Genomic DNA, 112,392 nt, shown 5'->3' with positions numbered 1-112,392 from the left:
AACACCAGCGCCACCGCGGTCATCGCCTTCTCGCCGCCGGACAGCAGCGAGATGTTCGACACGCGCTTGCCGGGCGGACGCGCCATGATCGCCACGCCGGTGTCGAGCAGGTCTTCGCCGGTGAGTTCGAGATAGGCGTGACCGCCGCCGAACAGGCGCGGGTACAGCTCCTGCACGCCGGAGTTGACCCGGTCGAAGGTGTCCTTGAAGCGGCCGCGGGTCTCGCGGTCGATCTTGCGGATCGCGTCTTCGAGGGTTTCCAGGGCGGTGGTGAGGTCGGTGTACTGCGCGTCCAGGTAATCCTTGCGGGTCGCGGCCTCGGCGTGCTCGGCGATGGCGGCCAGGTTGACCGGTTCGAGCCGGCGCAGCTTGCCGTCCAGTTCGGAGACGGTGCGCTCCCAGACCTGCGGCTGCATGTCGTCGGTCAAGGTGTTGACCACGTCTTCGAGCACGAAGCCGGCTTCAGCGATGGCCGCCGACAGGGTTTCGGCCTTGAGCACCAGCGCCTGCTGTTCCAGGCGGCGCTGGCCGATGGCCTCGCGCTGCTGCAGGGCCTGCTCGTCGCGCTGGTGGCGGGTCTGCTCGAAGCGGCGCAGATCGTTGTCGATGCCGTCGAGCTGGCTGCGCGCGCTGGCCAGGGTCTGCTCGGCGAGCACGCGCTGCTCCAGCGCGACCTGGCGCTGGGTTTCCAGCGATTGCACCGGCTGGTCGCCTTCGGCCAGCTGCGCGGCGAGTTCGCCCAGGCGGCTGTCGAGCTGGCCGCGCTGGCCGCCCATGCGGTCCAGGGCCTGCGACAGGCCGACGATCTGGGTGCGCTGCGCTTCCAGGGTCAGGGCCAGGGCGTGCGCGGTGTCGCGGGATTCGCGCGCGGCGTTGCGGGCGGCATCGCGCGCGTCGCTGAGGCTGCGGCGCTCGGACTCCAGCGCCAGGCGCGAGTCTTCGAGTTCGCCCATGCGCTCGACCGCGGCTTCCTGGCGGGCGCGCGCATCGCGGGCCTGCTCGCGGCTGCTGTCGAGGGTGATGATCAGTTGTTCGAGCTCAGCTTCGATCTTCTCGATCCGGCCGCGCGCCGAATCCAGGCGGCCCTGCTGGCTCTGCAGCTGGCCGGCGAGTTCAGACACGCTGCGGTGGGCCATGTACAGGCCGCGCTGGGCGTCTTCGCGCTGCTGTTCGGCGGCCAGGGTGCGGTCGCGCAGCTGCACCAGCAGCGATTCGAGTTCGCGCTCGCGGTTCAACAAGCTGTCGATGTCGCCGCGCAGGCTCTGGATTTCGCGTTCGCGCAGCAGCGCGCCCTGCTGGGCGTCGCCGGAACGCAGCACCCGCACCCAGCCTTCGCCGTAGCGCTCGCCGCTGCGGGTGATGACCGAGTCGCCTTCGCCCAGCGAAGGCAGCAGCGCGCGCGCCGCGGCCAGGTCCTCGGCGGTGTGCAGGCGCGCGAGCAGGCGCCGGATCGCGCGCGGGCCACGCACCTTGGCGGCCAGCGAGGTCGCCGGGTAGACGCTGTCGTCGGCCTCGGGCGAGACCAGGCTGAGGCGGCCGTCGCCGAGTTCGCCGATCGCGTCGACCAGGGTTTCCGGAGCATCGACCAGCACGCCTTCGATGAGCTGGCCGAGCGCGCTTTCGACCGCGTTCTCCCAGCCGGCGTCCACGTCCAGGCGTTCGCCGACGCGGGCGGCGCTGTCCAGTCCGCGCGCGCGCAGCCAGTTCACGGCCGCGCCCTGCTCCTGGCCCAGCGCGGCGTGCTGCAGGGTCTCCAGCGACGACAGGCGGCCGCGCGCGGCCTGGGCCTGCTTGCGTACCTCGGCCAGTTCGGACTGGGTGCCGCGTTGCTGCTCCTGCAGTTCGGTGACGCTGCCCTTGCGGGTTTCCAGTTCGTGGGTCAGGCCTTCCAGCGATTCCTTCTGGACGTCGTGCTGGGCCTGGATCTGCTCGAAGGCGGCGGCCAGCGCGGCCAGGTCCAGGCCGGTGCGTTCGTTCGACAGCAGCTCGCGGCGGCGGTCGGCATCCAGGCTTTGACGGTCCAGGCCTTCGATGCGGGTGCGCTCGACATCGGCGGCGCGCGCGGCTTCGGCTTGCTCGCGGCTGTGCGCGTCCCAGCGTTGCTGCCACTCGTTGAGCTTGGTCTCGGTGTCGCGCAGCGCCTCCTGGCGCGCTTCGTCGCTGTCGCGCAGGGCTTCCAGGCGCGGCTCGGCGTCCTCGACCGCGGCGCGCAGGGCGTCCAGACGATCCTGGTCGCTGCCGATGTGGCTGCCCAGTTCGGCCAGCTGCGCGGCGGCTTCGTCGCGGGCGCGCTGCAGGCGGGTGGTCATTTCGCGCTGGTGCTGGATCTGCTGTTCGATCCGCGCCAGCGCGCCGCCGACTTCGTAGCTGGCGGCCTGGGCCTTGTTCAAGGCCTCGGCGGCTTCCTCGCGGCGGACGCGGCCGGTCTCGAGCTCGCGCTCGGCCTCGCGCTGTTCGGCGATCAGCTGCTGCAGGCGGGTTTCCTGCTGCGACAGCTTCTCGCGCTGCGATTGCAGCTTCTGGTCGAGGGCGCGGTGCTCCAGCGCCTTCCACTCGGCGTCCTTGACCCGGCGCTCGGCCTGGATCGCCTGGTACTGCTCGGCCTGGCGGGCCTGACGGCGCAGGTGTTCGAGCTGCTTGCCGACTTCCTCGCGCAGGTCGTTGAGGCGGTCGAGGTTTTCGCGGGTGTGGCGGATGCGGGTCTCGGTCTCGCGGCGGCGCTCCTTGTACTTGGAGATGCCGGCGGCTTCTTCGAGGTAGACGCGCAGTTCCTCGGGCTTGGCCTCGATGATCTGGCTGATCATGCCCTGTTCGATGATCGAGTAGCTGCGCGGGCCCAGGCCGGTGCCGAGGAACAGATCGGTGATGTCGCGGCGCCGGCACTTGCCGCCGTTGAGGTAGTACTGGCTGGTGCCGTCGCGGCTGACGGTGCGCTTGACCGAGATCTCGTTGAACGCGGCGAATTCGCCGGTGATGGTGTGGTCGGAGTTGTCGAAGATCAGCTCGACCATCGCCTGCGACACCGGCTTGCGCGCCGAGGAGCCGGCGAAGATCACGTCGGTCAGCGAGTCGCCGCGCAGGCGGCTGGCCGAGCTCTCGCCCATCACCCAGCGCACCGCGTCGATGATGTTGGACTTGCCGCAGCCGTTGGGACCGACCACGCCGGTCATGTTGGTGGGCAGGTGCAACGTGGTCGGATCGACGAAGGACTTGAAACCGGAGAGCTTGATCGTGGACAGACGCATGCGGCGGGGTTGCCTCTGGCGCGCCCGCAGGCGCCGCCGTAGATACCAAGGAAGATGAAGTAGTTCGTCTAAATTACTGATTATTCTAGACGATATACGGCGAAAACGCCGCACAGCCTCGTGAGTATAACGGGCCTGCGGCGGCCTCGCCGAGCCATCGCCGGGCCGGCAAGGCCCCGGATCGGCAAAGCCATCCAGCACTCCCGCTGCTGCGATCCGCAACGGCGGTCATGCTATTGATGACGCCGCGGACCCGGACGCGGTCCGCGACCGTCCGCAACGCAAGGTAGCCAGGCCGATGAGCCGACCCCGCGCCCAACGCCGCAAGAAGGAACCCGGCGACAGCCCGACCATGGCCGACCTGGCCAAGCTGGCCGGGGTCTCGGCGATCACGGTCTCGCGCGCGCTGCGCGACAGCCCCCTGGTCAATCCCGAGACTCGCGCCCAGATCAAGGCCCTGGCCGAGACCCAGGGCTACATGTTCAACATCTCCGCGCGCAATCTGCGCCTGCGCCGCAGCATGACCGTGGCGGTGGTGGTCGAGATGACCCCGACCATCGAGCGCCAGATGTCCGGGCCCTACCCGCTGGACCTGCTGGGCGGCATCAGCCAGGAGCTGACCTCGTCCGGCTACGCCGTGCTGCTGACCTCGCTGCAGGGCGGCGGCCTGCCCAGCGTGCAGGCCGCCGACGGGGTGATCCTGCTCGGCCAGGGCGCGCACGAGGATGCGATGCACCAGGTCGAGCGCTGGGGCCGGCCGATGGTGGTCTGGGGCGCGGTCAGCCGGCACGAATCGCAGGTGGTGGTCGGCAGCGACAACCAGCGCGGCGGCGCCCTCGCCGCGGAACGTTTCCTGGCCTTGGGCCGGCGCCGGCCGGTGTTCCTCGGCGATCCGGCCCACGGCGAGTTCGCCGAGCGCCTGGACGGCTACAGCCGCGCCCTCGCCCGCCACGGCCTGACCCCGCTCACGCCGCCGGTGCCGGCCCTGACCGTCAGCGCCGGCGCGGCCGCGGTGCACGGCCTGCTCGACGAGCATCCGCAGTTCGACGCCCTGTTCGCGGCCAGCGACCTGCTCGCGATCGGCGCGATCCGGGCCCTGATCGAGCGCGGCCGGCGCGTGCCCGAGGACGTGTCGGTGATCGGCTACGACGACACCCCGCTGGGCGCGACCTACCTGCCGCCGCTGACCTCGGTGCACCAGAACTTCACCGACGCCGGGGTGCTGCTGGCGCGCAAGATCCTGGCCCTGATCGAGGGCCAGCCGGCGGAATCGGAAATCCTCGCCACCAACCTGGTGGTGCGGGTGACTTGAGCCGCTCGGGTACGGCGCTACTAGGAGCGGCGCTATGAAAAGTTGCGCAGTGAACAGCGGCGCAGCGGCGTGCTGCGGCGCAGCGCGAATGAAGCGGCCGCGGTCGCCGCGCACGGCATCGGCCTAGTCTCGCGAGTCGGCTGCGCGGCAATCCCCAATCCGCTTGAAATCAAGCGCTTGGCCGGCGTCGCCGCGCGAATCGCATAACTGAACCCGCGGCCTTCCGCTGTCGCTCGCCGATCCCTTCCTGCAATTTGTTATCGATAACTTGACATCGATAACAATGCGCCTCTAGCGTCCGCCTCCAGCCGCCGACCGGCGGTCCAGCAAGCAGGCCAGCGACGCGTGACCGATCCGAATTCTTCCGCTCTCCCCGACCAAGAGCTCGATGCCGACCGCGGCTGGCGCCTGCGCCAGGACCGTTACGAACCGCAGCGCCGGCAGCGCGATTCGACCCTGTTCGCGCTCGCCAACGGCTCGCTGGGTGTGCGCGGCGGCTTCGAGGAAGGCCGCGGCGACGGCGACGGCTGCTATCTGGCCGCGGTCTACGAACAGAACCCGATCCACTACCACGAGCGCTTCCGCGGCTTCGCCCTGAGCACCGACACCCGGGTGCCGGTCGCCGACGGCAAGCGCATCGAAATCTGGCTTGGCCAGGAACGCCTGGACCCGGACAGCGCCGAGGTGCTCGCCTTCGAACGCGAACTCGACCTGCACACGGGCGCGCTGCGCCGGCGCATGCGTCTGCGCAGCGCCAACGGCGCGACCGTCGAGATCCACGCCGAACGCGTGGTGCCGCTGAACGTGCACCCCGGCGGCTGCGACCTGCTCGCGATCCGCTACCGGGTCGCCTCGATCGACTACAGCGGGCCGATCGCGCTGGTCTCGGCGATCGAAAGCGGCCATCGGGCTGCGGTCCAGGGCGACGATCCGCGCATCGGCGTGTCCGGCAGCGAGGGCCTGCTCGGCAACGGCGCGCGCGCCGACGCCGTGCAGGCCCGCTACGGCCAGCGCACCCATCGCGGCACCGGCGCGGTCCTGTGCGGCCAGCGCCATCGCCTGCCGCAGGCCGCGGCCGCACTGCACTTCAGCGCGGCCGAAGCCGACGACGCCCGCGCCGCGCAACGCTACGAAGCGCAGCTGACGCCCGGCACCGGCGTCGTGCTGGAAAAGTTCGTCGCCTACGCCAGCGCCGCCGAGGCCGCGGGCCTGGACGCGCGCGTCGACACCGCGCTGGCCGCGGCCGTCGATGCGGGCTACGAGGCCCTGGCCGCGCTGCAGGCCGGGGCGATGGCGGAGTTCTGGCGCGACGCCGAGCTGTCCATCGACGGCGATCCGCAGGCCGAGCTCGCGCTGCGCTTCAACCTGTTCCACCTGTGGCAGTCGGCCGGCCGCGACGGCGTGTCCGGCACCGCCGCCAAGGGCCTGACCGGCGAAGGCTACGAAGGCCATTGCTTCTGGGACACCGAAGCCTTCGTGCTGCCGGTGATGGCCTACACCGCGCCGGAAGTGGCGCGGGCGATGCTGCAGTCGCGCCACGGCATGCTCGCCGCCGCGCGGGCGCATGCGCGCGAGATGAACCACCCGGCCGGCGCGCTGTACCCCTGGCGCACCATAGCCGGCGGCGAATGCTCGGCGCACTACCCCTCCGGCTCGGCCGCGTACCACATCAACGCCGCCATCGCCTACGCGATCGGCCTGTACTTCGACGCCAGCGACGACGTCGGCTTCCTGCTTGACGGCGGCGCCGAGATGCTGTTCGAGACCGCGCGCATCTGGCCGCAGATCGGCCACTTCAATCCGCGCCGCGGCGGCGCGTTCTGCATCCATGAAGTCACCGGGCCGGACGAATACACGGCCATGGTCGACAACAACTACTACACCAACCGCATGGCCCAGCAGCATCTGCGGCGCGCGGTCGCGGTGTGGCGGCGCCTGCAGGCCGATCGCCCGGCTGAGGCCGCCGCGCTGGCCGCGCGCCTGGCCCTGGACGCGGACGAAGTCGCGATCTGGGAGCGCGCCGCCGAGGCGATGTACCTGCCCTACGACGAGCGCCTGGGCGTGTACGCGCAGGACGACGGTTTCCTGGACAAGCCGCGCTGGCCGTTCCCGCCGCGCCAGGGCGAGCACCGGCCGCTGCTGCTGGACTACCACCCGCTCACGCTCTACCGCTACCAGGTCTGCAAGCAGGCCGACGTGGTGATGGCGCTGGTGCTGGCCGGCGCGGACATCGACCGCGCGCGCAAGCGCCGCAGCTACGACTACTACGAGGCGGTGACCACCCACGACTCGACCCTGTCGGCGTCGATGTTCGGCATCCTCGCCAGCGAAGTCGGCCTGGCCGACCGGGCGCTGGCCTATTTCGACGCCAGCCTGTGCGTCGACCTGGACGATCTGCACGGCAACACCGACCACGGCGTACATATGGCGGCGATGGCCGGCAGCTGGCTGGCGCTGACCCAGGGCTTCGCCGGGCTGCGCACGATCGAGGGCGAGCTGCATTTCGCCCCCACCCTGCCGGCGCGCTGGAACGGCTACGGCTTCGGCCTGCGCTGGCGCGGGCGCGAGCTGCACGTCGGCGTCGAGGGCGCGCAGGTGCGCTATCGGCTGATCGAAGGCGAACCGCTGGAAATCGTGCATGCCGGGCAGCGCCTGCTGCTGACCACGCAGGCTGCGCAGGAGGTCGCGCTGGCGGTCGCCGCCGATGCCGCGCCGGCTGTTTTCCCGCGTCCGGCGCAGGCCCTGATCTTCGACCTCGACGGCGTGCTCACCGACACCGCCCACACCCATTACCTGGCCTGGAAGCGCCTGGCCGACGAGATCGGCGTGCCCTTCGACGAGACCGTGAACCTGCGCCTGAAGGGCGTGGACCGCGAGGCCTCGCTGGCGATCATCCTGGAGCGCGCGACGCGTCCGTTCGACGCCGCCGAGCGCCACGCCCTGGCCGAACGCAAGAACGGCTACTACCGCGCCGCGATCGAACAGGTCGGGCCGCAGGACCTGTTCGCGGGCGCGGCCGCCCTGCTCGACGCGGCACGCGCACGCGGGCTCAAGCTCGGCCTGGCCTCGGCCAGCAAGAACGCGGCGCTGCTGGTGCAGCGCCTGGGCATCGCCGAGCGCTTCGACTGGATCGCCGACGCCGCGACCATCGCCCGCGCCAAGCCCGACCCCGAGATTTTCCTGAGCGTGGCCCAGGCGCTGGGCGTGGCGCCGGAGCGCTGCATCGGCATCGAGGACGCCGCCGCCGGCATCGTCGCGATCCGCGCCGCCGGCATGGCCGCGGTCGGGATCGGCGACCCGTCCGCGCTGCCGGGCGCGGACGCGCACCTGCCGAACATCGCCGCCTTCGACCTGGACGCTTTCGTATCGCGCTGAACCTTGTCCACCGCATCGACGCGCCGCCGAACGGCGCGCCGACGTACACCAACATGACATTCTGAGGAGTGGGGAGAACACCATGCAGCAGCAGTCTCTGATCCGTTATGCGTTGTCGATGGCCATCGCGGCCGCGCTGGCCCCGGGCTACGTGCGCGCGCAGGACGCGGCGCCGGCCGCGGACGCGCCGCAGGCCGGCGAAAGCGAAGCCACCACGCTGGACGCGGTCGTGGTCAGCGGTACCGCGCGCTTCAAGGGCGTGCGCAAGCGCGACGCCAGCTTCTCCATCACCACCGCCTCGCTGGAGCAGTTGCAGGAAGCGGTGCCGCTGAGCACCGCCGACGCGCTCAAGGTCGTGCCCGGCATCTGGGCCGAATCGGCCGGCGGCAGCACCGGCGCCAACATCTTCGTGCGCGGCATGCCGTCGGAAGGCGACGCGCCGTTCGTGACCGTGCAGATGGACGGCGCGCCGCTGTTCCCGCCGCCGACCCTGTCGTTCCTGGAAAACTCCACCCTGTTCCGCATGGACGACACCATCGACCGCATGGAAGTGCTGCGCGGCGGCCCCAGCCCGATCTTCTCCAACGGCCAGCCCGGCGCCACGGTCAACTTCATCCAGAAGAAAGGCGGCGAAGAAACCGAAGGCAGCCTGCGCGTGACCGCCGGCAGCGACAACCTGCGCCGGGTCGACGTGTTCAACAGCGGCAAGCTCGGCGAAGGCTGGTACTACAGCATCGGCGGCTTCTACCGGGTCACCGACGGCGTCCGCGACACCCAGTTCCCGGCCGACAAGGGCGGCCAGTTCAGCGCCAGCCTGACCCGCAGCTGGGACAGCGGCGAGGTCACCCTGTACGCGCGCCACACCGACGACAAGAACGCCTTCTTCACTCCGATCCCGCTGCTGTCGCGCAACAACGGCAAGGACCTGTCCAGCTTCCCGGGCCTGAACGCGCAAAGCGGCACTCTGCTCGGCAACGACTTCCGCCGCGTCACCATTCCGACCGGCCCCAACGGCGAGACCATCAGCCGCGATCTGGCCGACGGCCGCGGCATCAACCTGGACGTGTTCGGCGCCTCGATGGACTTCTACGTCGGCGACTGGACCATCAGCGACCGCGTCAACCACGTCAGCGGCAGCGCCCCGACCAACGGCCTGTTCACCGGCGCCAGCCCGCAGACCATCAGCTCCTACATCGCCTCCTTCGGCAGCCCCGGCACCGCTACCTACACCAACGGCGGCGGCGCGGTCGACCCGAACCAGCAGGTGCTGACCGCCGGCTTCTGGGTGGTCGACAAGGAGATCGAGTCCTTCACCAACGACCTGCGCTTCAGCCGCGACCTGTTCGAGGGCAACACCCTCACCGCCGGCGTGTACTACGCGCGCTACTCGTCCAAGGACACCTGGTACCTGGGCAACAACATGCTGCTGACCGCGCAGAACAACGCGCGTCGCATCGACGTGACCCTGGCCGACGGCCGCCAGGTCACCCGCGACGGTTTCGTCGGCACCTCGTTCTTCTCGCTGCGCGGCGACTACGACGGCCAGAACACCGCCGTGTTCCTGGCCGACGAGTGGCAGATCAACGACCGCCTGCGCCTGGACGGCGGCATCCGCTACGAATGGCAGCAGGTCGACGGCACCGTCCACAACACCGCCAGCGTCGACCTGGACGGCAATCCGAACACGCTCTACGACAACAACACCTCGATCTCGCTGCCCAGCACCCGCCGCATCGACCAGGACGACAAGCATTTCTCCTGGACCCTGGGCCTGAACTTCAAGCTCAACGACACCTCCAGCCTGTTCGCGCGCGCCAACTCCGGCTACAAGCTGCCGACCTTCGACAGCCTGCGCGACGGCAACAACAAGGTCCAGGAAGTCGACCAGTACGAGCTGGGCTTCAAGTCCGGCAATTCGGTCTACGACCTGTACCTGACCGCGTTCTACAACAGCTTCACCAACTCGCCGTTCCAGGCCTTCCTCGACGACGGCACCAACTTCACCACGGTCGGCGATTCGCGCGCCTACGGCGTCGAGCTGGAAGGCGCGGTCCGTCCCTTCGGCGGTTTCGAGCTGCGCGCGACCGGGGTCTGGCTGGACGCCCAGTACGAGAACTATCGCGAGTTCACCGGCAACCAGGTGATGCGCCAGCCCAAGACCCAGTTCCGCATCACCCCGAGCTACTTCTGGACCCTGCCGGTCGGCGATCTCAAGCTGTTCGCGACCTACTCGCACATCGGCGACCGCTACGCCGACCTGGCCAACACCCAGCAGCTGCCCTCGTACCACACGCTCGACGTGGGCGCGAACCTGCACGTCGGCGAGCATTGGGAGTTCACCGCCAGCGGCAGCAACGTCAGCGACGAGCTCGGCCTGACCGAAGGCAACGTGCGCGTGCCCGGCGCGGCCACCGGCGGGGTGTTCCTGGGCCGGCCGATCGCCGGGCGTTCCTACCAGCTCTCCGCGGCCTACCGCTGGTGAGCGCGGCGGCGGCGGGCGCGCATGCGATGCTGCGCCCGTCGCTTTCGACCGCCCCGCGCCGCACGGCGCGCGGTTTTCGAAGCCCGTTCGCGGCGCGATCCGGCAACGCTAGCCTGCGCGCCCCTCCCTCCAAGGCGCAGGCGGCATCGGCAACGGCTGCGAACGGTCTTTTTAACCATAGCGCGCGGCCCGATGGGCTCGCGCGCCGGAGCAACGCATGACCTCCACCGGCAGCCACCGCGGCCGCATGATCCTGGCGATGGTCCTGACCTACATGGTGTTCGCGGTGCTGCTCAACAGCGTCGGCACCGTGATCCTGCAGGCGATCCAGGGCTTCGGCGTGGACAAGGCCGACGCCAGTTTCCTTGAGGCCTTCAAGGACCTGCCGATCGCGATCGTGTCCTTCCTCACCGCCTCGCTGCTGCCGCGCCTGGGCTACCGGCGCGCGATGATCCTGGGCCTGAGCCTGGTCGCCGCGGCCTGCGCGCTGATGCCGCTGCTGCACGCGTTCTGGGCGACCAAGCTGCTGTTCGCCACCGTCGGCGCCTCGTTCGCGCTGGCCAAGGTCTCGGTGTATTCCTCGATCGGCCTGCTCACCGACGGCAAGCAGCAGCACGCCAGCCTGACCAGCACCATCGAAGGCTGGTTCATGGTCGGCGTGCTCGCCGGCTATTGGCTGTTCGCCAGCTTCATCAATCCCGAATCGCCGGCCGATCCGCGCTGGCTACGGGTGTACTGGGTGATCGCCGCGGTCGCCGCCGCGACCGCGCTGCTGCTGACGGTCAGCCGCCTGGACGAATCCGCCGCGCGCGACGGCCACGCCCCGGGCGAGGCCTTCTTCGACATGTTCCGCCTGGTCGCGCAACCGTTGATCGGCGTGTTCCTGGCTTCGGCCTTCCTGTACGTGCTGATCGAACAGAGCATCGGCACCTGGCTGCCGACCTTCAACCGCGAAATCCTGCACCTGCCCACGACCATGAGCGTGCAGGCGGCGAGCATCTTCGCGGTGTCGCTGGCCCTGGGCCGGCTCGGCGCCGGCCTGCTGCTGCGGCGCGTGCCCTGGCATTGGCTGCTGATCGCCTGCGTGCTGGCGATGGCCGCGCTGGTGCTGCTGGCGCTGCCGCTGGCCGCGGGCATGCGTCCGGACCCGAACGCGAGCTGGACCCACGCTCCGGCCGCGGCCTACGTGTTCCCGCTGATCGGCCTGTTCATGGCGCCGATCTATCCGGCGATCAACTCGGTGGTGCTGAGCGCGCTGCCGAAGTCGCGGCATGCGGCCATGACCGGTTTGATCGTGGTGTTCTCGGCCTTGGGCGGCACCACCGGCTCCTTCGTCACCGGCCAGCTGTTCGCGCGCGCCGGCGGCGAGACCGCGTTCTATCTGTCGCTGGCGCCGATGGCCTTGCTGCTGCTGGCGATCGTCGGCCTGAAGCGGCAGAGCCTGCGCGCCGACGCGGCCCTGGCCGCGCAGGCCGGGAACTGACGACGCGCCGGCCCGCAGGCGCGCGCTCAGTCCGCGGCCGGCGGCGCGCGCAGGTTGAGCTCGGTCTGCGGATCGAAGTAATGCATGCGTTCGGGCGCATAGCCCAGGTGCACGGTGTCGCCGGGCGCGGGCAGGTCGTAAGGCGGCAGCCGCAGCACCAGGTCGCAGCCGCCGCAGGCCAGGTTGAGGAAGGCCTCGTTGCCGACCGGCTCGACCACTTCCACCCGCGCTGCCAGGCGCTCGGGCGCGGCCTGCGCCAGGTGCATGTCCTCCGGGCGCAGGCCGACGGTGAGCTGGCGGCCGAGATAGCCGCGCACCGTCTCGCGCAAGGCTTCGTCGGGCTGCAGCGGCAGCTCCACGCCGTCGGCGATGCGCAGGCGCAAACCGTCGCGTTCGATCACCTCGCCCCCGAGCAGATTCATCTTCGGGCTGCCGAGGAAGGTCGCCACGAACAGATTGGCCGGGTGCCGGTACAGCGCCATCGGCGTATCGATCTGCTGGATCTTGCCGTCCTTGAGCACGACGATGCGCTGGCCCAGGGTCATGGCCTCGATCTGGTCGTGGGTGACGTAGACCATGGTGGTGCCGAGCTGGCGGTGCAGGCGCGCGATCTCGACCCGCATGCCCATGCGCAGCTTGGCGTCGAGGTTGGACAGCGGTTCGTCGAGCAGGAACACCTGCGGCTGCCGCACCAGCGCCCGCCCCAGGGCGACGCGCTGGCGCTGGCCGCCGGACAGCGCGGCCGGCTTGCGTTGCAGCAGCGGTTGCAACTCCAGCGTGGCCGCCGCCTCGCCGACGCGGGCCTCGATCTCGGCCTTGGACGCGCCGCGCAGCTTGAGCCCGAAGCCGAGGTTCTCGGCCACGGTCATGTGCGGGTACAGGGCGTAGCTTTGGAACACCATGGCGATGTCGCGGTCCTTGGGCGGGACCTCGTTGACCACGCGCTCGCCGATGCGCAGCTCGCCGCCGCTGATCGTTTCCAGGCCTGCGATCATCCGCAGCAGGGTCGATTTGCCGCAGCCCGAAGGCCCCACCAATACCAGCAGCTCGCCGTCGCGGATCTCGAAACTGGCCCCGTCGACGCCGACGAAACCGTTCGGATAGACCTTGCGCAGACGCTCAAGCGTGACCTTCGCCATGAAATCTCCCGATCGTGGCCCCAGCGACGATGCAATTGTCGTCGCCCTGGGCTATTCTGCCATGTAACCGTTTACATGCACGCCAGCATTCAACACAGCGCCCGCACCGGAGGCCCAGCAGCGATGAGTCAAGTTCGTGTCTTTCCCGAGGGGTTCCTGTGGGGCGCGGCCACCGCCGCCCACCAGATCGAAGGCTCTCCGCTCGCCGACGGCGCCGGCCCCAGCATCTGGACGCGCTTCGCGCACACCCCGGGGATGACCCTCAACGGCGATACCGGCGACGTCGCCTGCGACCACTACCGGCGCTGGAAGGACGATGTCGCCCTGATGAAGCGCCTGGGCCTGCAGGCCTACCGTTTCAGCGTGTCGTGGTCGCGGATCCTGCCCGAGGGCACCGGCCGGGTGAACCAGGCCGGCGTCGATTTCTATTCGCGCCTGGTCGACGAGCTGCTGGCCAACGGCATCGAGCCGCTGCTGACCCTGTACCACTGGGACATGCCGGCCGCGCTCGACGACCGCGGCGGCTGGCTCAACCGCGACTGCGCCGACTGGTTCGCCGAGTACGGCAGCGTGCTGTACCGCGCGCTCGACGGCCGGGTCAAGAAGTGGGTCACCCTCAACGAACCCTGGGTCGTCACCGACGGCGGCTACCTGCACGGCGCGCTCGCGCCGGGCCACCGCAGCCGCTTCGAAGCGCCGATCGCCTCGCACAACCTGATGCGCGCGCACGGCGCCGCGGTGCAGGCCTACCGCGCGATCGGCCAGCACGAGATCGGCCTGGTGGTGAACATCGAGCCCAAGTACGCCGCCACCGAGTCGGCCGCCGACGCCGCCGCGGTCCAGCGCGCCCACGCCTACATGAACGAGCAGTACCTCGACCCCGCCCTGCTCGGCTCCTACCCGCCGGAACTGCGCGAGATCTTCGGCGAGGCCTGGCCGGAATGGCCGGCCGAGGACTACGAGCTGATCAAGCAGAAGCTCGATTTCGTCGGCATCAATTACTACACCCGCAGCGTCACCAAGGACGCGGTCAGCTACCCGCTCAACACCGGCGTGGTGCGCCAGCCCTCGGGCACCTACACCGAGACCGGCTGGGAAGTGTTCCCGCAGGGCCTGACCGACACCCTGACCTGGTTCAAGCAGCGCTACGGCGACATCCCGATGTACGTCACCGAGAACGGCGCGGCCTTCTTCGATCCGCCGGTCGCCGAGCCCGACGCCAGCGGCGAGCGCCGCGTGCGCGATCCGCTGCGCATGGACTACCTGCAAAAGCACATCAGCGCGATCCACGACGCGATCCAGGCCGGCTGCGACATCCGCGGCTACATGGTCTGGTCGCTGCTGGACAACCTGGAGTGGTCGCTGGGCTATTCCAAGCGCTTCGGCGTGGTCCACGTGAACTACGCGACCCAGGACCGCACCCCCAAGGACAGCGCGAAGTGGTACTCGAACGTGATCGCCACGCATGGCCGCTCGCTGTCCGAGCCGCTACCTTAACGGTCCCGACCACAACGGTCTCCGACCAAACCAGGCGCCGGCGCCATGCACGACACTCTGTTGCTGTTCGGCGCCACGGGTGATCTCGCCCAGCGCTACCTGTTCCCGTCGCTGATCCACCTCTGGCGCGACCGCCTGCTGCCGCCCGACTTCCGCCTGATCGCGGTCGGGCGGCAGGAGATGAGCGACGAGGAATTCCGCGCCTGGCTGCGCGAACGCATGGCGGCCGAGGCCGCCGACGACGCTCCGGCGGTGGACGGCCTGCTGCGCTGCATCGCCTACGTCGCGGTCGATCTGCGCGACACCGACGCGATCGCCGCTGCGCTGTCGCGCTACGCCGACCGCCCCAGCGTGAGCTACCTGGCCACGCCGCCGGACCTGTTCGTGTCGGTGGCGCAGGGCCTGAGCGCGGCCGGCGTGCTCGCCGATCCGTCGCGGCTGGTGCTGGAAAAACCGATCGGCCGCGACCTGGCCTCGGCGCGCGAGATCAACGCCGCGCTGCGCGCCTGCCTGGACGAGTCGCGGATCTTCCGCATCGACCACTACCTGGGCAAGGCCGCGGTGCAGAACCTGCTGGCGCTGCGCCTGGGCAACACCCTGCTGGAAGCGGTGTGGCAGCACCGCTGGATCGAATCGGTCGACATCCTGGTCGCCGAGACCGCCGGCGTCGACGGCCGCGAGGAGTACTACGCCGGCTACGGCGCCCTGCGCGACATGGTCCAGAACCACATGCTGCAGCTGCTGGCGCTGATCGCGATGGAACCGCCCTCGACCCTGGACGCCGACAGCATCCGCGAGGAGAAACGCAAAGTACTGCGCGCGCTGCGCCCGATGAGCGAAGCCGACGCCGCCCGCGACACCGTGCGCGGCCGCTACGGCGCCGGCGTGGTCGAGGGCCGCGCGGTCAAGGGCTTCGTCCACGACTCGCCGGTGGAAACCTTCGTCGGCCTGCGCACCTGGATCGACAACTGGCGCTGGGCCGGCGTGCCGTTCCGCCTGGTCACCGGCAAACGCCTGGCCACGCGCGCGACCGAGGTGGTGGTCTCGTTCAAGCCGGTCTCGCACTGGCTGTTCGAGCGCCCCGCGCGCGGACGCGAGCGTCCCAACCGCCTGCGCATGCGCCTGCAACCCGACGAAACCGTGGAACTGGGCCTGATGGGCAGCCTGGCCGCCCCCGAATGGGGCGCACTGGAGCTGCGGCCGATGTCGCTGGACCTGTCGATGTCGAACTCGCCGCAGCGCCGGATCGCCTACGAGCGCCTGCTCGTCGACGCGCTGCGCGGCAACCAGACCCTGTTCGTGCGCGACGACGAGGTCGAATCGGCCTGGCAGTGGATCGACAGCGTCGAGCGCGCCTGGAGCTGCACCGTCCAGCCGGTGCTCGACTACCCGGCCGGCTCCTGGGGCCCGGCCGAGGCCGCCGAATTCCTGCCGGCGACCCTGCGCCAGGGCCGCGGAGGCGAAGCATGAGCACTGCCGCACCGGAAACCCTGCTGGCCGATATCGGCGGCACCAACGCACGCTTCGCTCTGGCCATGCCGCAGCACGAACAACCGCTGCGCGAGGACAGCGTGCAGGTGTTCGCCGTCGCCGACTTCCCGTCCCTGGCCGACGCCGCGCGCCACTACCTCGACCGCATCGGCGCGACGCCCAGCGAAGCCGTGTTCGCGGTCGCCGGCCGCGTCGACGGCGACGAGGCGCGCATCACCAACCATCCCTGGGTGATCTCGGCCGCGCGCACGCGTCAGGCCCTGGGCCTGGAACGCCTGCAACTGATCAACGACTTCGCCGCGCAGGCGATGGCGGTGTCGCTGCTGCGCCCGCAGGACGTGGTCGCGATCGGCGGCAACGCCTGGCACGGCTTCGACGACGGCGGCGACCGCACCTACGCCATCATCGGTGCCGGCACCGGGCTCGGCGTCGGCGGCCTGATCCGCCGCGACGGCCGCTACTACCCGCTGCAGACCGAAGGCGGCCACGTCAGCTTCGCGCCGGGCACGCCGGAGGAAATCGAAATCCTGCAGCGCCTGTCGGGCGAATTCGGTCGCGTGTCCAACGAGCGCCTGGTCAGCGGCAGCGGCCTGGTCAATCTGCATCGCGCCCTGAGCCAGATCGCCGGCGAAGACCCGGGCCCGCTGGCGCCGGCCGACATCACCGCGATGGCGCGTGAAGGCGACGCCCGCTGCCTGCGCGCGATCGACGTGTTCTGCGCGGTATACGGCGCCGCCGCCGGCGACCTGGTCCTGACCCTGGGCGCCTGGGACGGCGTGTTCCTGCCCGGCGGCCTGGTGCCGCGCCTGATGCCCTGGCTGCAACATTCCGGTTTCCGCCAGCGTTTCGAACACAAGGGCCGCTTTTCGCCGACGATGGCGCGCATTCCCACCCTCGCCGTGACCCATCCCCAGCCCGGTTTGCTGGGCGCGGCGGCCTTGGCCCGGCACACGCCACGCTGAGGTGGATCGTGCGAAGATCGACCGATGCTCGACGATCCGTCGCCCGTCCCGGCCGGTCCTCCGGAGCCGGAAACCGCACGTTACGTGATGCACGCGCATCGCGGCCGCGATGTGTGGACCTGGGCCTGCGCGGTCGCGATCGCGGCGGAACTGCGCCGCGACCTGTTGCTGCGCCCGCGTGCGCGCCTGCTGCTGTCGGGCGGCAGCACGCCCGGCCCGGTCTATCGCGCACTGTCCAAGGCGCCGCTGGATTGGAGCCGGGTCGACATCGGCCTGGTCGATGAACGCTGGCTGCTGCCGAACGACCCCGACAGCAACGCCCACCTGGTCCGCAGCCAGCTGCTGCACGACCACGCCGCCGCCGCACGTTTCGAACCGCTGACCCTGGCCGGACGCCGGATCGAGGACGCCGTCGCCGTCGCCAATGCGCATGCGCAACTCGGCGCCAGCGCCGCGGTGCTGGGCATGGGCGAGGACGGCCACACCGCGTCGCTGTTCCCCAACACCCTGGACCTGTCGCGCGCGCTCGAAAGCCGCCAGGCTTATATCGCCATCGACGCCAGCGGCGCCCCCGGCGCGCAACGCTGGCCGCGCCGGATCAGCCTGACCCGGACCGGACTGGCGCGGGTGCAGACCCGGCTGCTGCTGATCCAGGGCGAACGCAAACGCGAAGTGTTCGAAGCCGCCCTGCGCAACGGCGACGTGCGGCGCTATCCGGTGCTGGCGGCGCTGGAAGCCGGGAGCGGCTCGCCGTTGCATGTGCATTGGTGCGAGTGAGGCGTCTGTCCTGGTGAGACTCGCACGGATCCTCGTTCTTCTGACGGCCCTACTCGTCGGCTTGCGCGCGCATGGCGCCGACCATGAACACGAAGTATTCGCCCCCGACTTCGTCCAGCGACTTGCGGACGAACAACTGGATCCAGCCTCACCCGAACATCAAAAGCAGTACCGCCAGTACACAAGAGCGTTCTTTCATGGGTATGTCGACCCGGACGGCGGCATCTACAGCGACGACCCCGCATTCCAGGCGGGGCTGGCCGCGGGCACCGACTATCGCAGGAACCAACCGAGCAGCCTCGCAAAGGTCCTTGCTGTGTATGGCTACAAGCCCATCATCTCGGCCGGCCGTTTTTCCTTCGGCTTGGAGGAGATGAGTTTTGTTCCAGTGGGCCAGCCTTCAAAACGCTGGTGGCTGACCAGTGGTCTGCTGGGCGGAAGCTCCGTCTCCAGGTTCTCTTACTGCCGGCAAGGTACGGTAACGGGCTATTTGAGCGCGCCTGGCCGGTACGGTCACCTCGGCGCTTACGACCACGAACTCATTGCCCAAGAGTTCCATTGCGATAGCTGACGGATACGCAGCCCGTAGGATGCGGTGACTACCGCATCGTCGAACTTCGGTACACCGCGTACCGCCGCACATCCTGCGATGCGGTGCGCCTGACGGCTTACCGCATCCTACTCGCGCGAAATCCGCAGACTTCCTGTGGGAGCGACGTAAGTCGCGATTGCGCCACCGCGCTTGCGGCGATGCCACGTTCCCATACGGGAACGACGATCGCGACTTACGTCGCTCCCACAGGAAGCTCGGTGCGCGCATGAGGCCAGCGGCGGGCATGCCGTCGATGGCCCCCAAGGCAACGAGTTCAGTCGATGTACTCGACCCCACCCATGTACGGACGCAGCGCCTCGGGCACTTCGATCGTGCCGTCGGCGTTCTGGTAGTTCTCCATCACCGCGATCAGGGCGCGGCCGACCGCGACGCCGGAGCCGTTGAGCGTGTGCACCAGCTCCGGTTTGCCGGTGGCCGGGTTGCGCCAGCGCGCCTGCATGCGGCGGGCCTGGAAAGTCTCGCAGTTCGAACAGGAGGAAATTTCGCGGTAGGTCTCCTGGCTGGGCAGCCAGACTTCCAGGTCGTAGGTCTTGGTCGCGGCGAAGCCCATGTCGCCGGTGCACAGCAGCATGCGCCGGTACGGCAGGCCGAGCTTCTCCAGCACGACTTCGGCGCAACGGGTCATGCGCTCGTGCTCGTCGTAGCTCTCGTCCGGACGCGCGATGGTGACCAGCTCGACCTTCTCGAACTGGTGCTGGCGGATCATGCCGCGGGTGTCGCGGCCGTGGCTGCCGGCTTCGGCGCGGAAGCACATCGAATGCGCGGTCATGCGCAGCGGCAGCGCCGCGTCCTCGACGATCTCGTCGCGCACGATGTTGGTCAGCGGGACTTCCGAGGTCGGGATCAGGTAGCGCTTGCTGGCCGCCTCGCCCTCGCCGACCGTGGTCGCGAACAGGTCGTCCTCGAACTTCGGCAGCTGGCCGGTACCGCGCATGGAATCGGCGTTGACCAGCAGCGGCACGTTGGTTTCCTGGTAGCCGTGCTGGTCGACGTGCAGATCCAGCATGAATTGCGCCAGCGCGCGATGCAGCCGCGCCAGCTGGCCGCGCAGCACGGTGAAGCGCGCGCCCGACAGCTTGGCGGCGGTGTCGCCGTCCAGCCAGCCCTTGCGGGCGCCGAGCTCGACGTGGTCCTTGACCGTGAAATTGAATGCGCGCGGCGCGCCCCAGCGGTGCTGTTCGACGTTGCCGGTCTCGTCCTGGCCGGCCGGGACCGACTCGTGCGGCAGGTTCGGGATGCCCAGCGCCACCGCCTCGATCTGGCCGCGGATTTCGTCCAGGCGCAGCTCGCTGGCCTTGAGCTCGTCGCCAAAACCGGCCACCTCGGCCATCAGCGGGGCGACATCCTCGCCCTTGGCCTTGGCCTGGCCGATCGCCTTGGAGCGGGTGTTGCGCAGGTTCTGCAGCTCCTGGGTGCGGATCTGGATCTGCTTGCGCTCGCTTTCCAGCGACTCCAGCGCGGTGGCGTCGAGGACGAAACCGCGGGCGTCGCGCAGGCGCGCGGCGAGTTCGACGGGTTGCTGGCGCAGCAGGTTGGGATCGAGCATGGCGGAACCGGTGGGGAAGCGGAACGCGATTATCGCGTGCTAACCGCGTTCAGGGCCAATGCGCGGCACCCGGCGCGGTTCAAAGCGCGACCGATTTCCAACGTATTAACCCGGATCGATGCAGAATGCCGGCAGCCCCTGCCCGCCCGTAGCCGGATACCGCATGTCGACACCGTCCCCCGCGCCCACCCGCCCCAGCCTCGACCTGGCCGCCTGGCGGCCCTCACGCAAGGCGCTGTGGTGGGTCCTGGGCGCGTTCGCGCTGGGCCTGATCCTGTTCGCCCTGGTCTGGTCGCGCGCGCGCAAGCACGACTTCTACCGCGCCGACGGCATCGCTCCGCCGACCGCGGCCGGTCCGAACTACGCACCGCTGCCGGCGCCGATGTCCGGCAGCGAAGGCAGCGGCGTCGGCCCCGCGCCGCAGGCCAATGCGCCTGCCGCCGGTGCGGACCAGCCGCGCCTGGTCGAGACCGCCCCGCCGCGCCCGGCCGACGCCATCGCGCCGGCGCGACCGTCGGCGCCGCCGCAGGCCGCGGTTGCCGGTTCCGATCCCAAGCCGATCCCGGGCCAGAACCCGCCGCCGCGTTATCCGCCTCAGGCGCTGCGCCGCGGCGAGAGCGGCACCGTCACCGTTCGCGCGCAGATCGGTGCGGACGGCGTGCCGGGCGAGGTCAGCGTGGCCAACAGCAGCGGCTCGCGTCTGCTCGACCGCGCGGCCCAGGACGCGGTCCGGCGCTGGCGTTTCCGCCCCGCCCTGGCCAACGGCCAGCCGGTCGGCGGCACTGTGATGGTCCCGATCACATTCGATGCCAGTCGCTGAACGCGTAACGCCGTAACCCCCTCCGCCTCACTCGCCGCTAACACCGGCGTGAGGAAAGTCGAGTCGCCACCCCGCACACCGGGGACGATCGAGGAGGGACACCATGACGGACAACACGCTGGAACACCGCGACAACCGCCCGCAAACCACCGTGGACGCCGACGCGCCTGCGCGCAACCGTGCCGGCCTCTGGCTGCTGGTGCTGCTGGCCGCGATCCTGCTGATCTGGTACGTGCTCAGCCAACGCACACCGGCGCCGATCGCGCTGCCTCCGGATGCCAGCGTACTGCCGATGCCCACCGACGCCACCACGCCCACCGCCGGGCCCGAAGCCGAGCGCAGCGAGCGCAAGTCCGTCGCCAGCGCCGCCAAGCCCAAACCGACCAAGCCGGCCGTGACCGTGCCGCGCGAAACCGCTCCCGAGCGGATCGCCAACCGCAGTCCGCAACCCGAGTACCCGGCCACCGCGCTGCGTCGCGGCGAAGGCGGCGACGTGCTGCTGCGGGTGAACGTGGGCGCCGACGGCACCCCGGGCGAGATCGACTTCGTCCGCCGCAGCAACTCGCGCGAGCTCGACCGCGCCGCCCAGGACGCGGTGCGCCGCTGGCACTTCGCCCCGGCCACGCGCAACGGCAAGCCGGTACCGGCGGTGGTGGAAGTGCCCATCGAGTTCAAGCCGCAGGCCTGAACGCGGTAAACCGCAGACCCGGCGAACCGCGCGCATAGCAGGGATCGGGGGAGAGCGGGCTCCGGCCGCCGCAGGGCGGCCGGAGCGATGTGACCGACGTGGAAGTGTGCGAAGGCCGGCCTTCGCCATCACGGCTTACGCAACTTTCAACCGTGGTCAGCGAGGCAGCCGAGGCTTCCTGTGGGAGCGGCGTAAGCCGCGATGACCTCCCACCCACGCCGAACCACCCGGCAGACCCGCGACTCGCGACCCGCGAGCCCTCACCCTCAACCGCCGACACCCCGCCCGCCCTCGCCACGACGCCGGATCAGGCCCCAGGCCAGACACGTGCCGAACAGGAACTCCAGCGGCGCACGGCCGTATTCGAAACGCCACAGCAGCGAATCGAAGTTGTTCGCCACCAGCACGATGCCGACGCTGCCGATCAGGGCCCAGAACCCGGCCACCGGCACCCAGCCGCGACGCCAGGCCAGCAAGGCCTCGCGCAGCACCAGGGCGAACGCCAGCGCCAGCAGCCCGGTGCCGAGCGTGCCCAAGCCCACCAGCGCGTCCAGGTAGGTGTTGTGCAGGTGCATGTGGTGCTGGCCGGCCATGTCGCGGCGGCTGTCGGCGATCAGGCTGGGCGTGGTGCGCAGGCCCCAGCCCAGCAGCGGCCGCTCCAGCCACTTCTCCACGCCCAGCCGGTACAGCGCCATGCGCACGCTGACGGCCTTGTTGTTGATCTGGGTCTGCTGCGCCGCGGCCGCATCGGCAGGTTTGGCGGCGCCGGCGGCAGGCGCAGTCGGGGCGATGGCGACCGTGCCCGCATCCGCAGCCTGCTGGGCCTCGGTCATCACGGTCTCGGACCCGGCGAAACGCGAGCTGATCAGATCGCGCGCCGCGAACAGCAGCAGCACCGACACCAGCGCCGCGGCCAGCACCGGCAGCAGCGCGCCGATCGCGCGCGCGCCGCCGCGGCGGTACAAGTGCCAGGCATAGGCCAGCACCACCGGCGGCGTGACCGCGGCGAACGCCAGCCAGGCGCCGCGCGACTGCGAGAACAGCAGCAGGCAGAAGCAGCCCGCATAGGCGAGGAAACCGATCGCCAGCAAGGCGCGCCGGCCGGGCTCGCGCCGTTGTGCCCACAGCGCCATCAGCAGGCACAAGGCCAACCAGCCGCCGACCGCCGCCAATTGACCGGTGAGGTTTTCCGGGATGCCCAGATCGGCGCGCAGGCGGCCGGCCCACAAGGCTTCGCCCTGGGTCCACGGCAGATAGATCAGCACCGACAGCAACAGGCCCGCGCCCATCAGCACGACCAGGCGCGGGATCGCACGCGGCATCAGCGACAGCCACCAGCCGATCACGCAGGTGAACAGCGCCAGCCGCACCAGCTTGCCCGCGGTCGACAACTGCGCGGACAGCGGTATCGCCGGCGCCACGCTCACCGCCGCATACACCGCCTGGGCGATCAGGAACGCGATCAGCAGCGCCAGCGCACGCACGGCCGGTTGCGCCGACAGCTCGCGCCAGGGCCGGCGGCCGGCGCAGCACAGTAACAGCAGCAGCACGCCGGCGCCGAGTTCCGGGCGCAGGTACAGGCCGATATCGGTCAGGGCGAAGAACGCCTGATAGGCGAGCGCGAGCAAGGCGGCGCGGCGCAGCCACGGCGGCAGCTCGGCGGCGGTATCGGAGTACCAGGCCAGCGGCGTCGCACGCGCATCGCGCGCATCGGAGTCGCGGGCCACAGGGGCCATCGCGGTCGCGTGCTCAGCCATGCGCGATCGCCTGCGCGGCTGCAGCGCGGCGGCGCGGTCGGGCGCGCTGTCGCCGCGCCGGCATCGTCAGGCAGCGTGGGGGAAGCTGCATCGCGTTCGTCCTCTCGCAATCACGCCGGGCTTGGCGCGAACCACGTCATGGCCGCCGCGCCGCGGGGGCGGTGGGCGACGGCCGCTACTTCCGTGTCGATCGTATTCGTCGTGTCGGCAATACCGCCGCTCGCGGAGGCGGGCGGCGGGAGAAGTCTAGCGAAACTACATGTCGCTGGCTGTCTGCAAACCCAACGCGGGATGCAATTCGAGACCCGACGCACGCGCCAGCGTTTCGAAGCCCGGAAACGAAGTCGCCACATTCGCGACATCGCCGATACGCACTTCGCCGCTGGCGCATTGGGCCGCGACCGCGAAGCTCATCGCGATGCGGTGGTCGCCATGGCTGTCGACCGCACCGCCGCGCAGGGCGCCGCCGACGATGATCGCGCCGTCCGGCGTTTCGTCGATCTGCGCACCTAAATTACGTAAACCTTGTGCCATCGTCGCGATCCGGTCGGATTCCTTGACCCGCAACTCGGCCGCACCGGCGATCGTGCTGCGCCCCTGCGCGCAGGCCGCGGCCACGAACAGCGCCGGGAACTCGTCGATCATGTCCGGCACCAATGCCACCGGCACCTCGATGCCGTGCAAGGGCGCATGCCGCACCAGCAGATCGGCGACCGGTTCGCCGCCCTCCTCGCGCGGGTTCTGTTCGCGGATGTCGGCGCCCATCAAGCGCAAGGCAGCGAGCAGGCCGGTGCGACGCGGGTTCATGCCGACCGCTTCCAGCAGCAGTTCCGAACCCGGCACCACGCTGGCGGCGACCAGGAAGAAGGCGGCCGAGGAAAAATCCGCCGGCACCGCGACGTCGGTGGCGCGCAGCGCATGCCCGCCGCTCAGGCGCGCGTAGCCGGGCGCGAACTCGATCGGCCAGCCGAACGCGGCCAGCATGCGTTCGGTGTAGTCGCGGGTCGGGTGCGGTTCGCGCACCACGGTCTCGCCGCGCGCGTACAGGCCGGCCAGCAGCAGCGCCGATTTCACCTGCGCGCTGGCCACCGGCAAGGTGTAGTCGATGCCCTGCAGCACGCTGCCGCCGTGGATGCGCAGCGGCGGCAGGCCGCCGTCCGCGCTGTCGATACGTGCGCCCATCGCCGCCAGCGGCTCGGTGACGCGCCGCATCGGCCGCTTGGACAGGGATTCGTCGCCGATCAGCACCGAATCGAAGCCCTGCCCGGCCAGCGCGCCGGCGAGCAGACGCATGCCGGTGCCGGCATTGCCGCAGTCCAGCGCCTCGCCGCTGCCGCGCAGGCCGTGCAGGCCGACGCCATGGACGATGCGTTCGCTGGCGCTGGGGGTGTCGATGCGCACGCCCAGGCGCTCGAACACCCGCGCGGTGGCGCGGGTGTCCTCGCCTTCGAGAAAGCCGCTGACCCGGGTGACGCCCTCGGCCAGCGCGCCGAGCATGACCGCGCGATGCGAGACCGACTTGTCGCCCGGCACCCGCAGGCGTCCGTGCAAGGGCGTGCCGCGCACGGCGATCCAATCCTGGCGGGCGCTCATGCGCGCACCGCGTCCAGCGCGGCCAGCAGCCGGCGGTTCTCGTCGGCGTCGCCGACGGTGATGCGCAGGCAGTCGCCCAGGCCGTAGCCGCCCATCGGCCGCAGCACCACGCCGCGCGCGATCAGCGCGGCCTCGATGCGCGCGGTGTCGGCGCCGAATTCGACCAAGACGAAGTTGGTCTGCGACGGGAACACGCGCAGGCCGCGCTCGCTCAAGGCGGCGCTCAGCGCGGCGCGTTGCTCGGCGTTGCGCGCGCAGGCCGAAGCCAGGTGCGCCTCGTCGCCGAGCGCGGCCTCGCACGCGGCCAGGGCCGGGCCGTTGACGTTGAAGCTTTCGCGCAGACGCTCCATCACCGCGACCAGTCCCGGCGCTGCGAGCAGATAGCCCACGCGCAGACCGGCCAGGCCGTAGGCCTTGCTGAAGGTGCGGGTGACGACGAGGTTGGGATAGGCCGCAAGCAGCTCGACCGCGCTGGCAAAGTCCGGCGCATCCGCCGCTCCCGGCATCCCGCCTCCCGCGGCACTGGTACGTCCTTGTACGTCGGCCATTTCCGCATAAGCCTCGTCCATCACCACGATGGTCTCGCTCGGCACCTTGGCCAGGAACGCCCGTAGCGCCTCGCGACCGAACCAGGTGCCGGTCGGATTGTTCGGATTGGCGACATAGACCAGACGCGTCTGCGGACCGATCGCCGCGGCGATCGCATCCAGGTCGTGCCCGGCCGGCATCGCCGCGCTGCGCGGCAACGCCTCGACAATGCGCATGGTCGCGCCGGCGGCCTGGGTCGCCAGCGCGAACACCGCAAAACCGTAACGCGAGAACACCACCTCGTCGCCCGGCCCGGCGAACACCTGCGCCAGCTGCATCAGCAGTTCGTGCGAGCCGTTGCCGAGCAGGATCTGCGCGGTCGCGACGCCGTGCTTGGCCGCCAACGCACGCTTGAGATCGGCGCCGAGCGGATCGGGATAGCGATGCAGCTGATCCAGCTGGGCCAGCACCGCTGCCTTCGCGCGCGGCGAGGACCCGTAAGGATTCTCGTTGGAACCCAGCTCGACCAGATGCCCGGCGCCGAACTTGCGCCTCAGCGCGACCAGGTCGTGCCCCGGGTCGTAGGCGCGCAGGCGCTGCACGCCGGCTTGCGCACGCGCGGCGAACCACGCCTCATCGAAGGCCGGCGTCGCCGCCGGCATGGACGGCGCCGCGCTCACGCGATCGCAACCGGGTAGGAACCCAGCACCTTCACTTCGTGGGCCAGTTCCTGCAGTTCTTCCAGCGCATCGCGCATCGCCTCTTCCTGGACGTGGCCGCCGATGTCGACGAAGAACGCGTACTGCCAGCGGCCGGTGTGGCCGGGACGCGACTCGATCCGGTTCATGCTCAGGCCGCGCTTGGCGAACGGCGACAGCACGTTGTAGAGCGCGCCGGGCTGGTCCTTGATGAAGATCAGCAGCGAGGTGCGGTCGTTGCCCGAGGGCGTGAACAGCTCGCGCCCGATCACCAGGAAGCGGGTGGTGTTGTCGGGACGGTCCTCGATCGGGCCGGCGACGTTCTTCAGGCCATAGACGTTGCCGGCGCTGGCGCCGGCGATCGCGGCGGCGTCGTCGGCGTTGCGTGCGCGACGCGCGGCCTCGGCGTTGCTCGACACCGCGATCTTCTCCGCCTTGGGCAGGTACTCGCGCAGCCAGGCCTTGCATTGGGCGAACGACTGCGGGTGCGAGTAGACGCGCTCGATGTCCTCGATCCGCCCGCTGCGCGAGAGCAGGTGCTGGTGCACGCGCAGCTCGACTTCGCCGGAGATCTTCAGCTTCGAGGTCAGGAACATGTCCAGGGTCGACTGGATCGTGCCCTGGGTCGAGTTCTCGACCGGGACCACGCCGAAATCGGCGTTGCCGGCTTCGACCTCCTGAAACACCTCCTCGATGCTGGCCAGCGGCAGGCCATGGATCGAATGGCCGAAGTGCTTGAACGCGGCCTGCTGCGAATGGGTGCCTTCCGGACCCAGGAAGCCGATCTTGAGCGGTTCCTGCTGGGCCAGGCAGGCCGACATGATTTCGCGGAACAGCCGCACCAGCACTTCGTCGTTGAGCGGGCCGTCGTTGCGGTCGACCACCCGGCGCAGCACCTGGGCCTCGCGCTCCGGGCGGTAGTAATCCACTGCCGCGGCGAGCTTGCCCTTGGCCTTGCCGACCTGGTTGGCGAACTGGGCGCGCTCGGCGATCAGCTGCTGGATGTGCTGGTCGATGCCGTCGATGCGCGTGCGCAGGGTCGACAGGTCCAGCGCAGGGGTTTCCGGCACGGGAGCGCTCGGCGGCTTGGCCTGGACGGCCTTGCCCTTGGCCGGCTTGTCGGCCTGGGCGGTCGCCGGCTTGCGCCCGGCGGCCGGCTTCGGCGCCGGCTTGGCCGGCGCTTTCGGACGCTTGGCCATGCTCAGCCGTGCCTCTTCTGGAAATCGCGCATGAACGAAGCCAGGGCCTGCACGCCCTCTTCCGGCATCGCGTTGTAGATCGACGCGCGCATGCCGCCCAGGGCGCGGTGGCCCTTGAGCGAGATCAGCCCGGCGGCCTCGGCTTCCTTCAGGAACGGCTTGTCCAGCGCTTCGTCCTTGAGGAAGAACGGCACGTTCATGCGCGAACGCGCACCGACCGCGACCTCGTTGCGATAGAAGCCACCCGAGCCGTCGATGGTCTGATACAGCAGCGCCGACTTGCGCGCGTTGCGCTGGGCGAATTCGGCCACGCCGCCCTGGGCGATCATCCACTTGAACACCAGCCCGGCCAGGTACCAGTTCCAGGTCGGCGGCGTGTTGAGCATGGACTCGCCCTTGACATGGGCGCGGTAGTCGAGGATCTCGGCGCGCGGCTGGCCGGCGCGTTCGAGCAGGTCGCGGCGCACGATCACCACGCTCACGCCGACCGGGCCCAGGTTCTTCTGCGCGCCGGCGTAGATCACGCCGAACTTCGACACGTCCAGCGGCTCGGAGACGATGCTGGAGCTGAAGTCGCCGATCAGCGGCACGTCGCCGGTCTGCGGGATGTCGCGGAACTCGACGCCGTGGATGGTTTCGTTGGCGGTGTAGTGGACGAAGGCGGCGTCCTTGGACAGCTGCCAATCGGCATACGCCGGGATGTCGCGGTAACCGCCGGCTTCGCCGTCGGCGACGACCTTGGCGTTGACGTAGGGCTTGACCTGCTTGAGCGCGGTCTTGCCCCAGTGGCCGGTCACGGCGTAGTCCACGGTCTGGCCCGGGGCGGCGAAGTTCAGCGCGATCAGGGCCTGCTGGGTGGTCGCGCCGCCCTGCAGGAACAGCACCGCATAATCGTCCGGGATCGACATCAGCGTGCGCAGGTCGGCCTCGGCCTCCTGGGCGACCTGCAGGAACTCCGGTCCGCGATGGCTCAGCTCGACGATCGAGGCGCCGACGCCATGCCAGTCCAGCATCTCGGCCTGGGCCTGCTGCAGGACGGTTTCGGGCAGGGTCGCGGGACCGGCACTGAAGTTGAACGCGCGGGACATCGGGTGCTCCGTGGGGATGGGGGTTGGAACCCAAGTATGCCGCAGTGCAACACTTGCGCGCGCCTTGGTTACCTGCGCAACTTTTGCCCCTCCGGCTGCCTCTATGGTGATAAACCCACCGTATATGTACTGGACGACCCCGCGGCGTGCCCACGCCGTGCCCGTCCCCGCAGGAGTTCCCCCATGTCATTGCGCGACGCTTTCACGCTTCCCGCCCGCGAGATCACCGACGAGGCCGTCTACCGCGAACGCCGGCGCCTGCTGGCCGCATTCGCCGCCGCGCCCGCGCTGGGCCTGGCCGGCTGCGCCGACGCCGAGCCGCCGCCCGCGCCGAAAACCACGATCACCCCGGCCCAGGCCGCCTCGGGCTTCCGCACCAACGAAACCCTGACCCGCTACGAAGACATCACCAGCTACAACAACTTCTACGAGTTCGGCACCGGCAAGGCCGACCCGGGCAAGGCGCCCAAGACCCTGCGCACCAAGCCCTGGACGGTCGCGATCGGCGGCGCCTGCGCCAAGCCCGGCCGCCTGTCGCTGGACGATCTGGTCAAGGGCCTGACGCCGCAGGAACGCATCTACCGCCTGCGCTGCGTGGAAGGCTGGTCGATGGTGATTCCGTGGCTGGGGGTGCCGCTGGGCGACGTGCTCAAGCGCTTCGAGCCGACTTCCAAGGCCAAGTACGTGGCCTTCACCACCCTGGCCGACCCCAAGCAGATGCCCGGGCTGTCCTACCCCGCGCTGGACTGGCCTTACCGCGAGGGCCTGCGCATCGACGAGGCCATGCACCCGCTGACCCTGCTCGCGACCGGCCTGTACGGCAAGCCGCTGCCGCAGCAGAACGGCGCGCCGCTGCGCCTGGTGGTGCCGTGGAAGTACGGCTTCAAGAGCATCAAGTCGATCGTCGCGATCACCTTCGTCGAGACGATGCCGTTCACCAGCTGGAACGACGCCCAGTCCAGCGAATATGGTTTCTTCTCCAACGTGAACCCCAATGTCGACCACCCGCGCTGGACCCAGAAGAGCGAGCGCCGCATCGCCGGCACCGCCAGCAAACTGTTCGCCGAACGCGTCCCGACCCGGCTGTTCAACGGTTACGCCGACCAGGTCGCGTCGATGTACGCCGGCATGAACCTCAAGCGGTGGTTCTGAGCGCATGAACGACCGCACCACGGCCGCGCGAGTACGGCCGGCGCCGCGCCGCGCGCCTTCCAAGGGCATGATCGCGGCCAAGACCCTGGTCCATCTGCTGGCGCTGACTCCGGCGGCGATCCTGGCCTGGCAGATCCGCGCCGAATTCCTGACCGGCAGCGGCGGCCTGGGCGCCGACCCGGTGGCCGAGATCGAGCACCGCCTGGGCCTGTGGGCGCTGCGCCTGCTGCTGCTGACCCTGGCGATCACGCCGCTGCGCCAACTCAGCGGCCAGGCGGTGCTGATCCGCTTCCGCCGCCTGCTCGGCCTGTACGCGTTCTTCTACGCCTGCCTGCACTTCACCGCCTATCTGGTGCTGGACCTGCGCGGCTACTGGACCCAGATCTTCGAGGAGATCCTCAAGCGGCCCTACATCACCGTCGGCTTCCTGGCCTGGCTGCTGCTGGTGCCGCTGGCGCTGACCTCGACCCAGGCCGCGATGCGCCGGCTCGGCCGGCTCTGGGGCCGGCTGCATCAGCTGATCTATGCGATCGCCGCGCTCGCGGTGCTGCACTTCTGGTGGCTGGTGAAATCCGACATCCGCGAACCGCTGCTGTACGCGAGCATCCTGGCCGCGCTGCTGGGCTGGCGGGTCTGGAAGAAGCTGCGCGCGCTCAGCTCGCGCCGTACAGCAGCAACAGGCTGAGCGCGGCGGCCAGCAGCGCCGCCGCCAGCAACAGCCAGGGCATGCGCCGCACCGACGAGGGCAGCGCCGTGGCCGGGCGGGCGCGTTCGTCGGTCTCGAATTCGGCCGGATGCGCGAGCGGCGCCGGTTCGCTGCCGCCGCCGCGGTTGGGGGCTTCGATCACGAAGCGATGCTGCGATTCCAGCACCAGTTGGTCGCCCGGCCGCAGCAAGGCGTTGCGCACCGGCCGGCCGTTGACCACGCTGCCCTCGACCGAGCCCATGTCGCGCAGGACCACGCCGTCGGCGTGCGCCTCCAGGCGCGCGTGGCGTTCGGCGAAAGATGCGTCGTCGATGCGGATGTCGCACTCGCCGGCGCGGCCGATGGTGCGCGGCTGGTCCAGCGGGTAGCAGCGGCCGTGGTGCGGCCCGGCGATGCCGCGGATCACCAGACGGCTCTCGGCGGCCTCGCCGAAACCGTAGTCGGCCGGGGCCGGCAGCGGTTCGCCGGCGAGCAGCAGCAGCTCGACGCCGTCGAGGAAGATCGCATCGCCGGCGCGCAGCATGGCCATGCGCCGCACCGGGCGGCCGTTCACGTGCAGGCCGCGCACGCCCTCGCGCACCTGCAGCCAGACGCCGCGGCGGTCGACGCAGACCTGCGCCACCGCCTCGCCGCCGTCGCCGACCAGGGCGGTGCGGCCGTCGGCGTCGCGGCCAATCGCATGCACGCCCGGGCTCAGGGCCAGGTCGGCATGTTCACGGTTGGGGTATCGCAGTCTGAGGGCTTCCACGCGTCGGAAATCTAGCACGCGGCGTGCCAATCACGCAGCCCGGCATGCGCATCGCGCGTGCCACGCACTTGGATGCGGCCGCCCGCGCCCGCACAATAGCCGTCACCTGGGAGGGAAACGTTCTATGTCGAGCATCGATATCCGCCACGACCATTCGCTGACGCCGGCCAAGGCCCGCAAGGCCGTAGAAGAGGTGGCGCAGAAGCTCGCCGAACGCTTCGGCATCGAATACGACTGGTCCGGCGACACCCTCAACTTCGCCCGCAGCGGCGTCGACGGCAAGATCGCGCTCGGCCCCAAGCAGCTGCGCGTGACCGCCAGCCTGGGCTTCCTGCTGGGCGCGCTCAAGGGCCCGATCGAAAGCGAAATCCGGCGGGTGCTGGACGAGCGGTTCAAGTAAAGCGGGCGTCCGGGAATCGAGGCTGCGGCGGCCGGCGTCGTTGTTAAAGCAGGCCTTGACCGCCGCGGTTGCGCGCAGGGACCGATCGCGGCTTACGCCGCTCCCACAGGGAGCGGACGCGATCGAGTGAGGCTCCGGGTAGGAGCGGCGTGAGCCGCGACCGCGAATTCCGACCTTCGGCGGCAGTTTCCCGGTAGAGCCTCGCGGCTTACGCCGCTCCTGCCCCGGAGCGTGCGGGTAGCGCAGTGCGTGCGGTGTCGAATCGCGGCTCACGCCGCTCCCACAGGGAGCACGGCGCAGCCGCCGCGCTGTTCAACACCCGATGCCCTACTCCAAGCCCGGAAACGGATCCGGATCGCCCTCGAACAACCGGCGCGCGATTTCGCGCTCGTCGCTTTCGATCTCGGCGATGAACTCGCGCACGTCGCCGAGCTGGCCGAAGGCGGCGAAGCCCCGCTCCAGGAAGCCCTGCAACTCGGCCAGCCCGGCCGCCTTGGCCGGTCCGCGCGAGAGTTTGAGCAGGGTCGACACGCCCGGCATCCGCACCGCCCGGCCCAGACCGTTGCCGACCCGCGCGATCAGGTCGATCTGGTGCCCGCGCAGACGCGGCAGGCCGCAGGCGCGGTAGGCCTGCGCGTACAGGGCCGCGTCCAGGCGCCGGCGCCGCGGCGCGAGGGTCTGCAGACGTTGCGCCATGCGCAGGTCGAAGGCGTGGGTCAGCAGGCCCAACTCGATCGCGTCGGCGACGGTGGCCAGCAGCGCCGACGGCAGCAGCCGCTGCATCATCGGCAGCACCCGTGCGATGTCGGCGTCGCGGCGGCTGAAATCGTGGTCGTTGTAGACGTCGCTGAGGAAGAACTGTGCCGCCGGGCGCCGGCGCGGGTCGCTCAGGAAACGGTCGAAGCTGGCCTCCAGCCGCCACGCCTGCCAGCTGCGCAGCTCCGGCAGCCAGCGCAAGCCGTTGCGCGACTCCCGGCTCGGGTCGTGCAGGGCCTGATGGCGCGCCAGCAGATCGCTCAGGCGGGCGGAAAGATCGGTCGTCCGGGACATCGCGGGCATGATCGCGGCCGCGGCCGGCGCCCGCAACCGCCCCGGCCTACGACCAAAGTCGCGGCGTCTGGCGCGCCCGCCACGGTCGGCTACACTCGGGGGGATACTCCTACGCACGGTCGCCGCCCACCTCATGCTGTCACTCCACTCCGCCCGGCAACGGGCGCGCACCACCGGCACGCCGGCCAAGATCGGCCTGGCCATCGCCGGCGGCGGCCCGATCGGCGGCATGTACGAACTCGGCGCCCTGCGCGCGATGGACGAAGCCCTGGAAGGCCTCGATCTGACCCGCCTGGACTGCTACGTCGGCGTCAGCAGCGGCGCCTTCCTGGCGGCCGGCCTAGCCAACCGCATGGACACCACCGAGATGTGCCGGATCTTCATCACCGGCGACAGCGACGACGTCCAGTTCCGCCCCGAGACCTTCATGCGGCCGGCGTTCCTGGAATACATGAAGCGCGCCGCGAGCTTCCCGCGCCTGGCCACGCAGTGGTGGCGCGAGCTGCTGTTCTCGCCGCGCGAGGCGCGCTGGTCGGACCTGATCACCCGCTTCGGCGGCTTGATCCCGAACGGCCTGTTCGACAACGGCGAAGTCGAGCGCTTCCTGCGCGAGGTATTCACCCGGCGCGGGCGCAGCAACGACTTCCGCGAACTCGACGCGCGCCTGTACGTGGTCGCGGTCGACATCGACAGCGGCGACGCGGTGCGTTTCGGCGGCGACGACTGGAACGACATCGCCATCTCCAAGGCGGTCCAGGCCAGCGCCGCCCTGCCCGGCCTGTACCCGCCGGTGAACATCCGCGGCCGCCATTTCGTCGACGGCGCGCTGCGCCGGACCATGCATGCCTCGCTGGTGCTGGAACAGGGCATCGACCTGCTGATCGGCATCAACCCGCTGGTCCCGTTCAACCACAACCACGGCGGCGCGCCGGTGGCCGAGGACAACAGCCTGGCCGCGGGCGGGCTGCCGGCGGTGCTGTCGCAGACCTTTCGCACCCTGCTGCAGTCGCGCATGCAGGTCGGCCTGGCGCGCTACGCCCAGCAATACCCCAACATCGACCAGCTGGTGTTCGAGCCCAATGCCGAGGACGGCGAGCTGTTCTTCACCAACGCCTTCAGCTTCTCGGCGCGCCGGCGGATCAGCGAGATCGCCTACCGCAACACCCTGGCCGACCTGCGCCAGCGCGCCGACGCGCTGCGCCCGGTGCTGGCCGCGCACGGCATCCGCCTGCGCGAGGAAGTCCTGGCCGACCCCAACCGCTCGATCCTGGACGGCATCGCGCCGCCCTCGCGCGACACCGAAACCACCGCGCGCCTGCGCCGCGCCCTGGACGATGTCGACCACCTGGTCGCGCGCCGCCGCACGCCGCGTGCGCGCAAACGCGGGCAAAGCTGAGCAGGCGCGTCGCGCGCTGGTGTGAAAGCTCTAGACAGCGCGCCCATCGTGGAGTCACATCGAATCCACGCCCGCTTGGAGGGCAACATGGCCAAGTTCAAGAAGAACGCTAAGAAGACCACGGCCGGCAAGGCCGGCAGCGCCCAGGAGCAGGCCGAGCGCTTGTCCAAGACCCTGAGCGAATCCGCACAGCAGATCTGGCTCGCCGGCGTCGGCGCGTTCGGCCGCGCCCAGGCCGAAGGCACCAAGCTGTTCGAAGGCCTGGTCAAGGAAGGCCTGAACCTGGAGCAGACCGCACGCAAGTTCACCGGTGGCCAGGCCGACGCCCTGCGCGACGTGGTCGAGTCCAAGGTCGGTCACGCCCGCGAGCGCGCCGCCGACACCTGGGACCGTCTGGAGAAGGTGTTCGAAGAGCGCGTGCAGCGCGCCCTGGTCAAGCTCGGCGTGCCGGGCCGCGACGACCTCGCCGGCCTCAGCCAGCGCGTCGATACCCTGACCGCCGAACTGCGCCGTCAGGGCGGCAAGCCCGCCGCCAAGCCTGCCGCAGCCAAGCCCGCGCCGGCCAAGAAAGCCAGCGCCGCCAAGAAGGCCCCGGCCAAGAAGCCGGCCGCCAAGAAGGCCGCGACCAAGACCGCCCGCAAGTCGATCGCCAAGCCCAAGCCGCCGGTCGCACCGTAAGTCCGTCATCGCCGGGCGGTCCGCCGCCCGGTCGCAGCACCCGCAACACACCGCTCAATTCGCGCCGCCCCCAGGCCGCGCGAGCCGCTAAGCCCGCCAGTCCGTCGCTCCGTATGCTCCCCTCCCCTTACGGTTTCGGACTGGCGGGCTTTCTTTGTCCGCCGGCCGCGGGCGTCCGCGTTTCTGTGGAAACCGGCGTCGATCCGCGTCCGCGACCCGCTTGCGCGCGCATAGCGTGAGCCAAAGCCGCAGCAGGCCGCGCCGAGTGGCGTATATTTTGCGCCTCACATCCGGCCTGGGGCCCGCATGTCCAATGGTGTTTCGCTGCTGACCGCGCTCTTCGTCGCCCTGGTGGCCGGCGGTGCGATCTCGGCCTATCTGTGGCTGTACCGCCGTCGCCGCGCCGAGACCATGGCCGGCATCGAAGCCTTGGCGACCATGCGCTGGCGCGAATTCTCGCGCCTGGTCGTGGAAGCCCTGCAGCCGCGCGGCTTCGAGCTCGAATCGGTCGAACAGAGCCTGGAACGCGGCAGTCAGCCGGAAGAACTGCGCCTGCAACGCGACGGCCGGCCCTGGCTGCTGTCCTGTAAGCAGGGCCATGCCGATTACCGGGTGAGTTCGGCGGTGGTCGCCGAGTTCGCCAACGCGGTGCGCTTCGCCGGCGCCAGCGGCGGCGTGCTGGCGACGCCGGGCCGGATCGCGGCCGCGGAAGTGCGCGGAATCGAACTGGAGCGTTACGACGGCCCCGCGCTGTGGGCGCTGGTGCGTCCGCTGCTGCCCGAATCGCTGCGCGACGACCTGGCCGCGAGCGCGCGCAAGCAGGTGCAGCGCGAGACCCTGTTCGGCTGGGCGGCCGCGGTCGTGCTGGGCGCGGCGGTCAGCCTGCTGCTGCCGGAACCGCGGCGCGACGTCGAGGCCGCGCAGGTCGCCGCGACCGACACGGCACCGCCGCGCGGCGCCATCGCCGAGCCGGCATTGATCGCGGCCGCACCGGCCGACCCGAACCGCGAACAGTACGAACGCGCCGAAGTGATGCGCATGATCTCGTCGCTGCCGAACGTGGAACGCGCGCTGTGGTCGACCTCCTCGACCATGGTGGTGTACCAGTTGCGCGAGGACGACGATGCCGACGTCAAGGAAATCTGCTCGATCCTGGAGCGCTACCCCTTCCTGCGCTCCTCGCGCCTGCAATTGCAGCCGCCGCCGGGCAGCGGCAAGCGAGTGCGCTTCCTGCAGTGCCGGACCTATTGAGGAATGGCCGGCGAGGCCGCTTCAGGCCCACCTAGGATGCGGTGAGCGCGGCGAACGGCATCGCATCCGCCGGGTTTCTGTCCAAGAAGGCCTCCCCCCGCTTCGAGCCTAGCCCCAAAAAGAATCGGCCGCGCAAGGCGGCCGATTCCATGACGGCATGCCGCTGCGCGCCTACCAGTGCACGCCGCGCATCAGCGCCGCGAACGCGATCTGCTCGTTGCTGGCGTGCTCGTCCTTCAGCCCCTTGCGGTCGCCCTTGGCCGCGGCTGAGTCCGGGAACAGCTCGAAGGCGGTGCTCATCACCACCTCGTAGGCCTTGGGCGCCAGCGCGTTGACCACCGAGGCGAAGATGCCCAGGCGCGTGGCGATCCGGCTCGGCCGCTCGATGATGCCCTTGACCACCAGGTCGGCGGCTTCGTCCGGGCTCAGGGTCGGGATGCTGTCGTACATCTTGGTCGGCGCGATCATCGGCGTCTTCACCAGCGGCATGTTGATGGTGGTGAAGCTGATGCCCTTGCCCGACAGCTCGCCCTGGGCGCAGCGGCTGAACGCGTCCAGCGCCGCCTTGCTGGCCACGTAGGCCGAGAAGCGCGGCGAATTGGCCAGCACGCCGATCGAGGAGATGTTGATGATGTGGCCTTTGCGGCGCTCGGTCATCTTCGGCATGAAGCCCATGATCAGGCGCAGGCTGCCGAAATAGTTGAGCTGCATGGTGCGTTCGAAATCGTGGAAGCGGTCGTAGCTGAGTTCGATCGAACGGCGGATCGAACGGCCGGCGTTGTTGACCAGGATGTCGACGTGGCCGTGCTCGCCCAGGATCTGCTTGACCAGGCGGTCGCAGTCGGCCATGTCGGCCAGGTCCGCGGTGTAGGCGAAGACCTTGCCGCCGGCCGCCTTCATCGCGTCGCGGGCCTTGAACAGTTCTTCCTCGCCGCGCGCGACGATGACCGTGATCGCGCCGGCCGCGGCCACCTTCTCCGCGGTCGCCAGGCCGATGCCCGAGGAGCCGCCGGTGATCACCACGACCTTGTTGCGGACCTTGCCCTTGAGGGTGCGGTCGATGAACAGGTCCGGGTCCAGGTGGCGTTCCCAGTAGTCCCACAGGCGCCAGGCGTAGCCGTCCAGGTGCGGCACCTTGATCCCGCTGCCGCGCAGCGCGCGTTCGGTCTCGCGGTTGTCGAAGCGGGTCGGATAGGTGATGAACTTCATCACCTCCTTGGGAATCTTGAAGTCGCGCAGCAGCATGCCGATGAAGCGCTTGACCGGCGGCAGGTTGCCGACCGCGCCGCGGATGCCCGAGGGCACGAAGGCGAACATGCGCGCGTCGATGCGCATGGTCATCTCCGGCGCATGGCCGGCGCGGGCGAAGGTGTTGAGCACCTCGCCGACGCGCTGCGGTTCCGGGTCGGTCAGGTGGAAGCAATGGCCGTCCAGCTTGGGCTTGTGCGCGATGTGGTCCATCGCATCGACCACGTAGTCGACCGGAATGATGTTGATGCGCCCGCCCTCGATGCCCAGGGTCGGCATCCACGGCGGCAGCATTTCGCGCAGCTTCTTGAGGAAGGTGAAGAAGTAGTACGGGCCGTCGATCTTGTCCATCTCGCCGGTCTGCGAATGGCCGACCACCATGCCCGGACGGTAGATGCGCCATTTGACCCGTTTCTCGGCCCGGACCAGGCCCTCGGAATCGTGCTTGGTGCGCAGGTAGGGATCGTCCAGGCCCTCGGCCTCGTCGAACATGTCCTCGCGGAACACGCCCTGGTACATGCCGGCGGCGGCGATCGAACTGGTGTGGTGGAAGCAGCCGGCGCCGATCGCCGCGGCCAGGTCCAGCGCGTGCTGGGTGCCGTCGATGTTGGCCGCGCGCTGCGATTCGGCGCTGGCGGTGAGGTCGTAGATCGCGGCCAGATGGAAGAAATGCTTGATCTTGCCGTTGAGCGCGCGCAGCTGGGCGGCGCTGAGCCCGCACTTGGCCGCGGTCATGTCGCCGTAGACCGGGATCACCCGCTTCAGGTCCCAGCCCATCTTTTTGGCGGTGGCGTCGAACTTCTTCTGCGAATCCTTACGCACCAGCACATGGATCGTGCCCTTGCGCTTGAGCAGGTTGCTGACCAGGAATCGGCCGATGAACCCGGTAGCGCCGGTAACGAAATAACTCATGCCCCTCTCCTTGACCCCAAGTCGGCCGCACGGCGGCGGTATGCGCCTACGTTGCCAGAGCCCGGGCCGGCGAACAATTCCCTTCCGTATTGACCACCCCGTCGGTGCATGCGGTAATGCCCCATCACCTTGGTCGCCGGGAGGGGCACACCATGTCCGATCTGAAGTCGAGTTTCGAGCAAGCCGCAAAGGATGTGCAGGCGCTGTCCGAGCGCCCCGATAACGACACCCTGCTGCGCCTGTACGCGCTGTACAAACAGGGCGCCGAGGGCGACGTCGCCGGTCCCAAGCCGGGGTTCTTCGACTTCGTCGGCACCGCCAAGTACGAGGCCTGGGCGAAGCTCAAGGGCACCGGCCAGGACGAGGCGATGAAGAAGTACGTCGACCTCGTGAAGAAGCTGCGCGGCTGATGCCGCGCGGGGCGCGCCGACCGACGGCGCTACGTTGCAGGGCGGGCTGATCCCGTGGCCAAACAGACCCGCCAGCGCATCCTCGACGCCGCGTTGACCATGTTCAACGCCCAGGGCGAGCCCAACGTCACCACCAACCATATCGCCGACGAGCTGGAAATCAGCCCGGGCAATCTGTACTACCACTTCCGCAACAAGGACGACATCATCGAGCAGCTGTTCGCGCGCTACGAAGAGCGCATGGACGGCGCGCTCGCCGCGCCGCAGGGGCGCCTGCCCGGACTCGAGGACATCTGGCTGCAACTGCACCTGGTGTTCGAGTGCATCTGGGACTATCGCTTCCTGTACCGCGACCTGGTCGAGATCCTCAGCCGCAACCGCCGCCTGCGCTTGCGCTTCGCCCGCATCCTCAAGCGCGCCGACGAACAGGCGCATACGGTCATGCGCGGCCTGTCGCAGGCCGGGGTGATGCGCGCCTCCGGCGACGAACTGGCCGCGACCGCGACCAATGTGCTGGTGATCGCGACCTTCTGGCTCAACTACGCTTCCGCACGCGGCGACAAGGACGAACACGCCGCGATCCGCGACGGCATCGTCCAGGTGATGATGCTGATGGCGCCGTTCCTGCGCGACGCCGAGCGCCTGCACCTCAACACCCTGACCCGGGCCTACCTGGACTGAGTCGCCGTCGCCGTGGCTCTGGGGTAGGAGCGGCGTAAGCCGCGACCGAACGCTGGCGGCCGCGACGAAAACCCGGCGGTGCGGATCGCTTCCGATGCCCGACGAACCGGCCCGCGCAGGCGACCGCGCCGCGCGGTCGCGGCTTACGCCGCTCCTACCCCAACGCGAAGCGCCGCCCCGGCTGTGGGAGCGGCGTAAGCCGCGATAGCCTCGCACCCAGGCGATGCCCTGCCCTCAACCGGACACCCCGGTCGCGGGCTCACGCCGCCCCTGCCCGAGCGCCGGCTTGCCACGACTTGCGGTAGCGCAGCAACGCAAACCGCGCAGCAGCGCGCGAATTCACATCGTGTCCGGGTCTAGGGTTCTCTGCGCGGGAAGGTCCCCGCCCACCCCAAGGAAAGGAGTGCCCATGAACGTATTCCGCCGCAAGACCGTGCTGCTCGCCGCCGCCGTCCTGATGCTCAGCTCCAGCGCCGCCTGGGCCGTGTGCCGGCCGAACAACTGCGCTGCGCAGTACGGCCAGTGCCTGAACAACGGCGGCGACGAAACCGCCTGCGAACTGGCCTACTACCGTTGCCTGCGCAACTACGGCTGCCCGATCCCCTGATCGCAGACGTGAGGCTGCGCGGTCCGGCTCGCCCCGTGCCGGGCCGCACAAGACAAGGGCGCCATTCGGCGCCCTTGTTTCATTCCCGATCGGGTCGCGCTCAGCCCTTGCGGGCCGCACGCTTGGCCGGCTTGCGCACCGCGCGCCGCGCCGGCGCCGGCTTCTTCGCCGCCTTGGCGGTCTTGCGCGCCTTGCGCAGCGGACGCTGGCTCTTGGGCTTCAGGCCCAGCTTGTCCAGCACCGGCGCCAGACGGGTCTCGACCTCGGCACTGAACTTCACCACCCGCGGCTCGACCTGCCCGCGTACGTTGTCCAGCTGCGCGCGCACGTTGCCGCGCGCTTCGCGTACGAATCTCTGCGCCCGGCGCTGCAGCGCATCGGCGCGCTCGACCGCGCGGCCGGCCGCATCCAGGCTGCCGCGACGTGCGATCGAGACCAGACCGAGCCCGGCCAGCCACAGGTGGCGCAGCGTGGTCTGCTTCGCCGCGCGGGTTTTGCGTTTGACGGTTGCCATCTGACTGCTCCGCTGACCGGCCGGAGGGCCGGTTTCTCGAGCGCCACTGTGGCCAAGGCCCATGGAGCAATCACACTAGCCCGTGCCGGCCCTTGCCAGAACACCGCCCGCGGCGGGATGCTGCGCTCCCGACCTGTCGACAAGGACCGCAGATGGCCGCGAAATCCGCCTGGGCCGCTTTTCCGCACGATGCCAAAGGCTACGCCTACGCCGGCGACGCCCTCAAGAAAGCCTGGCCCAAGCTGCATGCCGGCGACACCGAACCCTATCCGGACGCCAAGCGCGCCGCCGCGCTGATCGCGCAAGCGGGCAAAGCCGCGCCCAAGGGCCTGGACGCCGACGCGCTCGCCGCCGCCCTGCAGGACGCCTGGCGCGCCTTCCATCGCGGCGACTTCAAGGCCGCCTTCGACGCCGGCGAAGCGCTGGGCCCGGCCGGCGCCTCGGTCGCGGTCAAGGCGCTGGGCATCCACGCCACCTATCTGGTCGACGACGACGACGAGAAGCTCAAGCGCTACGAGCACGCCGCCAAACTCGCCGAGGCCGCGGTCAAGGCCCTGCCCGACGACGCCAACAGCCATTACCGCCACGCGTTCGCCCTGGGCCGCTACAGCCAGGGCCTGAGCATCGCCAAGGCGCTCAAGGCCGGCATCGCCGGCAAGGTCCGCGCCGCCCTCGACACGACCCTCGAACTCGCCCCCAAGCACGCCGAAGCCCACACCGCGATGGCGCTGTACCACGCCGAGATCATCGGCAAGGTCGGCGCGATGATCGGCGGCCTGACCTACGGCGCCAAGGCCGCCGAGGCCGACAAGCACATCAAGACCGCGCTCAAGCTGACCCCGGACTCGCCCATCGCCCACATCGAACACGGCAACGTGCTGATGCTGCTGCACGGCGACAAGCAGGAGGACGCGGCTGCCGCGGCCTACGAAAAAGCCGCGAAACTCAAGCCGATCGACGCCATGGAGGCGCTGGACGGGGCCTACGCGCGCGCGCAGCTGGAATGAACCGGAGGGGCGCCGCGACGGCCAGGCTTGCCTAGTCCGCGCCCGCCCCCTACAATCTGCGGCCCAAGTATTTGGGCGGTTAGCTCAGCGGTAGAGCACTGCTTTCACACGGCAGGGGTCACAAGTTCGAAACTTGTACCGCCCACCAGATACGGACGAAGGCCGGCGCAAGCCGGCCTTCGTCTTTTCCGGGTCCCGGGTTTCGGGCCCAGGTTTCAGAGCCCCGACTCGGGGCCCTGTGGTTCTGAGCCTGGGTTCAAAGTCCCCGCATTCAAAGTCCCGGGGTTCGAGCTTAGGGTTTGGAGTTCCGGTTTTCGAAGCTTCGATGCTCCGAACCCAGCCATAACCCACCCGTGCGGCTTGGCCCGTCCAGGCCGGCGCCGACAGCCTGCAGGAGCGCGCCATGAGCGACACCCGCCTCTACCACAACCCGCGCTGCTCGAAATCGCGCGCCGCGCTGGAACTGCTGCAGGCAAACGGCATCGAACCGCGGATCGTGGCCTACCTCGACAGCGCACCCGATGCCGATGAACTGCGCGACCTGCTGCGCCTGCTCGACCTGCCCGCGAGTGCCCTGCTGCGCAGCGGCGAGGACGCCTACGCCGCGCTCGGTCTCGACGATCCCACCCTGGACGACGACGCCCTGATCGCGGCGATGGCCGCGCACCCGCAGCTGATCGAACGTCCGGTGTTCGTGCACAACGGCCGCGCCTTGATCGGACGACCGCCGGAGCGGGTGCTGGACCTGCTCTAACGCGTCCGAACAACGATGCGGAATCGCCCACAACCCCTGTGGGAGCGGCGTCAGCCGCGATTGAGCTCCATCCCAGGTTGATGCGCGCGCCGCGGTGTGCGGGTTCGATCGCGGCTTACGCCGCTCCTACAGAGAGCTCGACGAGCTTCGTCCACAAGCGATGCGGAATCGCCCCCGCCCCTGTGGGAGCGGCGTGAGCCGCGATTGAGTTCCATCCCAGGTTGATGCTCGCGTCGCGGTGTGCGGGTTCGATCGCGGCTTACGCCGCTCCTACAGAGAACTCGACGAGCTTCGTCCACAAGCGATGCGGAATCGCCCACGCCCCTGTGGGAGCGGCGTGAACCGCGATTGAGCTCCCTCCCAGGTTGATGCGCGCGTCGCGGTGTGCGGGTTCGATCGCGGCTTACGCCGCTCCTACAGAGAACTCGACGAGCTTCGTCCACAAGCGATGCGGAATAGCCCACGAAGGACGGGCACCGATCGGACGACTGTCCGAACAGGTGCTGGAACTGCTCTAAGCCGCAGCACTGCTTTGGGGTAGGAGCGGCGTAAGCCGCGATCCCTGAGACGCTAGCGGCATCGCAACCATCGTCGCAGGCAGGATCTTCGATCGCGGCTCACGCCGCTCCTACCCCACAGCCGCGGCGGATCACATCGACTTGCTGCCCCGCAGCGACGCCACCTTGTCCGGCGGCGCGAACGAATCGCTGCGCGCGTCGGCCCAGTAGCTCTGGAACACGGCATGGTCCGGAATCCGCCCGAGCAGGTCGCCGGGCGCGAGGAAGTTGTACAGCGCGCCCAGCGACCGCACTTCGGTCGCCGACACCCGGCGCAGGATGTGCTCGGGCCCCAGCTGCTGCGGATGCGACAAGCCGGCCGCGCACAGCAGGTCGCGCAGCGCCTTGAGCGTGTTGTCGTGGAAATGGAATACGCGCGTGGCCTTGTCGGGCACGTCCAGGTGCCGCCAGCGGTTCGGGTCCTGGGTGGCCACGCCGCTCGGGCAGCGGTCGGTGTGGCAGCTCTGGGCCTGGATGCAGCCCAGCGCGAACATGTAGCCGCGCGCCGCGTTGCACCAGTCCGCGCCCATCGCCAGGGTGCGGGCGATGTCGAAGGCACTGGTGATGCGGCCGGCCGCGCCGATCCGGATGCGGTCGCGCAGTTCCAGCCCGACCAGGGTGTTGTGCACCAGCATCAGCGCCTCGTGCATGGGCACGCCGACGTGGTCGATGAATTCCGCTGGCGCCGCGCCGGTGCCGCCTTCGGCGCCGTCGACGACGATGAAGTCCGGCAGCAGCCCGGTCTCGTGCATGGCCTTGGCGATGCCGAACCATTCCCAGGGGTGGCCGATCGCCAGCTTGAAACCGGTCGGCTTGCCCCCCGAGGCCTCGCGCAGGCGCGCCACGAATTCGAGCAGGCCGCGCGGCGAGTCGAAGGCGCTGTGCTTGGCCGGCGACACGCAGTCCTGGCCCATCGGCACGCCGCGCGTGGCCGAGATTTCGGCGCTGACCTTGGCCGCCGGCAGCACCCCGCCATGACCGGGCTTGGCGCCCTGCGACAGCTTGATCTCGATCATCTTCACTTGCGGGTCGGCCGCGGCCGCGGTGAAGCGCGCCAGGTCGAAACGGCCCTGCTCGTCGCGGCAGCCGAAATAGCCCGAACCGATTTCCCAGACCAGATCGCCGCCGTTCTCGCGGTGGTAGGGCGAGATCGAACCTTCGCCGGTGTCGTGGTAGAAGCCGCCGAGGCGGGCGCCGCGGTTGAGCGCGCGGATCGCGTTGGCCGACAAAGAGCCGAAGCTCATCGCCGAGATGTTGAACACGCTGGCCGAGTACGGATGCGCGGTGCCGGTGCCGATTTCGATCCTGAAATCGTGTTCGACGTGCGCAGTCGGCGCCATCGAGTGGTTGATCCACTCGTAGTCGTGCCCGTAGACGTCCTGCTGGGTGCCGAACGGACGCACGTCGTTGGCCGACTTGGCGCGCTGGTAGACCAGGGCGCGCTGCTGGCGCGAAAACGGCACCTCGGCCGTGTCGGCCTCGATGAAGTACTGGCGCATCTCCGGCCCGATCGATTCCAGGCCGTAACGGAAATGGGCGAGCACCGGATAGTTGCGGCGCAAGGTGCTGCGGGTCTGCAGCAGGTCCCAGGTGCCCAGTGCGGCGATCGCGCCGAACGCCAGCGCGCCCCACCACCAGTCCGGCTCCCACAGGCTCGCGATCAGCACCGACGCGAGCAGCAGGATCACACTGGCGATGTAGACGGCGTAGCGCATAGTCGAACGGCTTCGATCGCGGGCTGCGCTGAGCATAGCGCGGCCGCGCGCCGCGCGGGCCGCGACGCCGCGCTTACCGCGGCCGGGTCAAAGCCGGGCGTCGATCTGGTCGCGCGGATAGACGCTCTTGATGTCGTACAGCAAGGCACCCGGACGGCCGTAGGCGCGCGCGCCGGCCGCGCCCATCGCGCGGAACTGGTCGTGCGCGACCGCCAGCACGACCGCGTCGTAGGCGCCCAGCGGTGGCTGCGCCAGCACTTCCACGCCGTACTCGCGCCGCGCATGCGCGGCATCGACCCAGGGATCGTGGATATCGACCTGGGCGCGGTACTCGCCGAACTGGCGCGCCAGTTCGATCACCCGGGTGTTGCGCAGGTCGGGGCAGTTTTCCTTGAACGCCAGGCCCAGGATCAGGATGCGCGAACCGGCGACCGCGGCGCCGCGCTGGATCATGCGCTTGATCACGTCGGCGGCGACATGCTCGCCCATGGCGTCGTTGATGCGGCGGCAGGCGTGCAGGATCTCGGGATGGTAGCCGGCGGCCTGGGCCTTCTGGATCAGGTAGTACGGATCCACGCCGATGCAATGCCCGCCGACCAGACCGGGGCGGAACGGCAGGAAGTTCCACTTGGTGCCGGCCGCTTCCAGCACTTCGGTGGTGTCGATGCCCAGGCGCTGGAAGATCAGCGCGAATTCGTTGACCAGGGCGATGTTGGCGTCGCGCTGGGTGTTCTCGATCACCTTGGCCGCTTCGGCCACGCGCAGGCTCGAGGCCTTGTGGGTGCCGGCCAGGATGATGCTGCGGTAGAGCGCGTCGACGGACTCGGCCGCTTCGGGCGTCGAACCCGAGGTCACTTTCGGAATGTCGACCAGGCGCCGCTGGCGGTCGCCGGGGTTGATCCGCTCCGGGCTGTAGCCGACGTGGAAATCGACGTTGTAGCGCAGGCCGGAGGCGCGTTCGAGCTCGGGCACGCAGATTTCCTCGGTCGCGCCCGGGTACACCGTGGATTCGTAGATCACCAGCGCGCCGGGGCGCATCAGGCCGCCGATGCGGCGGCTGGCCTGCAGTAGCGGATTGAAGTCGGGACGCTTGTGCTCGTCCACCGGCGTGGGCACGGTGACCACGAACACGTCGCGGTCGCCCAGGTCGTCGGCGTTGGCGCTCAAGCGCAGGCGCGTGGCGGCGGCGATCTCCTCGGCCCCGGCTTCGCCGTTGCCGTCCTCGCCGGCGATCAGGGTGGCCACGCGTGCGGCGTCGATGTCGTAGCCCAGGGTGTCGTAGCGCTTGCCCAGTTCGATCGCGAGCGGCAGCCCGACGTAGCCCAGGCCGATCACCGCGATGCGTGCGCTTGCCAGATCCTGCATGCCCTGCCCTGATGGTGTGAGGAACGCTACCGTCCCGGGAAGGCCCGGGCCAGGCGCCGGCCGATTATAGGGGCCGCTCCAGGCCGCGAGCAGGCGGGCGACAGCGCGGTTGCCGCCCGCGACCGTCGGTATCGGGACCTGCGGCCACGAGAACCAGGCTAGCGGCACGAACGCCGGCCCCGCCAGCCCGACCCGGCCGAGCGCGGCCGTTCGGACTTTTCCTACACGCGCGTCAGGCATCCACCGACAGTTCGTCTACACGAAAGGGGGCAGACTCGCCGTGTCTGGCGGCTGCCACGCCCGACATCCCGGCCCGCACCCGGCCGGAACCGCCTTCGCCACCGGGACCCGCGCCATGCCGTATCGAGTCGAACTCCGCGAACAGCACAACCACGGCCACCTGATCTGCAGTCCGGCCACCAGCGAGCCGCACCACAGCCTGCAGGCCGCTGGCGAAGCCGCGCGCCAGGACGCAGTCGAGCACGCCAAGGCCCACCGCGTCGATGTGCGTGTGCAGATCTACGCCCCGTCCGGCCAACTCGCGCTGGGCACGCAGGTGCGGCATTTCGAGGTCGCGGCGGCACGGTCGGCGGCGCGGCCGCGTTTAGTGGCGGTCAGCGGCGGGCGCTGATTCGCGACCGGCGGGATCGCTTCAAGCCGGCGCAGCGAGGCTTCGCTCGGTGTTCGCTGCCCGGGCGTGATGGCGATGGTGCGCTGAGGCTCACCCTACCCGGCCTCACCTTGTCTTTCTCTCGTGAAGCGGGCCCAGCCCAGCGCCACCGTGCGCGGCGCGCTAGCCCGCCTCGCTCCGCGCCATCGCCTGCGCGCCGGCCAGGATCATCCGCACCATCTGGGTGAGCTGCTGGATCAGCTCGGCGTCCTTGTGCGGCGGCAGGTCCATGGCGGTGGCGCCGACCGCGAACACCAGTCGGGTAATCGCCTTGGCCACCAAGGCCGGCTCGTGCAGGGTCGTGTTTTCGGCCGCGGACAGCCGCACCAGGTCGATGCGCAGCTCTTCCTCGAAGAAAGTCAGCTCGCGGTCGACCGCCTGCTTGAACGCGTCCGAGCCGACCGTGCCCTCGCGCAGCAACACGTGCAGCAGTTTGTCGTCGGCGCGCACCTGCTCCATGAAGGCGGTCACCGAGTCGCGCACGATGCTGTGGCTGGTCGCCGCGCGCCGGCGGGCGGCGCCGACGATCTTGCGCAGCGACTGCCCGGCCAGGTCGATCAGCGCGACCGCCAGCTCGTCGATGTCGCGGAACTGGCGATAGAAGCTGTTGGGCGCGATCCCGGCCTCGCGCGCCACTTCGCGCAGGCTCAGGCTGGAGACGCTGCGGTGCGGTCCGATCAGGCGCAGCGCCGCCGCCAGCAGGTCGTCGCGCGAAATCGCGGCCTTGCGGCCGGAGCCCGCGTCGTCGTCGGCAGATAGGGAGCGCTGGGTCACGGAATCGAGCATGGACGGAATTGGGCCTGCATCATAGCGGCGGCCGTTAATATACATATGTCTATACACTTGTGCTCTCACGTGTATAGTGACGCCTCATGAGCGCCCAACTACGTCCCGCCCCCTCCCGCACCGACGGCCCGTTCAGGCGCCTGGCCCGGCCCTGGGTGTCTCCCGGCGTGTTCGACTTCTGGGCTTCGCGCCTGCATCCGACCTGGTCCTGGGAGCGCCCGCTGGCGCGGATCGTCGAGCGCCGCGCCGAATCCGCCGACGCGGTGACCCTGGTCCTGCGCCCGAACCGCCACTGGAGCGGCAGCCGCCCTGGGCAGCACCTCAACCTCAGCGCCGAGATCGACGGCGTCCGGGTGACCCGCAGCTACAGCCCGACCGGCCTGCCCGGCCGCGACGGCCGTATCGCGATCACCGTCAAGGCGGTCGCCGACGGCAAGCTCAGCCGCCACCTCTGCCAGCAGGCCCGGGTCGGCGATGTGCTCGAACTCGGCCCGGCCTTCGGCGAGATGACTCTGGACCCGGCCGCTGCGGACGTCCCGCGCCTGTTCCTGGCCGCCGGCAGCGGCATCACCCCGCTGATCGCGCTGACCCGCGATCTCGCCGCACGCGGCATGCCCGCGCCGCTGACCCTGCTGTACTGGGCGCGCCTGCGCGAGCAACTGTGCTTCGTCGACGAGCTGCGCGGCTACGCTGCGGCCCATCCGCACTTCGTCGTGCGCTTCCTGCTCACCGGCGAGGCCGCGAGCGCCGCCGACGAAGGCCAGGGCCGCATCGACGCGGCCCTGCTCGCAGCCAGCGTCGCCGATCCGGCGCAGCGCCAGGTCTACGCCTGCGGCCCGGGCGGCTTCGTCGACCAGGCCCGCGAGCTGCTCGCCGCGCAAGCGCGTTCGTTCCAGGCCGAAGCCTTCAGCCCGCCGCCGCGCAGCTTGGAAACGCAGGGCACGGTCCAGCTCACGTTGGCCGCCAGCGGCCGCAGCCTGACCGTGGCGCGCGGGCAGTCCTTGCTGTCGGCCCTGGAAGCGCAGGGCATCAAGCCGGCGTCGGGCTGCCGCATGGGCATCTGCAACACCTGCGCCTGCGGCAAGCGCTCGGGCAGCACCCTCCACCTGCACACCGGCGACGTCCAGCACGAACCGGTGTCCGCGTTGCGCCTGTGCGTGAACAGCGCGACCAGCGACCTCGTCCTCGATCTGTGACCCGGCCATGACCACGACCTCCCGCAACCGCGTCCTCAGCGCCGAAGAACTCGAACGCTTCGGCACCGAACTCGACGCCGTGCGCGCGCGCACCGCCGCCCAGCTCGGCCAGCGCGACGCCGACTACATCCGCGCCATCGTCGCATCGGTGCGCTACACCGGCTTCGCCGGACGCGCCCTGCTGATGCTCGGCGCGATCGCCGGCGCCTTCCTGCCCGGCGTGCTGGTACCGGCCTGGATCGGCGGCACGCTGCTGCTGGCGCTGTCCAAGATCCTGGAGAACATGGAACTCGGCCACAACGTCATGCACGGCCAATACGACTGGATGCGCGACCCGCACCTGGACGGCAAGACCTACGAATGGGACATCGCCGGCACCAGCGACAACTGGCGCAAGACCCACAACTACCAGCACCACACCTGGACCAACGTGCGCGGCATGGACGACGACATCGGCTACGGCCTGCTGCGCCTGTTCCCGGAGCAGCGCTGGAAGCCGTATTACCTGTTCCAGCCCCTGGTCGCGGTGATCTTCGCCCTGCTGTTCGAATGGGGCGTGGCGATCCAGGACCTGCGCCTGGGTCGCTGGTGGATCGGCAAGACCACTACCGCGCAGCTGCGCAAGCATTTCCGTCCGGTCGGCCGCAAGATGGCGCGCCAGGTGCTCAAGGACTACGTGTTCTTCCCGCTGCTGGCCGGCCCGTTCTTCCTGCCGGTGCTGTTGGGCAACATCGTGGCGAACGTGCTGCGTAACCTGTGGACCTACACCGTGATCTTCTGCGGCCATTTCACCGCCGACGCCGAAACCTTCTCCAAGGAATCGGTGGCCGGCGAATCGCGCGGGCATTGGTATCTGCGCCAGCTGCGCGGCTCGTCCAACCTCAGCGGCGGCAAGCTGATGGATCTGATGACCGGCAACCTCAGCCACCAGATCGAACACCACTTCTTCCCCGACATCCCCGCCCACCGCTACGCCGCGATGGCGGTCGACGTGCGCGACATCTGCGCGCGCTACGGTCAGCACTACAACACCGGTTCGCTGCCGCGTCAGTTCGGCCAGGTGATCTGGCGCATCCTGCGTCACGCCCTGCCCAGCCGTCCGCCCGCGAAGAAGACGCGACGGCTGGCGCGCGCGCAGGCCTGAGCCGTCGCTGCGATCGGACACGTCTGAACGACTGAACGACGCATACCGGCGCTGCGGCCACAGCCTTTCGGGCGCCGCGCGGCGCGCTCGCGCACAGCGCGAAAGCGCCTAGCACGACGCGCACAGACCACGATGACGCCGCTTTCACAAACCCATACGGTTACGCGACGCGAACCGCGCGAGACCCGTTACGTTCATACACGCCTAGGCACCTTGTCGTCGGTCGCCACGACAGCGCGAGGGGTGCATGGACCTGGACTATCGGGAAGTCGGTACGGACAAGAGCTGGCGTTTGGACGTTCACTACAACGGCGTTGCGATCGGAACGATCCGCAAAAGCGCCGATGGCCTGCGCCACGAGTACTACCACGGCGTCGGCAACGATTTCGCCTACGCCTATAGCAAAACCGATCTCGATGATCTCAAAAGCTTGCTGGCGGTGCGCCTGGCGCGCACAGCGTTGATCACGTCGGGCTTGATGATCTAGGTCCGCAGGCGCGAACGCCGCGGGTACGACCGCGGCATCGCCACCGTTCTCATTCCTGATCGAGGCGCCCGTCCGTTGCCGCGCGCGGCAGCGGACGGACGTGCAGGCTGCGATAGCGGCAGACGTCGATGTCGCGATAGATCGCGGCGCGGCCGTCGCGGAACACCATGCGGAAATCATAGACGCAGTTCCCGCCGTCGACTTCGAGCGTGGTCGAGGCGCCGCCGCCGCGCAGGGGCTCGCCGATCGGCAATTCCCGGAACGTCTCTCCTCCCGCCGGCGCGATCGCGAGCGAGACCAGACTGTCGCGTGCGCGATTGATCAATTCCAGGTAACGCGTATGCGGCTGGACATTGGCCTGGGCCGCGACCTGGGTGGCGGCGCCGACGGCGATGACGAGAACGACGAAGCTGAGCGGACGCATACGAGGACCTCCGGGCGGGATGGACGGCGCCGGCGGTCCACACATGGCGGAAGCCGTCGGCGCGCACATCAGGCCGCCCGCCCGGCACGCGCGAAAGCGATCCGGGACGAATCGTCGTGGCGCGCTGGCGAATCGTAGGCGGCCGCCGCCGCGCTTTTCAGCGGCCCCGCGCTGCGCCTAGGATGCGGACATCCCTTCCCGGCCGTACCCGATGACGATCCGCCTCGGCAGCACCGAAATCGCCCTGTCGCGCTACCTCGCCCTGTGGTCGGCGGTGGTGCTGGCGTTCGCGCTGCAGGGCTTCGTGCACGACGCGCACAACGGCAATACCTGGTCGCTGTTCGACTACCTGCGCTGGTCGATGATTCAGTGGTACACCTGGGCGGCGCTCGCGCCGCTGGTGTTCCGGCTGGCCGAACGCCATCCGATCCAGCCGCCGTTGCGCCTGCGCTCTTTGGGCATGCAGCTGCCCGCCAGCATCGGCGTGACCCTGCTGGCGCTGGTGATCGGCGCACTGGTGTCGAGCGTTACCGAATCGAGTTCGTTCGCCGATCAGTTCGGTCAGTTCTTCGCCAAACACGCCGCCACCGGCCTGCTCACCTACTGGGCCCTGCTCGCGATCCAGCAAGCCCTGCACTTCCGCGCCGAGCAGGCGCGCCGCGAACTCGAGGCTGGCCGGCTGGCGACCGAGCTGGCGCAATCGCGTCTGCAGGTGCTGAAGACCCAGTTGCAGCCGCACTTCCTGTTCAACACCCTGCACGCGATCGTCACCCTGCTCGACGAGGACACCCTGACGGCCGAGGACATGCTGCTGCGCCTGAGCGAGCTGCTGCGCGCCTTCCTGGAAGACTACGACGGCCAGGAAATCAGCCTGCGCCGCGAACTGGCCCTGCTCGACCTCTACCTCGGCATCCAGCGCATGCGCTTCAAGGACCGGCTGAGCACGCAGATCTACGTCGCCCCCGACACCCTGGACTGCGCGGTCCCGAGCCTGTTGCTGCAACCCATCGTCGAGAACGCGATCCGCCACGGCATCGGCCGGCGGGTGGGCGACGACTGCGTCGAGATCGAGAGCCGGCGCGAAGACGGCCAGCTGTGCATCGACGTACGCAACCGCAACAGCACGCTGGAGGAAGGCGGCGACCCGCTCGGCCACGGCATCGGCCTGTCCAACACGCGATTGCGGCTCAATGAGCTGTACGGCGACGCCGCGCAGATCCGCCTCGACATGATCTACCCCAGCGGGGTGGCCTGCCGCATCCGCCTGCCGTTCCGCGAGATCGAGGAAACCGACGACATACCGGAGCACGTGCCCGCATGAGCATCTCGGCCCTGGTCGTCGACGACGAGCCGATCGCGCGCCGCGCGATCGTGCGCCTGTTGCGCGAGGATCCGGAGATAGAACTGCTGGGAGAATGCGGCGACGGCGCCTCGGCGGTGATCGCGCTGCGCAGCCAGCGGCCCGACCTGGTGTTCCTGGACATCCAGATGCCGGCGATGAACGGGCTGGACGTGATCGCCAGCATCGGTACCGAGCACATGCCGGCGACGATCTTCGTCACCGCCTACGAGCAATACGCGGTGCGCGCCTTCGAGGCCAACGCGGTCGACTATCTGGTCAAGCCGTTCAGTCGCGAACGTTTCGCCACCACCCTGCAGCGCGCCAAGGCGCGCCTGTCCAGCGCCGGCGCCGATGCGCGTTCGGCGGCGCAGATCCTGCAGGCGCTGGATGCCCTGCGCAAACGCGACGACTACCTCGAGCGCATCCCGGTGCGGGTCGACGAGCACGTGGTCTTCGTCGCCGTCGACGATATCGTCTGGATCAAGGCCAGCCGCAACAACGTGCAGATCCACCTCGCCGACCGCGTCCACGAACTGCGCGAGACCATGGCCACGCTCGCCGCGCGCCTGGACCCGCGCCGCTTCGCCCGCGTCCACCGCTCGGCGATCGTCAACGTCCGCCGGGTCAAGGCCATCCATCCGTGGTTCAACGGCCACCACGTCGTCACCATGGACACCGGCCAGCAGCTGCGCATGAGCCGCTACCAGCACGAGACCTTCCTGCGCCTGGCGACGACGCGCCAGGAATGATCCGGCGCTAGCCGGATCGCCGGCCTAGACCGATTCGCGCCTGCTGGGGCTGCGATCCGGCGTACGCGTCCCGGACTTGTCGCAGAAATGGATCTCGTCGTGCGCGAACTTGACGATGTGCCCGCGCGGGAAACCTTGCACGCGTTCGGTCGGGTCTTCGAAGCCCTCGACGGCGCCCATGTAGCTCTGCCCATGGGCGGCGGTGCGCACTCGGACGATCAGCTGGTGGGCAAGCTCGTCGCCCGCGTCGACGCGCAGTATCACTTGGTCTCCCGCCTCGACTGTCGGCGTGAGCTTGTCCTGATGCGACGATCCGTAGCCGGCGAATGCGAATGCGAACTCGCCGTCGTTCTTCTGGAACATGGCTACCCCCTGTGTGCGGCGAAACGAAGGAATCGGCTGGAGAGATTGGAGCGAACCATGCCCGGCAACGGCGGGGGCCGGCCTTTCGTTCTCCGCCGATTCGATGGCGGGACTGGAATAGCGGTCGGCCTCGCCGGCAGACGCAACTGCATGGCGGACGACGCGATGACGCTTGAGCGGATTCATGAGATCGTCTCGCTACGAGCGGACAAGATCCCGTGGCACATGGTGTGCCGCAGCCCTTGAAGGCAGTTTCAAGCTACCACCAAGCGTCTTACACCGTCGAACTTTCGGACCGACGGTAAAGCTCGCCCGGTCGCCAGATGCGACCGTTCCGGTGCGCAACGATGCACCCATATCGTCGCGATATCGCCGTCCAGAGCACCGATAAATGGAACGTCCATGCATGCAAGCCGGGAGGGGCTACGACGCGAGCTCGTAACGGCCACTCAGCCGTGCAGCATGCCATCCCTTTTTGCTCTGAGCCTTGCGTCTCCTGCAACCGCAGGAGGCTACCGTCGCGCTCGATCCTGCATTACTCGCGGATCGCATCGGTCATCGCGGCCGATATCGGATCGAGCGACGTCATCGTCCACGGTATCGACCAGGTCCATGTTCCGAACCAGCGGTCATGTGCATGGCTGGACGCGGACGGCAGCGCTCGCAACTTGCCGTTCGCCGTGCATGAGCGCGGCGGGAGCCAACGCGCACATGAAGCCGCGATGGAGCCCCGCAATCGGGAATCGCGTCGTGGTGCCCGGAGCCGGACTCGAACCGGCATGGCCTTGCGGCCGGCGGATTTTAAGTCCGATGCGTCTACCGATTTCGCCATCCGGGCCAGGACCGCGACTGCGGCAATAGCTTACGACACGCCGCCGCCGGCCAGGAAAGCCGGCCGACCGGGTCGATGCGCGGCCTGCGGCGATGGACCGTCCCTGCCGCAGGATCACGAAGCGCTCTACGCGACGCGGCCGCCATCGCAGCGCGCGCCTCCCTACGCCGCAGCTGCGCGCGCAAAAAAAAGCCCCGCTTGCGCGGGGCTTCGGAGTTCCGATAAAGCCGGACCCTGCGTACAGGGTCCGAAATTGGAGGCCGAGGTCGGAATTGAACCGGCGTACGCGGATTTGCAGTCCGCTGCATAACCACTCTGCCACCCGGCCGGTGACTGGTCGCAAGCATACCGCCTGCGGTGACGATTGCCCACGTTACGCATGGGCTGCCGCCGAAAAAACAAAACCCCGCATGCGGGGCTTTGTTCCTGAGGATGACTCCTCGAATTTGGAGCGGGAAACGAGACTCGAACTCGCGACATCTACCTTGGCAAGGTAGTGCTCTACCAACTGAGCTATTCCCGCAGAGGAACCAACATTTTAGGCATGGAAACAAAACTGTCAACACCCAATTTCGTTTTCCTTGCTGCCTCGAACCCGGGCTTCAGCCCCGGTGCACCTGATCACCCGTACCCCGGTGGCGGACGCCGCGATCAGCCCGAGGGGCCCTTCGCGTCTTCGCGCATTATAGGCCATGCCGCGCGTAAATACGCTAGCCCCGACCACAAAGTCAGCAACGCGGCGCCGGCGAGCAGCCATTCGCCGATGCGGAAGATCGGCAGACCCAGAAAGGATTCCTGATACAGCAGGCAGACCAGCGCGACCATCTGCACGATGGTCTTGATCTTGCCGATCGTGGCCACCTTCACCGCCGCGCGCTGGCCGAGTTCGGCCATCCATTCGCGCAGCGCCGAAACCGCGATCTCGCGGCCGACGATCACCGCCGCCCACAGCGTCATCCACACCGTCGGGTGCTTCTGCACGATCAGCAGCAGCGCCACGGCGACCATGAGTTTGTCGGCGACCGGATCGAGGAAGGCGCCGAAGGCCGAGTACAGGTCGTAGCGGCGCGCGATCCAGCCATCCAGCCAATCGGTGATCGAGGCGAAGGCGAAAATGAACGCCGCGGCGAAGTTGGTCCACTGGAACGGCAGGTAGAACACCACCACCAGCACCGGGATCAATACGATCCGCGCCAGGGTCAGCATGGTGGGTATCGTCAACTTCATCCTTCGCTCCGCGTGCCGCCGTTGGCCGCTTTCGGGTTGGCCTTGGCCGGGGCGCCGGCATCCGGTGCCTCCAGCCCGTGCAGGGTCGCATAGATGCGCTCGGCCAGGGCGGCATTCACGCCCTCGACCCGGGAAATTTCCTCGATCCCGGCCGCTTTCAGACCGCCGAGGCCGCCGAAGTGGCGCAGCAGGCTGGCGCGCCGGCGCGGGCCGATGCCCGGGATGTCCTCCAGCCGGCTGCTGTTGCGCGCCTTCTGGCGGCGCCCGCGGTGGCCGGTGATGGCGAACCGGTGGGCTTCGTCGCGGACCTGCTGGATCAGCTGCAGGGCCGGGGATTCGGCGCCGGGACGCAGGTGGCGGCCGTCCGGCAGCAGCAGTTCCTCGTCGCCGGGCCGCCGGGCCGGGCCCTTGGCCACGCCGACCAGGATCACGCCCTCGACCCCGAGTTCGTCCAGCGCCGCCCGTGCCTGCGCCACCTGGCCCGCTCCGCCGTCGATCAGCAGCACGTCGGGCATGACGCCGTTCTCTTCGACCGCGCGCCGGAAACGGCGCTCGATCGCCTGGTTCATGGCCGCGTAGTCGTCGCCGGCGATGATCCCGGCGATGTTGTAGCGCCGGTACTGGCCGCGCACCGGGCCCTCGGCGTCGAACACCACGCACGAGGCCACGGTGGCCTCGCCCATGGTGTGGCTGATGTCGAAGCACTCGATGCGCGCGGGGATCGCGGCCATGCCCAGCATCTCGCGCAGGGCTTCGGCGCGCGCGTGCTGGGCGGCGTGGCTGGTGCGTTCGGCGGCCAGCGACATCTCGGCGTTGCGGCGCGCCATGTCGAGGTAGCCGGCGCGTTCGCCGCGCACGCTGCTGCGGATCTGGACCTTGCGCTCGCCCGAGGCCGACAGCGCCTGCTCGATCAGTTCGCGGTCGGGGATGTCGCGGTCGAGCACGATCTCGCCCGGCGGGGTCTGCTCGGCGTAGTACTGCGACACGAACGCGGCCAGCACTTCCTCGGGATTGTCGCTGCCGTTGGTCTTGGGATAGAAGGCGCGGGTGCCGAGGTTGCGGCCGTCGCGGAACGCCAGCAGCAGCACGCAGGCGGCCACGCCCTGCATCGCCACGGCGAGCACGTCGAGGTCGGCAGCGCGGCCGTCGACGTACTGGCGCGCCTGCAGGGTGCGGATCGAGGTGACCAGGTCGCGCATGCGCGCGGCCTCCTCGAAATCCAGGCGCACGCTGGCCGCTTCCATGGCGCGGCCGAGCTCGTCGGTGAGTTCGTCGCTGCGGCCGTCCAGCAGCAGTCCGGCGCGGCGCACGCTCTCGGCGTAGTCGCGCGCTGCGACCAGGCCCACGCAGGGCGCGCTGCAGCGGCCGATCTGGTGCTGCAGGCAGGGCCGCGAGCGATTGCGGAACACGCTGTCCTCGCAGCTGCGCAGGCGGAACAGCTTGTGCATCAGGTTGAGGGTGTCGCGCACCGCGCCGACGCTGGCGTAGGGGCCGAAATAACGGCCCGGAATCGCGCGCGGACCGCGGTGCATGGCGATGCGCGGCCAGGCTTCCTGGGTCATCAGCACGTAGGGGTAGCTCTTGTCGTCGCGCAGCAGCACGTTGTAGCGCGGCTTGAGCGACTTGATCAGCTGGTTTTCCAGGATCAGCGCCTCGGCCTCGGTGCGGGTGACCGTGACCTCCATGCGCGCGGTCTGCGCCAGCATGGACAGAATCCGGGCCGACTTGGGCGTGGCGTTGAAATAGCTGGAGACGCGGTTCTTGAGCGCGCCGGCCTTGCCGACGTAGAGCACGTTGTCGTCGGCGCCGATCATGCGGTACACGCCCGGCGCGGTGCTGAGCTTCTTGACGAAGGACTTGCCGTCGAACGGCAGCGGCGACGCGCTCATGCGCCCTGCCCCGGCATGCCCCGGCCGCGCATGCACACGGCCGCGCGCGACCCGTCAGGGCGCGTGGCGGGCGGAACGGCTGGCAGGCTGCGGGCGGTCACGGTCGCGAACATCGGCTACTGGATAGGGCCGATTATGCGTGAAGGCAAGATGGCGGCGCTGGAACGGCGTTTGCGGACCGTTGGGGCAAACCCCTGCTCTTTTGCGCAGGGGGAGCGGCAGGAGCGGCTTCGGGCCCGCTATCGTCGCCCCGGGGTATCGCGGGTCTTCCCGCTTCCAAAGGGCACCGCGGGGATCAGCGCCCGCGCTCGCCCAGTTCCTCGCGCAGCCGCGCGATCGCGCCGTCGGCGGCACGGTCGAGCAAGCGGAATACGTGCTCGAACTGGGCCGGCCCGCCGGTGTAGGGATCGGGCACCTCGCCCTGCGTTTCCACGCCGGTCCAATCCAGCAGCAATGCCATCTGCGCGCGGGTGCCGCGCGGCGCCCGCGCACGCACGTCGCGCAGGTTGGCGCGGTCGGCGCACAGCAGCCAGTCGAAGTCGCGGTAGTCGGAGGCGGCGAGCTGGCGCGCGCGCAGGCCCGAGATGTCGATGCCGTGCTCGGCGGCGTTGGCGATCGCGCGCCGATCCGGCGGCTGGCCGACGTGCCAGTCGCCGGTGCCGGCCGAATCCAGCTCGACCCGCCCGGCCACGCTGGATGCGGCGATGCGCGCACGCAGCACGCCTTCGGCCACCGGCGAGCGGCAGATGTTGCCCAGGCAGACCACCAGCAGGCGCACGGCTCAGGCGCCCTGGGCCAGGCGCGCCTCGGCGCGCTGCAGGTCCTCGGGCGTGTCGACGCCGGGCGGGAACGGCTCGGGCGTCAGCGCGACCGCGATGCGGTGGCCGGCCTCGAGCACGCGCAGCTGCTCCAGCGATTCGATCGTTTCCAAGCGTCCCGGCGGCATCGCCGCGAAACGCTGCAGGAAGCCGGCGCGGTAGCCGTAGATGCCGATGTGGCGCAGCCACTCGCCGCGCTCGGGCATGCGATCGCGGTCGCGGGCGAAGGCGTCGCGCGGCCATGGAATCGGCGCGCGGCTGAAGTACAGCGCGTCGCCGTTGGCCGCGCGCACCAGCTTGACCGCGTTCGGATCCAGCAAGGTCTCGACTTCGGTCACCGGCGCGGCCAGGGTCGACATCTCGGCCCCGCTGGCGCGCAAGGCCGCCGCGCAGGCTCGTACGCCCGCCGCCGGCGCGAACGGCTCGTCGCCCTGCAGGTTCACCACCACGGTGTCGTCGGCCCAGCCGGCGATGCGCGCGCACTCGGCCAGGCGGTCGGTCCCGGAGGCGTGCTCGGTCGAGGTCATCGCCACCCGCACGCCGCTGTCGCGCAGCGCCTCGGCGATGCGTTCATCGTCGGCCGCCACCCACACCTCGCTCGCGCCGGCCGCAAGCGCACGCCGCGCGACGTGCAGCACCAGCGGCTCGCCCGCGAGCAGGCGCAAGGGCTTGCCCGGCAGACGCGTGGCGGCGTAACGGGCGGGGATGGCGACGACGAAATCCTTGCTCATGCGGAACTCCAGCGGGGTGCGGCCGTGCCGCGGCGAGTCGGTGCGTCCGCGGATGGCGCGGAGCGTTCGGGGCGACGCCGGAGCATGCTACGACGACAGGCGGAAGCGATAGCACGACGCTGCGTGCCGCGCCCGAACCCTGCCGCGCCTAGCGCCCCTTGAGCGCGGCCAGCTTGTCCAGCAGCGACACCCAGAACGCCTCGGGCAATTCGGTGCGCACCGGCACGCTGAAATACTGATCGCCGACGAACGAGCCCTCGCCCTCGCCGGCCAGCTTGACCGCGTCTTTCTCGGTCATCAGCACCGGCAGTTGGCTGCCGAACTCGAAGTCGGCGGCGCTGTAGCGGTGATGATCGGGAAACGCGTGCGGGACCACGGCGATGCCGAAGCCGCGCAGCATGGCGAAGAAGCGCTCGGGGTCGCCGATGCCGGCCACCGCATGCACGCGCTGGCCGGAGTACGCGCCCAGCTTGCGCGAGCGCCCGCCCAGCACCGGCTGCACCTGGTCGGCGATCAGGCGCATCGGCCATTCGCCGAAGCCGGTCTCGCCGCCGCCGACGCCGCTGGCGACGTTGGCCTGGGAAATGTTGACGACGCGGAAGTCGCAGCGCGCCGCGCGCTCGGGCAACTCGCGCAGCGGGCCGGCGGGCAGCAGTTGGCCGTTGCCGTAACGGCGGCGGCCGTCGACCACTTCGATCTCGATATCGCGCGCCAGACGGTAGTGCTGCAGGCCGTCGTCGCAGACCACCACGTCGCAGCCGGCTTCGACCAGGGCGCGCGCGGCCGCGGCGCGGTCGCGGTCGACCCGGACCTTGACCCCGGTGCGGGCGGCGATCAGCACCGGCTCGTCGCCGCCCAGGGCCGGATCGCTGGTGCCTTCGACCCACATCGGCGGGGCCGAACCGTCGCGGCCGTAGCCGCGGCTGGCGACGCCCGGAGTCCGGCCTTCGGCGCGCAGGCGCTCGACCAGGGCGATGGTCATCGGGGTCTTGCCGGCGCCGCCGGCGGTGATGTTGCCGACCACGATCACCGGCACGCCGGGATGGTGGCGGCGCAGCCAGCCTTTCAGGTACAGGCTGCGGCGCAGGCCGGTGACCGCGCCGTACAGGCCCGACAGCAGCCGCGCGCCGATCGGAACGGGAGCGTCGCCGTACCAGTACGCCGGCAGGCGTACGCGGCGTTCGTGCGATCCGCCGGCCATGCTTATTCGGCCTCGCGGAACTGCATGCGGTGCAGGTGCGCGTACAGCCCGCCCTGCTCCAGCAACTGCGCGTGGCTGCCGCGCTCGACGATGCGGCCCTGGTCCAGCACCAGCACCTGATCGGCATGCTCGATGGTCGAGAGTCGGTGCGCTATCACCAGCGTCGTGCGGTCGGGCATCAGCCGTTCCAGCGCGTCCTGCACCAGGCGCTCGGATTCGGTGTCCAGCGCCGCGGTGGCCTCGTCCAGGATCAGGATCGGCGCGTCCTTGAGCATGGCGCGCGCGATCGCCAGACGCTGGCGCTGGCCGCCGGACAGCTTGCCGCCCTTGGCGCCGATATGGGTCTGCACGCCTTCGGGCAGGCGCTCGACGAATTCCATCGCGTTGGCGCCGCGCACCGCGCGATCCAGGCCTTCCGGCGGCGCCTGCTGCAATTCGCCGTAGGCGACGTTGGCCGCGACGGTGCCGTCGAACAGCATCACCTGCTGGCCGACCAGGGCGATCTGGCGGCGCAGGTCGGACAGGCGGTAGTCCTGCAGCGGGTGGCCGTCGAGCAGGATCTGGCCCGACTCGGGTTCGTAGAAGCGCGGCAGCAGCTTGATCAGGGTCGACTTGCCGCTGCCGGAACGGCCGACGATTGCGGTGACCGTACCCGGCCGCGCGCTGAAACTGATGTCGGCCAGGGCCGGGTCCTTCTGGCCCGGATAGCGCGCGACCACGTCGCGGAATTCGATTTCGCCGCGTGCCCGGGTCAGCGGACGGCTGCCATTGTCGGGCTCGTCGTCGGCATCCAGCACCGAGAACAGGCGTTCGGCCGAGGCCACGCCCCGCTGCAGCATGTTCTGCACGTTGGTGAGCTGACGCAGCGCCGGGATGATCGCGATCATCGAGGTCATCAGGGTCACGAACTTGCCCGCGTCCAGGCGTCCGGCCAGGGCCTCACGCCCGGCCACGAACAACAGCAGCGCCAAGCCGACCGCGCCCATCAGCTGCACCATCGCCGAGGCGATGGAACGCGTGGATTCGACCTTCATGCTGAGCTTGAGGTGGTTGTCGGCGATCGCGGCGTAGCGCTCCAGCTCGACCTGCTGCGCGCCGTAGACCTTGACCTCCTGCTGATTGCCCAGGGCCTGGTCGGCCGACTGCAGCAGCGCGCCCGCGCTTTCCTGGATGCGGTGGCTGATGCGGCGGTAGCGGCGGCCGATCTTGTCCATCACGAAGGCCAGCGGCGGCGCCATCAGCAGCACCGCCAGGGTCACCTGCCAGCTGGCGTACAGCATCGCGCCGAGCAGGGCCATCGCCTGGAAGCTCTGCTGCAGCATCACCTTCATCGCATCGACCGCGGCCTGGGCGACCTGGTCGCTGTCCGAGCCCAGCCGCACCAGCATCGACGGCACCGGCTCGGTGTCGAAGCGCAGGCCCGGCAGACGCAGGTACTTGCCCAGCACGTTCACGCGCATGTCGCGGGCGATGCTGCGGCCGGCCTTGGCCATGTGGAAGTCGGTGACGTAGCCGGCGATGCCGCGCAGCAGGAACAGGCCGACGATCGCCAGCGGCAGCAGCGTGCTGAGCTTCTTTTCCTTCTCGATGAAGGTCAGGTTGATGATCGGCGTCATCAAGGTGGTGAACACGCCGGCCGCGGCGGCCTCGACCAGCATGCCGAACAGGGCCAGCCACAGCAGCGCGCTGTAGGGACGGGCGTAGCCCAGCAGGCGGCGGTAGGTCTGCCAGGGCGATACCTGACCGGTCACCGCTTGCCCTCGCTGGGGGCAGGACCGGCGTTGGCCGGCGGTGCGGTCGCGCTCATGATCCGGCGGAAACCGAGCTGGCCCAGCGCGTCGTACACCGTCACCACGGCCTGGTACGGCGTGCGGGCGTCGGCACGCAGCATCACCTGGCGGTCGCGGTCGCTGCCGGCGACCTCGGCGATGGTGGTCTTCAGCGATTCCAGATCGTCGCGCAGCACTTCGCGATCGTCGACGAAATAACGGCCTTCGGCGTTGACCAGCACGATCAGCGCCTTGGAGGCGTCGCTGACCGGCTCGCCACTGGCGCGCGGCAGCTCAAGCTTGAGCACCGAGCGCGCGTCGAAGGTGGCGGTGACCACGAAGAAGATGATCAGCACCAGGATCACGTCGATCAACGGGACCAGGTTGATCTCCGGCTCGTCGTCGGCGCGGTGGTCGCGAATGCGCATGCCTGCCCGCCCTGCCTCAGCCCACGACCTGCGGCTGCGCCGGCGTCGCCGCGGCGGCGGCCGGACGCGCGTGCGAGCGCGTGTCCAGGGTGTCGAGCAACTGGATCGCCTCGTGCTCCATCGCCACGATGTACTCGGCGATGCGACCGCGGAACCAGCGGTGCGCGATCAACGCCGGGATCGCCACGATCATGCCGGCGGCGGTGCAGACCAGGGCCTTGCCGATACCGCCGGCGAGCTGGTTCACGTCGCCGATGCCGTGATCGAGGATGCCCAGGAACATCTGGATCATGCCGACCACGGTGCCGAACAGGCCCAACAGCGGACCGGCGGCGGAGATCGTGCCCAGGGTATTGAGATAGCGCTCCATGCGGTGGACCAGGTGGCGGCCGACGTCCTCGATGCGCTCGCGGATCTCGTCGCGCGGACGGCCGCGCACGTCCAGCGCGGCGGCCAGCAAGGCCCCCAGCGGCGAGGTCGCGCGCAGCGACTCGATATGGGCCGGGTCCAGCTTGCCGCGGCCGGCCCAGGCGCGGACTTCCTTGCCCAGGTCGGGCGGCAGCACGGCCTTGCGTCGCAACGTCCACAACCGCTCGATGATGATCGCCAGCGCGACGGCCGACAGCAGCAACAGCGGGATCATCGGCCAACCGCCGGCCTTGACCAGTTCCAGCACTCGCGAACCTCCGGCCCATTCGGCCGCTTCATTCAAGCCGATAGGATAGCCCAGCCGGTGCGACCTCCACCCGTCGGGCCGCGTCCCACAGCCTCGGATGTGCCTGGCGTCGCGTTTCGACCTGGATTCCGCCGGCCCCGTCGCTGCCGCCCAGGCGCAGCCGCAGCGCCCCGCCCCGGCTGGTGTCCCAGGTCTGCGCTCCGGCGTTGCGCCAGCGCGCCAGCACCTCCGGCTTGGGATGGCCGTAGCGGTTGCCGTAACCGCTGGAGACCAGCGCATGGCGGGCGCCGGTGGCGGCGACGAAACTCGGATCGGAGGAGCCGCCGCTGCCGTGGTGGGCGATCAGGACCACGTCGGCGTGCAGGTCCTGGGTGCCGTTTTGGTGGTCCAGGCGGACCAGATCGCGCTCGACCACCTCGCCGATGTCGCCGGTCAACAGGGCCGCCGCATGCGCGGTTTCGATCCGCAGCACGCAGCAGGATTCGTTGCGCAGGTAAGGAAAATGCGGCGGCGGATGCAGGAAGCGAAAACGCACGCCGTCCCAGGTCCAGGCCTGGCCGGCGACGCAGGGCCGCGCCAGGGCGATTCCGGCGCCCTCGGGCGCACGCCGGTCCGGGGCCGGGAACACCCGCGCGACGGACTCCAGGCCGCCGGCATGGTCGTTGTCGGCGTGGCTGACCACCATCCGGTCCAGCGAGCGCACGCCCAAGCCGTGCAGGGTCGGCACCACCGCCCGTTCGCCGGCGTCGTAGCCATCCGGCGCCGCCGGCCCGAAGTCGTAGAGCAGACTGTGGCGCGCGGTACGCACGTGTACCGACAGGCCCTGGCCGACGTCGATCACGGTCAGCTCGGCCTCGCCGGGCTCGGGCAGGTGCCGGTCCGGCCACAGCAGCGGCAGCCACAGCAGCAAAGCCAGGGGCTTGCCCGGCACTCCGCGCGGCAACAGCAGCCAGAACGCCCCGAGCAGGGCCGAGGGCAAGGCGAGCCAATGCGGCTCCGGCAGCCACCACAGGGCCAGCCCGCTCCCGGCCAGACGCTCGAACAGCGGCCAGCTCAGATCGAAGCAGCTCGCCGCAAGCCGCCAGGCGCCCTCGCCCGCGCCGGTCCAGAGCAGGTCCAGCGCGGTACCGACCAGCGCCAAGGGCACGACGACCAGGCTCCACCAGGGCACCGCGAACAGGTTGGCGAGCGGCCCGGCCAGCGAGGCCTGGCCGAACAGCGCCACGCACAGCGGCAACAGGCCCAGGGTCGCCACGCCCTGCGCCGACATGAACTCGCGCAGCAGCGAACGCCGCGGCCCGCCGTGCGGCAGGCACCACAGCAGCCAGGCCACACCGAGGAAGCTCAGCCAGAAACCCGCGCCCAGCAGGGCCAGCGGATCGGCCAGCAGCACCGCGATCGCCGCCAGCGCCAGGGCCGCGACCGCATCGGACGGCCGTCGCGATGCCCGCACCCCGGCGACCACCGCGATCATCAGCATGGTGCGGACCGTCGGCAGCGCGAAACCTGCCAGCGCGGTGTACAGCAACGCCCCCGCGGTCGCCGCCAAGGCGGCCACGACCGGCCGCGGCCAGCGTCGTCCCAAGCTCGGCCACATCCGCCACAACCCCCGCACGATCAGTGCGAAGAAACCCGCGACCAGGCCGACGTGGAAACCGGAGATGGCGATCAGGTGGGTCAAACCGTTCGCACGCAGGATCTCCCAGTCGCGCTCGTCCAAGCCGCGCGTGTCGCCCAGCGCGAGCGCGCGCACGTAGCGCGAGGATGGTGCGACCACGGCTTCGGCGATCCGGTCGGACAATCGTTCCCGCAACGCATCCAGGCCCGCCGCCGGTGCGAGCAAACGCGCATCGCCCGGTTCGAGCAGATAGCCGGTCGCGGTCAGGCGCTGCATCAGCGCGTACTTCTCCGCGTCCGGCGCGCCCGGGTTGCGCAACCCGCGCGGCGCCCGCACACGCACCCGCCACTGCCAGCGCTGGCCGGCGCGCAAGGCCGCGCGCTCGGCACGGTCCTGGCTGTACCAGGACAGGCGCAGCAGGCGGCCGCGCAGCGGTGCGGGCTGCTCGGCGTCGCCGTCGACGCGGAAGAGAAAACGGGTGCGACGGACTTCGTGCGCCGGCAGTTCGGCCACACGGCCCGAGACCGTCGCTTCGCGCCGCTCCCAGTCCACCGGTAATTGCAGCGACAAGGCGTAAGCCGCATGCAAGCCCGTCAACGCGAAGCCGACCGACAGGACGCCGAGCCAGCGCCCTACTCTGCGACCGCGCGCCCAGCCGTACGCACCGAGCGCCAGCGCCATCCAAAGGCAGACCAGCGCCGGCAGCTTCGGACAAGCAAGCGCCGCCGCGGCTCCGACGAGCAATGCGAACGCCACCCTCGCGCCGAAGGGAACCATGGCCGGTACCTGGGCATCGGCCCGTTGCGCCGGCACTTCCGACCTCGCGGCCTGCGCAGCCCAACCCACTGCCCTATTCGCTTCCATTCGCCGCCGCTCCGTCGAGACTCGGTAACGAGACTAGGCGTGGCCGCCGGGCCGCGGTATCGGCGAAGGCACCTCCGCTCGCGTAGGAAAATTCCGATTCCCGGCTGGCGAGCAGCGCCGGCCCCAGGTTTATGATCCGGGCAGTTCGGCTGGCGGTCCGGACTCGGGGGCGGCCTTGGGGCTAGTTCAACCGCTTATGTCGCGGAATCGGATTCGCCCGACGGCGGATCCGCTCGCAACCGATCACAGGGGGAGTTATGCAGGCAACGGATGGGGCAAAGACGCTGTACGACCTGATGGACCGGGTGCTGGCCAACGAGGCGCTCGATCACCAGCAAAAGTGCGCCTTGATCGACGAACTGAGGAAGAATAATCCCGGCGCCTCGGACCGCTGGACCTATCGCCTGGCGATCTACTTCCTGGGCGGGATGACGGTGCTGACCATCATCGGACTGGTCGTGATCGCCTGCATCGGCGCCCACGCGCCGCAGGGCCTGGTGGCGATCGGTTCGGCCTCGGTGGGCGGACTGGCGGGCCTGCTGTCGTCGGGCCGCAGCAAGGACACCTGAGCCTTGCGGTCCCCGCTCCGGCGTCGCGCCGGCGCGGGACGGCTGCACCGATTCAGACCTCGCTGGCCGCCAGCTCCCGCAGCTTGCCTTCGTGCAGTTCCATGACGCGGTCCAGGCGCCGCGCGAGGCGGCGGTCGTGGGTGACCAGGACCAGGCTGGTGCCTTGTTCGCGGTTCAGGGCCAGCATCAGCTCGAACACGGTCGCGGCGGTCTTCTCGTCGAGGTTGCCGGTCGGTTCGTCGCCGAGCACGCAGGCGGGCTTGTTGACCAGGGCGCGGGCGACGGCGGCGCGCTGACGTTCGCCGCCGGAGAGTTCGCCGGGCTTGTGCACGAGGCGATGGCCCAGGCCGACCGATTCCAGCAGCGCCTTTGCGCGCTGGCTGGCGTCGGGCACCGCGGCGCCGGCGAGCAACACCGGCAGCATCACGTTCTCCAGCGCGGTGAACTCGGGCAACAGGTGATGGAACTGGTAGACGAAGCCGAGCGCGCGGTTGCGCAGCGCGCCGCGAGCGGCGTCGGACAAGGCGTTCATGCGCTGGCCGGCGACGAAGACCTCGCCTGCGGTCGGCGTGTCGAGCCCGCCCAGCAGGTGCAGCAGCGTGCTCTTGCCGGCGCCGGACGCGCCCAGGATGGCGACGGTTTCGCCGCGCTCCACGGCCAGGTCCAGGCCGTCGAACACCGGCGTGACCAGCTTGCCCTCGGCATAGGTCATGGCCAGGCCGGTGCAGCGGATCACCGCGTCGTCGGCGGGCATGGCTTGCGGGTTACTCATAGCGCAGCGCCTCGGCCGGGGCCGTACGCGCGGCGCGCCAGGCGGGATAGATGGTGGCCAGGAAGGCCATCGCCAGCGCCACCGCCGCGATCGCGACCACGTCGCTGCTCTGTAGATCGGTGGGCAAACCGGTGATGTAGTACACGTCCTCGGGCAGCAATTGCACGCCCAGCACGTTCTCGATGGCTTTGAGGATGTGTTCCAGGTTGAGCGTCAGCACGATGCCGCCGATCACGCCCAGCACGGTGCCGATCACGCCGATCAGAGTGCCCTGGACCACGAACACCTGCATCACCCCGCGCGGCGTCAGGCCGAGGGTGCGCAGGATCGCGATGTCGGCCTGCTTGTCGGTGACCAGCATCACCTGCGAGGACACCAGGTTGAACGCGCCCATCGCGATGATCAGCGACAGCAGGATCGCCATGATGGTCTTTTCCATCTTCAGGGCGCGGAACATGTTGGCGTTGTCGCTGGTCCAGTCGCTGACGTTGTAGGGCCCGCCCAGGCGCAGCGCCAGATCGCGGGCGACGTCCCAGGCCAGGTCCATGTCGTGCAGTTTCAGGCGCACGCCGGTGACGCCGTCGCCCATGCGCAGCACGCGCTGGATGTCGTGCAGGTTGACGACGGCCAGGCCCTTGTCGAATTCGTTGTAGCCGGCCTCGAAGATGCCGCTGACGGTGAAGCGCTTGAGCTGGGGCAGCGCGCCCATCGGAGTGCTGCGGAAGTCGGAGGTCATCATGACCACGCTGTCGCCGACGCCGACGCCCAGCCACATCGCCAGTTCCTTGCCCAGGACGATGTTGTAGCTGCCCGGGGTCAGCGACTCCAGGCTGCCCTGCTTCATGATCTTCTTGCTGGCCAGCACCGAGACCTTGCTTTCCTGGTCGGGCAGCACGCCGCGCACCAGGGCCGGCTGATTGCGCGCGCCGGACAGCAGGGTTTCCTTCTCGATGTAGGGCGCGGCGCCGGCCACGCGCTTGTCGGCGATGGCCGCGTCGACGGCGCGCTGCCAGTCGGTGAGCGGTTCGCCGTAGGCGCTGACGGTGGCGTGCGCGGCCATCTGCAGCATGCGGTCGCGGATTTCGCGCTGGAAGCCGCTCATCACCGCCAGGGTGGTGATCAGCGCGGTCACGCCCAGGGCGATGCCCGCGATCGAGGCCAGCGAGATGAAGGAGATGAAGCCGTTGCGGCGCTTGGCGCGCAGGTAGCGCAGGCCGATGGCGACAGGAATGGGTTTGAACATATCCGGCTATGGTGCCATTGAACGCGAGTCGGGCGTAGGCGCTTGGACCGGCCAAGCCAGCCGCAGTTCACGACGACCGGCGGCGTCCAGGGTATCGGGCCACCAGATCCGCTGCCGAGGGCGGCCGTCGCCGTCGCGATAGCGCAGCAGGGCCAGCGGCCCGCGCCATTCCAGGGTCGCCTGGTCCAGGGCGACCCCGTCCAGCCGGACCGCATCGGCGGCGACGACCATCCATTGCGGCCGGCTGCGCAGTTCCCGGCGCGCCAGCCAGGCGCCGTAGCTCAGCGCGACCGCGGCGATGGGCACGGCCAGCGGCAGCGGCAGTTCGCTGGCGAGCGTCGCCCAGGCGGCGAGCGCGCCGATCAGGACCAGCGCGGCAGCGAGCCGGCGCGAGGGGCGCCACTCAAGCCGGCATGGCGCGGATGCGTTGGATGAGCGTGTCGAGCTCGGCATCGGGACAGGCCTCGTAACCCATGAACCAGCGCCAGAGCTTATCGTCCTCGCATTCCAGCAGGCGTAGGAAAACGCCGCGCTGGCTTTCGGAATCCTGCGCCCAGGCGCGGTCCAGGTAACGGCCGAACAGCTGGTCGAGTTCGCGCATGCCGCGGCGGCTGCGCCAGCGCAGGCGGCGCAGCTCGGTGTCGTCAGCGTCGCTCATCGGTGCTCCCTTCGGCCGCGGCTTCCGGGCCGCCGGCGTTGCTGCGATAGCCGCACATGCCCTCGTCCGGCTTGCGCTTGCAGTAGCCGGCCAGCTGCGCGGCGATCTCGGCGTCGCGTTCGACCAGATCGCCGGTGCTGGCGTTCAAGGCGGCGACCACGGCTTGACCCTTGAGCAACTTGGCCATCAGCGGCAGGCCGGATTCGGTTTGGGCGTGATCCGCGATGCGCTGGAGTTGAGCGGCGTTGGCGCCGGCCTTGAGGCAGGCATCGTAGCCCTCCGGCCCTTCCGCCATGCGCGCCACGCAGGCGAACTCGATCCGACCCGCCTCGCTCCTGGCGTAGGCGGCGCCGGCGCGCAACACCTCGATCGGGGTGTCGGCCGCGAGCGAGCGCGCCAGCGAATCGGCCATGACCTCGCGCGACATGTCGCGCACGACGCGACGCTTCATCGCCAGGTCGTCCGGGTCGCTCGCCACGTTGGCGCCGGCGGCGAAGCGATTGACGATGCCGTCCAGCAACTCGACGTAGCGCGCGGAGACCACGTAGTCGAGCGCCGCGGCGTAGTGCTGGGCGGAGGGCGCCGAGGGCGCCTGCGCGTGCAGCGGCAGGCCCGGAGCCGCCGCCAGCAGCAGCGCGGCCAGCGCCGGTGCGGAGCGACGGTGGGCGCGGGGTTGAGGTTCGGTGCGGTCGGCCAGGCTCATGCGCGCAGCAATCCGATGGAGAGGTAGCCCCACAGCGCCCACAGCACGCAGGCGCCGGCGATGTAGACGAGAAAGCGGTGCATGACCCGGTTGTAGCCGCAGTGGATCGCGCTGTGCAGCACGCGCAGCGCGACGAAGCTCCAGGCCAGCGCCAGCACCACGGCGTCGCCGAGTTGGGCTACGGCGGCCACGGTCAGCGCCAGGTAGAACAGCACCGGCAGTTCGAACAGGTTGCGGAAATTGTCGGCGGCTGCGCTCTGGGTGAGCTTGGCGCTGGCCTGCGCCGAGGTCGCCACGGCCTGCGGGTGGATGCGTTCGCGGCGCATCTGGCCGATGCGCACCACGTACAGGCGGATCCAGACCAGGCAGGTCAAGGCCGCCATGGCGGCGGCAGGCAGGAACAGGAGCTTGGGGTCCATCGCTCGCCTGTGGGTGTGTCGGGCTGGATGCGGATGGTAGCCGGATCGCGGGGTTGGGGGCGGCGAGCGGCCCTCACCCTGCCCTCTCCCGCAAGCGGGAGCCTCACCCTGCCCTCTCCCGCAAGCGGGAGCCTCACCCTGCCCTCTCCCGCAAGCGGGAGAGGGAGGAGCCAGCCATCGTGAGCGGGAGACCCGCTGTTCCGTGAGCAGACTGCTGCTTAGACGCGGCGCGCCAGCATCAGCTTCTTGATCTCGCCGATCGCCTGCGCCGGGTTCAGGCCCTTCGGGCAGGTCCGCGCGCAGTTCATGATGGTGTGGCAACGGTAGAGCTTGAACGGATCTTCGAGGTCGTCCAAGCGCGCGCCGGTGTCTTCGTCGCGCGAGTCGACGATCCAGCGGTAGGCCTGCAGCAGGATCGCCGGGCCGAGGTAGCGGTCGCCGTTCCACCAGTAGCTCGGGCAGCTGGTCGAGCAGCAGGCGCACAGGATGCATTCGTACAGGCCGTCGAGCTTCTTGCGGTCCTCCGGCGACTGCAGGCGCTCGCGGTCGGACGGGGTCGCGCTCTGGGTGCGCAGCCAGGGCTTGATCGAGGCGTACTGGGCGTAGAAGTGGGTCAGGTCCGGAACCAGGTCCTTGACCACGTCCATGTGCGGCAGCGGGTAGATCGGCACTTCGGCCTTGCCGCAGTCCGCGATCGCGCGGGTGCAGGCCAGGGTGTTGGTGCCGTCGATGTTCATCGCGCACGAACCGCAGATGCCTTCGCGGCAGGAGCGGCGGAAGGTCAGGGTCGGGTCGATCTCGTTCTTGATCTTGATCAGCGCGTCCAGAACCATCGGGCCGCATGCCGCCAGGTCCACCTCGTAGGTGTCCACGCGCGGGTTCATGCCGTCGTCGGGGTTCCAGCGGTAGACCTTGAAGGTGCGCGGCTGCTTGGCGCCCGGCGTCGCCCAATGGCGGCCCTTCTGGATCTGCGAGTTCTTCGGTAGGGCGAATTCGGCCATGCTGGCAATCTCTCGGCTAGCGTCGGTACTGGGGTCGGTTGCGGTGCTGACGCGCGCGGGTGCGCGCGTCGCGAAGGCCGATCAGTACTTACGCTCCTTGGGCGGGACGTAGGCGACGTCGTCGGTGAGCGTGTAGTTGTGCACCGGGCGGTAATCGATGCTGGTCTTGCCGCTCTCGTCGACATAGCACAGGGTGTGCTTCTGCCACTCGGCGTCGTTGCGCGTCGGGAAGTCCTCACGGGCGTGGGCGCCGCGCGATTCGGTGCGGTTCTCGGCCGAGACGATGGTCGCCAGGGCCTGACCGAGCAGGTTCGACAGCTCGTAGGTCTCGATCAGGTCCGAGTTCCAGATCAGCGAACGATCGCTGACCTTGACGTCGGCGAACGAGGCGTGGATCTCGCGGATCTTGCGCACGCCGTCGCTGAGCGTCTCGCCGGTGCGGAACACCGCGGCGTCGGCCTGCATGGTGCGCTGCATGCGGTCGCGGATGACCGCGGTCGAGGTGCCGCCGTTGGCGTTGCGCAGCTTGTCCAGGCGCGCCAGCGCTTCGTCGCAGGCGTCGCCGGCCAGTCGCGGCTGGGGCGCGTCCGGGGTGATGGTCTCGGCGCAACGATTGGCGACCGCGCGACCGAACACCACCAGGTCCAGCAGCGAGTTCGAGCCCAGGCGGTTGGCGCCGTGCACCGACACGCAGGCCGCTTCGCCGATCGCGTACAGGCCCGGCACGACCGAGTCGGGGTTGCCGTTCTTCAACTGCACGACTTCGCCGTGGTAGTTGGTCGGGATGCCGCCCATGTTGTAGTGCACGGTCGGGATGACCGGAATCGGCTCCTTCTCGACATCGACGTTGGCGAAAATGCGCGCCGATTCGGCGATGCCCGGCAGCTTCTCGTGGATGACTTCCGGGCCGAGGTGGGTCAGGTCGAGCAGGATGTGGTCCTTGTGCTCGCCGACGCCGCGGCCTTCGCGGATTTCGATGGTCATCGAACGGCTGACCATGTCGCGCGGCGCCAGGTCCTTCACGCTCGGCGCGTAGCGCTCCATGAAGCGCTCGCCGTTGCTGTTGCGCAGGATGCCGCCCTCGCCCCGCACGCCTTCGGTGATCAGGCAGCCGGCGCCGTAGATGCCGGTCGGGTGGAACTGCACGAATTCCATGTCCTGCAGGCCCAGGCCCGCGCGCAGGGCCATGCCGCCGCCGTCGCCGGTGCAGGTATGGGCCGAGGTCGCGGAGAAGTAGGCGCGGCCGTAGCCGCCGGTCGCCAGCACCGTGCCCTGGGCGCGGAACAGGTGCAGCGTGCCTTCGGCCATGTCCAGGGCGAGCACGCCGCGGCAGGCGCCGTCGGGGTCCATGATCAGGTCGAGCGCGAAGTACTCGATGAAGAACTGCGCGTCGTGCGCCAGCGACTGCTGGTACAGCGTGTGCAGGATGGCGTGGCCGGTGCGGTCGGCGGCGGCGCAGGTGCGCTGCGCCGGCGGGCCTTCGCCGTACTTGGTGGTCATGCCGCCGAACGGGCGCTGGTAGATCTTGCCCTCTTCGGTGCGCGAGAACGGCACGCCCTGGTGTTCGAGTTCGATGATGGCCGGAATGGCCTCTTTGCACATGTACTCGATCGCGTCCTGGTCGCCCAGCCAGTCCGAACCCTTGACGGTGTCGAAGAAGTGGTAGCGCCAGTCGTCCTCGCCCATGTTGGCGAGCGCGGCCGAGATGCCGCCCTGGGCGGCGACGGTGTGCGAACGGGTCGGGAAGACCTTGGTGATGCAGGCGGTCTTCAGGCCCTTCTGGGCCAGACCGAAGGTGGCGCGCAGGCCGGCACCGCCGGCGCCGACCACGATCATGTCGAACTTGTGTTCCTGGATCTTGTAAGCGGCGGCCACGGTCAGGCTCCCAGCGCGATGCGGATAACGGCGAGCACGCTAGCGAGCGCAGCGAGGACGCAGACGAAAACGACGGTGAGCTGGGAGGCGATCGCCAGCCACGGGGTATGCACGTAGTCCTCGATGACCACCTGCAGGCCGAGCTTGGCGTGCCAGAACATCGCGACCAGGAACGCCACCAGCAGCACGGCGTTGCACGGGTGGGCGACCGAGGCGCGCACCGCGGCGTAATCGCCGCCGATCCAGGAGATCACCAGGCCGAGCACGTACAGGGACAGGAAGATCAGCGCGATCGCGGTGACGCGCTGGACCACGAAGTGGTGGGTGCCGTCCTTCGCCGAGCCCAGGCCGCGCGCGGTCTTGAGCGGGTTGCGCAGCTTGCCGCGGGCGTTCATGCGCCACCCCGCTGCATCATCGCGACCAGCCAGATCAGCGCGGTCACGACCAGGCTGCCGATCACGCTGATCCAGCCGTTGCGCACGAAGGTCGCGACGCGGTAGGCGTAGCCGGCGTCCTGGACCAGGTGGCGGATGCCGTTGAGCAGGTGGTAGGCGAAGGCCCAGGTCCAGCCGAACAGGATCAGGAAGCCCAGCGGCGAGCGCGCGCAGGCGGTGAACTGGGCCCAGGCTTCGGGACCGGCCGCCAGCGCGACCAGGGCCCAGGCGATCAGCAGGGCGCCGACGGAAAGGATGCAACCGGTGATCCGGTGCACGATCGAGGTCACCATCTGGATCTGCCAGGCGTAGACCTGCAGATGCGGTGACAAGGGACGTTCGCGGTTCGCCATGAGCGATGGCTGTCTCGGCTGGGCGGCGGCGCCGCGTGGCGGGAAGGATGGGTGAGGTGCAGTGAAGGCGAGGCGTAGCTAGAAGTCGATGCAGCGGCCGTTTTTTTCCCAATCGCCGTAGCGGGTCGGGTCGGGACCGTCGCGCCCACCGTACTCCTTGCCCGGTGGCGCATCGCTGCCGGTGGCCGGAACGGAGGGTGCCGGGGTCTCGACCGCGGGGTCCGCCGCTGCTTCCGGGGTGGTTTCGCCTATCATCACAGCGTTAAATCTTAAGTCCCGCCCCCATGCATGACAACCCGCAGGCTCCGTCCGGACAGGCATTCGCCCTGCCCGGCCACCGCGTGATCGAGCTTTCCGGCCGCGACGCGGCGGTATTCGCGCAGGCGCAGTTCATGAACGATGTCAACGCCTTGGCGCCGGGGCAATGGCACTGGAGCGGCTGGCTGACGCCCAAAGGGCGGGTGATCGCGCTCATGGCTTTGCTACGTCTGGCCGATGAGCGGATCTGGCTGCTGTTGCCCGATGCCGACCCGGAAACGATCGCCGCTGCGCTGAAGCGCTACCTGTTCCGAAGCAAAACCGTCGTCGCCGTACGTTCCGATCTGGCCGTGGAAGCGCGCTACGCGGCCCCGGGCCAGGCCCGCGGCAATGCCCTGGGCGGAGACGAAGGCAGCGGGATCGAGTTGGACCTGAGCGGCGACGGCGGCGCACGCAGCCTGCGCATCGTGGCCACGCACGGCGTGCCCGAGGACGCGGCGGCGCTCGAGCGCTGGGCCCTGGACGATCTGCGCCACGGCCTGCCGCGGCTGGGGCCGGAGCAGGTCGAGCAATGGACGCCGCAGCAGCTGTCGCTGGAGCGACTGGGGGCCTTCAGCGTCAAGAAGGGCTGCTATCCGGGCCAGGAGATCGTGGCCCGCACCCACTTCCTGGGGAAAGCCAAGCGCGGCCTGATGCGGCTGCGCGGCGCGGGCGTGGCCGCCCAGGACGAAGTGACGGCCGGCGCAGCGGCCGCCGGTGCAGCCGGCGTGGTCTCGCCGGTGGGACAGGTCATCTGCGCGGTGAACGACGAAGGCTTGGCGGTGATGCCGCTGCAGGCCCCCGACGTCCCGCTCTTTACCGGTGGGCAGCCCTGCGAACCGCTTGCGCTGCTGGACGGTCTGGCGCGCTGAGGCGCCCTATTCCGCCCGCGGACTGCGACACGCTTTCTGTGGGAGCGACGTAAGTCGCGATATCCGTACGCCGCGCTGAAGGCCCCGCTTCGCACGCGGGCTGCGGCGCTTTCTGTGGGAGCGACGTAAGTCGCGATATCCCTACGCCGCGCTGAAGGCCCCGCTTCACACGCGGGCTGCGGCGCTTTCTGTGGGAGCGACGTAAGTCGCGATGCTTTTCGCTCGCAAGCTACATCATCGCGGCGTGGAGATATCGCGACTTACGTCGCTCCCACAGGGGAAGCCGCGTCAGCTTGGACGGCGTCGCCGGCCTGCGCGGTGGCGCGGTGGCGCGGTGGCGCGATCGCGACCCGCGTCGCTCCCGCATGAGGCCGCGGTCGCGGACGCGACCGTAGCCCCAAGCATCGCCGCTCAGGAATTCCCGGCCAGCACATCCGCCGCGGCGACGATGTCTTCTTCGCCCGGAATCACCAGGAACGCGGCACCGGCCAGCGGGGTATAGGTGTCGACGCCGACCACGCGCTGGAACGGACGTCCGCCGAAACCGCCTTCGGCGATCGCGGTGATCACGCCCTCGCCCACGCCGGCGCTGCGCCTGCCTTCGTCGACGACGATGATGCGCTTGGCGTTGCGCGCCTGCTCGACGATGTAGGCGTCGTTGAGCGGCACCAGCCAGCGCAGGTCGACCACGCGCGTCTTCCAGCCGTGCTTGGCCTCGATCGCGCGCGCGGCGCGCAGGCTCATCGGCACGCCGTTGCCGTAGCTGAAGATCACCAGATCGTCGCCGTCGCCGTAGCTGCGCCCCTCGCCCAGGGTCATGGCCTGGTCGGGCGACGGGTACGAGGTCAGCCAGGCGCCGTCGCCGGGCTCGTACAGGTCCTTGCTCATGTACAGCGCGATCGGTTCCAGGAACACCGCCACCCGCCCGTCGACCTTGGCCAGCGCGGTCAGGGTGCGCAGCATGGTCGCGGCGTCGTCGCCGCGCGAGGGGCAGCCGACCACCAGGCAGGGAATGTCGCGCAGCGCGGTGATCGAGTTGTCGTTGTGGAAGTGGCCGCCGAAACCGCGCTGGTACCCCAGGCCGGCGATGCGCACCACCATCGGGTTGCGGTACTGGTTGTTGCTGAAGAACTGCAGCGAGGCCGCTTCGCCGCGGATCTGGTCGCAGGCGTTGTGGAAGTACGCCAGGTACTGGATTTCCGGGATCGGCAGCAGGCCGACGTTGGCGAAACCCTGGGCCATGCCCAGGATCATGGTCTCGTCGAGCAGCGTATTGAACACGCGACGCGGGCCGAACGCCTTCTGCAGGCCCTTGGTGACGGTGTAGACGCCGCCCTTCTGGGCCACGTCCTCGCCGAACAGCAAGGTCTCGGGGTACTTGGCGAAGATGTCGTGCAGGGCGTTGTTGATCTGGATCGCCAGGTGCCGCGGCGGCTGGTTCTCCGGCAGCTTGGCTGCGCCGCCGAATACCTCCAGGCGACGCTCGGCGTAGTCGGCGCGCGCGGCTTCCCGGGCGACCGCCTCGGGCGAGTACGGCGCCAGCGGCGCGATCACTTCGGCGAGCCGGTCGAGCTTGGGCCGGCGATCGGCCTCCTCGGCCGCGGCGAAGCAGCGCTTGCGCGTGGCTTCGTAGAGTTCCAGCACCTCGTCGGCGGACATCAGCCCCGACTCCAGCGCGATCGCCGCCGAACGCAGCAGCGGATCGCTGGCCTCGACCGCGCAGAGCTCCTCGACCGAACGCCATTCGATCTCGAAGTCGGTGCCGGCGTGACCCATGATGCGGGTGGTGCGCAGGTGCAGGAAGGTCGGACGGCGCGTGCGCCGGCAATGCTCGACCGCGCGCTGCACGTCGGCGTAGCCGTTGGCCAGATCCAGGCCGTCGGCGGCGAAATAGTCCAGCCCGTCCATGTTGCGGAAGCGGTTGCCGATCCAGCCGCCCGGGGTTTTCACCGAGATGCCGATGCCGTTGTCCTCGCACACGAACAGCACCGGCGCCGGCAGCTTCTGGTACGCGGTCCAGGCCGCGGCGTTGAACGCGGTCTGGGCGGTGGCGTGGTTGGCGGAAGCGTCGCCGAAAGAGCAGATCGCGATGCTGTCGTCGGGGATCGGCAGCGCATGGCCGAGACGGCGACCGGTTTCGATCGCGACCGCGGTGCCCAGCGCCTTGGGCAGGTGCGAGGCGATGGTCGAGGTCTGCGGCAGCACCCACAAAGGCTTGCTGCCCCAGACCTTGTGCCGGCCGCCGGAGGCCGGATCGTCCTTGCTGGCGGCGAACGACAGCGCCGAATCCATCACCGGGTCCATGCCCGGCAGCTTGCGGAAGCGCTCGGCCATGAAGCCGCCGCTGCGGTAGTGCAGGAACGCCGGATCGGTGTGGCGGGTCAGCCGCGCCACCATCGCGTTGCCTTCGTGGCCGCTGGAACCGATGGTGTAGAAGACCTTGTTCTGGACCCGCAGCACGCGCGCCATCAGATCGAGGTGGCGGCTGATCAGCTGCGATTCGAACAGCTCGCGGAAGCCGCGCGCGTCGAGCGCGCTGCCGTCCAGGATCGCCTCGTGCGCGGCCGGGCGCGCGTCGGCGCGGCCGCTCCAGCCTTTGACGAACTCGACGAAGTTGACGTCGCAGATCTCGGCCCGGTTGAGGCCTTTCATGCGCGCGGGAATCGGGTTCGCGACCGGGTTGAAGTTCGGCACGCTGCTGAAGATCGAAGACTGCGGTTGCGCTGACATCGGATGCTCCGCCGCCCGTGTCGGGTCGGCCTGTCGAAAGGGGGTCAAACCGTCTGAATCACGGGGGTTTGCGCGATCCGCTCCGCCGCCAGGGCGTCGGGTTCGGGCAAGGCGACGAAGCCCGGGGTCGCGCGCACGCGCGCCAGCCAGGCCAGCAGCGCCGGGTACGGCGTCAGGTCGATGCCGCCGTGGCCGGCGACGTCGGTGTAGGCGAACAAGGCGATGTCGGCGATGCCGTAGCGGCCGGCGCTGAACCAGTCGTGTTCGCCCAGATGGCGTTCCATCACCTGCAGCGCGCGATGGCCGCGTTCGCGCAGCATCGGCAGCTCGGCGCGGCGCGGCGAATCCAGCGGGGTCCAGCCGGCGATGAAACGCGCGACCGCGACATAGGGTTCGTGGCTGTACTGCTCGAAGTTCATCCAGCTCAGGGTCTGCGCGCGCTGCCAGCGATCGTCGGCGAGGAAGGCGCTGCCGTTGGCGAGGTAGTACAGGATCGCGTTGGATTCGCTGAGGGTGCGGCCGTCTTCGAGCTCGATCACCGGCACTTTGCCGTTCGGGTTCAGGGCCAGGAACTGCGGAGTGCGGGTTTCGCCGCGGCTGCTGTCGACTTCGACCCAGCGGTAGGGCTGGCCGAGCTGCTCCAGCAGCAGCTTGAGCTTGTGGCAATTGCCCGAGGGCGAGAAGCCGTGGACGGTGATCATGCGCGGTCTCCGTGCTTGCGGCGCGCGCGCCATTCTTCGCGGCTCTGGCCCCAGACCTCGATGTCCTTGTCGTTGAAGGGTTCGGGCAGGCGGTCCTGGCGCAGATAGCGCGAACCGAGCTTGGCGGCCACGCCCTTGGAGGCGAGGTTGCCGGTGTCGATGGTGTGGATCACTTCGCTCCAGCCGAGCCGGTCGAAGGCCCAGTCGATGGCTGCTGCCGCGCCTTCGCTCGCATAGCCCTTGCCGCCTTCGCTTTCGACGATGCCCCAACCCACTTCGGTGCCCGGCCAGCCTTCCGGCCGCCAGGGACCGAGGCGGCCGATCCAGCGGCCGGAGGACTTCTCGAACACCGAGAAGAAACCGTAGCCCACCGCGGCCCAGGAACCGATCACCGACATCATGCCGCGCCAGGCCAAGGGCCGCGCCTGCGGGCCGCCGATGTAGCGCAGGTAGTCGCCGGCGGCCATGAACCCGGCCCAGGCGTCGAAGTCGTCCAGCTGCGGCGGACGCAGCAGCAGGCGCGGCGTTTCCAGCTGCAGGTCGGGAATCGTCATCACGGATCGGCTCTCCTGCTGAGCGTGAATCACTGGCGGTGTGTAGCCCCTCTCCCGCGTGCGGGAGAGGGGTTGGGGTGAGGGGGCGCGAGCGCTGCTTGGCTTGCGCCGGCACTGCTTCGACGCGCGCCCTCATCCGGCCCTGCGGGCCACCTTCTCCCGCGCGGCGGGAGAAGGAAAACCTTTTAGAACGCGTTGATGCCGGTCAGCTCGCGGCCGACCACCAGCTGGTGGATCGTCTCGGTGCCTTCGTACGTGATCACCGATTCCAGGTTCAGCGCGTGGCGGATCGCCGCGTGTTCGGTGGTGATGCCGGCGCCGCCGAGCAGATCGCGGCATTCGCGCGCGATGTCGATCGCCATGCGGCAGTTGTTCCACTTCGCCAGCGACACCTGGGTCGGCTGCATCTGGCCGGCGTCCTTGAGACGGCCGAGCTGGACGACGAGCAGCTGCGCCAGCGTGATGCGGCGCGCCATCTCGGCCATCTTGATCTGCGCCGACTGGGTCGCCGCGACCGGACGGTCGAACAGGATGCGCTCCTTGGTGTAGCCCAGCGCTTCGTCGAGGCAGGCGATGGCCGCGCCGATCGGACCCCAGGTAATGCCGTAGCGGGCCTGGGTCAGGCAGCCCAGCGGGCCCTTGAGACCCTTCACGTTGGGCAGGCGGTTGGCGTCGGGCACGCGCACGTTGTCGAAGAACAGCGACGAGGTCACCGACGCGCGCAGGCTCATCTTGTGCTTGATTTCCTGGGCGGCGAAACCGGGCATGCCCTTCTCGACCACGAAGCCCTGGATGCCGTCCTCGGTCTGCGCCCAGACGATCGCGATGTCGGCGAGGTTGCCGTTGGTGATCCACATCTTGGAGCCGTTGAGGACCCAGTCGCCGCCGTCCTTCTTGGCGTTGGTCTTCATGTTGGCCGGATCGGAGCCGCCGTGCGGCTCGGTCAGGCCGAAGCAGCCGATGATCTCGCCGCGGGCCATGCCCGGCAGCCAGCGCTGGCGCTGCTCTTCGCTGCCGTAGGCGTAGATCGGGTACATGCACAGCGAGGACTGCACGCTGACGAAGCTGCGGATGCCGCTGTCGCCGCGCTCGAGTTCCTGGCAGATCAGGCCGTAGCTGACCGCGTTGAGGCCGGCGCAACCGTACTGCTCGGGCAGCGAGGAACCGAGCAGGCCGAGGTCGGCAATCTCGGAGACCAGCTCCTTGGGGAAGCGGCCCTGGTCGAAGGCATCGCCGATGATCGGGATCACGCGCTCGTCGGTGAAACGGGCCACGGTGTCCTGTACGGCGCGCTCCTCTTCGCTGAGCAGGGAACGGACGTCATACAGATCGTAGGGATTCAGGGCCATGGCGCGCTCAGGGGACCGTATCAACGAAAAGAACGCCATTGTAATGGCCGCGCCCGGTCCGGGTAAGGCCGAAGTTTGCGCGCGACCGGGCCGCTGTAAGCGTTATCAGGCCGTCCTCGCGCGAGGCCGGCCTGGCCGCATCAACGAAAACGGGGCCGGATAACCGGCCCCGTCGTCGTTCGGCGGAGGGTCGCAGGCCGTGCCTGCGCACGACTCAGCCGTGTTCGTTGCCGCTGTCCGCCGAGGCGGTCTGGGTCACGACCTGGCCGTCGATGACCGGCAGCTTCTGGCCCGGCCGCTCGTCCATGCGCACGGTCTGGTTCTGGCCCTGGTAGCGGTAGGTCACGTCGTAGCCGACCACCTTGTCCTCGTTGCCCAGCGAAATGCGCTTGCCCGGCTTGCTGTCGGTGCGCATGGTGCCGGTGGTGCCGTCCGGGTTGCGGTAGGTCACGTTGTAGGCGATCACGCGCGTGGACTGCGAGCTCTCCGAGACGGTGTGGCACTGGCGCTCGGTGCGGTTCACGACCCGGCCGCCGACGTGGTTGCGGTCGACGCGGTTGCCGATGTAGCCGCCGGCGGCGGCGCCGGCCACGGTCGCGGCCTTCTTGCCGTTGCCGCCGCCGACCTGGTTGCCGACGAGGCCGCCGATCAAGGCGCCGGCGACCGTACCGCCGATGTTGCCGTCGCGCTCGGGCAGGCGTTCCTGCACGACCACGTCCTCGCAGACTTCGCGCGGGGTCGAGCTGGTGCTGGTCTCGCGCACCGGGTCGGTGCCGAGCACGGTCGCGTACAGCGCCTGCTTCTCGTTGATCGGCTTGACGTTGATCACGTCGGCGTAATCGACCTCCGGCTTGGCGGTGGTCGCGATCGCGCCGTTGGGGGCGATATCGCCTTCCGGAGTGGCCATGGCGCTGCCATCCGGATTGGTCAGGGAAGTGGCCGGGGCAGCGCCGTTGCCACGGAAGCTCTGGAACGCGGCGACGGCGACGCCGCCTACGAGCAGCGAAGCGAGCGCTACAGCCAACATGTTCTTATTCATCGTGAGCCTCCTGCGGTGGCACGGGTTCTGTGGAACTGATGGCGCGGACGGTGGTCCGCGGGTGTGGACGGCGCCATTGCAACACTCGAAACCTGAACAAGTACCTATTGAAATCGGCAAATCTGTCCCCCGCATGAACCCGCCGCGACGACGTGTTAGCGTGTTTGCAACGCGCGTCACAACCCGGTATCGACATGGCCAACCCCCTGCTTGCTCCCCTGATGGGCTTCCTCGGACGCCTGAGTTATCCGCGGCTGTTCATGCTCACCGCGGTCCTGTTCGGACTGGACCTGGTGATACCGGACTTCGTGCCCTTCGCGGACGAGTTGCTGCTCGGCCTGGGCACCTTGCTGCTGGCCAACTGGAAGAAGCGCAAGGACGTGCCGCTGGAGCCGCCGGCGCCGCCCGCCCGCTGAATCGTGGCCACGCTGGTCGACAGCCACAGCCACCTGGACGCGCCCGAGTTCGACCAGGATCGCGCGGCGGTGATCGCGCGCGCGCAGGCCGCGGGCGTGATGCGGCAGGTGGTCCCTGCCGTCGAAGCGGCGAGCTGGCCCAAGCTGCGCGAGGTCTGCGCGCAGGACCAGGGCCTGCATCCGGCCTACGGCCTGCACCCGATGTATCTGAGCTCGCACCGGCCCGAGCACCTGCGCGAGCTCGGCGACTGGATCGAGCGCGAACGTCCGCTAGCGGTCGGCGAATGCGGCCTGGACTATTTCGTCGAAGGCCTGGACCCGGAAGCGCAGTCGCTCTATTTCGAGGGCCAGCTGCGCCTGGCGCGCGATTTCGATCTGCCGGTGATCGTGCATGCGCGGCGCGCGGTGGACGCGGTGATCGCGGCGATCCGCCGCACCGGCCGGCTGCGCGGCGTCGTCCACAGCTATTCGGGCAGCGAGGAACAGGCGCGGCAGCTGTGGAAGGCCGGGTTCCTGCTGGGCCTGGGCGGCCCGGTCACCTACGAACGCGCGAACCGGTTGCGCGGGCTGGCCGCGAGCATGCCGATCGAGTATCTACTGCTGGAAACCGACGCGCCCGACCAGCCCGACGCCGGCATCCGCGGCCAGCGCAACGAACCGGCGCGGCTGAGCGCGGTATGCGACACGATCGCGGCGCTGCGCGGCATCGCCCCCGACGCGCTCGCGGCCGCGACCAGCGCGAACGCGGAGCGGTTGTTTCGATTGCCGCCGTAGCTTTGGGGTAGGAGCGGCGTAAGCCGCGACCGCGACAGAACGACAACGGTGCAAGCGCCGACAATCCCGCATCGCCGTGGCGACGTCGGTGTAGACGGCCGCGCGGTCGCGGCTTACGCCGCTCCTACCCCAAAAAGGCGCTCAGGCCGCTTCGGCCTTCGGCTTCAGCAGGATCTCCAGGCCCTTCCCCACCGCCGCGAACGCGAACGCGCCGGTGATGTGGGTGGCCGCACCCAGGCCGGCGCCGCAGTCCAGCTTCAGCGCGGCATCGGCGTCGAGCTTGGGCCGCAGGCCGCAGACGGTGCCGTCGGCTTGCGGGTATTTGACGTTCTCCAGCGAGTAGATCGCGCTGACGCCGAAGTAGCGGTCCGGGTTCTTGGGGAAGTTGAACTCGCTGCGCAGCTTCTTGCGGATCAGCGCCAGCATCGCGTCGTGTTCGGTGCGCGACAGGTCGCGCACCCGCACCAGGGTCGGATCGGTGCGGCCGCCGGCCGAGCCGACCGCGATCACCGGCAGCTTGCGGCGCCGGCACCAGGCGATCAGTTCGACCTTGCTGCGGAAGCTGTCGCAGGCGTCCAGGACCAGGTCGTAGCCACGGTCGAGCAGTTCATCGAGGTTGGACGGGGTCAGGAAGCTCTGCACCGCATCCAGGCCGATTTCCGGATTGATCGCACGGCAGCGCTCGGCCATGACCTCGACCTTGGCGCGGCCGTAGTGGCCGTCCATTGCCGGCAACTGGCGGTTGGTGTTGGACAGGCACAGGTCGTCGGCGTCGATCAGGGTCAGGTGGCCGACGCCGCTGCGCGCCAGCGCCTCTACCGCCCACGATCCGACTCCGCCCATGCCGACCACGGCCACGCGGCGCGCGGACAGGCGCGCGACCGCGCCGTTGCCGTAGAGCCGGTCAATGCCGGCGAAACGTTCCCGCCACGCGGGAGCCACAGTGTTTTCACTCATGCGCACATTGTACGTGCACGCCCCCATTTAGCCCTGGCGGAACGCGCAACGCTGCGTGTTAAGGTTCGATCATCTTGGAGGAGGCCAGGCAATGAACGATACCCAGCCCAACACCGTCGCTGCCCCGCGCAAGGGCAACGGCAGGAAGTACTTGTTCCTGTTCCTGATCGGCCTGGTCATGGGCGCGATCGGCACGGTGATGCTGATGAGGGCGTGGCAGGCGCGTCAGGATCCCTTTCCCGACAGCGTGATGCACGTGCAGCAGTGGCACCTCAAGCAGCTCAAGGACCGGGTCACGGAGAACCGTTGCGCGGCGACCGACACCCTGCCGCACGTGAAGGCGCTGCGCACCACCGCCGACGATCTGGAATGGGCCTTCCCCGACCTCAAGGACGATGCCCGTTTCGGCCAGCACGCGAGCAAATTCCGCGGCACCCTCGATGCGGCGCTGGCCAGCCCGCCGCTCAACTGCGCCGGCGTCGGCGCCTTGACCGAGCAGATCGGCGAGGCCTGCGGAAACTGCCATCAGGACTTCAAGGGCTGAGCCCAGCGTGCCAATGCCCGCCGCCGGCTGAACGCGGCGGCGAGGCAGGGTTCCGATTGATGGGCTGTTCACACGTCGCCGCCTAGGTTGGAGCACGCGTGGCGGGTTTCGCCACTCGCCCCTCCACCCGCAGGAGATTAGTAATGAACACCCAGAATTTTCGCCTGCTCGGCATCGCAGCCGCCGCGACCCTGGCCTTGGCCGGTTGCGCCACCTCGCCGGGCTACTCGTCCGGCTACGGCAATTCGCAGCCGAACTACGGCAACGCCCCGGCCAACTGCTACGACTGCGGCACCGTGACCCGGATCGAGCAATTGGCTGGCGGCGGTTCCGCCCCCAGCAAGACCGGCGCCGTCCTCGGCGGCATCGTCGGCGCGGTCGCCGGCCATGAAATCTCGTCCCACACCGGCGGCAGCAAGGGCAACCAGAACGTCGCCGCGGTCGCCGGCGCGGTCGGCGGCGCGATCGCCGGCAACGCGATCCAGAACCGCGTCGACAACGGCCGCTTCAACGTCTACGTACGCATGGACGACGGCCGTACCACGGTGGTGACCCAGAACGACCTGGGCGGCATCCGCGAAGGCAGCTACGTCCGCGTCTACAACGGCCGCGCCTGGGTGCGCTGACTCTCGGCAAGATCGCTGTCGAAAAGCGGCTCGCTACGGCGAGCCGCTTTTTTTCTGCCTGAACCTCCTGCCCGGGCCCCATACCGATGCCGCATCGATGCTGCGCGGCAGCATTTCGGCAGCGATTTCGCACATTGCTACCTCAGTCACGCTTGCGGGGCACGCAAACCCCCGATCGCCACCCGAACCGCACTTGCACAGGATTAGTGTCGGTCGGTCCGCCCCCGCGGACCTCGCCTACACGAAGACAAGGAGATCGGTCGAATGAAGCTATTGCATGTCGTTTCCGGCACCGCAGTCCTGGCCGGCGCCATCGCCGCGGCCACCGCCGCCGGCCCCGCCGCTCCGGCCAACCCGTTGCGCGTGAGCATCAGCACGTTCGACGGCGGCGCCGGCGCGCTCAGCGCCGCCAGCGTGGGCGCGCTGCAGGGCACGGTCGAAATCGCCGTGACCAACACCAGCCGCCGCACCGTGCGTCTGCCGAAGTGGCAGTTGCCCACCGAAGTGCTGGACGCCAACCTGTTCGAAGTCAGCGTCGACGGCGCCAAGGTCGAATACCAGGGCCCGATGATCAAGCGCGGCACGCCGCAGGCGGCCGACTTCGCGATCCTGCGTCCGGGCGAAACCTACCGTACCGTGGTCGACCTGGCCTCGGCCTACGACCTGTCGCAGGCCGGCGACTACACCGTCACCTACAACGCCCCGCTGCAATTCGCTTCCACCGACGACCGCAAGCTGCTGAACCAGGCCAACGGCCTGCCGATGAGCGCACGCAGCGCCCCGCTGCGGCTGTGGGTGGACGGCGGCGCCAAGCTCGACGCGGCCCAGCGCGTCAGCGCCGCTGCCAAGCCGGTCGGCCCGCTGCAGGTGGTCAACGGCGTCAACTACGTCGGCTGCACGAGCTCGCGCATCACCACCGCCGGCCAGGCCGTGAACTCGGCACGCAGCTATTCCGAAAACGCCAAGGGCTATCTCAACGCCGGTACCGTCGGCGCGCGCTATACGACCTGGTTCGGCGCCTACACCTCGTCGCGCTACAGCACCGCACGCCAGCACTTCGTCTCGATCGATGCGGCGATGGACCAGAACAACGGCCAGATCACCATCAACTGCGGCTGCAACCAGAACTACTACGCCTACGTGTATCCGAACCAGCCGTACCAGATCTACGTGTGCAAGTCGTTCTGGACCGCTCCGCTGACCGGCACCGACTCCAAGGCCGGCACCCTGATCCACGAAATGAGCCACTTCAACGCGGTCGCCGGCACCGACGATCACGTCTACGGCCAGAGCGGCGCCAAGAATCTGGCGATCAGCAATCCGGCCAACGCGCTGGATAACGCCGATAACCACGAGTACTTCGCCGAGAACACCCCGTTCCAGAACTGAGCGGCATCGCGACAGCGTAAAGCGGCCCGTTACGGCGGGCCGCTTTGTTTATGTCGGACGGCCGCGGCGCAGAAACATAAACGGGCCGGGGATTTTCAGCGCGAGATAACCGCCGGGAATGATTCGCGGAAAAAGAAAAGCCCGGCTCGCGCCGGGCTTTTCAGGTCCTGAGCGCAGCCTCGCGGCCGCGCTTGGATGGGGTGTTGCCTTACAGCGGCTCGACGGCGTCGGCCTGCAGACCCTTCTGGCCCTGCACGACGGTGAAGGAGACCTTCTGGCCTTCCTTCAGGCTCTTGAAGCCCTGGGACTGGATCGCGCGGAAGTGCACGAACACGTCCTCGCCGTTCTCGCGGCTGATGAAGCCGAAGCCCTTGGCATCGTTGAACCACTTGACGGTACCGAATTCACGGTTCGACATTTTTACCTGCTCCTTGAAACGTTGGTTTGTTTAACGCAGCTCGCGCTGCGTGCTGGTTGCAAGGAGGAAGCGAGGTGCAACGATGTAGCGGATCGAGGATCAACCGCATCGGGCCACGATTCACGGTGACCCTTGGCAAACACAGCGCCCGCAACTTACCCCGCCATGGGGCAAAATGCAAACAGCCCGGACAGCCTGTCCGGACGGGGGTTATGGATGGATTTCACGACTGTTTATTACGTGCTGGCCGGGCTGCTGATCCTGGTCGGAATCGCCGGCACGGTGCTGCCGGCGCTGCCGGGTTTGCCGCTGGTTTTCGCCGGCATGTTGCTGGCCGCATGGGCCGGGGGATTCGAACAAGTCGGCTGGATCACCCTGACCGTACTGGCGGTGTTGACGGTGGTGTCGATGGGGGTGGATTTCCTGGCCACGGCGATGGGCGCCAAGCGCGTCGGCGCCAGCAAGCTGGCCCTGGCCGGGGCCGTGATCGGCACCTTCGCCGGATTGTTCTTCGGCCCGATCGGCCTGTTCGCCGGCCCCTTCGTCGGCGCGCTCGGCGGCGAACTGATTCACAGCCGTCAGCTGGCCCACGCGACCAAGGTCGGCGTCGGCACCTGGGTCGGCATCCTGGTCGGCACGGTACTGAAACTCGGGCTCGCGTTCGCGATGGTGGCGCTGTTCGTGGCGGCCTGGATTCTGTGACGGAACCGGCGCGGCGCATTCCCTGTTTCGGAAGCCGCGCTGAAGGCGAATCGCATTCAAGGTGGTAACCCCGGCGGCCCGCGGACACACTGTCGGAGTTACCGTTTCGATTATGGATATAAACAAATGATTGCAGACGCGAACCGCGCCGCCAGGCTCCGTCCCTGCCTGCACCCGCTGGCGCTGGCCCTGGCGATGCCTGTGTCGGCGCTGGCGCAGCAGGTGCCGGCTCCGGCCACGCCCGAGGCCTGCACCGCGATCGCCGTCGATGCCGACCGCCTGGCCTGCTACGACAAAGCCCTGAACCGACGCGCCGCGGACACCCGCGCCGCCGACGTGGCGGCCAAGGAGGCCAGGGCGATCCAGCGCAACCTGGAACTGGCCGACCAGATCGAGGGCCGGGCGCCACCGCCGGCCGACACCGTGCCCGAACGCGCGCGCCGCATCACTGGCGACCTGTACCCGAACGAGGCGCCGCTGGACAGCGCCATCGCCAACGCCGGCAAGGGCGGCCTGCTCGACAGCCGCTGGGAACTGGCCAAGGATTCCAAACTCGGCGTGTTCAACTTCCGCGCCTACAAGCCCGTGTATCTGCTGCCGGCGTTCTGGACCAACGACACCAACGAACTGCCGTACTCGCCGAACCCGCGCAACCAGGTCACCGACCCGCAGTCGCTGACCAGCGTCGAAGCCAAGTTCCAGCTCAGTTTCAAGACCAAGGCGGTGGAGAACCTGTTCGGCGACAACGGCGATATCTGGATGGGCTACACCCAGAGCTCGCGCTGGCAGGTCTACAACGGCGACGATTCGCGCCCGTTCCGCGAGACCAACTACGAGCCGGAAGTGCTGCTGGTGTTCCGCAATAACTACCGCATCGGCGGCTGGCGCGGGCGCATGGCCGCGATCGGGCTCAACCACCAGTCCAACGGGCGCGCCGACCCGTTCTCGCGCAGCTGGAACCGGGTGGTCGCCAACATCGGCCTGGACCGCGAGGACTGGGCGCTGACGCTGCGGCCGTGGTGGCGCATCTCCGACGGCAACGACGACGATAATCCGGACATCGAGGACTACATCGGCCGCGGCGACCTGACCGTGGTCCACCGCCGCGGCGGCCACGAGTTCAGCCTGATGGCGCGGCACTCGCTGCGCGGCGGCGACCGCTCGCACGGCGCGGTCCAGTTCGATTGGGGCTTCCCGATCCACAACTCGCTGCGCGGCCACCTGCAGGTGTTCGACGGCTACGGCGAAAGCCTGATCGACTACAACCACAAGGCCACCTACATCGGCCTGGGCGTTTCCTTGCTGGAGTGGTACTGAGCGCACGAAACCGCGATCGCGCGGCGACGCGGTTCGCAACCGGCGCGACCGCGCCGGGTTAGGCTCGCCCTACCCCACGTAAGTGCGAGTTCCGCCATGAAAATGCGCCGCATCCTGTCGCTGGACGGCGGCGGCATCCGCGGCCTGGTCAGCTGCCTGTGGCTGACCGGCGTCGAGGACGCCCTGAGCCAGGCCGGCAAGCCCGGCCTGCTGAAAGGCTTCGATCTGCTCGCCGGCAGCTCCACCGGCGCCATCGTCGCCGCGGGTTTGGCGATCGGGCTGGCCCCGGCCAAGCTCGCCGATCTCTACCGCGATCGCCGCTATACCATTTTCCCTGGCATGGCCGAACGCCTGTGGTCGCGCAGCGGCCGCCTGCTGACTGCCGGCCCGTCGGCGCCCAAGTACGACGCCAAGGGCTTGGAGAAAGTGCTGAAGCAGGTCTTCGGCAAGACCACCCTGGGCGAGGTCCAGGCGCCGCTGCTGATCACCGCCTACGACACCGTGTCGCGCGCGCCGGTGATGTTCAAGAGCTTCAAGCCCGAACACCGCGAGCTGCCGCTGTGGGAGGTCTGCCGCGCCTCGTCGGCGGCGCCGACCTATTTCCCGGCGCATGCGATGAAGGTCGAAGGCCGGGACTGCGCGCTGATCGACGGCGGCGTGGTCGCCAACAATCCCACCGCCTGCGCGATCGCCGAGGCTCTGCGCAAGGACGCCCAGGTCGACAACAGCCGCGACCTGGTGGTGCTGTCGGTCGGCACCGGCGAGCGCACGCGCAGCATCTCGCTGGCCGCCGCGCGCGAATGGGGCGCCTTGGAATGGGCGGTGCCGATCATCGACGTGCTGTTCGACGGCAACACCGACTCGGTCGACTACATCGCCCGGCAACTGGTCGGCGACGGCTACTTCCGCATGCAGGAACACCTGCACATCGGCCTGGACGACCTGGACGACACCAGCTCGACCAACCTGATCGCGCTGGAGTTCATGGCCAAGGAGTATCTGGCCAATGCGGACACGCAGGACATGCTGGCGGAGCTGGCGCGGCAGCTGTAGCGCCGGCTGCTTGCTGTGGGAGCGGCGTAGGCCGCGACCGCGGGGCTGCGAAGTGCGGCGCGATCCGGCTGTCGGGACGATGATCGGGGTGGCGAAGCGTTCGTCGGATATGCGGTTGCGCGATCGCGGCTCACGCCGCTCCCACAGAAGACCGCCGGATAGTGGGAGCAGAAGGCCGGACAGTTGGCCAGGAAGCGCAACGCCCGGGCTGGGCCGGGCGCTGCGATGCCGACGATTCGACCGATCAGGCCGGTTCGACCACCACCGGAATCTTGCCGATCCGCGCCTGCCATTCCTTGGGGCCGGTCTTGTGCACCGACTCGCCGGCGCTGTCGACCGCGACCGTCACCGGCATGTCCTGCACGGTGAACTCGTAGATCGCTTCCATGCCCAGGTCGGCGAAACCGACCACGCGCGAGGCCTTGATCGCCTTCGACACCAGGTAGGCCGCGCCGCCGACTGCCATCAGATAGACCGAGCGGTGTTTCTTGATCGCCTCGATCGCGACCGGGCCACGCTCGGCCTTGCCGACCATGCCGAGCAGGCCGGTCTGCGCCAGCACCTGTTCGGTGAACTTGTCCATACGCGTGGCGGTGGTCGGGCCGGCCGGACCGACGACCTCGTCGCGCACCGGATCGACCGGGCCGACGTAATAGATGAAGCGGCCCTTGAAATCGACCGGCAGCGCCTCGCCCTTGTTGAGCATGTCGACCATGCGCTTGTGCGCGGCGTCGCGGCCGGTCAGCAGCTTGCCGTTGAGCAGCAGCACTTCGCCGGGCTTCCAGCTGGCGACTTCTTCCGGGGTGACGCTGTCCAGATCGACGCGGCGGCCCTTGGACGAGTCGTAGGTCAGCTTCGGCCAGTCTTCCAGCGACGGCGGATCCAGCATCACCGGGCCGCTGCCGTCGAGGGTGAAGTGCGCATGCCGGGTGGCCGCGCAGTTCGGGATCATCGCCACCGGCAGGTTGGCGGCGTGGGTCGGGTAATCCTTGACCTTGATGTCCAGCACCGTGGTCAGGCCACCCAGGCCCTGGGCGCCGATGCCGAGCGCGTTGACCTTTTCATACAGCTCTAGACGCAGCTCTTCGGCACGATTACTGGCGCCGCGCGCCTGCAGTTCGGTGATGTCGATCGGCTCCATCAGCGATTCCTTGGCCAGCAGCATCGCTTTCTCGGCGGTGCCGCCGATGCCGATGCCGAGCATGCCCGGCGGGCACCAGCCCGCGCCCATGGTCGGCACGGTCTTGAGGACCCAGTCGACGATGGAGTCGGACGGGTTGAGCATGGCGAACTTCGACTTGGCCTCGGAACCGCCGCCCTTGGCCGCGACGATCACGTCGACCGTGTTGCCGGGCACGACCTTGACGTTGACCACGGCAGGCGTGTTGTCCTTGGTGTTGCTGCGCTTGCCGGCCGGATCGGCGAGCACGCTGGCGCGCAGCTTGTTGTCGGGGTGGTTGTAGGCGCGGCGCACGCCCTCGTTGACCATGTCTTCCACGCCCATGGTCGCGCCGTCCCAGCGCACGTCCATGCCGATTTCCAGGAACACGGTGACGATGCCGGTGTCCTGGCAGATCGGCCGATGACCTTCGGCGCACATGCGCGAGTTGATCAGGATCTGCGCGATCGCGTCCTTGGCCGCGACGCTTTCCTCGCGCTCGTAGGCGGCGGCGAGGTTCTTGATGTAGTCGACCGGGTGGTAGTAGCTGATGTATTGCAGGCCATCGGCGATGGATTGGATCAGGTCGTCCTGGCGGATGACGACCGGGCCGCTGGAGGCGGCAGGAGACGGGCTGGCGGTCACGGCGGGCTGCGGGCTGGCGGTGGGGATCCCCATTCTACCCGTCGTGCGCAGCGCGGCCGCGCGCAGGCCTGGAAGGCGGCGAATCGCGGCGCATAAGCCCTTGATCCTGGGCCGGAATGGGCGCGTGCCCTGCCCGAGGTCCGGTGGCGATGCTGGCGCGGCCGCAATGGACGCCGGTGCTGGCCGTCCGGGGCCTGTGGCCGCTGCGGCTATGGGCCTGAGCGACCGCAGACGCGGCACAGCTCGCTGCACCACGCTTCCGCGTTCGGAACCTCAGCCGCCGCAGCCGATGCGGCGGCGCTGCTGACAGAAGCTGTCAGCGCCCGGGCTTAGCGTGTCGCAACGCCCACGACCGTATAGGAACAGCCGCATGCCGTATCCCACCACCGTCCTGCTGCACGGCGCCGGCGTCGGCGCCTGGGTCTGGGCCTGCGTGATCGAGCGCATGGCCACGCCGGCGCTCGCTCTGGATGTCCCCTGCCGGCACCCCGGCGCGACGCCCGAGCAGTGCGCGCAGGAATTGATCGCCGAACTCGACCGCCGCGGTATCGACGAGGTGGTGATCGTCGCCCACTCGCTCGCCGGTGTGCTGATGCCGGAACTCGCGGCGCGCCTGGGTGCGCGACTGCGGCATTGCGTCTATCTGTCGGCGGTGGTGCCGCCCTCGGGCGGCGCGTTCGTGGACGCGCTGGGCCCGGTCGAACGCATGCTGCTGCGGCTGCTGTTCCGCTTCAATCGCAAAGGACTCAAGCCGGGGCCCGCAATGATCCGCCGGGAGCTGTGCGACGATCTCGACGATGCGACGGCCATGCAGGTGGTGTCGCGCTATGCCGCCGAATTCCCGGGGCTCTACCTGACGCCCTGTCACGCACCGCCGGTGCGCGTGCCTTCGACCTATCTGCGCCTGCTGCGCGACCGCAGCCTGGCGCCGTCGCGCCAGGACGCGATGATCGCGCGGCTGCAAGCCCCGCAAGTGCGCGACCTCGACGCCGGCCATCTGGCCATGCTGTCGATGCCGGCGCAGGTCGCGCGGCAGCTGACGGCGATCGCGCTAGCGTCCGGCCAGGGGCGCGCCGCGGCCTGATCGCGGCGCGAGCGAGCGAGCACGCAGACGCATTCGCGCTGGCACCCGACGACACCGACACGGCTATGCTGCGCTCGACACCCAGCCGCGATGCCGCCGCGATGACGCACAGCCTCGACCCCGCCTTGCCCGCTGCGATTGGGCCCCTGTCGCTGGCCATGCGCTACCTGCGCGTGGACCACGCCGGCGAGTTCGGCGCGATCCAGATCTACCGCGCCCAGATCCTGATCGGCCGCCTGCTGCGGCGTCCGTACGTGGCGCTGTTGCAGGACTTCCTGAGCCATGAGCGCACCCACCTGGCCACCTTCGGCGATCTCCTCGCCGCACGCGGCGTTCGACGCTGCCGCAGCTTCCTGCTGTGCGGGATCGGCGGCTACGCACTCGGACTGAGCACGGCGGTACTCGGCGAGCGCGCGGTGATGGCTTGCACGCGCGCGGTGGAAACCGTGGTCAACCGTCATCTGCAGGAACAGCTGGCGCATCTGATCGACACCGATCCGCAGGCGCATGCGGCCGTGGCTTCGATCGTCCGCGATGAACTCGAACACCGCGATGTCGCCGCCGAGCGCGTCGGCGCGGACGGTCCGCTGACCCGCGCGGTCGATGCGGTAGTCGCGATCTCGACCGAGTCGGTGATCTGGCTGGGCCTGCGGCTTTGAGCGCCTGCGCGCACCAGCCTGCTTTCACCATCCGCCAACCGGTCCCAGGCACAATCCGAGCATGTCCTCCCCCGCCGAAGCCGTCCCGCCCTCGTCCGGTCCCAGGACCGACCGTTCCGGAGGCAAGCCGAGTCTGCGCGAACGCTTCGACGCGCTGCGCAATCTGCCGCCGTTCCTGCGCCAGATCTGGAGCACCAGCCCGAGCCTGACCCTGCTCACCCTGGGTCTGCGCCTGATCCGCGCGTTCCTGCCGATCGCGACCCTGTACGTGGGCAAGCTGATCATCGACGAAGCGGTGCGGCTGGTCGCGGCCGGCGTCGCCTTCGAATCGGTGGGCGCGGCGCTGAGCGGCGGCCAGCTCACCACCCTGCTCGGCCTGCTGGCCTTGGAGTTCGGCCTGGCGATCGGCTCCGATCTGCTCGGGCGCATGGTCAGCTACGGCGATTCGCTGCTGTCGGAACTGTTCACCAACGCCACCAGCGTGCGCCTGATGGAGCATGCGGCGACCCTGGACCTGGAAGACTTCGAAGACCCGGACCTGCAGGACAAGCTCGACCGCGCGCGGCGCCAGACCATGGGCCGCATGAACCTGATGAGCCAGTTGTTCGGCCAGGTCCAGGACGCGATCACGGTGATCAGCTTCGCGGTCGGCCTGCTGGTCTACGCGCCGTGGCTGATCCTGCTGCTGGCGGTGGCGCTGATACCCGCCTTCGTCGGCGAAGCGCATTTCAATGCCCTGGGCTACTCGCTCAACTTCGCCTGGACGCCCGAGCGCCGCCAGCTCGAGTACGTGCGCCAGATGGGCGCCAGCGTCGAGACCGCCAAGGAGGTGAAGATCTTCAACCTCCACCGTTATCTCATCGCCAAATACCGCGAACTCGCGGACAAGTTCTTCAAGGCCAACCGTTCGCTGGCGCGGCGGCGCGCGGTCTGGGGCACCCTGCTCGCGGCGCTGGGCACGCTGGGCTACTACGTCGCCTACGCCTACATTGCCTGGCGCACGGTCAAGGGCGATTTCAGTATCGGCGACCTGACCTTCCTGGCCGGCAGCTTCCGGCGCCTGCGCCAGTTGCTCGAAGGCTTGCTGGTCGGCTTCTCGCAGGTCGCCGGCCAGGCGCTGTACCTGGACGATCTGTTCTCGTTCTTCGAGATCGAACCAGAGATCGTGTCGCCGGCGAATCCGCGCCCGGTGCCGAGGCCGATCGCCAGCGGCTTCGTGTTCGAGAACGTCGGCTTCCGCTATCCCGATGCCGAGCGCTGGGCGCTGCGCGGGCTGAACTTCGAACTGCACGCCGGCGAAGTGCTGGCCCTGGTCGGCGAGAACGGCGCCGGCAAGACCACCCTGGTCAAACTGCTGGCGCGCCTGTACGACCCCGACGAGGGCCGCATCCTACTCGACGGCCACGACCTGCGCGAGTACGACCTGGATCAGCTGCGCGCCAACATCGGGGTGATCTTCCAGGACTTCGTGCGCTATCACCTCACCGCCGGCGAGAACATCGGCGTCGGCCAGATCGACGCCATGCACGACCAGGAGCGGATCCGCAGCGCGGCCCGGCGCGCGCTCGCCGACCAGGTCATCGACTCGCTGCCGCAAGGCTACGACCAGCAGATCGGGCGCCGCTTCAAGACCGGCGTCGATCTTTCCGGCGGGCAGTGGCAGAAGATCGCGATCGCGCGCGCCTACATGCGCGACGCCCAGGTCATGATCCTCGACGAGCCGACCGCGGCCCTGGACGCGCGTTCGGAATTCGAAGTGTTCCAGCGCTTCAAGGAACTGTCGGACGACCGCACTGCGGTGCTGATCTCGCACCGCTTCAGCAGCGTGCGCATGGCCGACCGTATCCTGGTGCTCGCCGAAGGCCGCCTGGAGGCCAGCGGCACGCATACCGAGCTGCTCGCGCAAGGCGGGCGCTACGCCGAACTGTTCGAATTGCAGGCTGCCGGTTACCGCTAAGGAGACTCCCAATGCCAGTCCGCCCCCACCGCTTCCCTCTCGTCCTCATGCTCGCGCTGAGCCTGGCCGCGTGCGACAAGACGCCCGCCCAGGATGAGGCTGCCGCACGGCCCGCACCCGCCAAACAAAGCGGTCAGCAGCTCGCCAGCGAACGCGGTGCGGTCCAGCTCACCCGGATCGCCGAGGGCCTGGAACATCCGTGGAGCGTGGCCCTGCTGCCCGACGGCGGATTCCTGGTCAGCGAACGGCCCGGGCGGCTGCGCCGGATCGGCGCCGACGGCGCGATCTCGGCGCCGCTGGCGAACCTGCCCGAGGTCTGGGCCAAGGGCCAGGGCGGCTTGCTCGACGTCGTGCTGGCCCCGGACTTCGCCAGCAGCAAACGCATCTATCTCAGCTATGCCGAGCCCGGCCCCGACGGCAGCGCCGGCACCGCGGTCGCTACCGCCACGCTGGGCGAATCGGGGCTGAGCGATGTCGCCGTGATCTACCGCCAGCAGCCCAAGCTGGTCGGGCCGAATCATTTCGGTTCGCGCATCGCCTTCGACGGACACGGGCATGTCTTCATCACCCAGGGCGAGCGTCAGGAGCGCATGGCCTCGCAGGACTTGAAGATGCTGCAGGGCAAGCTGGTGCGCCTGAACCTGGACGGCAGCGTGCCGAGCGACAATCCCTATGCCGGCCGCAGCGACGCGCGCGCCGAAATCTGGAGCTACGGCCATCGCAACATGCAGTCGCTGGCGACCGACCCGCGCAGCGGCAAGATCTGGGAGGCCGAACACGGCCCGCGCGGCGGCGACGAGATCAACCTTCCCGAGGCCGGCAAGAACTACGGCTGGCCGATCATCACCAACGGCATCGATTACAGCGGTCTGCCGATTTCCGAAGCCGAAGGCAAAAACAAGCCCGGCATGGAATCGCCTTACCACGTCTGGGAAAAATCGCCGGGCCTGTCGGGCATGGCCTTCTACACCGGCCACCCCGGCTCGCCGTGGAACGACAGCCTGTTCCTGGGCGCGCTCGCCGACGGAAATCTGATCCGCCTCAGCCTGGACGGCGACAAGATCGTCAAGGAAGAACGGCTGCTGGGCGAGCTGGGCAAGCGCATCCGCGACGTGCGCGTGAGCGCGGACGGCAAGGTGTATGTGCTGACGGACGAGCAGAACGGCGAGTTGTTGCGCCTGGATCCCCCGGCAGGCAAGCCGTAGGGGCGACACGCCACACGCCACGTCCGCGTACCCGCGTCAGTTCGAATCCCCGCCATGGCGGGGATTCTTCTATGGGCCGCGGGAGGCGCCTATCGTTTCCAGACCTTCGCGACGATGCGGTTCGCCTTTGGCTCACCGCATCCTACGAACCGGCGACCGCGATCAACTCTTTTGTTTCGCCCGCGCGAACGCATCGGCCAAGGCCCCGCCCATCGGCGCAGCCGCCTTGCCCGCCGATGCGAACGAGCCGCCGCGCGGCGCCTGATCGCGACGCCCGCCGCGGCCGCCGTCCTTGCCGCGGCCGCCGCCGCGATCGGCGTTGGCGCGGTCCGCACCGCCGCCCGGCGCGCGCGGCGCGGGCACCGCGTCGTCGAGGCGGCGCGTCAGGGCGATGCGCTTGCGTGCGATGTCGACCTCCAGCACCCGCACCTTGACCACGTCGCCGGCCTTGACCGCCTCGCGCGGGTCCTTGATGTATTTGTCCGACAGCGCCGAGATGTGGATCAGGCCGTCCTGGTGCACGCCGATGTCGACGAAGGCACCGAACGCGGCAACGTTGCTGATCACGCCTTCCAGGATCATGCCGACCTTGAGGTCCTTGAGGTCCTCGACGCCGTCGGCGAAACGCGCGGCCTTGAATTCCGGGCGCGGGTCGCGGCCGGGCTTCTCCATTTCCTTGAGGATGTCGCGCACGGTCGGCAGGCCGAAGGTGTCGTCGGTGTACTGCTCGGGCTTGAGCCCGCGCACGAACTGCGGATCGCCGAGCAACTGCTTCACCTCGCGGCCGCATTGCTTGACGATGCGTTCGACCACCGGATAGGCCTCCGGGTGCACCGCCGAGGCGTCCAGCGGTTGCTCGCCGCCGACGATGCGCAGGAAGCCGGCGCACTGCTCGAAGGTCTTCTCGCCCAGGCGCGGCACTTTCAGCAGGGCCTTGCGCGAGGCGAACGGGCCGTTCTCGTCGCGGTGGCGGACGATGTTCTCGGCGACCGTGCTCGACAGACCCGACACCCGCGCCAGCAGCGCCGCGGAGGCGGTATTGACGTAGACACCGACCGCGTTCACGCAGTCTTCGACGCGGGCGTCGAGCGCGCGCGCGAGGCGGTACTGGTCGACGTCGTGCTGGTACTGGCCGACACCGATCGCCTTGGGGTCGATCTTGACCAGCTCGGCGAGCGGGTCCTGCAGGCGCCGCGCGATCGAGACTGCGCCGCGGATGCTGACGTCCAGGCCCGGGAATTCCTTGGCGGCGAACTCGGAGGCCGAGTACACCGAAGCGCCGGCCTCGCTGACCACGATCTTGGTCAGGTTCAGCTCCGGCGCGAGCTTCATCAGGTCGCCGGCGAGCTTGTCGGTTTCGCGCGAGGCGGTGCCGTTGCCGATCGAGATCAGTTCGACCGCGTGCTTGGCGCATAGCGCGCGCAGCGTGTGCAGCGACTGGTCCCACTGCTTGCGCGGCTCGTGCGGGTAGATGGTGTCGGTGGCGACCAGCTTGCCGGTGGCGTCGACCACCGCGACCTTGACCCCGGTACGCAGGCCCGGGTCGAGGCCGAGCACGGCGCGCGGACCGGCCGGCGCGGCCAGCAGCAGGTCCTTGAGGTTGTCGCCGAACACGTCGATGGCTTCGGCTTCGGCCTTTTCGCGGGCCTGGCCGAACAGGTCCAGCAGCAGGTGCAGGTGCAGCTTGGCGCGCCAGGTCATGCGGCAGGCGTCGAGCAGCCAGCGGTCGGCGGCGCGGCCACGATCGGCGACGCCGGCGTGCAGCGCGACCCGGCCCTCGCCGTAGGCATGGCCGGCGGCCGGATCGGCGGTGGGTTCCAGGTCGAGGTACAGCACTTCCTCGCGGCGCGCGCGGAACAGCGCCAGCAAGCGGTGCGAGGGAATCTTGGCCAGGGCCTCGGCGTGGTCGAAGTAGTCGCGGTACTTGGCGCCTTCGTTCTCCTTGCCTTCGACCACGCGGGCGCGGATCACGCCGGTCTGGTGCAGCCAGGTGCGCAGTTCGCCGACCAGCGCTGCGTCTTCGCCCCAACGCTCCATCAGGATCGCGCGCGCGCCGTCGAGCGCGGCCTTGACGTCGGCGACCTGCTTGTCTTCGCTGACGAAACCGGCGGCGAACGCTTCCGGTTGCAGCGTCGGATCGGCGAGCAGCCCGTCGGCCAGCGGCTCCAGACCGGCTTCGCGCGCGATCTGCGCCTTGGTGCGGCGCTTGGGCTTGTACGGCAGGTACAGATCTTCCAGGCGCGCCTTGCTGTCGGCGGCTTCGATGTCGGCGCGCAGCGCGTCGCTGAGCTTGCCCTGTTCGGCGATGCTGTCCAGCACCGCGGCGCGGCGGTCCTCGAGCTCGCGCAGGTAGCGCAGGCGGGTTTCGAGGTCGCGCAGTTGGGTGTCGTCGAGGCCGCCGGTGACTTCCTTGCGGTAGCGCGCGATGAACGGCACGGTCGCGCCTTCGTCGAGCAGGGCGATGGCGGAACGGGCCTGGGCGGGTTGCGCACCGATCTCGGCGGCGATGGTGCGTGCGATCTGTTCGGCGATCTGCGGTGCGGACTTCGAATTCGTGTCTTGCATTGCGTCCAATCGGTCTGGCACCCGCTGGCTGCGGGCTGACCCGATTGTCGCAACGCCGGGCGGCAGGGGAAACCCGTTGACAGCGGCGGCGGAAGCGGGGCCGATTCCACGGCGGCACTTCAAAGTACGAATCGCGGCACGGGCTAGGCGAATCCTCGCGACCGCGGTCGCCAGGCAGCAGATGAGAGTCACTCTCATCGATCGGCTACAATGCGGCCCCGGCTCCACTCCCCTGCCCCGCATGTCCTCCGCATTTGGCACCGAGACGGTGCTGGACGTCCGTCACTGGACCGACGACTACTTCAGCTTCACCACCACCCGCGACGACGGTTTCCGTTTCGAGAACGGGCAGTTCGTGATGATCGGACTGCAGGTTCCGCAGGCGGACGGTTCGTCCAAGCCCCTGCTGCGCGCGTATTCGATCGCCAGCGCGAACTGGGAAGAGCAGCTGGAGTTCTTCAGCATCAAGGTTCCGAACGGGCCGCTGACTTCGCGCCTGAAGGAAATCCAGCCGGGCGACCAGGTGCTGATCGGGCGCAAACCCACCGGCACCCTGCTGATCCACGATCTGCATCCGGGCCGCAACCTGTACCTGCTGGGCACTGGCACCGGCTTCGCGCCGTGGCTGTCGGTGATCAAGGACCCGGAGACCTACGAGCGCTTCGAGCGGGTGATCCTGTGCCACGGCGTGCGCAGCGTCCAGGACCTGGCCTACCGCGACTACATCGTCAACGAGCTGCCCAAGCACGAGTTCCTCGGCGAGCAGATCGCCAGGCAGCTGCATTACTACCCGGCGGTGAGCCGCGAGACCTTCGACTTCGCCGGCCGCGATCAGCGCGGGCGCCTGACCGAGATGATGGCCGACGGCCGGATGATGGCGCAGTTGGGGATCGAGCCGCTGGACGCCGAGCACGACCGCGCCATGATCTGCGGCAGCCCACAGATGCTGGCCGACTTCCGCGAACTGCTGGACGGCCGCGGCTTCAGCGCCGCGCCGCGCATCGGCACGCCGGGGCAGTACGTCTACGAGCGCGCGTTCGTCGAGAAATGAGCGCGCGCCCGCTCTCGTCGCTACGCGTCGCGCTAGGCCGGCTGTCGGCGGCCGCGCTGATGTCGCTGTGCCTGGGCGCGGCGCTGGCTCCGGCGGCCGCCGCCGACGACGCGAGCACCTCGAACATCGCGAACACCGCGAACATCGCAAAAACAAGCGCACAGGCGCCGCAAGTCGGCGACCTTCCGCCCGACTGGCTGGGCCTGGACCGCGACGGCCGCTCGATACGGGTCAGCCAGTACCGCGGCAAAGTCGTGCTGGTGGTGTTCTGGGCCGGCTGGTGCGAACAATGCCGGCGCGAACTGCCGCAGTTGGCGGCTTTGCAGGCCGGCGTCGGTCGCCAGCGCCTGGAGATCGTCGCGATCAACTACGCCGAGCCGCAGCGCGACTACGACGCGTTCCTGCGCCTGAACCCCAGGCTGGACCTGACCTACCTCCGCGATCCGGGCACGGTCGCGCGCTACTACCGCGTGCGCGCCGTGCCCAACGCCTTCCTGATCGACACCCATGGCCGGATCGCGCACGTGCAGCGTGGCTATACGCCGGAGAAGGTCGAACGCCTGGTGCGCGAGCTGCACGCCCTGTTGCCGCCGGCACCGGCCGGACGCGACTAGCGGCTCAGGCGGCGCGGCGTTCCTGGCGCAGCGCGCCGCGGTAGCGCCGGCTGCACGGGATCCGGGTGCCGTCGCTCATGGTGATGCGCGCGTCGCCGCTTTCCAGCGGCTCGATCTCGCCGACGCAATCCAGGTTGACCATATAGGAGCGGTGCACGCGCACGAAGCGGGCCGGGTCGAGCTGGGTCTCGATCGTGGCCATGGTGGTGCGCAGCGGGTAGTCGCGGCCACGCAGGTGCAGGTTCACGTAGTTGGACGAGGCCTGCAGCCATTCGACTTCGCCGGCGGCGATCAGGAACTCCTTGCCCAGCTTGCGCACCAGGAAGCGCTCGGGACGCTCGGGCATGGCCGGCTCGGGCAGGTCGTCGGGCGGCGCCAGCAGGCTGGCCTCGCCCTGCCAACGCCGCAGCAGCAAGCGGTAGCCTTCGATCCACAGCACCATATAGGTGTAGGAACGCACGTCCTTCAGGTACTCGTAGACGAAGCCCATGCCCCAGGAGCCGAAGTCGTAGGACTCGCCCAGGCCGGCGTAGACCAGCTTGCGCAGGCCGACCATCAGACTCACATGCAGCAGCGACCAGACCACGCTGCCGAGCAGGTGCAGGCCCAGCGCCCGCCGCCAGGTATCGATGTGGAACGGGACCTTGCGGGTGTACCGGACCAGGGCCGGGACCAGGGCCAGCGCGACCGCGCAGCTGGTCGCCTCCCAGATCGCCGGCGCCCAGTCGGGGATGTCCAGCCCGACCCGGTGGATGTCGATGATCGTGGTCAGGGTGCCCGCGACCGCGTTGACCGAGAACAGCAGCACCCAGCTCGCGATTTCGAGGACGCGCCGCCACGGCTGGTAGCGGTCCCAGGCACTAGGCGGGACGAGCGGCTGGGCCGGCGGGATGGCGTTGTCGGCGTCGGCCATCCGGGCCGCGGTCGGTTCGTAGTTCATGGCCGCATTCTCGCCTGTGCGGGTGCAGTCGCGGCAACCGGCCGTCCCCGAAGCCCGCGATTCGTCCCCGCGAGCCCACCGCCGGTCACCTCGGCGCTGCGCCGCGGGGCCGTCGCGGCAAGGCTGTGCGCTCCACCACTGCCGCGGACCGACCCATGCAACGCCGCCACGATATCGACGCCCTGCGCGCGATCGCCTTCGCCCTGCTGATCCTCTACCACTGCGCCATGCTCTATGTCGCCGAGTGGGACTGGCATCTGAAAAGCACGCACCTGTCCGAGCCGCTGCAGATCCCGATGCTGTTCATGAACCGCTGGCGCATGGACCTGATCTTCCTGATCTCGGGCCTGTCGGTGCACTTCCTGCTGCGCGGCACCTCGCTGGGGCGCTTCGTGGTCCAGCGCAGCTGGCGCCTGCTGCTGCCGCTGACCTTCGGCTGCCTGGTGGTGGTGCCGATCCAGCCCTATGCCCAGGGCGTGGCCAACGGCCTGGTCGAGCCGGGCTTCGTCGATTTCCTGCTGCGCTACTACCAATTCCAGCCCTGGCCCAAGGACGCGTTCGACGGCTGGGAGTACGGCTTCACCTGGAACCACCTGTGGTACCTGGCCTACCTGTGGGTCTATACCGTCGTCCTGGCCGCCCTGCTGCCGCTGTTCCGCAACGGCCTGGGCCGGCGCCTGCACGCGCTGGTGGCCGGGCTGCGCGGCTGGAAGCTGCTGATCCTGCCGGCGCTGCCGCTGGCCGTGGCGACCATGCTGCTGCAGCCGCATTTCGAGGAAACCGGCGACCTGATCCACGACTGGTACCGCCACGCGATCTATTTCAGCGTGTTCCTCTACGGCTACTGGCTGGGCAACGACAGCGGCCTGTGGAACGAGCTGGTGCGGCTGCGCAAATGGAGCCTGGGCCTGGCCCTGGGCCTGTTCGGCTTCTACCTGACCCTGGCGCTGGCGTTGCCGGACGACATTCCGGACGTGCTGCAGAAGAGCGTGTGGCTGCTGCGCAACCTGTACATCTGGTTCGCGATCTCGGCGATCCTGGGCTGGGGCCATGCCCTGCTCAACCGCCCGTTCCGCTGGCTGCCCTGGGCCAACGAGGCGGTCTATCCCTGGTACGTGCTGCACCAGAGCCTGATCGTGCTGATCGCGTACTGGATCCTGCCGCTGCACCTGGGCCCGGTGAGCGAGCCGGTGATCGTGGTGGTCGGCACCGTGCTGGGCTGCTGGGGGCTGCACGCGATCATCCGCCGGGTGCCGCTGCTGCGGCCGTGCTTCGGGCTGAAGATGCGGCCGCGGGAGACGGTGAAGGCGGCGGTTCCGGTGCAACTGCAAGCGGCCAACGACGTGGCGTAGGCCGGTGTGGGAGCGGCGTGCGCCGCGATGAATCCCAGCCTGGGACGAAATCGCGACTCACGTCGCTCCCACAGAAAGCAACGGCCGCCGATTTCGACTTGGGGTAGGAGCGGCGTAAGCCGCGACCCGTGAGATCGAGCGGCTGCGAAACTTTCGCTGCGCCCGCGTGTTGCGGTCGCGGCTTACGCCGCTCCTACCCCAAAGCGCGATGCGGGTTTGGGTTCAGGCCAGCGCCTTCTCGATATCCGCCGCGATCGACTCGGGCTTGTCGGTCGGGGCGTAGCGCTTGACGACCTTGCCGTCGCGGCCGACCAGGAACTTGCTGAAGTTCCACTTGATCGCGTCGATGCCAAGGAAGCCGCCCTTTTCGTCCTTCAGCCACTTCCACAGCGGATGCGCCTTGTCGCCGTTGACGTCGATCTTGGCGTACATCGGGAAGCTCACCTCGTAAGTCAGCGAGCAGAACTCCTTGATCTCGGCCTCGTTGCCCGGCTCCTGATGACCGAACTGGTCGCAGGGGAAGCCCAGCACTTCGAAGCCTTGCCCCGAGTATTTGCGCTCGAGCTGCTCCAGGCCGGTGTACTGCGGGGTAAAGCCGCACTGCGAGGCGACGTTGACGATCAGCAGCACCTTGCCGCGGTACTCGTCCAGCGAGCGCGACTGGCCGTCGATGTCGGTGGCGGTGAAATCGTAGGCGGTGGTCATGGGACGGGCTCCGAGGGGGCTGGACGCACGATAACGCGTTGCGTGCGCGCCAGCCTAGCGAGCCGGCGGTAAAGGACGCGGCAAGGCCGTCGCCCTGCCCGCAGGCCCGAAAAAACGAACGGCCCGCGCGAGGCGGGCCGTTCGGCTGCTGCATCGGCAGGCGGCGTACCGCCCTGCCCGGCCTCAGAAACCGGCCTTGAACTCCAGACCCACGATGCGCGGCTCGTTGACGAAGCCGGTCAGGTTGTTGAAGTCGATCGCGCCGACCGCCTGCACCTTGTCGAGGATGTTGCGGCCGTACAGCGCCAGCTCGTACTTGCCGTCGTCCCAGCCGTAGCCCACGCGCAGGCCGCCTTCGAGCAGGGCCTTGCCGCGGAACTCCTTGGCCTCGTACAGGAAGAAGTTCACTTCGCTGCGGTAGGCCCAGTCGGTGTAGACGAAGAACTCGCCGCCGTCGCCGACCGGCAGCGAATAGCGCGCGGTCAGGTTGTAGACCCACTTCGGTGCCTGCGGCAGCGGGTTGCCGTCGATGCGCGCAAGCACAGCACCCGTGATCGGATCAATGACGGGCGGATCGGTGACCGTGCACATGCCGCTGCCGCAGGGCGCGACGGCGAGGTTGGCGTCCTTGATCTCGGTGTCGTTGTAGCTGGCGCCGAGGGTGATCATCAGGTTGTCGGTGACGTAGGCATCGAAGTCCAACTCGAAGCCCTGGCCCACGGTCTTGTCGGCGTTGAGCAGCACGGTCTGGTTACGCGCGCCGCCAACGGCGTTGAGCTGCTGGTTGTCGACGTTGTAATGGAACACCGCGAAGCCCAGGCGCGCGCGCTTGTCCCACAGGTCGGCCTTGACGCCGGCTTCGTAGGAGATGACCTTCTCGGCGTCGGCCACCGACGGCTGCGGCGGCACCTGGAACAGCAGGCGGCCCTGGATCGACGGGGCGCGGAAGCCCTTGGCGACGCGGGCGTACAGGTTCACGTCGGGGGTGACCTGGTAGACCGCGCTGGCGTCCCAGCTGACGTCGTCGACGTCGGTGTGGACCGGGAACGGACCCGACACCGGCGCACCGAACGGCGCGCTCTGCAGCACGCTGGCGGTGAAGTCCTTCTTGTCCTGGGTGTAGCGCAGGCCGCCACGCAGGGTCAGCTTGTCGGTGACCGCGTAGTCCAGCGAGCCGTACGCCGCCCAGGCCTTGTTGCGCTGCTTCTGCTGCGCCCAGCCGGCCTGCACGCCGCCGCCGAGGGTGTCGTAGTTGAAGCTGTCGACGGTGATGTCTTCGTCGAAGTAGAACAGGCCGGCCTGCCAGTTCAGCGGGCCGCTGTAGTTCGACTCCAGGCGGAATTCCTGGGTCCACTGGCGGTGGTCGGGCAGACCGTCGGCGGATTCGGCGGTGAACGGGATCACGCCGGGGCCGGACGGCGGTGCGAACACTGCGCCCACGCCACCGTCGATGTCGCCGCGGCTGAGCGAGTCGGCCGACTCGTAACCGGTGATCGAGTACAGGGTGAGGTCGTTGCCGAAGTCCCAGCTCAGGCGCGCGCTGGCGCCGAAGGTGTCGAGCTGCTGGAAGTTGCGGCCGTCGATGGCGATCTTTTCGTCGTCGAAGCCGTCGACCAGATCGTTGGTGCCCGGCTTGAAGATGTTGGCGCGGAACAGGCGCGCGGTGCCGTTGAGGTGGCGCGCGTGCACGTTGAACAGGGCGTGGAAGGTCTCGCTGCCGTCGTACTGCAGCTGCAGGCGCGCGGCCGACTCGTCGTAGCCTTCCAGCTTGGGATTGGTGCGGGCGTTCGGGTTGGTGTTGGTCACCCACTCGTCGCGGCGCTGGTACAGCACCGAAGCGCGCGCCGACCAGTTCGGACCCAGCGGGCCGCTGATCGCGCCTTCGATGTTGGTGGTGCCGTGGGTGCCGTAGGCGATCTGGCCGTAGCCTTCGAGTTCGCGGGTCGGCTTGGCGGATTCGAACTTGACCACGCCGGCCGGGGTGTTGCGGCCGAACAGCGTGCCCTGCGGGCCGCGCAGCAGTTCGACGTTCTCCATGTCGAACACCGGGAAGCCCTTCAGCAGCGGGTTCTCCAGGACGATGTCGTCGTACACCAGCGAGACCGGCTGCGAGGCGTTGAGGTCGAAGTCGGTGTTGCCCAGGCCGCGGATGTAGAAGCGCGGGAAGGCGCGGCCGAACGAGGACTCGATGTTCAGGCTGGGCAGACGGCCGGACAGGTAGCGGATGTCGCCGCCGCCGGAACCGAGCACGTGCAGCTTCTCGGCATCGACGGTGGTCAGCGCCATCGGCACGTCCTTGGCGCGTTCGACGCGGCGCTGCGCGGTCACCATCAGCGCGTCCAGGGTCTTGGCCTCGGATTCGGCGGCGGGCGCCGTCTCGGCGGCTGCGGCGGGCGCGTCCTGCGCGAAGGCGGCGGCGGAAGTCAGGCTGATCGCGACGGCGATGGCCAGGGCATGGCTGCGGGGAGCACGGACGTGCTGACGCATGGCGGGGGTTCTCGATGAAAGCGGCGGCCCGGGATCGGGGCACCTGGGTTCGTAAGAAGCCGGGCTGGGCATGCGCCTGGCATGCGGCTCGGCGACGGGACGACTGCGACGTCGGTCCGACCGTCCCCTGACGGCCGTAGCGCGGACTGCCCGCGCCGGTGGCGGCTCTTTGTCCGGTGAATGTTACCAAATCATTAAAAGAGTCAGTACTCGAAGGTATGCGGTTTAGGCATATCCAGTCCACATTCTGGATGCGTTCCCGACTGAGAAATACACCTCAACCCATTGAAATTAATGATATTTGTAAAAATTCAGCGCGTCCCCGCAGAGGCGACGCCTTGGGGTAGGAGCGGCGTAAGCCGCGACCACGAACCCACACCGCGCACCTAAACCCACCTGCCATTCGCCGCTCCTGTGGGAGCGGCGTAAGCCGCGATCGCGACCCACGCCGTGCACCTAAACCACCTGCCATGCGCCGCTCCTGTGGGAGCGGCGTAAACCGTGATCGCGACCTATCACGACCCGCGCAGGCCACCGCAGTGTCGCGGTCGCGGCTTACGCCGCTCCTACCCCAAGGCGGAACCGCTTCGCATCGGGTCGGGCTACAGCGGTCGTGGTTGCGCGGTCGCGGCTCACGCCGCTCCTACCCCAAGGCAGAACCGCTTCGCTTCGGGTCGGGCTGCGGCGGTCGTGGTTGCGCGATCGCGGCTTACGCCGCTCCCACAGCGGCCGCCGCCATCGCGGCGACGGCCGACCGTGCGGCGCCCTGCGGCTGCCTCGCCCTGCGGCTGCCTCGCCCTGCAGCTGCCGCGCCTACTGCGCTACGCCGACCTTCACCGGCGCGGCGAACGGCTTGATTCCGAGCGCCTCGTCGATCTCGCTGGGGTAATAGGCGACCTCGCCCTTGAGCACCAGCGCGACCTTGCGGATGTCGGCGATGTTCGCGGTCGGGTCGCCGTCGATCAGGATCAGGTCGGCACGCTTGCCCGGGGTGACCGAGCCGCGGTCTTCGAGCACACGCGCGTACTTGGCGCCGTTCCAGGTCGCGACCTGCAGCGCCTGCGACGGGGTCAGGCCGGCCTGCACGTACAGCTCCAGCTCGCGCTGCAGGGTAAAGCCGGGAAGCGCGTCGGTGCCGGCCACGAGCGGCACGCCGGCCTTGTACATGCGGCCGGCGAACTCGACCGCCTTCTCATAGGAGCGGTTGTAACGCGCGGCGGTGGCGTCGTCGGGGATGTTCATCTCGGCCACGCGCAGCCCGCGCTGCAGGTCCGGCGGCAGATGCTCGGCGACCGCCGCATAAGCCTGCGACAGCTCGCCCGGGCGCTGGCGCAGGAAGTCGAACGTGGCCAGGGTCGGATCGATCACGATCTGCTTCTTGGCCAGCAGCGCGATGAAGTCCTGCACCGGCTTGGAGTCGAAATCCAGGTCGGCGGTCTTGTCGGCGACCAGGTAGAAACGCGTCAGAGTGCGGGTGTCGGTCTTGTCGTCGACGAAGAAGTTCAGCAGCACCTGGTTGATGTGCTGGATCTCGTCGTAACCCTGCTCGACCACGTCCTGCGCGCGCATGAAGGCCGGCACATGGCCGCTCACGCGCATGCCCTTGCTGTGGGCGTAGGCGGCGGTATCGCGCAGCAGGTCCTTGGGGAAGGAGTTGTAGATCTTGACCTGCGGGTAGCCGTGCTCGGCGTACCAGTCCACCGCCTTCTTGGCGCCGTCCAGGTCCTTGATCACGAAACCGTTGCGCGCCGAGAAGTTGCTCTCGCCCTCGATGAAGCCGGCCGGCACCACGTCGGGCGACATCAGCTTGCCCTCGCGGATTTCGCCGATGATCTGCTGCAGGGTGGCGTTGTCGTTGCCCATGTCGCGCACGGTGGTGACGCCGGCGGCGAGGTTGAGGCCGCCATCCCAGCGGCCGATGTGGCCGTGCATATCGAACAGGCCCGGCAGCAGCACCTTGCCGGCCGCGTCGATGTCGCGGTCGGCCTTGACCTTGATCGCACCGCCGGCCTCGACCGAGACGATGCGGCCGTCGCGCAGCAGCACGTCGGAAACCGGACCGAGCTTGGCGTGCTCGCTGTCGAACACGCGCGCATTGCGGATCAGGGTGCTGCCGGCGATGGGATGGCCCAGGCGCTTGCGCAGATCAACCAGGGCCTCGCCCTCGGCGAGCTTCTGCTGGGTTTCCAGCGCGTCGGCGTTGCCCTGCCAGCCCTCCTCGATCAGCTGCAGGAAGCCCGGGAAGATATAGGCGAACAGGCGCGGGTTCTCGCCCTGGGTGGCCCAGGCGAAGGTCGGGGTCAGGCCGACGCCGGTCATCGCGACCAGCTGCACCTTCTGCTTCTTGCCGTCGCGCACGACCTCGGCCTCGCCGATCTTGCGCACGGTCAGGCTGCCGCTGGGGATCAGCGGCAGCTTGCCGTCGCTGCGCTTGCTCAACGCTGCCAGGGCGATGCTGAAACCGGCCGGGGTGCCGCCCAGCGGCGAGTACAGCGCGCCGGGCGCCGCGGCCTGCTCGCCCTGGTCGGAAGTCGACTTCCACCGGGCCTTGCCATCGGCGATCGAAAAGCTTTCGTCCACCGGCGCGCCGAAGGTCGAGCTGCCCTTGACCGCGTAGGTCTTGTAGGTGCCGTCGGCGGCCAGGGTGTAGGTCTCCTTGAGCTCGGGCCCGCGGCCGTTGTCCTTGAAGATGAAATCGACGTTGATCGTGCCGTCGTCGGCACGGGTCACGGTCTGGTGACCGGCCTGCTTGCCGCCGTCGACCAGGGCCAGGTAGCGGGTGGTTTCGGCGGCCAGCGCGTTGCCTGCGAAGCAGGCGCCCAGGCACAGACCCAGCGCCAGCCGGCCCAGGGAGGTGCGGGAACGGCGCGTTTGCGCGGCGGTGATCGGCGAGGCAGCGGTCAGCATGGAAGTCATCGTCGGTTCGCTCGTCGTTGGAGTGCGGATAAGGACGCGCGCGCGGCGGCGGATGTGACCGCCGCGCGGGCTCACAGGTGGGCGACCATGCAGATATAGCCGTCGGCGTCGGCGACGCGGAACTCGCCGTGCGGACGGTAGAACGGATAGCCGATCGCCCCGACCGTCACGCCGGCCGCGCGCAGGAGCGCGTGCATGGCCGCGACGTCGTCGCAATAGACGTAGAACAGGACGGCCTGGACGCTGTCGTCGACCGGCCCGTCGGCGAGCACCAGCATCAACTCGGCGCCGCCGGGATGCTGCAGCGCGGCCCAGACCGGCTTGTCGCCGTGGCGCGGATCGTGGTGCCGGCGCTCGATCCCGAAGCCCATCAGGGCGTAGAAGGCGGCCGCGCGCAGCACGTCGGCGACGTGCAGCATCGGCGTGAACGCGCGTACCGAAGGCGCGCTCATGCCCGCCTCCCTGCCGGACCGCGCGCCCGAGGCGACTGCGGCCCACGACCCACCTCGCGCTGTCCCATGCGCCCTGCCCCGGCCTGTGCGTGCCGGCAGTGTAAGCCAGGGTCGCCGCGGCGCATGTGCCGCAAGTCCCCGGTTCGGGCCTGGCGACCTTGCCGCAGCGGCCGGTCCGCGGCAACCATGCCTTTAGTCATACGCCGCCCCGGACCCCATCCGGTAGGCTTCGGGGTTCCTTTTGACGAGGTCCGTCCGATGAAGCACCCCCTCGCCCTGGCGCTGGCCGTGGCATTGAGCGTAACCGCCCCCACGTATGCCGCGTCCCCCGCCAAGAAAGCAGACACCGCCGTGAGCGCGCAAACCGCCAATCCGTTCTACGCCGAGAGCCCGCTGCCGCTGCAGTACCCGCAGTTCGACAAGATCAAGGACAGCGACTTCGCCCCGGCCTTCGATCGCGGCATGGCCGACCAGCTCAAGGAAGTCGAGGCGATCGCCAACAATCCGGACGCGCCCACCTTCGACAACACCATCGTCGCGATGGAGCAGTCCGGCCGCATCCTCGGCCGCTCGACCTCGGTGTTCTTCAACCTGGTCGGCACCGACACCAACCCGACCCGCGAAAAACTGCAGGCCGAGTACGCGCCCAAGCTGTCGGCGCACCGCGACGCGATCGCGCTGAACCCGAAGCTGTTCGCGCGGGTCAAGAAGCTGTACGAAACCCGCGACTCGCTCGGCCTCGACGCCCAGGGCGTGCGCCTGATCGAGCGCTACTACACCGACTTCGTGCGCGGCGGCGCCAACCTGTCCGAGGCCGACAAGGCCAAGCTCAAGGCGATGAACGCCGAACTCGCCGGCCTGGCGACCAAGTTCAGCCAGAACGTGCTGGGCGAGGTCAACGCCTCGGCGATCACCGTCGACACCAAGGAAGAGCTGGCCGGCCTGTCCGACGAGCGCATCGCCGCGGCCGCCGAAGCGGCCAAGACGCGCAAGCTCGACGGCAAGTACGTGCTGACCCTGCTCAACACCACCGGCCAGCCGCCCGAGACCGACCTCGACAACCGCGCCCTGCGCGAGAAGCTGTACCGCGCCTCGGTCGCGCGCGGCAGCCGCAGCAACGAGTTCGACAACACCGCCATCGTCGCCAAGGTCACCAAGCTGCGCGCCGAGCGGGCCAAGATGATGGGCTATCCGAACTACGCCGCGTTCGTGCTCGAGGACGAGACCGCCAAGACCCCGCAGGCGGTCAACGCCATGCTCGGCCAGCTCGCTCCGGCCGCGGTCGCCAACGCCAAGCGCGAAGCCGCCGACCTGCAGGCCATGATCGACAAGGAACAGGCCGCCAAGGGCCAGCCTTCGTTCAAGCTCGAGCCCTGGGACTGGGCCTACTACGCCGAGAAGGTGCGCCAGGAGAAGTACGCGTTCGACGAAGCGCAGCTCAAGCCCTACTTCGAGATGAACAACGTGCTCGAAAACGGCGTGTTCTACGCCGCCGGCCAGCTCTACGGCCTGAAGTTCAAGCGCCGCACCGACCTGCCGCTGTACCACCCCGACACCGCGGTGTACGACGTGTTCGACGCCAACGGCAAGCAGCTGGCGATCTTCATCGCCGACATGTACGCCCGCGACAGCAAGCGCGGCGGCGCCTGGATGAACTCCTACGTCGACCAGTCCGAGCTGTACGGCACCCTGCCGGTCGTGGCCAACCACCTCAACATTCCCAAGCCGCCGGCCGGCAAGCCGACCCTGATGACCTGGGACGAGGTCACCACGATGTTCCACGAGTTCGGCCATGCCCTGCACGGCATGTTCTCGAACGTGAAGTATCCGTACTTCTCCGGCACCAACGTGCCGCGCGACTTCGTCGAGTTCCCGTCGCAGGTCAACGAAATGTGGGCCGACTGGCCGTCGATCCTGGCCAACTACGCCAAGCACTACCAGACCGGCGAGCCGATGCCGAAGGAACTGTTGGACAAGGTTCTGGCCGCGTCCAAGTTCAACCAGGGCTTCACCACCACCGAGTACCTCGGTGCGGCGATGCTGGACCAGAACTGGCACCAGATCGGCAGCCCCGACCAGGTCCCGGCGGCCAAGGACGTGATGTCCTTCGAAGCGGCGGCGCTGCAGAAGGACGGCGTCAGCTACGCGCCGGTCCCGCCGCGCTACAAGACCCCGTACTTCAGCCACATCATGGGCGGCTACGCGGCCGGCTACTACGCCTACATCTGGTCGGAAGTGCTGGACGCGAACACGGTCAAGTGGATCAAGGAGCACGGCGGCCTGACCCGCGAGAACGGCGACCGCTTCCGCGCCACCCTGCTGTCGCAGGGCGGCAGCAAGGACGCGCTGCAGCTGTTCCGCGACTTCTCCGGTCATGAGCCGCAGATCCAGCCGCTGCTGGAGCGTCGCGGCCTGACTGCACCGGCCGGCGGCGAGGTCAAGACCGGCGCCGCCAAGCAGTAAACCCGCTTTCGCACCGAATTGCCGCCCGGAGCGATCCGGGCGGCTTTTTTTTGCGCGCTCGTTGGCACTTCATACGCGACCGGCCGACGCCGCCGCCTGTGGGAGCGGCGTAAGCCGCGATCGCGCCACTCCGCGGCCTGCGCCAGCCGCCGCAGCCACGCATCGCGGCTCACGCCGCTCCCACAGAAAGCCCGCACCCGCGTCGTGCTTTGGGGTAGGAGCGGCGTAAGCCGCGACCGCGCCACTCCACAGCCTGCGCCAGCCGCCGCAGCCCTGCATCGCGGCTCACGCCGCTCCCACAGCAAGCCCGCACCCGCGTCGTACTTTGGGGTAGGAGCGGCGTAAGCCGCGACCGCAAGCCACCACTGTCGCGCCGCACCGATGTGATAACGCCGCTCCAACGCTCTGTGGGAGCGGCGTAAGCCGCGATCGCGCCACTCCGCGGCCTGCGCCAGCCACCGCAGCCATGCATCGCGGCTCACGCCGCTCCTACAGAAGGCCCGCAACCGCGTCGTGCTTTGGGGCGGGAGCGGGACTTGCGCAAACCATCGCCTGCGCCGCTCTAGAATGACGGCATGACCGGCCAGCCCTCCGACATCCAGCCTTTCGACGCCGATGCGCTCGCCGCGCAAACGCTGCGCGACTGGCTGGGCGCACATCGGCGCGTGTTCGTGCTGACCGGCGCCGGCATCAGCACTGGCTCGGGCATCCCGCATTACCGCGGCGAGGACGGCCAGTGGCAACGCAAGCCGCCGGTCACCTACCAGGCCTTCGTCGGCGACGCCGCGACGCGGGCGCGCTACTGGGCGCGCAGCTTCGTCGGCTGGCCCTCGTTCGCAGGCGCGCTTCCGAACCCCGGCCATGCCGCGCTCGCGCGCTGGCAAGGGCGCGGCGGGCTGAAACGCCTGCTGACCCAGAACGTCGACGGCCTGCACCAGCGCGCCGGCAGCACCGAGGTGATCGACCTGCATGGCCGCCTCGACGAAGCGGTCTGCCTGGACTGCGGCGCGCGCCGTGCGCGCGCGGCGGTGCAGGAGGAACTGGCGGCGAACAACCCCGACTGGCGCCATCTGAGCGCGCGGAGCGCTCCGGACGGCGACGCCGATCTGGAAGGCGTGCGCTTCGAGGATTTCGCACCGCCGCGCTGCGAGGTCTGCGGCGGCCTGCTCAAGCCCGACGTGGTGTTCTTCGGCGAGAACGTGCCACGCGCCCGGGTCGCAGCCGCGCACGAGGCCCTGCGCGAAGCCGATGCGATGCTGGTCGTGGGTTCGTCGCTGATGGTGTATTCCGGCTACCGCTTCGCCCGTGCCGCGCGCGAGGCCGGCCTGCCGCTGGCCCTGCTCAACCGCGGCGTGACCCGCGCGGACGACATCGCCACGCTGAAGATCGAGGCCGACTGCGCAGCGACGTTGGACGCCGCGCTGGCGGCGTGACTCCCGATTCCTGCGCGCCGCCCCCTGCTCCGCTGTCTGTGGGAGCGGCGTAAGCCGCGATAGCGAAACCGCAAGCCACTGCGTGACCACATCGAGCGATCCTCCGCTGATCGGCACTTGCATCGCACTGGATCYAGCGCGATCGCGGCTTACGCCGCTCCYACAGAAGGCGCCGATGCGTCGTACTGGATCTAGCGCGATCGCGGCTTACGCCGCTCCCACAGAAGGTGCCGATGCCTCGCACTGGATCTGGCGCGATCGCGGCTTACGCCGCTCCTACAG

General features: G+C 69.2%; 98 protein-coding genes and 4 tRNA genes (1 of these 102 only partly in view). 48 read left to right on the top strand and 54 right to left on the bottom strand.

The window, feature by feature from the left end:
- On the bottom strand, positions 1–3,245 hold the 5' portion of the coding sequence (smc, locus tag ASE10_RS13040) for a chromosome segregation protein SMC (protein WP_056305370.1). Its footprint begins 259 nt before the window's first position; only the first 3,245 of its 3,504 coding nucleotides appear in the window; it begins with the start codon at positions 3,243–3,245; the stop codon falls past the left edge of the window.
- A 298-nt stretch (positions 3,246–3,543) separates the two neighbouring features.
- Between smc and ASE10_RS13035 the strand changes: the two genes are divergently transcribed.
- The 4 genes from ASE10_RS13035 (at position 3,544) to ASE10_RS13020 (ending at position 11,897) form a co-directional block, all read left to right on the top strand.
- Complete coding sequence (locus ASE10_RS13035; RefSeq protein ID WP_055906458.1) at positions 3,544–4,557, top strand: LacI family DNA-binding transcriptional regulator; 1,014 nt, start codon at positions 3,544–3,546, stop codon at positions 4,555–4,557.
- 345 nt (positions 4,558–4,902) lie between these two features.
- On the top strand, positions 4,903–7,932 hold the full coding sequence (gene pgmB, locus ASE10_RS13030; RefSeq protein WP_056305369.1) for a beta-phosphoglucomutase: 3,030 nt from the start codon (positions 4,903–4,905) through the stop codon (positions 7,930–7,932).
- Between the two features lie 82 nt (positions 7,933–8,014).
- Positions 8,015–10,414 (top strand): TonB-dependent receptor, encoded by a 2,400-nt coding sequence (locus ASE10_RS13025; RefSeq protein WP_055906451.1) that lies wholly within the window; start codon positions 8,015–8,017, stop codon positions 10,412–10,414.
- Positions 10,415–10,631: 217 nt separating this feature from the next.
- Complete coding sequence (locus ASE10_RS13020; protein ID WP_235567561.1) at positions 10,632–11,897, top strand: MFS transporter; 1,266 nt, start codon at positions 10,632–10,634, stop codon at positions 11,895–11,897.
- 26 nt (positions 11,898–11,923) lie between these two features.
- Here ASE10_RS13020 and ugpC read toward each other — a convergent pair whose 3' ends face one another.
- The gene (gene ugpC, locus ASE10_RS13015; protein WP_056102395.1) at positions 11,924–13,036 is read right to left on the bottom strand and encodes a sn-glycerol-3-phosphate ABC transporter ATP-binding protein UgpC; all 1,113 of its coding nucleotides are present in this window, start codon (positions 13,034–13,036) and stop codon (positions 11,924–11,926) included.
- Positions 13,037–13,159: 123 nt separating this feature from the next.
- Between ugpC and ASE10_RS13010 the strand changes: the two genes are divergently transcribed.
- The 5 genes from ASE10_RS13010 to ASE10_RS20250 all read left to right on the top strand — a co-directional run bounded on the left by ASE10_RS13010 (position 13,160) and on the right by ASE10_RS20250 (position 18,334).
- Positions 13,160–14,533, top strand: coding sequence for a GH1 family beta-glucosidase (locus ASE10_RS13010; protein WP_056305367.1), 1,374 nt, complete (start codon positions 13,160–13,162; stop codon positions 14,531–14,533).
- 45 nt (positions 14,534–14,578) lie between these two features.
- Positions 14,579–16,003 (top strand): glucose-6-phosphate dehydrogenase, encoded by a 1,425-nt coding sequence (gene zwf, locus ASE10_RS13005; RefSeq protein ID WP_056305365.1) that lies wholly within the window; start codon positions 14,579–14,581, stop codon positions 16,001–16,003.
- Positions 16,000–16,986, top strand: coding sequence for a glucokinase (gene glk, locus ASE10_RS13000; RefSeq protein WP_055906439.1), 987 nt, complete (start codon positions 16,000–16,002; stop codon positions 16,984–16,986). Before zwf ends, glk begins: the two co-directional genes overlap by 4 nt.
- Before the next feature lie 87 nt (positions 16,987–17,073).
- Positions 17,074–17,763 carry a 6-phosphogluconolactonase gene (gene pgl / locus ASE10_RS12995; protein ID WP_056305629.1) on the top strand — a complete coding sequence of 230 codons (690 nt, stop codon included), beginning with the start codon at positions 17,074–17,076 and terminating at the stop codon, positions 17,761–17,763.
- Between the two features lie 13 nt (positions 17,764–17,776).
- Positions 17,777–18,334, top strand: a complete 558-nt coding sequence (locus ASE10_RS20250) for a hypothetical protein (protein WP_157480923.1) — start codon at positions 17,777–17,779, stop codon at positions 18,332–18,334.
- Between the two features lie 295 nt (positions 18,335–18,629).
- Here the strand turns inward: ASE10_RS20250 and serS are convergent, their stop codons facing one another.
- On the bottom strand, positions 18,630–19,922 hold the full coding sequence (gene serS, locus ASE10_RS12990) for a serine--tRNA ligase (protein ID WP_056305363.1): 1,293 nt from the start codon (positions 19,920–19,922) through the stop codon (positions 18,630–18,632).
- A gap of 163 nt (positions 19,923–20,085) precedes the next feature.
- Here serS and ASE10_RS12985 point away from each other — a divergent pair, with 163 nt between their 5' ends.
- Together ASE10_RS12985 and ASE10_RS12980 are read left to right on the top strand one after the other, a co-directional pair.
- A complete protein-coding gene (locus tag ASE10_RS12985; RefSeq protein ID WP_055906434.1) occupies positions 20,086–20,742 on the top strand; it encodes an energy transducer TonB in 657 nt (218 codons plus the stop codon).
- 103 nt (positions 20,743–20,845) lie between these two features.
- Positions 20,846–21,430 carry an energy transducer TonB gene (locus ASE10_RS12980; RefSeq protein ID WP_056102384.1) on the top strand — a complete coding sequence of 195 codons (585 nt, stop codon included), beginning with the start codon at positions 20,846–20,848 and terminating at the stop codon, positions 21,428–21,430.
- Between the two features lie 266 nt (positions 21,431–21,696).
- Here the strand turns inward: ASE10_RS12980 and ASE10_RS12975 are convergent, their stop codons facing one another.
- From ASE10_RS12975 to serC, 5 genes are all read right to left on the bottom strand, one after another.
- Positions 21,697–23,187 carry an O-antigen ligase family protein gene (locus ASE10_RS12975; RefSeq protein ID WP_056305362.1) on the bottom strand — a complete coding sequence of 497 codons (1,491 nt, stop codon included), beginning with the start codon at positions 23,185–23,187 and terminating at the stop codon, positions 21,697–21,699.
- A gap of 255 nt (positions 23,188–23,442) precedes the next feature.
- Positions 23,443–24,780, bottom strand: a complete 1,338-nt coding sequence (aroA, locus tag ASE10_RS12970) for a 3-phosphoshikimate 1-carboxyvinyltransferase (RefSeq protein WP_056305360.1) — start codon at positions 24,778–24,780, stop codon at positions 23,443–23,445.
- Positions 24,777–25,988: a histidinol-phosphate transaminase gene (gene hisC, locus ASE10_RS12965; protein WP_200954814.1), complete on the bottom strand. Its 1,212-nt coding sequence runs from the start codon at positions 25,986–25,988 to the stop codon at positions 24,777–24,779. Before hisC ends, aroA begins: the two co-directional genes overlap by 4 nt.
- A complete protein-coding gene (gene pheA, locus ASE10_RS12960; protein ID WP_055906420.1) occupies positions 25,985–27,205 on the bottom strand; it encodes a prephenate dehydratase in 1,221 nt (406 codons plus the stop codon). The genes hisC and pheA overlap by 4 nt, the downstream gene beginning before the upstream one ends.
- Before the next feature lie 2 nt (positions 27,206–27,207).
- Positions 27,208–28,293, bottom strand: a complete 1,086-nt coding sequence (gene serC, locus ASE10_RS12955) for a 3-phosphoserine/phosphohydroxythreonine transaminase (RefSeq protein ID WP_055906417.1) — start codon at positions 28,291–28,293, stop codon at positions 27,208–27,210.
- Positions 28,294–28,476: 183 nt separating this feature from the next.
- Here serC and msrP point away from each other — a divergent pair, with 183 nt between their 5' ends.
- Positions 28,477–29,445, top strand: coding sequence for a protein-methionine-sulfoxide reductase catalytic subunit MsrP (gene msrP, locus ASE10_RS12950; RefSeq protein ID WP_056305356.1), 969 nt, complete (start codon positions 28,477–28,479; stop codon positions 29,443–29,445).
- A 67-nt stretch (positions 29,446–29,512) separates the two neighbouring features.
- Complete coding sequence (msrQ, locus tag ASE10_RS12945; RefSeq protein ID WP_055907123.1) at positions 29,513–30,130, top strand: protein-methionine-sulfoxide reductase heme-binding subunit MsrQ; 618 nt, start codon at positions 29,513–29,515, stop codon at positions 30,128–30,130.
- Here msrQ and ASE10_RS12940 read toward each other — a convergent pair.
- Positions 30,099–30,899 (bottom strand): FHA domain-containing protein, encoded by an 801-nt coding sequence (locus ASE10_RS12940; RefSeq protein ID WP_056102359.1) that lies wholly within the window; start codon positions 30,897–30,899, stop codon positions 30,099–30,101. The genes msrQ and ASE10_RS12940 overlap by 32 nt on opposite strands.
- A 124-nt stretch (positions 30,900–31,023) precedes the next feature.
- On the opposite strand from ASE10_RS12940, the gene ASE10_RS12935 reads away from it, so the two are divergent.
- Entirely contained in the window at positions 31,024–31,299 is a 276-nt protein-coding gene (locus ASE10_RS12935) for a polyhydroxyalkanoic acid system family protein (RefSeq protein WP_055906409.1), read from the top strand.
- A gap of 327 nt (positions 31,300–31,626) precedes the next feature.
- On the opposite strand, the gene ASE10_RS12930 is transcribed toward ASE10_RS12935, so the two are convergent.
- Entirely contained in the window at positions 31,627–32,349 is a 723-nt protein-coding gene (locus tag ASE10_RS12930) for a hypothetical protein (protein ID WP_055907120.1), read from the bottom strand.
- Between the two features lie 133 nt (positions 32,350–32,482).
- Here ASE10_RS12930 and ASE10_RS12925 point away from each other — a divergent pair, with 133 nt between their 5' ends.
- The 3 genes from ASE10_RS12925 (at position 32,483) to ASE10_RS12915 (ending at position 35,674) form a co-directional block, all read left to right on the top strand.
- Positions 32,483–33,745: a patatin-like phospholipase family protein gene (locus tag ASE10_RS12925; RefSeq protein WP_055906406.1), complete on the top strand. Its 1,263-nt coding sequence runs from the start codon at positions 32,483–32,485 to the stop codon at positions 33,743–33,745.
- An 87-nt stretch (positions 33,746–33,832) separates the two neighbouring features.
- On the top strand, positions 33,833–34,423 hold the full coding sequence (locus ASE10_RS12920; RefSeq protein ID WP_157480922.1) for a phasin family protein: 591 nt from the start codon (positions 33,833–33,835) through the stop codon (positions 34,421–34,423).
- 306 nt (positions 34,424–34,729) lie between these two features.
- Entirely contained in the window at positions 34,730–35,674 is a 945-nt protein-coding gene (locus tag ASE10_RS12915; RefSeq protein ID WP_056102356.1) for a restriction endonuclease, read from the top strand.
- A 171-nt stretch (positions 35,675–35,845) separates the two neighbouring features.
- On the opposite strand, the gene ASE10_RS12910 is transcribed toward ASE10_RS12915, so the two are convergent.
- Positions 35,846–37,834: an SDR family oxidoreductase gene (locus ASE10_RS12910; RefSeq protein ID WP_056102352.1), complete on the bottom strand. Its 1,989-nt coding sequence runs from the start codon at positions 37,832–37,834 to the stop codon at positions 35,846–35,848.
- 152 nt (positions 37,835–37,986) lie between these two features.
- Between ASE10_RS12910 and ASE10_RS12905 the strand changes: the two genes are divergently transcribed.
- The 3 genes from ASE10_RS12905 (at position 37,987) to ASE10_RS12895 (ending at position 39,532) form a co-directional block, all read left to right on the top strand.
- Positions 37,987–38,244, top strand: coding sequence for an acyl-CoA-binding protein (locus tag ASE10_RS12905; RefSeq protein WP_055906396.1), 258 nt, complete (start codon positions 37,987–37,989; stop codon positions 38,242–38,244).
- Positions 38,245–38,298: 54 nt separating this feature from the next.
- Positions 38,299–38,925: a TetR/AcrR family transcriptional regulator gene (locus ASE10_RS12900; RefSeq protein ID WP_055906392.1), complete on the top strand. Its 627-nt coding sequence runs from the start codon at positions 38,299–38,301 to the stop codon at positions 38,923–38,925.
- A 409-nt stretch (positions 38,926–39,334) separates the two neighbouring features.
- A complete protein-coding gene (locus ASE10_RS12895; RefSeq protein WP_055906389.1) occupies positions 39,335–39,532 on the top strand; it encodes a hypothetical protein in 198 nt (65 codons plus the stop codon).
- Between the two features lie 100 nt (positions 39,533–39,632).
- Here the strand turns inward: ASE10_RS12895 and ASE10_RS12890 are convergent, their stop codons facing one another.
- Positions 39,633–40,046 carry a hypothetical protein gene (locus tag ASE10_RS12890; protein WP_055906386.1) on the bottom strand — a complete coding sequence of 138 codons (414 nt, stop codon included), beginning with the start codon at positions 40,044–40,046 and terminating at the stop codon, positions 39,633–39,635.
- 152 nt (positions 40,047–40,198) lie between these two features.
- Between ASE10_RS12890 and ASE10_RS12885 the strand changes: the two genes are divergently transcribed.
- The 3 genes from ASE10_RS12885 (at position 40,199) to arsC (ending at position 41,807) form a co-directional block, all read left to right on the top strand.
- Entirely contained in the window at positions 40,199–41,053 is an 855-nt protein-coding gene (locus ASE10_RS12885) for a hypothetical protein (RefSeq protein WP_056305354.1), read from the top strand.
- 73 nt (positions 41,054–41,126) lie between these two features.
- A tRNA-Val gene (locus ASE10_RS12880) sits at positions 41,127–41,201 on the top strand.
- A gap of 255 nt (positions 41,202–41,456) precedes the next feature.
- Complete coding sequence (gene arsC / locus ASE10_RS12875) at positions 41,457–41,807, top strand: arsenate reductase (glutaredoxin) (RefSeq protein ID WP_056305352.1); 351 nt, start codon at positions 41,457–41,459, stop codon at positions 41,805–41,807.
- A 649-nt stretch (positions 41,808–42,456) separates the two neighbouring features.
- Here the strand turns inward: arsC and ASE10_RS12870 are convergent.
- Both ASE10_RS12870 and ASE10_RS12865 read right to left on the bottom strand, forming a co-directional pair.
- Positions 42,457–44,079, bottom strand: a complete 1,623-nt coding sequence (locus ASE10_RS12870; RefSeq protein ID WP_055906379.1) for an FMN-binding glutamate synthase family protein — start codon at positions 44,077–44,079, stop codon at positions 42,457–42,459.
- An 87-nt stretch (positions 44,080–44,166) separates the two neighbouring features.
- The gene (locus tag ASE10_RS12865) at positions 44,167–45,444 is read right to left on the bottom strand and encodes a nucleotide sugar dehydrogenase (protein ID WP_056305350.1); all 1,278 of its coding nucleotides are present in this window, start codon (positions 45,442–45,444) and stop codon (positions 44,167–44,169) included.
- 355 nt (positions 45,445–45,799) lie between these two features.
- Between ASE10_RS12865 and ASE10_RS12860 the strand changes: the two genes are divergently transcribed.
- Positions 45,800–46,075 carry a hypothetical protein gene (locus ASE10_RS12860; protein WP_055906373.1) on the top strand — a complete coding sequence of 92 codons (276 nt, stop codon included), beginning with the start codon at positions 45,800–45,802 and terminating at the stop codon, positions 46,073–46,075.
- A 162-nt stretch (positions 46,076–46,237) separates the two neighbouring features.
- Here the strand turns inward: ASE10_RS12860 and fabR are convergent, their stop codons facing one another.
- Positions 46,238–46,900, bottom strand: coding sequence for an HTH-type transcriptional repressor FabR (fabR, locus tag ASE10_RS12855; RefSeq protein ID WP_055906370.1), 663 nt, complete (start codon positions 46,898–46,900; stop codon positions 46,238–46,240).
- Positions 46,901–46,986: 86 nt separating this feature from the next.
- Between fabR and ASE10_RS12850 the strand changes: the two genes are divergently transcribed.
- The 3 genes from ASE10_RS12850 to ASE10_RS12840 all read left to right on the top strand — a co-directional run bounded on the left by ASE10_RS12850 (position 46,987) and on the right by ASE10_RS12840 (position 49,727).
- Positions 46,987–48,096 (top strand): ferredoxin reductase, encoded by a 1,110-nt coding sequence (locus tag ASE10_RS12850; RefSeq protein WP_056305348.1) that lies wholly within the window; start codon positions 46,987–46,989, stop codon positions 48,094–48,096.
- Between the two features lie 7 nt (positions 48,097–48,103).
- On the top strand, positions 48,104–49,240 hold the full coding sequence (locus tag ASE10_RS12845; protein WP_056305346.1) for an acyl-CoA desaturase: 1,137 nt from the start codon (positions 48,104–48,106) through the stop codon (positions 49,238–49,240).
- 247 nt (positions 49,241–49,487) lie between these two features.
- On the top strand, positions 49,488–49,727 hold the full coding sequence (locus ASE10_RS12840; RefSeq protein ID WP_055906362.1) for a hypothetical protein: 240 nt from the start codon (positions 49,488–49,490) through the stop codon (positions 49,725–49,727).
- Between the two features lie 49 nt (positions 49,728–49,776).
- Here ASE10_RS12840 and ASE10_RS12835 read toward each other — a convergent pair whose 3' ends face one another.
- Positions 49,777–50,151, bottom strand: a complete 375-nt coding sequence (locus tag ASE10_RS12835; protein ID WP_055906359.1) for a hypothetical protein — start codon at positions 50,149–50,151, stop codon at positions 49,777–49,779.
- A gap of 211 nt (positions 50,152–50,362) precedes the next feature.
- Between ASE10_RS12835 and ASE10_RS12830 the strand changes: the two genes are divergently transcribed.
- Positions 50,363–51,472 (top strand): histidine kinase, encoded by a 1,110-nt coding sequence (locus ASE10_RS12830; protein ID WP_056305345.1) that lies wholly within the window; start codon positions 50,363–50,365, stop codon positions 51,470–51,472.
- On the top strand, positions 51,469–52,242 hold the full coding sequence (locus ASE10_RS12825) for a LytTR family DNA-binding domain-containing protein (RefSeq protein ID WP_056102328.1): 774 nt from the start codon (positions 51,469–51,471) through the stop codon (positions 52,240–52,242). Before ASE10_RS12830 ends, ASE10_RS12825 begins: the two co-directional genes overlap by 4 nt.
- Positions 52,243–52,266: 24 nt before the next feature.
- Here ASE10_RS12825 and ASE10_RS20245 read toward each other — a convergent pair whose 3' ends face one another.
- The 13 genes from ASE10_RS20245 to ASE10_RS12755 all read right to left on the bottom strand — a co-directional run bounded on the left by ASE10_RS20245 (position 52,267) and on the right by ASE10_RS12755 (position 64,571).
- Entirely contained in the window at positions 52,267–52,791 is a 525-nt protein-coding gene (locus ASE10_RS20245; RefSeq protein ID WP_157480921.1) for a hypothetical protein, read from the bottom strand.
- A gap of 565 nt (positions 52,792–53,356) precedes the next feature.
- A tRNA-Leu gene (locus ASE10_RS12810) sits at positions 53,357–53,443 on the bottom strand.
- 248 nt (positions 53,444–53,691) lie between these two features.
- Positions 53,692–53,765, bottom strand: a tRNA-Cys gene (locus ASE10_RS12805).
- A 119-nt stretch (positions 53,766–53,884) separates the two neighbouring features.
- A tRNA-Gly gene (locus tag ASE10_RS12800) sits at positions 53,885–53,960 on the bottom strand.
- A gap of 128 nt (positions 53,961–54,088) precedes the next feature.
- Positions 54,089–54,664, bottom strand: a complete 576-nt coding sequence (gene pgsA, locus ASE10_RS12795; RefSeq protein WP_055906343.1) for a CDP-diacylglycerol--glycerol-3-phosphate 3-phosphatidyltransferase — start codon at positions 54,662–54,664, stop codon at positions 54,089–54,091.
- On the bottom strand, positions 54,661–56,553 hold the full coding sequence (gene uvrC, locus ASE10_RS12790; RefSeq protein WP_056305343.1) for an excinuclease ABC subunit UvrC: 1,893 nt from the start codon (positions 56,551–56,553) through the stop codon (positions 54,661–54,663). The genes pgsA and uvrC overlap by 4 nt, the downstream gene beginning before the upstream one ends.
- A gap of 295 nt (positions 56,554–56,848) precedes the next feature.
- Complete coding sequence (locus tag ASE10_RS12785; protein WP_055906336.1) at positions 56,849–57,331, bottom strand: low molecular weight protein-tyrosine-phosphatase; 483 nt, start codon at positions 57,329–57,331, stop codon at positions 56,849–56,851.
- A gap of 3 nt (positions 57,332–57,334) precedes the next feature.
- Positions 57,335–58,102 carry a 3-deoxy-manno-octulosonate cytidylyltransferase gene (kdsB, locus tag ASE10_RS12780; protein WP_055906333.1) on the bottom strand — a complete coding sequence of 256 codons (768 nt, stop codon included), beginning with the start codon at positions 58,100–58,102 and terminating at the stop codon, positions 57,335–57,337.
- A 148-nt stretch (positions 58,103–58,250) separates the two neighbouring features.
- Positions 58,251–59,303 carry a tetraacyldisaccharide 4'-kinase gene (gene lpxK / locus ASE10_RS12775; RefSeq protein ID WP_056102171.1) on the bottom strand — a complete coding sequence of 351 codons (1,053 nt, stop codon included), beginning with the start codon at positions 59,301–59,303 and terminating at the stop codon, positions 58,251–58,253.
- A 2-nt stretch (positions 59,304–59,305) separates the two neighbouring features.
- Positions 59,306–61,054 (bottom strand): lipid A export permease/ATP-binding protein MsbA, encoded by a 1,749-nt coding sequence (msbA, locus tag ASE10_RS12770; RefSeq protein ID WP_235565862.1) that lies wholly within the window; start codon positions 61,052–61,054, stop codon positions 59,306–59,308.
- Positions 61,051–61,500 (bottom strand): biopolymer transporter ExbD, encoded by a 450-nt coding sequence (locus ASE10_RS12765; RefSeq protein WP_055906327.1) that lies wholly within the window; start codon positions 61,498–61,500, stop codon positions 61,051–61,053. The genes msbA and ASE10_RS12765 overlap by 4 nt, the downstream gene beginning before the upstream one ends.
- Before the next feature lie 16 nt (positions 61,501–61,516).
- The gene (locus ASE10_RS12760; protein WP_055906325.1) at positions 61,517–62,176 is read right to left on the bottom strand and encodes a MotA/TolQ/ExbB proton channel family protein; all 660 of its coding nucleotides are present in this window, start codon (positions 62,174–62,176) and stop codon (positions 61,517–61,519) included.
- A 28-nt stretch (positions 62,177–62,204) separates the two neighbouring features.
- Positions 62,205–64,571: a DNA internalization-related competence protein ComEC/Rec2 gene (locus ASE10_RS12755; protein ID WP_055906321.1), complete on the bottom strand. Its 2,367-nt coding sequence runs from the start codon at positions 64,569–64,571 to the stop codon at positions 62,205–62,207.
- 344 nt (positions 64,572–64,915) lie between these two features.
- On the opposite strand from ASE10_RS12755, the gene ASE10_RS12750 reads away from it, so the two are divergent.
- On the top strand, positions 64,916–65,227 hold the full coding sequence (locus ASE10_RS12750) for a hypothetical protein (protein ID WP_055906317.1): 312 nt from the start codon (positions 64,916–64,918) through the stop codon (positions 65,225–65,227).
- A 52-nt stretch (positions 65,228–65,279) separates the two neighbouring features.
- Here ASE10_RS12750 and lolD read toward each other — a convergent pair whose 3' ends face one another.
- The 11 genes from lolD to ASE10_RS21105 all read right to left on the bottom strand — a co-directional run bounded on the left by lolD (position 65,280) and on the right by ASE10_RS21105 (position 72,940).
- On the bottom strand, positions 65,280–65,981 hold the full coding sequence (gene lolD, locus ASE10_RS12745) for a lipoprotein-releasing ABC transporter ATP-binding protein LolD (protein WP_156087799.1): 702 nt from the start codon (positions 65,979–65,981) through the stop codon (positions 65,280–65,282).
- Between the two features lie 10 nt (positions 65,982–65,991).
- On the bottom strand, positions 65,992–67,242 hold the full coding sequence (locus tag ASE10_RS12740; RefSeq protein ID WP_055906311.1) for a lipoprotein-releasing ABC transporter permease subunit: 1,251 nt from the start codon (positions 67,240–67,242) through the stop codon (positions 65,992–65,994).
- A gap of 6 nt (positions 67,243–67,248) precedes the next feature.
- Positions 67,249–67,695: a hypothetical protein gene (locus ASE10_RS12735; protein ID WP_055906308.1), complete on the bottom strand. Its 447-nt coding sequence runs from the start codon at positions 67,693–67,695 to the stop codon at positions 67,249–67,251.
- Positions 67,646–67,900: a succinate dehydrogenase assembly factor 2 gene (locus tag ASE10_RS12730; RefSeq protein WP_055906305.1), complete on the bottom strand. Its 255-nt coding sequence runs from the start codon at positions 67,898–67,900 to the stop codon at positions 67,646–67,648. Before ASE10_RS12730 ends, ASE10_RS12735 begins: the two co-directional genes overlap by 50 nt.
- A complete protein-coding gene (locus ASE10_RS12725; protein ID WP_055906302.1) occupies positions 67,887–68,603 on the bottom strand; it encodes a hypothetical protein in 717 nt (238 codons plus the stop codon). Before ASE10_RS12725 ends, ASE10_RS12730 begins: the two co-directional genes overlap by 14 nt.
- Entirely contained in the window at positions 68,600–69,022 is a 423-nt protein-coding gene (locus tag ASE10_RS12720; protein WP_055906299.1) for an MAPEG family protein, read from the bottom strand. Before ASE10_RS12720 ends, ASE10_RS12725 begins: the two co-directional genes overlap by 4 nt.
- A 218-nt stretch (positions 69,023–69,240) precedes the next feature.
- Positions 69,241–70,023 (bottom strand): succinate dehydrogenase iron-sulfur subunit, encoded by a 783-nt coding sequence (locus ASE10_RS12715; protein WP_055906296.1) that lies wholly within the window; start codon positions 70,021–70,023, stop codon positions 69,241–69,243.
- 81 nt (positions 70,024–70,104) lie between these two features.
- Positions 70,105–71,859 carry a succinate dehydrogenase flavoprotein subunit gene (gene sdhA, locus ASE10_RS12710; RefSeq protein ID WP_055907113.1) on the bottom strand — a complete coding sequence of 585 codons (1,755 nt, stop codon included), beginning with the start codon at positions 71,857–71,859 and terminating at the stop codon, positions 70,105–70,107.
- A 41-nt stretch (positions 71,860–71,900) separates the two neighbouring features.
- Entirely contained in the window at positions 71,901–72,293 is a 393-nt protein-coding gene (gene sdhD / locus ASE10_RS12705; RefSeq protein WP_055906293.1) for a succinate dehydrogenase, hydrophobic membrane anchor protein, read from the bottom strand.
- Positions 72,290–72,685, bottom strand: a complete 396-nt coding sequence (sdhC, locus tag ASE10_RS12700; protein ID WP_055906290.1) for a succinate dehydrogenase, cytochrome b556 subunit — start codon at positions 72,683–72,685, stop codon at positions 72,290–72,292. Before sdhC ends, sdhD begins: the two co-directional genes overlap by 4 nt.
- Positions 72,686–72,763: 78 nt before the next feature.
- Positions 72,764–72,940, bottom strand: coding sequence for a succinate dehydrogenase assembly factor 4 (locus ASE10_RS21105; protein ID WP_082559813.1), 177 nt, complete (start codon positions 72,938–72,940; stop codon positions 72,764–72,766).
- Positions 72,941–72,969: 29 nt separating this feature from the next.
- Here ASE10_RS21105 and ASE10_RS12695 point away from each other — a divergent pair, with 29 nt between their 5' ends.
- Positions 72,970–73,854 carry a folate-binding protein YgfZ gene (locus tag ASE10_RS12695; RefSeq protein WP_056305341.1) on the top strand — a complete coding sequence of 295 codons (885 nt, stop codon included), beginning with the start codon at positions 72,970–72,972 and terminating at the stop codon, positions 73,852–73,854.
- A gap of 411 nt (positions 73,855–74,265) precedes the next feature.
- Here the strand turns inward: ASE10_RS12695 and ASE10_RS12690 are convergent, their stop codons facing one another.
- The 5 genes from ASE10_RS12690 to ASE10_RS12670 form a co-directional block, all read right to left on the bottom strand.
- On the bottom strand, positions 74,266–76,506 hold the full coding sequence (locus tag ASE10_RS12690; protein WP_056305627.1) for a thiamine pyrophosphate-dependent enzyme: 2,241 nt from the start codon (positions 76,504–76,506) through the stop codon (positions 74,266–74,268).
- Positions 76,507–76,628: 122 nt separating this feature from the next.
- On the bottom strand, positions 76,629–77,285 hold the full coding sequence (locus tag ASE10_RS20240) for a glutathione S-transferase family protein (RefSeq protein ID WP_162250174.1): 657 nt from the start codon (positions 77,283–77,285) through the stop codon (positions 76,629–76,631).
- Positions 77,282–77,839, bottom strand: a complete 558-nt coding sequence (locus ASE10_RS20235) for a GNAT family N-acetyltransferase (protein ID WP_055906280.1) — start codon at positions 77,837–77,839, stop codon at positions 77,282–77,284. The genes ASE10_RS20240 and ASE10_RS20235 overlap by 4 nt, the downstream gene beginning before the upstream one ends.
- A gap of 185 nt (positions 77,840–78,024) precedes the next feature.
- Positions 78,025–79,188, bottom strand: a complete 1,164-nt coding sequence (locus ASE10_RS12675; RefSeq protein WP_055906277.1) for an acyl-CoA dehydrogenase family protein — start codon at positions 79,186–79,188, stop codon at positions 78,025–78,027.
- A 214-nt stretch (positions 79,189–79,402) separates the two neighbouring features.
- Positions 79,403–80,227, bottom strand: a complete 825-nt coding sequence (locus ASE10_RS12670; RefSeq protein ID WP_055906274.1) for a glycine zipper 2TM domain-containing protein — start codon at positions 80,225–80,227, stop codon at positions 79,403–79,405.
- Between the two features lie 194 nt (positions 80,228–80,421).
- On the opposite strand from ASE10_RS12670, the gene ASE10_RS12665 reads away from it, so the two are divergent.
- Positions 80,422–80,643, top strand: a complete 222-nt coding sequence (locus ASE10_RS12665; RefSeq protein ID WP_055906270.1) for a DUF6116 family protein — start codon at positions 80,422–80,424, stop codon at positions 80,641–80,643.
- 3 nt (positions 80,644–80,646) lie between these two features.
- Complete coding sequence (locus ASE10_RS12660; protein WP_157480920.1) at positions 80,647–81,417, top strand: TatD family hydrolase; 771 nt, start codon at positions 80,647–80,649, stop codon at positions 81,415–81,417.
- 141 nt (positions 81,418–81,558) lie between these two features.
- Here the strand turns inward: ASE10_RS12660 and ASE10_RS12655 are convergent, their stop codons facing one another.
- A complete protein-coding gene (locus ASE10_RS12655) occupies positions 81,559–82,374 on the bottom strand; it encodes a tRNA threonylcarbamoyladenosine dehydratase (RefSeq protein WP_055906268.1) in 816 nt (271 codons plus the stop codon).
- A gap of 91 nt (positions 82,375–82,465) precedes the next feature.
- On the opposite strand from ASE10_RS12655, the gene ASE10_RS12650 reads away from it, so the two are divergent.
- From ASE10_RS12650 to ASE10_RS12640, 3 genes are all read left to right on the top strand, one after another.
- The gene (locus tag ASE10_RS12650; RefSeq protein ID WP_055906265.1) at positions 82,466–82,918 is read left to right on the top strand and encodes a hypothetical protein; all 453 of its coding nucleotides are present in this window, start codon (positions 82,466–82,468) and stop codon (positions 82,916–82,918) included.
- Between the two features lie 143 nt (positions 82,919–83,061).
- Positions 83,062–83,544, top strand: coding sequence for a glycine zipper 2TM domain-containing protein (locus ASE10_RS12645; protein ID WP_055906262.1), 483 nt, complete (start codon positions 83,062–83,064; stop codon positions 83,542–83,544).
- A gap of 264 nt (positions 83,545–83,808) precedes the next feature.
- The gene (locus tag ASE10_RS12640; RefSeq protein ID WP_056305339.1) at positions 83,809–84,933 is read left to right on the top strand and encodes a M35 family metallo-endopeptidase; all 1,125 of its coding nucleotides are present in this window, start codon (positions 83,809–83,811) and stop codon (positions 84,931–84,933) included.
- A gap of 208 nt (positions 84,934–85,141) precedes the next feature.
- Here the strand turns inward: ASE10_RS12640 and ASE10_RS12635 are convergent, their stop codons facing one another.
- Positions 85,142–85,351 (bottom strand): cold-shock protein, encoded by a 210-nt coding sequence (locus ASE10_RS12635; protein WP_055906256.1) that lies wholly within the window; start codon positions 85,349–85,351, stop codon positions 85,142–85,144.
- A gap of 216 nt (positions 85,352–85,567) precedes the next feature.
- Here ASE10_RS12635 and ASE10_RS12630 point away from each other — a divergent pair, with 216 nt between their 5' ends.
- From ASE10_RS12630 to ASE10_RS12620, 3 genes are all read left to right on the top strand, one after another.
- On the top strand, positions 85,568–86,053 hold the full coding sequence (locus ASE10_RS12630) for a DUF456 domain-containing protein (RefSeq protein WP_055906252.1): 486 nt from the start codon (positions 85,568–85,570) through the stop codon (positions 86,051–86,053).
- Positions 86,054–86,179: 126 nt separating this feature from the next.
- On the top strand, positions 86,180–87,370 hold the full coding sequence (locus ASE10_RS12625; protein ID WP_055906249.1) for a phospholipase A: 1,191 nt from the start codon (positions 86,180–86,182) through the stop codon (positions 87,368–87,370).
- 96 nt (positions 87,371–87,466) lie between these two features.
- A complete protein-coding gene (locus ASE10_RS12620) occupies positions 87,467–88,423 on the top strand; it encodes a patatin-like phospholipase family protein (RefSeq protein ID WP_055906246.1) in 957 nt (318 codons plus the stop codon).
- Between the two features lie 244 nt (positions 88,424–88,667).
- Here ASE10_RS12620 and ASE10_RS12615 read toward each other — a convergent pair whose 3' ends face one another.
- Complete coding sequence (locus ASE10_RS12615) at positions 88,668–90,260, bottom strand: fumarate hydratase (protein ID WP_235565861.1); 1,593 nt, start codon at positions 90,258–90,260, stop codon at positions 88,668–88,670.
- Between the two features lie 337 nt (positions 90,261–90,597).
- Here ASE10_RS12615 and ASE10_RS12610 point away from each other — a divergent pair, with 337 nt between their 5' ends.
- From ASE10_RS12610 to ASE10_RS12595, 4 genes are all read left to right on the top strand, one after another.
- Positions 90,598–91,311: an alpha/beta hydrolase gene (locus ASE10_RS12610; protein ID WP_055906243.1), complete on the top strand. Its 714-nt coding sequence runs from the start codon at positions 90,598–90,600 to the stop codon at positions 91,309–91,311.
- 65 nt (positions 91,312–91,376) lie between these two features.
- A complete protein-coding gene (locus ASE10_RS12605; protein ID WP_055906240.1) occupies positions 91,377–91,970 on the top strand; it encodes a demethoxyubiquinone hydroxylase family protein in 594 nt (197 codons plus the stop codon).
- A 61-nt stretch (positions 91,971–92,031) separates the two neighbouring features.
- Entirely contained in the window at positions 92,032–93,927 is a 1,896-nt protein-coding gene (locus tag ASE10_RS12600) for an ABC transporter ATP-binding protein (protein WP_055906237.1), read from the top strand.
- An 11-nt stretch (positions 93,928–93,938) separates the two neighbouring features.
- A complete protein-coding gene (locus ASE10_RS12595; protein WP_200945862.1) occupies positions 93,939–95,132 on the top strand; it encodes a PQQ-dependent sugar dehydrogenase in 1,194 nt (397 codons plus the stop codon).
- A 162-nt stretch (positions 95,133–95,294) separates the two neighbouring features.
- Here the strand turns inward: ASE10_RS12595 and ASE10_RS12590 are convergent, their stop codons facing one another.
- Positions 95,295–97,697, bottom strand: a complete 2,403-nt coding sequence (locus ASE10_RS12590) for a Tex family protein (protein WP_055906231.1) — start codon at positions 97,695–97,697, stop codon at positions 95,295–95,297.
- Positions 97,698–97,938: 241 nt separating this feature from the next.
- On the opposite strand from ASE10_RS12590, the gene ASE10_RS12585 reads away from it, so the two are divergent.
- Together ASE10_RS12585 and ASE10_RS12580 are read left to right on the top strand one after the other, a co-directional pair.
- The gene (locus ASE10_RS12585) at positions 97,939–98,748 is read left to right on the top strand and encodes a ferredoxin--NADP reductase (RefSeq protein WP_055906228.1); all 810 of its coding nucleotides are present in this window, start codon (positions 97,939–97,941) and stop codon (positions 98,746–98,748) included.
- Complete coding sequence (locus ASE10_RS12580; protein WP_055906223.1) at positions 98,745–99,362, top strand: TlpA disulfide reductase family protein; 618 nt, start codon at positions 98,745–98,747, stop codon at positions 99,360–99,362. The genes ASE10_RS12585 and ASE10_RS12580 overlap by 4 nt, the downstream gene beginning before the upstream one ends.
- A gap of 4 nt (positions 99,363–99,366) precedes the next feature.
- Here the strand turns inward: ASE10_RS12580 and ASE10_RS12575 are convergent, their stop codons facing one another.
- A complete protein-coding gene (locus tag ASE10_RS12575; protein ID WP_235565860.1) occupies positions 99,367–100,302 on the bottom strand; it encodes a LytTR family DNA-binding domain-containing protein in 936 nt (311 codons plus the stop codon).
- A gap of 155 nt (positions 100,303–100,457) precedes the next feature.
- Between ASE10_RS12575 and ASE10_RS12570 the strand changes: the two genes are divergently transcribed.
- On the top strand, positions 100,458–101,654 hold the full coding sequence (locus ASE10_RS12570; RefSeq protein ID WP_055906220.1) for an acyltransferase family protein: 1,197 nt from the start codon (positions 100,458–100,460) through the stop codon (positions 101,652–101,654).
- Positions 101,655–101,876: 222 nt separating this feature from the next.
- Here the strand turns inward: ASE10_RS12570 and ASE10_RS12565 are convergent, their stop codons facing one another.
- The 4 genes from ASE10_RS12565 to ASE10_RS12550 form a co-directional block, all read right to left on the bottom strand.
- Entirely contained in the window at positions 101,877–102,359 is a 483-nt protein-coding gene (locus tag ASE10_RS12565; protein WP_055906216.1) for a glutathione peroxidase, read from the bottom strand.
- Positions 102,360–102,542: 183 nt separating this feature from the next.
- Complete coding sequence (locus ASE10_RS12560; RefSeq protein ID WP_055906213.1) at positions 102,543–104,846, bottom strand: TonB-dependent receptor; 2,304 nt, start codon at positions 104,844–104,846, stop codon at positions 102,543–102,545.
- An 813-nt stretch (positions 104,847–105,659) separates the two neighbouring features.
- Positions 105,660–107,753 (bottom strand): amidohydrolase family protein, encoded by a 2,094-nt coding sequence (locus tag ASE10_RS12555; RefSeq protein WP_082559839.1) that lies wholly within the window; start codon positions 107,751–107,753, stop codon positions 105,660–105,662.
- Positions 107,754–107,833: 80 nt separating this feature from the next.
- A complete protein-coding gene (locus ASE10_RS12550) occupies positions 107,834–108,214 on the bottom strand; it encodes a VOC family protein (protein ID WP_056305337.1) in 381 nt (126 codons plus the stop codon).
- A 258-nt stretch (positions 108,215–108,472) separates the two neighbouring features.
- Between ASE10_RS12550 and ASE10_RS12545 the strand changes: the two genes are divergently transcribed.
- Positions 108,473–110,677, top strand: coding sequence for a M3 family metallopeptidase (locus ASE10_RS12545; RefSeq protein ID WP_056305335.1), 2,205 nt, complete (start codon positions 108,473–108,475; stop codon positions 110,675–110,677).
- A gap of 575 nt (positions 110,678–111,252) precedes the next feature.
- On the top strand, positions 111,253–112,110 hold the full coding sequence (locus ASE10_RS12540; RefSeq protein ID WP_055906204.1) for an NAD-dependent protein deacetylase: 858 nt from the start codon (positions 111,253–111,255) through the stop codon (positions 112,108–112,110).
- The last annotated feature ends 282 nt before the right edge of the window (positions 112,111–112,392 follow it).

It is taken from the genome of Lysobacter sp. Root76 (assembly GCF_001428685.1).
Classification (GTDB): Bacteria; Pseudomonadota; Gammaproteobacteria; order Xanthomonadales; family Xanthomonadaceae; genus Lysobacter.
Note: the sequence above shows the minus strand (reverse complement) of the source record. Positions and strands in the feature narration are given on the sequence as shown.

What these genes read in the sequence shown, in the direction of transcription:
- ASE10_RS12750 (WP_055906317.1), top strand. Translation starts at nt 64,916, where the DNA reads ATGCAGGCAACGGATGGGGCAAAGACGCTGTACGACCTGATGGACCGG.
- aroA (WP_056305360.1), bottom strand. Translation starts at nt 24,780, where the DNA reads ATGAGCGCCCGCCAGGATTGGATCGCCGTGCGCGGCACGCCCTTGCAC.
- ASE10_RS12580 (WP_055906223.1), top strand. Translation starts at nt 98,745, where the DNA reads ATGAGCGCGCGCCCGCTCTCGTCGCTACGCGTCGCGCTAGGCCGGCTG.
- ASE10_RS20235 (WP_055906280.1), bottom strand. Translation starts at nt 77,839, where the DNA reads ATGACGATTCCCGACCTGCAGCTGGAAACGCCGCGCCTGCTGCTGCGT.
- ASE10_RS12670 (WP_055906274.1), bottom strand. Translation starts at nt 80,227, where the DNA reads ATGAATAAGAACATGTTGGCTGTAGCGCTCGCTTCGCTGCTCGTAGGC.
- ASE10_RS12735 (WP_055906308.1), bottom strand. Translation starts at nt 67,695, where the DNA reads ATGCCGAGCTCGACACGCTCATCCAACGCATCCGCGCCATGCCGGCTT.
- ASE10_RS12585 (WP_055906228.1), top strand. Translation starts at nt 97,939, where the DNA reads ATGTCCTCCGCATTTGGCACCGAGACGGTGCTGGACGTCCGTCACTGG.
- ASE10_RS13035 (WP_055906458.1), top strand. Translation starts at nt 3,544, where the DNA reads ATGAGCCGACCCCGCGCCCAACGCCGCAAGAAGGAACCCGGCGACAGC.
- lolD (WP_156087799.1), bottom strand. Translation starts at nt 65,981, where the DNA reads ATGCCCGCCGACGACGCGGTGATCCGCTGCACCGGCCTGGCCATGACC.
- ASE10_RS12650 (WP_055906265.1), top strand. Translation starts at nt 82,466, where the DNA reads ATGAACGATACCCAGCCCAACACCGTCGCTGCCCCGCGCAAGGGCAAC.
- ASE10_RS12870 (WP_055906379.1), bottom strand. Translation starts at nt 44,079, where the DNA reads ATGCGCTACGCCGTCTACATCGCCAGTGTGATCCTGCTGCTCGCGTCG.
- ASE10_RS12715 (WP_055906296.1), bottom strand. Translation starts at nt 70,023, where the DNA reads ATGGCCGAATTCGCCCTACCGAAGAACTCGCAGATCCAGAAGGGCCGC.
- kdsB (WP_055906333.1), bottom strand. Translation starts at nt 58,102, where the DNA reads ATGAGCAAGGATTTCGTCGTCGCCATCCCCGCCCGTTACGCCGCCACG.
- ASE10_RS12570 (WP_055906220.1), top strand. Translation starts at nt 100,458, where the DNA reads ATGCAACGCCGCCACGATATCGACGCCCTGCGCGCGATCGCCTTCGCC.
- ASE10_RS12600 (WP_055906237.1), top strand. Translation starts at nt 92,032, where the DNA reads ATGTCCTCCCCCGCCGAAGCCGTCCCGCCCTCGTCCGGTCCCAGGACC.
- ASE10_RS12740 (WP_055906311.1), bottom strand. Translation starts at nt 67,242, where the DNA reads ATGTTCAAACCCATTCCTGTCGCCATCGGCCTGCGCTACCTGCGCGCC.
- ASE10_RS12730 (WP_055906305.1), bottom strand. Translation starts at nt 67,900, where the DNA reads ATGAGCGACGCTGACGACACCGAGCTGCGCCGCCTGCGCTGGCGCAGC.
- fabR (WP_055906370.1), bottom strand. Translation starts at nt 46,900, where the DNA reads ATGCTCGATTCCGTGACCCAGCGCTCCCTATCTGCCGACGACGACGCG.
- ASE10_RS12605 (WP_055906240.1), top strand. Translation starts at nt 91,377, where the DNA reads ATGCTGCGCTCGACACCCAGCCGCGATGCCGCCGCGATGACGCACAGC.
- pheA (WP_055906420.1), bottom strand. Translation starts at nt 27,205, where the DNA reads ATGGCCAAGCGTCCGAAAGCGCCGGCCAAGCCGGCGCCGAAGCCGGCC.
- ASE10_RS20240 (WP_162250174.1), bottom strand. Translation starts at nt 77,285, where the DNA reads ATGATCACCGTCCACGGCTTCTCGCCCTCGGGCAATTGCCACAAGCTC.
- lpxK (WP_056102171.1), bottom strand. Translation starts at nt 59,303, where the DNA reads ATGGCCGGCGGATCGCACGAACGCCGCGTACGCCTGCCGGCGTACTGG.
- msrQ (WP_055907123.1), top strand. Translation starts at nt 29,513, where the DNA reads ATGATCGCGGCCAAGACCCTGGTCCATCTGCTGGCGCTGACTCCGGCG.
- ASE10_RS12595 (WP_200945862.1), top strand. Translation starts at nt 93,939, where the DNA reads ATGCCAGTCCGCCCCCACCGCTTCCCTCTCGTCCTCATGCTCGCGCTG.
- msrP (WP_056305356.1), top strand. Translation starts at nt 28,477, where the DNA reads ATGTCATTGCGCGACGCTTTCACGCTTCCCGCCCGCGAGATCACCGAC.
- ASE10_RS12845 (WP_056305346.1), top strand. Translation starts at nt 48,104, where the DNA reads ATGACCACGACCTCCCGCAACCGCGTCCTCAGCGCCGAAGAACTCGAA.
- sdhC (WP_055906290.1), bottom strand. Translation starts at nt 72,685, where the DNA reads ATGGCGAACCGCGAACGTCCCTTGTCACCGCATCTGCAGGTCTACGCC.
- uvrC (WP_056305343.1), bottom strand. Translation starts at nt 56,553, where the DNA reads ATGAGCGCGTCGCCGCTGCCGTTCGACGGCAAGTCCTTCGTCAAGAAG.
- ASE10_RS12615 (WP_235565861.1), bottom strand. Translation starts at nt 90,260, where the DNA reads ATGGGGATCCCCACCGCCAGCCCGCAGCCCGCCGTGACCGCCAGCCCG.
- ASE10_RS12725 (WP_055906302.1), bottom strand. Translation starts at nt 68,603, where the DNA reads ATGAGCCTGGCCGACCGCACCGAACCTCAACCCCGCGCCCACCGTCGC.
- ASE10_RS12975 (WP_056305362.1), bottom strand. Translation starts at nt 23,187, where the DNA reads ATGGCTGAGCACGCGACCGCGATGGCCCCTGTGGCCCGCGACTCCGAT.
- sdhD (WP_055906293.1), bottom strand. Translation starts at nt 72,293, where the DNA reads ATGAACGCCCGCGGCAAGCTGCGCAACCCGCTCAAGACCGCGCGCGGC.
- ASE10_RS21105 (WP_082559813.1), bottom strand. Translation starts at nt 72,940, where the DNA reads ATGATAGGCGAAACCACCCCGGAAGCAGCGGCGGACCCCGCGGTCGAG.
- ASE10_RS12755 (WP_055906321.1), bottom strand. Translation starts at nt 64,571, where the DNA reads ATGGTTCCCTTCGGCGCGAGGGTGGCGTTCGCATTGCTCGTCGGAGCC.
- ASE10_RS12835 (WP_055906359.1), bottom strand. Translation starts at nt 50,151, where the DNA reads ATGCGTCCGCTCAGCTTCGTCGTTCTCGTCATCGCCGTCGGCGCCGCC.
- ASE10_RS12895 (WP_055906389.1), top strand. Translation starts at nt 39,335, where the DNA reads ATGAACGTATTCCGCCGCAAGACCGTGCTGCTCGCCGCCGCCGTCCTG.
- ASE10_RS12555 (WP_082559839.1), bottom strand. Translation starts at nt 107,753, where the DNA reads ATGCTGACCGCTGCCTCGCCGATCACCGCCGCGCAAACGCGCCGTTCC.
- ASE10_RS12830 (WP_056305345.1), top strand. Translation starts at nt 50,363, where the DNA reads ATGACGATCCGCCTCGGCAGCACCGAAATCGCCCTGTCGCGCTACCTC.
- ASE10_RS12655 (WP_055906268.1), bottom strand. Translation starts at nt 82,374, where the DNA reads ATGAGTGAAAACACTGTGGCTCCCGCGTGGCGGGAACGTTTCGCCGGC.
- ASE10_RS12850 (WP_056305348.1), top strand. Translation starts at nt 46,987, where the DNA reads ATGAGCGCCCAACTACGTCCCGCCCCCTCCCGCACCGACGGCCCGTTC.
- ASE10_RS12840 (WP_055906362.1), top strand. Translation starts at nt 49,488, where the DNA reads ATGGACCTGGACTATCGGGAAGTCGGTACGGACAAGAGCTGGCGTTTG.
- ASE10_RS12625 (WP_055906249.1), top strand. Translation starts at nt 86,180, where the DNA reads ATGATTGCAGACGCGAACCGCGCCGCCAGGCTCCGTCCCTGCCTGCAC.
- ASE10_RS12665 (WP_055906270.1), top strand. Translation starts at nt 80,422, where the DNA reads ATGGCCAACCCCCTGCTTGCTCCCCTGATGGGCTTCCTCGGACGCCTG.
- ASE10_RS13010 (WP_056305367.1), top strand. Translation starts at nt 13,160, where the DNA reads ATGAGTCAAGTTCGTGTCTTTCCCGAGGGGTTCCTGTGGGGCGCGGCC.
- ASE10_RS12590 (WP_055906231.1), bottom strand. Translation starts at nt 97,697, where the DNA reads ATGCAAGACACGAATTCGAAGTCCGCACCGCAGATCGCCGAACAGATC.
- ASE10_RS12930 (WP_055907120.1), bottom strand. Translation starts at nt 32,349, where the DNA reads ATGTCCCGGACGACCGATCTTTCCGCCCGCCTGAGCGATCTGCTGGCG.
- ASE10_RS12860 (WP_055906373.1), top strand. Translation starts at nt 45,800, where the DNA reads ATGCCGTATCGAGTCGAACTCCGCGAACAGCACAACCACGGCCACCTG.
- ASE10_RS12645 (WP_055906262.1), top strand. Translation starts at nt 83,062, where the DNA reads ATGAACACCCAGAATTTTCGCCTGCTCGGCATCGCAGCCGCCGCGACC.
- ASE10_RS12910 (WP_056102352.1), bottom strand. Translation starts at nt 37,834, where the DNA reads ATGAGTTATTTCGTTACCGGCGCTACCGGGTTCATCGGCCGATTCCTG.
- arsC (WP_056305352.1), top strand. Translation starts at nt 41,457, where the DNA reads ATGAGCGACACCCGCCTCTACCACAACCCGCGCTGCTCGAAATCGCGC.
- ASE10_RS13025 (WP_055906451.1), top strand. Translation starts at nt 8,015, where the DNA reads ATGCAGCAGCAGTCTCTGATCCGTTATGCGTTGTCGATGGCCATCGCG.
- pgl (WP_056305629.1), top strand. Translation starts at nt 17,074, where the DNA reads ATGCACGCGCATCGCGGCCGCGATGTGTGGACCTGGGCCTGCGCGGTC.
- ASE10_RS12985 (WP_055906434.1), top strand. Translation starts at nt 20,086, where the DNA reads ATGTCGACACCGTCCCCCGCGCCCACCCGCCCCAGCCTCGACCTGGCC.
- ASE10_RS12560 (WP_055906213.1), bottom strand. Translation starts at nt 104,846, where the DNA reads ATGCGTCAGCACGTCCGTGCTCCCCGCAGCCATGCCCTGGCCATCGCC.
- ASE10_RS12690 (WP_056305627.1), bottom strand. Translation starts at nt 76,506, where the DNA reads ATGAAAGGCCTCAACCGGGCCGAGATCTGCGACGTCAACTTCGTCGAG.
- ASE10_RS13020 (WP_235567561.1), top strand. Translation starts at nt 10,632, where the DNA reads ATGACCTCCACCGGCAGCCACCGCGGCCGCATGATCCTGGCGATGGTC.
- zwf (WP_056305365.1), top strand. Translation starts at nt 14,579, where the DNA reads ATGCACGACACTCTGTTGCTGTTCGGCGCCACGGGTGATCTCGCCCAG.
- serC (WP_055906417.1), bottom strand. Translation starts at nt 28,293, where the DNA reads ATGTCCCGCGCGTTCAACTTCAGTGCCGGTCCCGCGACCCTGCCCGAA.
- sdhA (WP_055907113.1), bottom strand. Translation starts at nt 71,859, where the DNA reads ATGATCGTGGTCGGCGCCGGCGGTGCCGGCCTGCGCGCCACCTTCGGT.
- ASE10_RS12545 (WP_056305335.1), top strand. Translation starts at nt 108,473, where the DNA reads ATGAAGCACCCCCTCGCCCTGGCGCTGGCCGTGGCATTGAGCGTAACC.
- ASE10_RS12720 (WP_055906299.1), bottom strand. Translation starts at nt 69,022, where the DNA reads ATGGACCCCAAGCTCCTGTTCCTGCCTGCCGCCGCCATGGCGGCCTTG.
- serS (WP_056305363.1), bottom strand. Translation starts at nt 19,922, where the DNA reads ATGCTCGATCCCAACCTGCTGCGCCAGCAACCCGTCGAACTCGCCGCG.
- ASE10_RS12980 (WP_056102384.1), top strand. Translation starts at nt 20,846, where the DNA reads ATGACGGACAACACGCTGGAACACCGCGACAACCGCCCGCAAACCACC.
- ASE10_RS12865 (WP_056305350.1), bottom strand. Translation starts at nt 45,444, where the DNA reads ATGCAGGATCTGGCAAGCGCACGCATCGCGGTGATCGGCCTGGGCTAC.
- ASE10_RS12565 (WP_055906216.1), bottom strand. Translation starts at nt 102,359, where the DNA reads ATGACCACCGCCTACGATTTCACCGCCACCGACATCGACGGCCAGTCG.
- ASE10_RS12550 (WP_056305337.1), bottom strand. Translation starts at nt 108,214, where the DNA reads ATGAGCGCGCCTTCGGTACGCGCGTTCACGCCGATGCTGCACGTCGCC.
- ASE10_RS12675 (WP_055906277.1), bottom strand. Translation starts at nt 79,188, where the DNA reads ATGGCCCTGAATCCCTACGATCTGTATGACGTCCGTTCCCTGCTCAGC.
- glk (WP_055906439.1), top strand. Translation starts at nt 16,000, where the DNA reads ATGAGCACTGCCGCACCGGAAACCCTGCTGGCCGATATCGGCGGCACC.
- pgsA (WP_055906343.1), bottom strand. Translation starts at nt 54,664, where the DNA reads ATGAAGTTGACGATACCCACCATGCTGACCCTGGCGCGGATCGTATTG.
- ASE10_RS20245 (WP_157480921.1), bottom strand. Translation starts at nt 52,791, where the DNA reads ATGAATCCGCTCAAGCGTCATCGCGTCGTCCGCCATGCAGTTGCGTCT.
- ASE10_RS12540 (WP_055906204.1), top strand. Translation starts at nt 111,253, where the DNA reads ATGACCGGCCAGCCCTCCGACATCCAGCCTTTCGACGCCGATGCGCTC.
- ASE10_RS12695 (WP_056305341.1), top strand. Translation starts at nt 72,970, where the DNA reads ATGCATGACAACCCGCAGGCTCCGTCCGGACAGGCATTCGCCCTGCCC.
- ASE10_RS12575 (WP_235565860.1), bottom strand. Translation starts at nt 100,302, where the DNA reads ATGAACTACGAACCGACCGCGGCCCGGATGGCCGACGCCGACAACGCC.
- ASE10_RS12765 (WP_055906327.1), bottom strand. Translation starts at nt 61,500, where the DNA reads ATGCGCATTCGCGACCACCGCGCCGACGACGAGCCGGAGATCAACCTG.
- ASE10_RS12885 (WP_056305354.1), top strand. Translation starts at nt 40,199, where the DNA reads ATGGCCGCGAAATCCGCCTGGGCCGCTTTTCCGCACGATGCCAAAGGC.
- ASE10_RS12825 (WP_056102328.1), top strand. Translation starts at nt 51,469, where the DNA reads ATGAGCATCTCGGCCCTGGTCGTCGACGACGAGCCGATCGCGCGCCGC.
- ASE10_RS12920 (WP_157480922.1), top strand. Translation starts at nt 33,833, where the DNA reads ATGGCCAAGTTCAAGAAGAACGCTAAGAAGACCACGGCCGGCAAGGCC.
- ASE10_RS12640 (WP_056305339.1), top strand. Translation starts at nt 83,809, where the DNA reads ATGAAGCTATTGCATGTCGTTTCCGGCACCGCAGTCCTGGCCGGCGCC.
- ASE10_RS12890 (WP_055906386.1), bottom strand. Translation starts at nt 40,046, where the DNA reads ATGGCAACCGTCAAACGCAAAACCCGCGCGGCGAAGCAGACCACGCTG.
- ASE10_RS12905 (WP_055906396.1), top strand. Translation starts at nt 37,987, where the DNA reads ATGTCCGATCTGAAGTCGAGTTTCGAGCAAGCCGCAAAGGATGTGCAG.
- ASE10_RS12925 (WP_055906406.1), top strand. Translation starts at nt 32,483, where the DNA reads ATGCTGTCACTCCACTCCGCCCGGCAACGGGCGCGCACCACCGGCACG.
- ASE10_RS12620 (WP_055906246.1), top strand. Translation starts at nt 87,467, where the DNA reads ATGAAAATGCGCCGCATCCTGTCGCTGGACGGCGGCGGCATCCGCGGC.
- ASE10_RS12935 (WP_055906409.1), top strand. Translation starts at nt 31,024, where the DNA reads ATGTCGAGCATCGATATCCGCCACGACCATTCGCTGACGCCGGCCAAG.
- ASE10_RS12915 (WP_056102356.1), top strand. Translation starts at nt 34,730, where the DNA reads ATGTCCAATGGTGTTTCGCTGCTGACCGCGCTCTTCGTCGCCCTGGTG.
- ASE10_RS12635 (WP_055906256.1), bottom strand. Translation starts at nt 85,351, where the DNA reads ATGTCGAACCGTGAATTCGGTACCGTCAAGTGGTTCAACGATGCCAAG.
- ASE10_RS12610 (WP_055906243.1), top strand. Translation starts at nt 90,598, where the DNA reads ATGCCGTATCCCACCACCGTCCTGCTGCACGGCGCCGGCGTCGGCGCC.
- ASE10_RS12630 (WP_055906252.1), top strand. Translation starts at nt 85,568, where the DNA reads ATGGATTTCACGACTGTTTATTACGTGCTGGCCGGGCTGCTGATCCTG.
- ugpC (WP_056102395.1), bottom strand. Translation starts at nt 13,036, where the DNA reads ATGGCGAAGGTCACGCTTGAGCGTCTGCGCAAGGTCTATCCGAACGGT.